Raw genomic sequence first — 82,008 nt, forward strand, 5'->3', positions numbered from 1 at the left:
GAATGAGGTTCGATGGAACCTCATTTTTTTCGATGATACTATATATAACTGCGTCTTTAGTTTAATAAGATTTTATTTATCTCTTTTCTATATTCATCTTCATCAAATACGTATTGTGGTATCAAATCAATCCACTCTACTCTTGTACCTATAGAATCATACCCCGAAATAAGATCATCTCTTGTACTCCTATCAATCCCTATTTTATCCCATATTACATTGCCGTTTAAAATGATTACTTTAGCAATAATAACAGTACACCATAAATCACAGTCATCCGGACACATTAATACAGGTAACGAAACCTCTTTTTCTTTAGAATTATACCTATCTTTTACAAGGTTCTTTTCCTTCTGGTCATCAATCCATTTTAACAAAGTAGGAACTAATCCAAGAAAATTTTTAGAGGGATAATGTTTATTAAGAATTAAATCTAAGGGGATTCCTTCTATTGTGATAGTAGGATGTTCAACATCACTATATTTATGATACGCAAAGGATATGTATATGATCCTGCATATATTGGACTTCTTAAAATGTATTGTTATGGTAAAAACGCATCCGTTCGTCATAAAGGTTTAGCCAGATTTCTGGTGCCTTTTTTTATAAGATTTATATCGTTAGTCGAGAGCGGACATAGCGACCGTTGGTCTTTGAGCCCGTCGAGTAAACTGTTCAACTATGAGAGCCCTTCAGAGTGTTACCTCATCTTTTGATTCTTTGATATAATCCTTCAATTCCGACAGGAACTGTCTAACCTTTGAAATGTGACCATCCTCAATTTAAGCAAGTTACATTTCGCACATACAGATAGGAAGGGTTTGTGGTTATCGCCCTCTCAGATATTTATTATAGCTCATATGTATCAACGATAAATGGAAAGCAGAATGGGGAGGAAAAGAACTGCAAAAGTAAGCAGCGCAATCCCAAAAACCCCCCTATAATTTTGCTGAATCCATAATTGAGGTATCAAGCTTCCGACATATACACATCCCCAAATAGATGGGATAATAATAAAAACCCACTTTAACAAATCTTTCACTTTTCTTTATTCTCCCCTATTATTGCTGGACCAACTTGATCTCCATGTCCGCGCATATGAAATGTTATATCGACATGATAATTAACATCCTTAACTTTATTCTGCCATTTAAAGTCATTCCATTCTTTTAAGGTTAGGAAAGTAGATTTAACATGATTATTAATAAAAAAACAATCTACTCCCCATTTGTGTATGGTTTTATCAAGTAGGTCGGTTGCCTCTTTTTTCATCTGCTTTTCAAGCGCCCTTTCTAACATTTTCCTATTTTTTTCTTTTGTATAATCTGCTGATGATTGGACACTAACCAAATCTCCTTCCATCGTGATATGAAAATACACACTGACTTGATTATTTTTTCGTTTTACTTTCATAACAGTTTGCTTTTGCGCTTTCATATCAATGGTTAAATTTAATTTATCATTAGCAGGATCGTTAAAATCCCAGGTTGTTCTTTTAAATTCGCCACGCAGCATAAAAAGGGTCTTCGTTTCATTCCCATTAAGAAATCCTCTAAGTTTATCTTTTTTATAGACGGCTGTTCCAAAGAATTCTACTGGAGTTTCCCCAGATCTTCGAATTTCTCCAGCATTTTGTTTACCAATAATCGGCTGTTTACTATCTGCGTCATACTCTCCAGAAGGTAAATCATCATTACCTTCCAGAATATCCTTTCGAAATGCAGTTTGAATGGCTATGGCACCCACTCCGATTTTTTCCATATCAATGATAAAATTATGAAAACGAGAATTAAGAGGTATCATGGTCCCCATATTGTTTGGATCCAACTCTAATTCAAACCATAAGCTAATATCCGTTTCCGTTGTTGGTTTAATATTTTGGATATACTCTTCAGCACTGCCGTGTGTCGTCAAAACATAAAATGATCTCCTAAATTCTCGACTGCGTACGACTTCGCTTAAGACGGGCATGACCCCTTTTTTGGCAAGTTCCTCCCCTAAAATAAATGCTTTAGCGTGCGTAAGGGTAAGCTTTCGTGCAATAAAACTTTGGCTTGCAAGGAGGGCTGAAATGATATTGGACCCTTCAACTGTATGGACGACAATCGGTTTAGCCGGACCACTTGTGTTTTGACCGCCGCTACTAAGAGGCTTTGGAACAGCGATGGCAAACGTAAATAAATAGTCATTTTTCGGGCCAATATCAACACCTATTGCTACAACGAAAGCCATATTCTCAGGATCTTGGCGGTCCCAACACCCGGTTAGCACCGGAAAGGTAAGAATGATGACAAATACGATTCTTAAAATCCTTGGGAACTTATCCACTTGTTCTACCCCATTTTTTTCTTAATATCCCAACGAGCCATGTTAGGAGTGGGAGGATGATAGAGCAGATGGACCCGTACCTACGTAAAATATCTGACTCCCAAGCAACGGCTTCCATTTCACTACTCGGCAGGAGTGCAAGGTGATAGACGATAATCGACAATGGAAAAATAAGAAATTGATCCTTAGGCAAGCGCAAGATTTGTGAAAGTATTGCAGCGCTGCAATACATACCAACAGATAGTTTAATAACCGTACACAACAGCCAAATAACCAGGAAAATACTTTCGACTCTTTGAATCCAACGACCAGCAATAATAATTCGACTGACTTCTAATAGAGGAAAGTTTATTCTAGTTGCTGTAGGATATGGGAAAATGTATAAATAGGTTATAATCGAACAAAGCATGATGGCAGAGCTAATCACAATACACACCCAAACTGCCGTTCCCCATTCTTTTGCTTTTCTCATTCTTGGTACAATAATTCCAAATGCCAGTAGTTCAGTAAACATCGAACTCTTGATTAACCCCATTTTAATGACTTGAGATTTTCCAGTTCCCCAAACAGGGGATAATGCTTTAGGGTCTGCATACGTTATAAGTCCACCAATAAACAGAACCATCAAACTAACAATGATTATTCCAATTGTTAACCACGCTATTCGTCCTAATATTTCCATTCCAGAACGAGCGATTAGTGAAACAGGAATGAGAAGAGCTAGCAAAATTATACCAACCGGTGTTAAAGGTAAGATGTCCGTAGCAATAATATCAGAGAATTCCCGAAGAACAATGAACGTAAGCATAAAGAAAAAGAGAAAATAAGCTAAATTAATTAGACTGCCGAAGAATGGACCCATAATTTCTTCGGTCGCTGTTATGAGAGAAGACCCACCTTTTGCATTTGTTAATAACCCACGAATCCCCCACCAAGTTAATGGGGTAAGCAGTATCGCCATAAGCACAATTACCCAAGCCGCTGTTCCCCCATAATCCACCATCGAACGAGGAAATGGGAGAAAAATCTTGGTTATTACGAAAACGATTCCTACAGAAGCTGCTTCACGAATGCCAATATGATGCTGTTTCACATTTACACCTCATCCCGATTACCAGCTGGGTCTAGGTTACCACCTTTTAAGTCATGCATCTTCGAAATCCTTTTTGGTCGAATTGATAACGACCTGTTTTTTTGTCGATTTATTGGAGCTCTAATTACAATATCATTACTTGGTAAATAAGGAGAAAACGGTGATAATTCAGGTACCCCAAATGACTTGTTGGTTAGACGATTGGCTAAAAGAATGAGCCACAAAATAATAACCCCAACTAAACCCAAAAAAGAAGCAGCAAACAAATAAAGAAAGCGCAGGATTCGGGTGGAAAACTGCAAATTGTAGTTTGGAATTGTGTACGATGATAAAGCAGTAGAAGCCGTAATAATGACCACAATCGGGCTGACTATATTAGCTTGAACTGCTGCTTGTCCTAGTATTAATGCTCCTACAATCCCAATCGTCGGTCCAATAACTCCAGGAATCCTGACACCAGCTTCACGAATTAGTTCAAACATACTTTCTAGTAAAACCGCCTCTGCTGCTACAGGCAATGGTACAGTTTCGCGGGTACCAGCAATGGCAAGAAGGAGTGTTGTCGGTATCATCTCCATATGATAATTGGCAATTGAAACATATAAGGCTGGTAAATAAATTGACATAAAGTATCCCGTATGTCGGATGATCCGAATAAAGGTACTGTATGGCCAACGCAGATTAGCATCCTCCGAAGTCTGTAAGAAAAGTGGGAAATGAGCAGGTACAATTAAACCGAATGGTGAATTATTGACTAAAATCGCCACATAACCTTCGGCGATTTGAGCGGATATCCTGTCTGGTCGTTCAGTACTCAATACATTAGGAAAAATGGAGTTTGGATGATCCTCAATCATTTGCTCAATCATTCCGCTATCACCAATATAATCATATTCTATTGAATGAATCCGCTTACGGACTTCCTTTACAATATCATCATTTACAATCGATTTTATATAAATGATGGCAATATCTGTCTGTGAATATGTCCCCAATAGCTCCCATTCAACTATCAGATCCGGCGTTCTCAATCTTCGTCTAATCATTGATAAATTGGTTTGAATATCTTCTGTAAAACCCTCTTGAGACCCTCGAACAACCATTTCAGTTTTCGGATTATCAATTGCTTTTTTCTCCCCGCCTTGCACTCCTACAATTACAGCTTTGTTCCACCCCTCTACAAGGACAACAGTTGACCCGAATAATATATCATTTACTATTTTTTTGAATTTTCCTTCTGTGGAGACCTGTGCTTCTGTTAGAAGATGTTCTATCAAGAATTCTTCAGTCATCCCCTCAATATTTGGTATGTACATCGTCATTAAAGGGGTAAGTAGTGTTCGTTCAATAGATTCCAAACGTACCTGACCCCCCATGAAGATTACTGCACCTTGTAAGGAGGATTGACCAATTGCGAATCTACGAACCACAAGTCCATGGCTTTGGGGATATGAAAAGCGCTCCTTGATCCATTTTAGATTCTGATCAAGTATAGACGAAAGAGTGCGGTCTTCTTTTATTATTGTTTCAACATCCTGCTCATTTTCAAGTGACTTATTAGATTCTACCCCCTTATTTTGTTCACCGGTTCCATCCCAGTTACCCAATGAGAAAGATTCGTTTTTCTCTAAATTTAAATCTGCTAGGATGTATCTTTTAAGTTTTTTCAAAATGCCCATCTGGAAAACCCCTTTGGTTAGAAATTAATATTTATTGAAAAAATGGCATTTATTAGTTAGTATCCTTTTCAAAATAGATATTATTCTAATTTTCAATATGAATCTTATGGAACAGTTCTAAGGCAGAGACAGGGTGATGATATGATACTAGACTATAAAAAGACACAGATTGTAATAATAAATATTTCAACTATAACAAGGTTGTTATGTATGGCAGCTTCGAAGAGGCATTTAAAATTGAAACCGTAAAGTATCTTAGTGAGAAAAATAATTAGCCCTGTGGCTTTAGTAGCTAGAGAGGTGGGCGGGAATGACAATACTTTACATGGTGGGGTTCCATTAAGAGCTCTGTAATCTCTTTATTAAATAATATGTTATGCAGCTAACCTGCTCCTTTTATGCAAATAACAAATAAAGAAGTACAAGATACGCATGATATGAATAAGATCCTGCATATTTTGGACTTCTTAATATTTTTTGTTATGGTAAAAACGCACTCTTTAGCACAACAACCGAGAGAACTTCAAATGCGAAATTCTTTCTAAGATTTATGGGTTTATGATTTTCCTCAACTCTTTCGTTACCTCTTTGGATGTAAAATACACCTTATCTTCATGACCGATAAAGAAAAATGCACTTTGTTCTTCCTCTTCACCTAAATAGCATTGCAACAAATAATTTCCGCCATTATTGTCAGTAATTAGTAAATCATAATTTACACCTTCAAGTTTCACTTTCTCTCTTTTAGCAGTTAAGAAAGCATTTTTGAAAGTGTCCAATTCTTTTGAGTCCTCGAAAGATGCAAAGAATTCATCATTAAGTTTACCAAAAACAGTTGATTTGGAAACAGAAATTTCTTTTATATCGCTCACATCTTCCATCAAGACTTCATTTTCACTTTTCAATTGACATCCTGTTACTACCAAAGCAAAGAAAGCTAATATAAAGAATGTAAACATAAATTTCCTAATCATTCCTATTCCCCCCATATAAATTTCAGCTCCTTTTAAATCAATAAAAAGATCCCACTAATTATCTTAAAATTAAGTTTAATGTAATATTTATTGTATAAATAATATAATTGATCTTTTTTATATAAAAAAAGATTCATTTCCTATTAAAAAAATGATTCTAAAATTTAACTGCATCTAATTTAATTATTCTGCTCCTTTACTACATAAGTGAAAAAAAAAAGCTGAAAATACAGCAGGTGAAACGAATAGATACCTGTATATTTTCAGCCTTTTCTTAGCGATCTTTAAACAACATTCGCACTCGTTAGTACCATAAATAAATTCTTAATATTAATCAACTATAGTTATTTATAGTTATCGAAGTATTTTCCAATTTCAATTATTTCTTGTGCACTTAACGCTGTCCATTCTTCTGGTGTTTGGTTGGGATTTAAGTCGAGATAGGATTTTATCATCTTATAACCTTCACTGTAACCATATGACCTCGGTAGATCCTTTCCGCCATGCAAAATTTCTAATGAACGATATAAGTCCTGCTTGTATAAATCAGGTTCAATCTTAGACCATAATTCTTTATTGTAAGTCATATCAACTGGGGTATAGGAATGAATAGGATAAACAGTTTTTTCGAACATGACCGCTTTTCCTTCAAAAATAAGATTATCTAAAACAGTTGCAGAATGATTACTTAAATACTTTTCCGCCCAAACACTATGATGATATTCGTGGGCGACTCCGATCTTTATTAACAAATCATTATAATATTGATTATATGCAATGAGAATTTTTCCTGCCCCAACCGTAACCATTGGCATACTTTCATTGTTAGATGGAAAAACACACACCGCAATGTCCTTTTGTGAGGGTAGTAGCTCTGCAGATTTCAAAAGTGATTCCTGAATGAGTTCATTGATTTTTTCTTTACGAATTTCTAACTTTTCACTAATTATTTCTAATTCTGCTATCCCTTCAGGAGTCGAATCAAGAAGGGATTCTGCAATAAGAAGTGGTTCTGCCATATGAAGAAATTCTCCATTTTCAAAACAATCCTTGTAAACAGGCTGAATGATTTCCTCATTGTATAGCTCCAAGGTCAAATGGCTTGGACTCTCTTTCACTTTTTCAATATACCGTTTAAATAATGGATTGACATGAACAATTTTGTATTTTTGTTTAGTTTTAGGATGTTCAAATGAGAACAAAAGCTCATCGTATTCTATTTGTTGTTGTTGTTCTTTCTCTTCAAGTTGCATCTCGATTGTTTCATTTTGCGTACAGGAAGTGAGCATTAATAATGTTAGAAATAGAATAAAAGTTGCATTTGTTTTTAGATTGTATTTCAATTTTATCCCCCTAAGCAAAGAATTTTGAAAGTTATGATTACTTTGATTATATATATTCTACCATATATAAATTGGTAATTTAAGGATTTAATCAAACGTATTAATCAATGAACCTTCACCTTTAAGGCCATTAACAAAAAAAGTCCAAGATACGCTAAGGATTTGAATAAGATCCTGCATATTTTGGACTCCATAAGATCAATTTTTATGGAAAAAAAGCACTCGTTAGCATCTTAAGAGGGCGAATAAAGTCTATCCGTATCAGTATCTATAACGAAATCCACCTTAATATCACCATCATATGGAATTTGTTCAAAGTTATTTAACCTACAAAAGACATAGGGTAACTCTTTAATTTCGAAAGTTAATTTTTTTGCTTGAAGATACTTTAGTTTTAATTGTTGTTTCGTACACTTTCTTCCTGTTAATAGAACGGTCTGAAAATATCCGTCAATTTCAATAATCAGTAATTATCACGACTAGTTGCTACCCAATCAATATAGCTTAGATTTTTAACAAATTTGATCAACTCAAGCTCAGCGTTAATGTAAAAACAATGAAATATCTTTACTTAAAACGACTGACAAGCCATTCTCCTTGTAAAGAATGATTTCATATTCTTTGGTACTACTAAATTTGAGACACAATAATGCGTTTTCAGTACAAGATATAGGAATAGTATTAAACCCAACAATATTTTTATTTTCATTATACTTATCCAAAATATCAAGTTCATCAAACGGAATGAATGTAAATAACCATTCAAAGCAATATGATTGAGACTCTATATTTATCGTCATATTCCACGGCGTTTTTATATGTTCATACAAATAATCTACATATTTCCGGGGGAAATTTATGTTTAATCTTTCCTCTACATGATTAACATTTTTAACGAAATCTTCCTTTGACAAAGTGTTCATAATTCCCCTCCTCTTACACTAATCTTTTTAACGGTTGTCAGTTTTCCTCCTAATCTTATTCGTTTCAACATTGCTTTTATCCTTCTTTAATAACATTACTCTCTAAGGAACTATCCTGCCCCGTTACTTCCATAACATAACCTTTATTAATATGAATACTTATGCGATTATATTAATAGTTCACTCTCTAGAAGATTTATTATTTTTTTCATAAAAATGATATAATAATTACATCTAAACTAGGAGGTGTTTTTTGGTGAAATGGGAACAAGTTCGTGAACAATATCCGGAACAGTGGGTCCTTGTTGAAGCTATTTCTGCCTACTCAAAAAATTCAATACGACATTTGAATGAATTATCAGTTATTTCTTACTTCCCCGATTCAACTCAAGCATGGAAAGAATATAAAAAACTACATTTAGCTGAGCCTACCCGTGAATACTACATTTTTCATACTGATCACAAAGCAATTGAAGTGAAAGAGCAAAAATTTATTGGAGTAAGGAGACGACTTCAATGAAGATTGAAATGTGTGATGGATTACCTCTAGTCTCCGTTTTACTCTCTTATAACGGAGACATAAGGCAATTAAATGATGTTCTATTGGATACTGGATGTTCCACAACTATCTTCGATACCGATGAAGTAGAGGCAATTGGGCTTATTATTGATCGTACAAAAGGTAGACCAAGAAGAATGTATGGTGTTGGTGGAGAAAGCGAACTCTGCTATGAACAAATAGTATCTGATATAAAAATCAATAACCATTTGTTCGAATCCTTTCAATTACAATTAGGAATTACAAAAGAAACCTATGGATTTAATGGCATTCTTGGAATAGATTTTATGATTGAATCTGGTGCGATAATAGATTTAAAGAAAATGATAGTCAAGTAATTTTCATAAATAAAAACCTCCTTTTGTTACATCGCGGTGAACCGTACCATAAGTAAATGAGGTTTAAAAGAAGACAAAGTTTACACTCTCTTGAAAAATTAATAAGAAATAATATGGAAAGGTAGACTCAGTAGTTTTGAGTCTACTTCTTTAGAATAAAAACACATTGGAAACATCTGTAATTTCCAATGTGTTTTTTTGTAGTTATACCAATGTTCACATATAATTTTTTTGTGATTCATTGCGTTTTATAGTTTTAAATTGATATGTAAAATACGAACGGAGGATAAGTCTGAAATAACATTTAATGCATTGAGCGAAACGAAAGGAATGGGACGGGTATAACTGTGAAATAAGGTTTATCGAGCTTGTATTAATATAGTACTTTTCGCCGTCTAGTTGACTGAGTTCCATGGTTGAGTTATTTCTTTAATTTATATAGATGTTTATGATATTTGTATGGAAGGGGGAATTTTAATGAAAGTTTTGCAGGATAATATTATAAATCTTAGAAAAGCACAAAATATGACGCAACGTGAGTTAAGCATGAAGTTAGGGGTGACTTTCCAAACAGTAAGCAAATGGGAAAACGGAAATTCATTACCTGACATCACTTTGCTTCCAACACTGGCAGAAACTTTCCATGTTTCTGTAGATCAATTGCTAGGGATTTTGCCCATTGATGATAAAAACTATCGTGAGAGAAACAAAGATACTTCCGAATATAGAGACCGAATACTCAAGCAGTTTACTGCTACAAGAGAACTGTTCTGGAATGTGGATTATCTTGAGTTTATGGTCCGAGAGGCTTGGAAAATTACGACACCTATAATGATGGCTGAAGTAGGATGTGGTAATGGTCAATTTGCTGAACAAATACTCCCATTATTGCCAAAGGGAAGCAAGTATGTAGGGTATGAAAAGAGTAAGGTGATGCTTGAAGATGGTCAGAGTCGCTTTGCTGATAATGGAAAAGTAACGATATTACCCTTTGATGAAATGGAAGATGTAAGAGAGAAATTTGATTTGGTCATTTGCCAGGGATACTTACGACATTTAAATAATCCTGAGATCGGAATTGATTTGATGATTAAAATAACCAAAAAGGGAGGAATCGTCATTGGACATGAAGAAAACAGACCTTTCGAAAACGTTGGGCTATTGCTAGGTGATGAAATGGATGATTCGTTTGAAAAAGGACTTTTTTTAGAAAAAATGTGGAATAACGAATTAATTCGGGAAGGTAGAGATTATCGAATAGGATTACGACTTCCAGTTTTATTAAAAAAAGCTGGCCTTAAAGATATCAAATGTCGTATGAATGATCGTGTCGATTTGATTCTTAACCGTGATGAAAAAGAAGAACTTGAACGACTACAAGCTCACTATGAAATTACGAGTATAAAAGAAGAACAACTGGCGGATTTTGTTATGGAAAGAGGATTAACTCGCTATGAAGGTCATAGATATGTTGAGTTATACAATAAGAGAAAGTCATATATGGGTCAGAACATCGAGGAGGTAAGCTTGGTACATGTGATGGGCCTAATAATCAGTTGGGGTATTAAGCCATACGATTGATGCTTGATTAATATTTTGTGCAAAAGAGGGGTTCCGTTAAGGAATCTTTATTTTTTAGCGAAGATATATTCCTGTGAACCGTACCATAAGTAGGTGCGGATTTTTAATCGTAAATTATAGCAGGGAGCTATCAATGTCTAGACCATAATTTTAATTAAAGAAAATTCAAATTTAAATATAAAAACCCTCAATTACAAAAGATATAGTATAACAATAATATAAAGATGTTAAGGAGAGAATCAAATGAAAAACAATGAATTAAAAGAAACACCACATATTAAGCCAAATGGAGTAGAAATAGCAGAAACTATACTTTTACCAGGAGATCCACTTCGTGCAAAGTTTATAGCTGAAAACTTTTTAGAAAAACCTGTTCTTTTTAATGAAATTAGAGGCATGCTGGGGTACACTGGCGAATATAAAGGAAAGAAAGTTTCTGTTATGGGTACCGGTATGGGGGCACCAAGTATGGCGATATATTCATGGGAACTAATTAATATTTTTGGAGTAAAGAATTTAATTCGTATAGGTTCATGTGGGGCTATGCAAAATGATATAAAGTTATATGATATTATACTTGCTATGGGAGCAGCAACAAATTCAAATTTTGCGCATCAATTTAATCTTCCAGGTCAATTTCCAATTACAGCATCTTATGAATTATTAGAGAAGGCTAAGAAAATAGCAGATGAAAAGAATTATAAGGCTCATGTAGGAAATGTACTATCTAGTGATGTTTTCTATAATGCTGATGTAACTGCAACAGAAAAGTGGGCTAAGATGGGAATATTAGCGGAAGAAATGGAAACGACAAGTTTATATTTAAATGCTGCTAGTGCTGGAGCTAAAGCATTAACAATTTTAACAGTAAGTGACCATATGATTACACATGAACAAACAACACAAGAAGAGAGACAAACTTCATTTACAAAGATGGTGGAAATAGCTTTAGATGTAGTATAAGTAATGGGAGTCATATGAGTTATTACTTATAGAAAGCACATAGTCTACTTTACTAAAGAAGTATCAAAGAAGAACTAAACGTCCTTGATACTTCTTTTTTTCAATTCTATATAAAGGGATTACTGTAATATCATTAATTATGGCATGGGAATATATTGGTTCTTCTCCAAAGTACTAGGACCAGGAACTAAAATTAAAAAACAATGTATTCGAAGCAAGGGCAATGAAAGAAAAAAAACGCACTTACATTAGTTACGGTGAACCGTACCATAAGTAAATGAGGTTTTAAAATCCCACAAAAACTGGTTGGATAAAAGTTGGCCATGCTTCTCACTAGTGGGTTAATTTTGTATTCACTATACAATTGGGGTTTTTTTTATATGAATAAGTTGAAAATATGTAAGGTAAATAAACAAAAAAACTGTATATTTTCGAAGAATACACCGAATTAAAAGCCATTCAAGGTTCTATTTGTGAAAAAGCGGAAAAGGAGAGAGGATTTATCTATCACTGATAAGTTCTCTCTCTTTTTTCTATAATATTTGTCATAAATGAACAACAAATCTATTTCAATTCTGAGGAAAATTTTTCATTTGCACGAATAGACGAAAATGAATCGTATTATGAAGTGAAGGAGGTAGGGTATGAAAACGTTCGCCGGCTTACGTATTCATGAGATTGTTAAAACTTAAATGGAGCGTCAAGCATTACGTTTATGGGTTGGTTATGTACTGGAGAGAGGAACGGACTGAATCCGCCGAGCTCATGCTTTATCTTGAGCGCGAACTTAAAGTTTTCTTTAAGTTTCATTAATGAGCTAATCTACCATGATAAAATACAAGGAGGAAAAACTCTATGAAAAGGCGAATGGTCAGCTTGTTTTAGCGTTGGTACTGAGCTTACCACGAGCGGTTAACCTGAGCCATGAATTTTGCTCTTGTGATCGCTCCATCCTACTTAAAAGAGCCATCCTCATAACCAACCTTTGGCGAGGTTGAAGTAAATAAGCCATCTGGCGGTGTTAGAGTCGCGATTGATGACTAGAGTGAAATAGATCATATTGTTACGTACATCAACACGACACTTACATTGACTATGGCAGCAGTATCACCACAAATCGCTAACGAGCCAGTAGCAAAAATAGTAGCAGTTGAAAAAGAAATGTGCAACTTGACCCTAAAAGTACACAACCAATAGTTACAAATAAGAAAGTTAATGTTGCAGGAAGCAATACGGAAACTTCAATTGAACGAATTATGATAATTCTCGTAAAAGATGTTCAAATCACATAAAATCCTTCACGGTAAAGGAGTGAGTCTGATGCTAGTCCTTGGAAGAAAACCCGGACAATACATAGTGATCAACGAAAAAATTATCATAAAGGTAATTAAAAGTGAAGAGGGGCAATTACGATTGGCTATTGAAGCGCCAAAAGATATCTCTATCGTTCGCGGAGAATTGCTTAATCATGAATAAGCACTAGTATCTCGGTTTTTAATGCAAGCTTTCGTTTCGACAGCTTTGAACTAGTCCAATAGCTGCTGTTCCCTTGCTTTGGAGATTGCTTGTACCCTTCTATTTACTTGCAGCTTTCCATAGATGTTGAAGGTGTGGATTTTAAAAGTTCCTTCCATTATTTCCATTCTCAAGGCAATCTCCCTTATTCGACAAACCCTCCGCCATGAGATGAAGGATATCCAATTCGCCTACGAAGAATCATCTAACACCAAGACCTTCGGTCAGTCATGATTTGAGAGTTTCGTTACTTTACCTATTCTGTGGGCACTAAGGTAAAGTAAAAATCTTCGCCATGCAAAAGTAGACTTATTCAAGAAACGATAAACAGCGTCCTTAGCAGGAAAATCGGCAGATTTTTACTATCAAGCGTTCGAAACCAGTTCTTATTTTCAAAGATCAAGCAAAAAATCAATTGAAAAAGATAGCCACAAGAAAAACCGATAGACTTTGTAATACCTGCTTTTCTTATATGTTTTAGCACCTGTAATCCTTTAAATGTAGATGTTAGTTCATAACTTTCAAAAAAAATTTCGCAAAAAGACTAAACGTTTCAAATAAAATTGTCTATATATAAATTAATCACATATCCGATTACTCATGGACGAGTAAATACGCATGTAGTTTCAAGGATGAACATTTGAAACAGATGCCTATTTATTCGTCTTTTTGCTTTTTTACTGTCTTTTTTTGACAATTAAATAATTTATTAAATAATTGCGAGACTTAGGATGATCAAATAAGTCGCCGTCATTCTTCAGGAGGAAGAAGGGCAGCTCCCTGTTTGCTCATTTTTTATGTCAATTTAATAAGCGGGATAAGGGGATGAGCTAATTCTAGTGTTAGGGAGGAAACCGGGAGAATATGTGCTGATCGACAACAACATTAAGGTAACGGTCATTAAGAGCTATGAAGGCCATTTACGCTTGGAGATTGAAACACCGAAGCATATTTCTATTGTTCGCGGAGAGTTATGGGAAGAAAACAATATAGCTTTAGAAATGGCAAAAAAGGTCGAGGCCTTTGTCACTTAAGGACGAGTGGTGAAGTCAAGGAAGATAACAGTCTGACTTACAAATGTTTTGGATTAGCGCGCAATCCATCAATGACTTGTGAGTACAAGATATGCGCTTCAAAGGATGCGAACGGATAGGCATCCTAAAAACACACCACATGGAGGTAATGAGAAATGAGAATTAATCACAACATTGTAGCACTGAACACGCACCGACAGTTGAATACTGCAGCTGCAGGACAATCAAAATCAATGGAGAAATTAGCTTCTGGTCTCCGTATAAATCGTGCAGGAGATGAAACAGGGAATTCATTCTTTAGAACAGCAGTTGCAATCTGTTGTCCATTAGTAAAAGAAAGGTGTGTTTTCATGGATATAGCATTAATGTCAATCACATTGAGCCAGGGACAAGTCCAGAAACAGGCATCCATGTCAGTCATGAAGATGGCAATGGGTAATGCAGAACAGCAGGGCGAGGCTATTCAGAAGTTAATGAGTACAAATGAAATAGTTCGCATTCAACATGCTGCTCAACCACATTTAGGTGGAAACATTGATTTGAAAGTGTGAAGGTAATTTGGGGAGTAGTCTAGACTGTGGGTTGCTCTTTTTCTTTTTGGGGCAAATGGGGAAAGTCAAATGGAAATGGACTTTGGTCTAAAAGCAACGATACTATTTGAACAGGTATATCGAGCGTATCGCATAATCAATAACCATCCCTATCATAAATAAAAGGTGACCGTAATGGGTCACCTTTAGTTTTTATAATACCCGTCTAACTTTTTCTACATTGCCCTGCTTCATAAATAAAACAAACTCAACAAGGTCGCTGAAGTCAACAATATAGTTTTAGGGTTTGGTATGGTAAGCATCAGCCCACTACACTTAAAGCAGCTTGCTTCTAACCCCTTTAGCTGTAGTATGTTAGCGGCAGTCGTTGTCACACTATCAACCTTAACGCTATGTTCGCGCTTGCAAGGCACTTCTGGCAACCAGCATATACCCGGCCCCCCGAATCGTAATGATTCTTTCAGGATCGGCAGGGTCAGCCTCGATTTTTTTGCGTAAATTACTGATGTGTACGGAGACCGTTCTCGTATCCTCCAGACTCTCCATTCCCCAGATGAGCTGAAACAACGTATCGACACTGACGACACGATTAACGTTTTGTGCCATATAGGACAGTAGACTGAATTCTTTTTTTGATAAAAAGATGGTTTCACTACCCATGTTGACGGACTGTGCGTAGAAATCCAGCGTCATACCCGGTAACTCCAATAGTTGTTCCCTTCTGCCCGTCGACACTCTGCGGAGGTGAGCCTTGATCTTGGCCATGAGTACTCCCGGACTGAACGGCTTGGTCACATAATCGTCGCCGCCATAGGATAATGCGCTGATTTTCACCTCGTCTTCCTCACGACTGCTCAGAAACACGATCGGCGCATTCGTGTAGTTACGTGCGTTCCTACACCAATCAATGCCGTTTTCATTAGCCAGCAGTACATCCAGTACAATCAAATCCGGCTCGAAAAACTCAAGCAGCTTCATGGCTTCTGTCCCGCTATGACTGTAGGAGGATATGAAACCCTCCCTCTCGCAATACAGCTGAACAATCTCGCATATATGGGGATCATCATCGACGATCATTATTTTGTAAGTGTCCGACACACCGTCACCTTCTTTCATTTACAATACAAGGAAGCGATACAAAGAATATCGACCCCGTCTTACCATCGCTCTCCGCTCGAACCGTCCCTCCATGCGCTTGTACGATTTCCCTGCAAATCGCCAGCCCGAGCCCGCTTCCCTCTACTCCATTATCCAAGCCCGGTCGATCATACTTGTAATTGCGATCGAAGATTTGCTCGAGCTGATCTTGAGGAATGCCCGTGCCAGAATCTTGTACACTAATTGTCGCATAGCGGGTATGATTCACCTCGTCAACAGTTAGCGCAATACGCACCAGCCCACCCCTAGAGGTGAACTTCATCGCGTTCGACACTAGATTAAACAAAGCCTGCTCTAATCTTTGCGCATCCATCTCGACAATAGGCAAGTTGGATCCTTGATCTTCCGTATCTCCGATGTCTAGCATGAAATCCAAACCTGCGTCACGTACAACCAGCTCATATTGTTCAAAAAAACCACGCAAGAAGTGACTCACATGAACCGGCTCCATTCGGAACGAGACTTGTCCCGTCTCTAAATGCGACAAGAATGACAACTCCTCAATCATGCGGTTAATCCTTATCGTGTTATCCCGGATATACTTCAGGTACTGTTCATTACGTTCCGGCTTAACCCTGTCGTGCACAGCTTCTACATAACCAAGCATGCTGGACAGCGGCATACGCAGATCATGCGTAATATAGGCAAGGAGCTTCTTTCGCCCTTGCTCGGAGTGAAGCAACCGGTCATACGAAGTGCGGAGATCATCATGAGCTGCGGATAAGGCCTGTGTGCGTTCCTGCACGGTCCGTTCCAAATTCATATTCATTTCGGTCAGCTTGTTGTTAGCGTCCTGCAGCTCAAGTGCAATCCTCTCTTCGTTCGATGCCGTCTTCGTAAATCTCGAAGAAAGTAGAATCATCTGTGCGATCGTAAACACCAACAGACCAAGCGGAGATGTATTTCCGATCAGCGACCATTCGTTGTAATATAAAAAATCGTTGATGACAGTAGCAAGAGCAACCACCGACACCAGCAGGAAGATCAGCGCTCCCTCTATACGCCGCACAGCCGCTTGGACCAGCCCAACCATCAGATAAACCATATGGAGAACAACCATCACACCGATCATGAGTAATAATTTTGTATATATAATTGCAGGGGTAACCACAACAATAATACAGAATGCGCCGGTTACGATCCGTGTGCCAAGATGAAACCAACGCGACACATAATTTGGAAAGATGCATTCAGAGTACATCGTGATGATATAACCACCGCTGCAAAGAATCAGGTACTCGATCTTGAACTGCAATTCCCATGGAAAATCTGGCCATATTTGTGTAATCATGTGCTCGCCGACCAGCAATGATCGGATACCAAACAACGCGGTGAACAGACCAAAATACAATGGAGCCCTGTCTTTGCGTCGCAGTATGAACAACAGCAGGTGATACACGCCAATCACCAGCAGGCCTGCGGTGATGAACATTTCAGCGGCGATTCTCAGATTTGTCCTGAGCGTTAACACATCACTGCTTCCCAACTCTATATACTTGGTGATGCCGCCTCGCTTATGATGAAAGTTGGCTACTTGCATAACCAGCTCCACCCTGTCATTCTTGGGCTGGAAGAACACCAGCCTCGTTGCCAGCTGCGGGGTCACCCCACTCTTGTCTTGACTAACTATACCAACTTCTTCCAGTAAATCACCATTAACCCATAATTTATATGCATGAAAGATGGTAGGCACCCGCAGAGCAAGCTGCTTATTCCTATCCTGCTCGCTAAGTTGGATGACCACCCGAAAGGTCGCAAAGCCTGTACCGTTCAGCTGCTGACCATCTAACCGATAGCCTAGCCAGGAGCCCGGGATGCTGATCCAGCGGTCATGATTTCCGTCCCTTGTAAAACGAATCTGTATGTCCTCAGGAGACAGCAGCTCTTGCCAGTAGAACGCCCACTCCCCTTTTAACTTTATCGGATTCTCACTGAGATGAACCTGCGTTAAATCCAGAATGCCTTCTTTACTTTGGAACTTAGGGGAGTCCGGTGTAGAGATGACCGCATAGCTTGCAACCAAACCAACAACAACGACAGCAGCTATATGAAGCAAGATAGTACGAGAACCGAATCGGAGAATACCCCTCATTATGAACCCAACCCTCCAAGATGCTCAATAAGTAATTTGATTATCTAAATAATATCATCATTAAAGGAAAATGTATCTTACAAATATCTGCGAGGCGTTGATCATAAACAGCTCATGTAGGAAATGTACCATCTAGTGATGTTTTCTATAATGCTGATGCAACTGCAACAGAAAAGTGGGCTAAGATGGAAATATTAGCGGAAGAAATGGAAACGACAAGTTTATATTTAAATGCTGCCAGTGCTGGAGCTCCAAAGTATTAGGACTAGGAACTAAAATTAAAAAACAATGTATTCGAAGCAAGGGCAATGAAAGAATAAATATATCCAATTAAAGGCGAGAAATGAATCAGTTAATACTATTTGTGGGGAAAGGTAAGCTAAAAAAAAGGCTTACCTTTCTACATATTGTCAACCATCTACTTTGTCATCTCTTGTTTATCAAAGGGCGTTTCTGTAAGTATAGAGCTAAATCTGGACAATCCCCATCAACCATTTCCTTTACAATAATCTTTGACAGCAATTCGACTGCTTTTGTTTAGCCTATGAAATTTTTAAAGGAATTCAACTTTTCTTATATTTAGATGTTTATTAATTTATTAAAATATACTTAGACTATTTTATGGATGTACTACTGTAGGGACTACTTTAATCTTAAAAAGAGAGGAACGCTATTATTTTTAGCTATTTACATGTACGGAGGTTATTGAAGTGGCAATGAATAAAACGATTCAATATGCAATTGAAGACTCTATTAAATTTCTTGAATCTTATCCGGATTTACCTATTGAACGGAGTGGAACTAGCCGTAGAAAATGGGATGGGTTCTGGTGGCATATGGCGACTCTTTATGAGATGGGGGAAGTCAAACTAATTCCTAAATCAGCTATTGCGAAAGCTAAATATATACTAGAAGCTCAAACCTGGCCTATCTTCATTAAATCCGACGAAGACCAGCCATCGACTGAAATCGATAATATGAAAATGGATTGCTGCCACTGTGAGTTGGCAGTATTCTATATGATTTTGATGGACTATGGCTGTGATTTGGACAAAGAACTGCCTTGGATTCGCGAATGGTTTTTAAAGCATCAGCTACCTGATGGTGGGTTGAACTGCGAACCAGATGCTTATACTCATTCTAATAAGAGTTCAATCATTTCGACACTACCTCCTCTTGAAGCCATTCTGTGGTACACGAACCGCAATTTCACTAAGGAGGAAGCCCTTTTCTTGGATCAAGGAGCTGGTTATTTGATAGAACATCGTCTTGTATATTCTAAACAAACGGGAGAAATCATCGATAAGGAATGGCTAAAGCCTTGCTTTCCAAGGTTTTTTGAATACGATATCCTACGGGGCATGTCCTTCTTGGTGGAATGGTCACGTCGCAGGAATAAACCGCTACCGGCAGACCTACTTCGTGAAGGCATCCAACTATTGGACAGTCATGTCGAAGCAACGGGCATAAGAGTCGGGAGGCAAGTATTTGATCCAATGGGTCCCTGGGGTGGGCATACATTTGTCCTGCTTGAAGCCGTATCCGGAATTGGACATGTTTCGCCTTTTCTAAACAAACAGTTTAATGGCATTAGAAGCCAATTGAATCAAGCCTAAATTAAGATTCAAATGGAAATATCAAAAATAGACTTGATAGTTTCAGTATATTCTAATGAAAACAAGTATCCCCCTCATCTACTCAAATTGAGGGGGACTTAAGGTTCATCGATAGAAGTTTGTTATTTAATGGCTTTGCTTACTTTCAACTTCTTTCCCTTAATAGTAGCATTCTCCATGGCTTGTAAAACTAGTGAGCCCTTTCCATTCAGAATATCAACATATGACATATGATCCTGAATGGTTATGATGCCGATATCATCCGCAGTGACTCCAGGGATTTTTGCGATTGTTCCAACAAAATCAACGGCACGAATCTTTTTCTTTTTTCCACCGCTGAAATAGAGTTTCATAATATCTTGATTGATTCGGGCTGTTTTATTATTTCTTACGATTCGACTGCTGTTAAGTTTTTGCTCGAAAGCAGCTTTTCCTCTAGCCACTTCCAAATGACTAGGGGCTTCCATAGAAGGTATCTCGAAGTTGATGTATTTTTCAATGGCTTTCATAAACTTTCCTTCATAAGGTGTGGAAAACGTAATGGCCTTTCCTTTATTTCCGGCACGGCCGGTTCTCCCGGTTCGGTGTACGTAGCTCTCTTTTTCCATAGGAACATCATAGTTGATGACAAGTGTTACATTATCAATATCAATACCCCTGGCAGCTACATCGGTGGCCACCAGATAGCGGAAGTTCCCCATTTTGAAACCTTCCATAACCGCAAACCGGTCTTCTTGTTCTAGTCCCCCATGGAGTCTTTCACAAGAATATTTAGCTTTTTCCAGTTCGCTATATACAGCATCAACATGTTCTTTGGTTCGGCAGAAAATTAGGCAGCTGTCTGGATTTTCTACAACTGTGACATCTTTAAGGAGTGAAATCTTTTCTTCTTCTTTCGTTTCAATTAAAAAATGTTCAATGGTATCGGTCGTTACCCCGGTTGATTCAATTTTAATATGAATCGGGTCTTTCATATATTTATGGCAGAGATTTTCCACATCTTTAGGCAAGGTGGCAGAAAAAACCATCGTTACTCGGTTAAAAGGCAGCTCTTTGATGATCGATTCTACTTCATCGATAAAACCCCTATTAAGCATCTCATCCGCTTCATCTATGATAAGATACTTTATTTGATCTAAAACTAGGGTTTCTCGTTCAATATGGTCCATGATCCGTCCTGGTGTACCGACGACCACATGAGTTTTTTGTTTCAATTCTTCCTTTTGTTTCGTAAAAGGTTCTTTTCCATAGACGGCCACTGCTTTAATACGTTTAAACCTTCCGATATTCGTAATATCTTCGCGGACTTGAACCGCAAGCTCCCTAGTGGGAGTGAGAATTAAAACCTGTGGTTTTTTTTCTTCCCACTCAATCATATCGGAAACGGGAATACCAAAGGAAGCAGTCTTTCCACTACCTGTTTGAGATTTTACGACAAGATCTTGATTTTCCATTGCTAATGGAATGACTTTACTTTGTACTTCTGTTGGAGTTTCGTATTTTAATAACGCTAGTGCTCTTTTTATTTCTTCATTTAATTGATAATCCTCAAAACTACTTTTACTCATTTTTTAACCTCGACTTTTTTTTTTATCTCTATGTATAGAATCTCCCTCAAGATAGATATTATATGCATATCAGACTATGGTTCATTATACTTGAAAAGTGCTGACAAATTTACCTTTTTTAAAAGAAACACATAGTAGGCAACTGACCCATATTGGTTAAAGTTATGAAACCTCATTTAGGTACATTACGGTGAACCGTACCATAAGTAAATGAGATTTTTATCAATCACCCTATCTCCCAAAAGATGAGATATTAATTGCATTTCCAATGTTTATTTAAATAAATTAAATTGTATCGAAAAATATATGAGGAGGTGGTTCATTTGAAAGCACTTGTATTTAATAAATTCGGTGGACCAGAAGTGCTAGAATATCTTGAAATTTCGGATCCAGTTATCGGACCTAATGAAATATTAGTAAGGATGAAAGCAATTGGGTTGAATTTTGCAGATATTTATAGAAGAAAAGGGAACTATCATCTTACTGGCAATTCCCCGTTTATATTAGGTTATGAGGGGGCGGGAGTCGTTGAAAAGACGGGAGCGAATGTCCAAGGTATCAACATTGGTGACGCTGTTGCATTTGCCGATGTCCCTTATGCTAACGCGGAACAAGTGGCTGTTCCGATGGAAAAGGCCATTCCTCTTCCAGAGACCATTTCATTTGAAAAGGCGGCTTCTGTTTTACTGCAAGGATTGACTGCCCACTATTTAACAAAGGATAGTTATCCGGTTAAGGAGAATGATATAATTCTTGTTCATGCGGCAGCAGGAGGGGTTGGACAGCTTCTCGTACAAATTGCAAAGCTCCTCGGTGGAAGGGTCATAGGTTTAACCTCCTCTATGGAGAAAGCGTCTGCGGTTAAGAAAGTTGGAGTAAATCAGGTTTTCTTGTACTCGGATGATTGGAAGAGAAAAGTTTTAGAGGAAACAAACGGAAAAGGTGTGGATGTTGTCTATGACTCAGTAGGCACCACGCTCGAAGATAGTTTTGCAGCAACTCGCATTGGGGGAACGGTCGTATTTTTTGGAATGGCAGGAGGAGACCCTGCCCCAGTAGACCCAAGGATGTTGATGGATACGTCAAAGACTTTGACTGGTGGAGATCTTTGGAATGTACTTATTTCCCATGAGGAACGGGTATCCCGTTCAGCCGAGTTATTCCGCTGGATAGGAGAGGGGAAAATTACAGTATCTGAGCCCACGGTATTTGCACTACGAGATGGCCGAAAAGCACATCAGTTTCTAGAAAGCCGCAAAAGTACGGGAAAAATTTTATTAAAACCATAAAATGATAAGCTTTGTTGGTGAACAGGGAGACGTTCTCATGTTTTGAATCAAGAACCAACCATAAATAACAACGAAATTTATTTTGTCATTTAGTAAAAAGATTAGTTCTTAAAAACTAATCTTTTTACTTTCTCTCAAGAACATCATAATGATTCTGAGCGGCTCAATGGACTTTATAAAATAATTTGCCCCAGTTATCGAATAAAATAACGGCCTAATAGATTGCCAACTAGAAAAATCAGAATGAACATCAGACTAACCGGAAGACTGGTGAATATCAAATGCCAGTCCATCAGTCCATGTTCAGCTAAAGAATTATATGTAAGGAGGCAGTAAGGGATAAGGAGGAATAGTGACGTTAGGATGCCAGGCGTGTACCCCCTAAACATGATGGTTTGAACAATATGCATAAATGCCTGTAAAACAAATAAATTAAGAACGGCTGTAAATAAAAGAAATCCCCCTGAATTAGATGAAAAATGGGCGGTCATGAATGCAATGAATGACATAAACAATAAAATCCAAGTAGCCGAAACAGCAAGCTGGGCAGCGGTTGAACCTAGTTTCTGCCTCGCTCTTAATGCTTGTTTGACGAAGTTAGTTTTCGGATAATTGTTTTTGTTTGCAGTCATGGAAGATTCAATGGTGATGATTTCTTCTAAATCATGAAAAATAAAAATGATGGGAAGCAACCAAATGAATGTTTTAAGATCGAAAAATTGGTGGAGAGTTCCTAGCATCTTATGTCTCCCTTCTTATTAGCTCCAAGACTTGCCGTCTACTCTGGTTGCTCCATTTTATGGGACAAGAGATAAAGGTATACCAAAAATCTTAAGTGTAATTCTTGTGTGACAAATCCTTTAGGAGCTCTCCACCAGCTAATTTTTGATAATGGGCAAGGGAAAGTAAGGGAAAAACATATTCATAGCAATGATAATCGATATAAAAGGACCCTGCCATTCCCCTTCCTTTTGGGTAGGACTTCGTCCAATCCTTTTCTTTTTGATCCACTAAAAAAGCTACACCGTTTTCGATTTCAGGTGTTATGCTCGTTGCGACCGAGATAAGTGTGTCAAGTGCCCAAGCGGTATGAGTGCGGGTACTTTCGCCCAAGGGTACATAAGAATTGATGATATCACTTTTACAGGATTCTCCCCACCCGCCGTCGGGATTTTGTATTTTTCGCATCCAAGCTAGAGCCTTTTGAATAGCTGAATGATCTGTAGGAACCCCAACCGCAATCAATCCCGTTACAGCTGCCCATGTACCATAAATGTACACACCCCATCGCCCCACCCAGGAGCCATCTGAATTTTGTTGCCGCAAAAGCCAACGAATCGCACGTTTCACCTTGGGATGGTGATGATCCAAATGGGTATAGTTTCCGAAAAATTCTAAAGTCCTTCCCGTTAAATCAACAGTCGAAGGATCAATCAATAAATCTTTTCTACCCTCTATCGGTAACAAGTTCAACCATTTTTTATCCACATTCTTTTCGAATGCTGCCCATCCGCCGTCTTTGTTTTGCATGGACATTAGCCAGGTTATTCCACGATCCCATGCTTGACGGTAATCTACTTGCTTTATAGCCAAAGTACGGATCGATCTCAGTGCTGCGGTTGTGTCGTCAATATCCGGATGTATGGTGTTCATGTCCGCAAACCCCCAAGCTCCTGGCAACAGATTTGGTTCATGGATGCTCCAATCTCCATATTTGTAATGCTGACGGGAGAGTATGTAATGATTTGCTTTTTTAATCGTGTTGGATGAATAGGGAACTCCGGCTTCTTGCAGAGCATAATTGATTAATGTGGTATTCCAGACGGTAGCCGTCGTGTACTGGCAGTGAAGTTGGCCATCAATCCGGCATGTCATCGCTTTTAACCCTTGTACGGCCCGAGTAATCACTGGGTGTGAATTTGAGTACCCTCTTGCCAATAAGGCATAAATCATGAGAGTAGTGGTGCTGAAATAATTAAGATAGGTGCCGTCCGGTTCAATTCGGTCCAGCATATATTTTTCTGCGCGGTATAATGTCAATTCGCGAAGGTTTCCATGGTATTTCAGAGCAGAAATCCCTTGTTTAATTAATTGAATCACGTTGCGTGTCTCTTCTTCTTGCTCCTCTGTGAAAAAACGAACGTTTCTTTTTAAAAATAAATCGGAGAGATCGGGAGATTTTTGCGTCCTCCTACGGAAATTCGTATTGGCGAGAATTAAAAAAGGGATAATGTTGGCTCTTCCGTAAACGGAGAGGTCAAAAAGGTTGATAGGAAAAGAGTCTGGTAGAAGCATCACTTCAATATTAATGGGAAAGTGCGGCCATGGACATTGTCCTGTTAGGGCTAACAAGATTTTTAAAAACATATGGACTTCCGTGGCCCCGCCGTTCGCCAAAATAAACCTTCTTGCTGCTTGGAGGTCCTCGTCCTTCGGATCACGATAACCAGAATAAAGAAGAGCATAATAGGCTTCCACAGTGGAGGTTAGATTTCCTTTTTCCTGATCATGGAACAGCCTCCAAGACCCATCTTCCTGCTGTTTTCCGGCGATACGTTCCACCAATTCTTTTATGAACTCCTCCTCATCCTTTATCTCCAATGTCCGTAATAAGATGATCATACTGCAGTCCGATGCAATCCCGGTCTCGAAAGGATAATGCCATGCCCCGTCCCCTGATTGGTCTTGGACCAATTGATTGGCGATTCTGTTCATTTCCTTATATACCCGATCCCTCATTTTACCGATCCTCTCCCAAAAATTTCATTTTTTTAATTCATATTCCGTGAGCAAGATGAATATGTTCCTTTGATGGGGATAAATGAAGCAGTCAAATTGCTTTGAAAAGGAAGATGCCGTTTTGCTGGACTCTTTATCCGATGTAAAAAAAGAATTGAAAAAAAAGCTAAAGAAAAAATCGTCCTGTCACCCGCCCAGTTTATCAAAAAATGATAAAAAATGGATTGAGCTTATAAGAGAACAGACGAGACAACTTAACCAAAACAATGTAACAAGGACGCAAGCTTATTTACAATTTTACCTTCAGTATCCTGAAGTACATTGGGCCCTTCTTGGACATATGATATCCCGAAACGTCGGTTGGAATATGACGGATTTAAAAGGGGACTTGCTGACAAAACTTCTAACCGAAAGAGATCAGAAAGCCTTTTTTTCCTTTTTGGAACGCGGTAGTTGGTTGATATTTCAAGATGTATATCCTCAATTCTTAGTTTATGATCTGAGTGTGAGGAGGAGCAGTGAGATGTTCCACCTTTTACCTCTATTTTATACTTCTACCTTCATGGAGACGATGTGGCGTTATTTTTGGCGCAGCGGGGATAGCTCTACCTTGGCGATTGCGATGGTGATAAATGAACAAAGCTATTTGGAAAAAAATTTGATTCAAAATAATCATTTCAAAAAAACCGTAACCGGTTCGGTTAGTTTCAAAATGTATGATTTTTTGCGAATGAATAACATTCTTTTTCCCTACTATGCGGGGGGGAAAATAGAGAAAACTTCACTTGTTGGCGCCACGGCGCGGCATTTCACTTCCCTCCACGAAAGAATTTTATTCGGGAAAAATTTATATTCCCTACTTTTTCAGCGTGAAGAGATTCTGGAGGGGGTCTTAAAATGGGCACATAAATGCCCTCACACCGGTTCTCGGAAAGATTATTGGCCTGATTTGTTTAATGATGTAAATGAATCTTTACCACGATCCCTCTATAAACGACGGGTCAAGAATTGCATGTTAAGAGAAGGCGCTAAGCGGCTGTACAGTCCTGCTTTAAAATACGCCTGGCCGAATACCTCTCATGAAGATACGAAGAGCAGAGATTGGTTTGGCGATTGGCATGTTTTGGATTATATCCATAAGGAAGTTAGTTTCGACGGTGAAATTTTAAATAATTATTGTAAAACCCTTGAGACAATTGAACTTGCGGTTATGGCGAAGGAAGCCCTTCTGTTACGTGAAGAAGAATAATTAATATGGTTTTATGTAGTTGATAAAAAATCGCTGGTATAGTATCTGCGGTGAACCGTACCATAAAAAGATGAGGTTTTTATTTTTTTCTTAGGTAAAAATGAAAATAATTTTGTATTCCTTACCATATAAACAACCTTACCTTGTTGAGGAATTGGTTGTTTATATGGTCATCTTTTTTAATATTTTTATTTAAGTTTCTCGTAATATAGGAAGAGTACAACAACGAAAGGATCCACCTGATTTAATGATTTCTGTAATATCTACTTCAATAACCTCAAAGCCTCGGTTACGGAGCTGTTTGTTTACATTCTTATTAACGGGTAGACTTAATACCCGCTTATTTCCAATACTGAATACATTTGTACCTAATTGAAATTGTTCTTCTTCCGAAACTTCAATTAAGTTATAGCGGGAAGCAAAAAGATCGATACTTTCTTTCGTTAAGGCATTTGGGTAAATGAGGGCCACTTCAGATGAAACGACATTAAATACACAATCTAAATGCAGGTATTTTTCTTTAAATGGGATGGGAATAACATCGAATTGATTCAAAAGTCGTTGTAATTGTCCAGCAGCTTTTTGATCCGTCCGATTACTCAGTCCCACGTAAATGGTTTCCCGATCAATTACAACATCTCCTCCTTCGATTCGTTCCTCGACTAAATTGTAATAGGAGATTTCTTCATCTTCGAGCCATTGTTTTAAGACATCTTCCTCTCCTTCTCGAACATCCGTCGCCATCTTTGCAACAAAGATTGTTTGTCCTAATGTAAAACCTATATCCCTTGTAAAGACCTGTTCAGGATATTTTTTATGATAAGGTAATAAAATTACTTCGATGCCATTATCTTTTAGAGTTTTGACAAATTCACCATGCTGCTCTAATGCACGCTCAATATGAATACCTTCATTCTTAAAATGCTCTTGCGTTTCATTAATTACTTCGCGAATTGTCATATATTGAGGCTGACAAAGAATGACTCGTTTTAATACATCGTATTCACTCATACAAAAAGTCTTATTGTTTGTATTGTGCCCTTCTACCATTTTTATGCCCTCCATATTCTCTATTTAAATTTAGGTTTTCCTAAACAACCGGTATTATTTACAAACTAACATTAAGAAACCTAATTGCACTTTAGGAAGGTAAACAAGAAGAAGAGTCATAGTAAAAACCGCTAGTTTAATAGGTGAGGTGAATCGTACCATAAGTAAATAAGTTTTTGTAGAAAAACCTTTAGGTACAACTGGCTCAACAGTTTAGATATTTCTAAGCTGTTTTTGATCCTTGTTTACTTTAAATTAAAAATAAAATTTATAGGAAAATTTTTGATTATAAGCTAATATATTGCTATCAACTTTTTACAATTAATTAGGAGGACTGGATGTTTAAAAAACCGTTATTTTCTTATTTATTTTTTAACTTCGTCATAACATGGGGATTATGGTTTGTCATTGTCTTTTTTGATACAGCGGATAAGCTGTCTGAAAGTAGTCCATTTTTTATTTTATTTATTCTTGGTGGACTATTAGGACCTGTTTTAGGGGCTTTATTAGCTAAAATAATGGTTGGTCAAAAAGGGACACTTAAGGCATTTATGAAAGAAATTTTCAAAGTGAAAATAAAATGGGTTTGGTACCTCTACGCCGTTTTAGTTCCTCTGTGTTTAACGATGATTCCTAGAATAATTGATTGGTTAATAACAGGTAAATTCGATCTGAATTTCACAGAACCTTTATACATGGCATTCTTAGCCTTGCCAATTTATATCATCGCAGGTGGACTTGAAGAAACCGGATGGAGAGGAGTCATGCTCCCTCAGTTACTAAAAAAATATTCCATTCTTGTCTCAACCATTATATTAATTCCGACCTGGACTCTTTGGCATTTTCCATTATGGCTAATTAAAGGAACTCCTCAACATGGTTCAAGTTTTGCCGTATTTTTTCTATCCGTAACCGTTCTATCCATTTTACTTACAGTCCTCTACATCGAGACAAAAAGTATTTTTATTTGTATCATCTTCCATGCTTTCTCGAATTCATTTGGTGCTGTAATAGGGAATTTGAACTCACCTGCTTCTGCAACAGAATGGATCTCGACATCTATTAAGCTACTTATTTGTTTCCTATTTTTTGCTTGGTATTTACACAACAAAAAGTATTCGAAAATGACCAACCAAAAACAGTCAGTTGTTTATTAAAACTAAGAACCATTTTATATTCTCGTATATTTTATTTGTATTCAATCGAGGGCTTACCAAAAACTATTACACTATAAAGAGTATTTTGGCACCTTGCATAAGGTTGGCTATTCGCCTGGAGATTTAAGCATAATCATTGTAGTTGGGGAAAATAGGATTAAACGGGGTTTTCAATTATGAAAGTAAAAAAGGATGTCTTGATTTAAGACATCCTTTTTGTACGAATTTTATTTTGTATAGTTATCGAAGTAACCTTGGATATAGACCATTGGTGTTCCTTTATCCCCACTACCAGAAGTTAAATCAGATAATGATCCAATGAGGTCCGTTAGTCTACGAGGTGTAGTGCCTTGTGCTTCCATCGCACCAACTAGGTCTTCGTTTTTATTTTGAATGTATTCAGAAATAGCTTGTTTTAATTCTTCTCCACGCAGATGTGAGAAGTTGTTATCTGCTAAGTATTTTAATTTCACTTCGTTTGGAGTGCCATGAAGTCCTTTCGTGTAAGCAGGTGATACGACTGGATCCGCCAGTTCCCAAATTTTACCAACTGGATCTTTGAATGCCCCATCGCCATAAACCATTACTTCAACGGTCTTACCTGTTATTTCTTTGATTTTTGCTTGAATCCCATTAACAATTGGTTGACAGTTGTTTGGAAATAATTTAACACTGTCTTCAGTTGCTTTATTTGATCCAAGTAGACCATAAGCTTCATTAAAGCCGCTGCCATTAATTGATTCCGCCAGAATATCATCAAGTCCAAATACTTTTTCAGCACCATTGTTTGTTAAGATCCGTTTTGTTCTGAAACGTGAGTGAATATCACAAGTCAACACATTCTTTGTATAGTCTAAAATGGTTTTTGGATTGTTTGAAAAAACGACCTCGCAAGCTATCCCTTCAGCTTGAATCAGGGATTTATAGTATTCGATGTAATCAACACCTGTAAATGGATGTTGGATAAAACCGAAATGTTCACGGAATTGAGCTTCAGATAGTACATCTGTCCATGGATTTATGCCTTTTTCGTCTAGTTGGTCGAGGTCTACCAGGTGGTTCCCTACTTCATCAGATGGATAGCTTAACATTAAGACAATACTCTTTGCCCCTTTTGCTATCCCTCGTAGACAGTTTGCAAACCGATTACGGCTGAGAATCGGAAAAATGATACCAATGGTTTCGTCACCGAATTTTCCTTTAATATCGGTTGCTATATCTTCAATGGTCGCATAGTTTCCTTGTGCACGAGCCACAATCGATTCCGTTATGGTGACAATGTCACGATCCTCTATCGAAAAGCCTTCGATTTTTGCTGCGTTTATTACTGTATCAACAACGATTTGTTCGATATGATCTCCTTGGTTGATGATGGGACCGCGAAGCCCACGAACTACTGTTCCAACAGCTCTTGTCAATTTTATCTCTCCTCTAAGCAAGTACACATAGTATGGATCTATGTACTTATGTTTCAAACACTATGAGTTTACTATACCTTTTTAAAGTGATATAAGTAAAATTAATATTTTTTATATCCTATATAAGGAGAGCTAATATGATTGGAAGATTGGATTTATATCGTATATTTAACGTCGTTAGCCGTAATAAAAGTTTTTCTAAAGCAGCACAGGAATTATATATGACACAATCTGCGGTCAGTCAAGCTATTATGAAGCTTGAGAATGAATTAGAAATACAACTTTTCTATCGAACATCCAAAGGCATAGTATTGACAAATGAAGGGGAATTATTAAATGAGCATGTTCATTCCGCTTTAGGAATGATAAACGTCGGAGAAGAAAAAATCTTAGAAATAAAAATATTAAAGACTGGACAATTACGTATTGGGGTTGGAGATACCATCTCTCGCTATTTTTTATTACCCTATTTGGAAGAATTCCATGCAAGATATCCTGGAATCAAATTAAAAATATTAAATGGAACCACAACGGAAATCTGTGATTTTATTAAATCAGGAATGGCAGATGTAGGAATATGTAATTTGCCAATCTATGATGACCACCTTCAAGTCATACCGTGTAAGGAGATTCAAGATATTTTTGTATGTGGGCAAAAATTTAAAAAATTAACGAATAAACCGATTAGTTTATAGTATTTAATGGGAATGCCACTCATTTTTTTAGAAAAGAAATCGAATTCTCGAATGTTTGTAGAAAATTTCTTTAATAAGAGGGGATTTCATGTTTCACCTGTGTTTGAACTTGGGTCCTATGATTTAGTATTAGAGTTTACAAAAATCAATTTAGGCATTTCTTGTGTCATAAAAGAGTTTTCAAGGGATTATTTAGAAAGAGGAGATTTATACGAGATCACGCTAGAAGAGGAAATTCCAAAAAGGAGTATTGGCATTTGCTATTTAAAAAATATTCCGTTATCACGTGCTGCAAAGAAGTTTGTAGAAAGTATAAATAATGTCTGAAGTAGTAATACCTCATTTAAATACATCCGTTTTGTGATAAGATAGGTAGGTAAAAATGAGACATTATTTAGTAATTTAGCAGAAAAAAGTATGAAAGTGGGTAAAACGTTGACAATAATTCAAAGTATCATTGATTTCATTCTACATATTGATGAACATTTAGTTGAAATTATCAAAAACTTTGGTGGGTGGTCATATGGAATCCTATTTCTAATTGTATTTGTAGAAACGGGAATTGTGATTTTCCCTTTCTTACCGGGTGATTCTTTATTGTTTGCTAGTGGTGCTCTTGCCGCTATGGGGGCTTTTAACATTGCTTTACTATTTGTTATCTTTATATTCGCGGCAATAATTGGGGATACTGTAAATTATCATATCGGTAAGAAAGTAGGGACTACCATCTCACATGGAAGTTTTATGGGGAGATTGATTAACCAAGATAAAATGAGGAGAGCGGAGGATTTCTTTAATAAGCATGGAGGAAAAACCATTTTGATCGCTCGTTTTATGCCGTTTATTCGTACGTTCATTCCTTTTATTGCAGGAGCGAGTCGGATGAATTACCGTTATTTCTTGATTTACAATGTGGTAGGTGCCGTTTTGTGGGTGGGAATTTGTACGCTCTTAGGCTATTTCTTTGGTAATATCCCAATTGTCAAGGACAACTTTTCAACGGTTCTTTTAGCCATTATCTTTATTTCTGTGTTGCCAGCTATCGTCGGTTTGATTCGGGGGCAATGGAAGAAAGGATAACGGTTGTTTTTTATAAATTCCATTAATAGGTCGGAGAATTTGTACAAAAGAATAGGCTAAACAAGGTTAATTAATGTTGACCTATTGTTTAGCCCATCTTATTATTGTGTGTAGATATTAGATTCTATGTTTGAAGCTAAATTAATTTCCGTTTATCTCCTTTATTTGTATTAAAATGGTTTTCTCCCCACTGGCTCATTATTTTCACTAAATCTAAAGTATATTTGCCATAATCAGTTAACTCATATTCTACTTTTAGGATGTTTTCTTTATATTCCGTGCGGGTGATTAGTCCGTGCGCTTCTAAGTCCGACAATGTTTGAGAAAGGACTTTTTTTGTTATGGCAGGTATGGACCTATAAAGCTCCCCAAAACGACGGGCACCATATCTTAGCTCCCAAAGAATTCTCGATCTCCATTTAGCACCTAAAATTTCCGCTGTTATTTCTACAGGACAATTGTATTTATCCCTCACCCAAATCACCCCTTCTTGTTATTATGGATACTTTTACCATACCACGGTTTGAAATGGCAGTCACTTAGTTACCAAAAAGTTACCTACCTGAGTGGTTACATATTTGTGCCTAATTGTACCCTAATCATTTCAAAAGTATGATAAATATAAATTTTAGCGGGAGGATAGATGTTATGACCAGATTGGTACACTTAGGAGATATTATGAAGTTAAGAAAAAGTGTACGACAGTACGATCCAAATAAAAAAATTTCCAATGAACAAATTAAACAAATAATCGAACTTGCAACATCCGCTCCATCTTCATGGAATTTGCAGCATTGGAAGTTTATTGTGATCTCTACTACAGAAAGAAAACAAAAATTATTTCCTATCTCTTATAATCAAGAACAAGTTATTACTTGTTCTCATCTTATCGTGGTACTTGGGGATACGGAAGCTTATAAAAATGGAGAAGAAATTTTTGCTGAACAGGTTAAACGCGGTTGGATGAATAAGAGAGCAAAGGATATTCAAACTGATGCTATTTTATATGCTTACAGCCATAATTCTGAAAAGTATGGAGTGCATGACGCAATTCGTAATAGTTCACTTGCAGCTATGCAAATCATGCTTGCAGCTAAAGTTTATAATATTGACTCGTGCCCGATGTTAAGCTTTAAGGAGAAAGAATTAAAGCAGTATTTGGAAATTCCCGACCGGTATATACCTGTGTTAATGATTTCTTTAGGCTATGGAACAAAGAATCCCTATGAAACCCTTCGTTTCCCTGTTGAAAAAGTGATGATGGAGGAGTGTTTTAAAGAGGTCTAAGGAACAATAAAAGAAAAAATTATGGCTACCCAAAGATATGGATTAGAAAAAGTGAGCATACCTTGTCATAAAGAGACAAGGTATGCTCACTTTTTGCTTTTCTTAGTCTTTGTTCATTACGCTATGCTTTTTACCATAAGCAAAATATAAGATTAGCCCAAATACAAACCAAATACCGCATGCAACCCATGTATAAACAGAAAGTTGAGTAATTAAAAATAAACATAATAAGAATGAACAAATTGGTAAGATTGGAAATAATGGTACTTTAAAACCACTAGATGGTAGATCTTTATTCTTTCTTAGGTAAATAATGCCGATCGAAACGACTGTAAAGGCAAGTAATGTTCCCATGTTCACTAGTTCTGCTAGTTTAGATAACGGGACAAAGCCCGCACAAAAAGCAACCAGTGCTGCAAACACCCATGTATTTTTTACGGGTGTTTTATATTTTTTACTTAGCTCATACATACTTTTCGGCAGCAACCCATCACGGCCAAACGCGTAAAGAAGTCGAGTACCGCCATAGGTCATAACGAGTATAACTGTCATCATTCCAACGACGGCACCAAGTGAAATAATGCCAGCTACCCAATCTTGATGAACGATCTGCATCACATAGCTAACTGGGTCACTTACATTTAGCTTGATATAGGAAACAATCCCAGTCAAAACAAGCGAAACAGCTACATAAAGAATCGTGCAAATAAACAATGATCCAATAATTCCAATAGGCATATTACGTTGTGGGTTCTTGACCTCTTCTGCAGCTGACGAAACAGCGTCGAACCCAAGATAAGCAAAGAAAACAAGGGCTGCCCCACTCATAACGCCATTTAAACCGAACGGCATGAATGGTTGCCAATTAGCAGGCTCAACAAAGAAAATACCAACTCCAATAAATAAGAGAATAACCCCTACTTTAATAAATACCATGATGGTATTAAACTTCGTCGATTCTTTTATTCCCAGCGTTAAAAGAAAAGCAGTGGCAAGGATAATAGCTATAGCCGGTACATTTACATAAGTTCCAGCTGCTGGATGAAAAGAACCAGAGATGGCTTTAGGTATGGTAATATGAAAACCTTCTAACAAAGCGCTTAAATAAGCAGACCAACCAGTTGCAACGGCTGCTACGGCTAAGCCATATTCTAGCAACAAAGCCCATCCAACTAACCAAGCGACTAATTCTCCAAATACGATGTACACATACGTATAGGCACTACCCGTTACTGGTACGGATGAAGAAAATTCTGAATAACACATAGCCGCTAATGCACAAACAATAGCTGCTATAATAAAGGAAAAAACGATAGCCGGTCCAGAGTGCTCCGCAGCTACAGTCCCAGGAAGAATAAATATACCTGTTCCAACAATGGCACCTACCCCAAGAAGCATTAAATCAAAGGCTCCTAACGATTGCTGAAGTTGGTTATCTCCCCTTTTTTTCAGTAATTCTTGGAGATTTTTTTTCCTGAATAATTCATTTTTCATATTGAGCCCTCATTTTTTAAAAATATGTAAAAAATTCTATCTATTTATTTCTAAAAGGTCAATTGGTTTTGTCGAATTTCCAAGATTTTTGTCGAATAATATGCCTTTTTTAAAAATCCAAAAGTGGAGGCGAAAATAGTTTACACGTAATGGAACAAATCTATCCTTTCAAGAAAGAGCTATTTAACTTATAAAGGCTTTGAGGGCGATGGTGTATGTTAGGTTATAAAGAGACCATAAGAGCAAGAATGAGGATGAAATGGATATCGATTACTTGTTAAAATGGTTCCAAGTATAAGTAATGTGTCACAATGAATGAGTAGAGTTTATGGGAACTAGCACAGGGCAGAGAGGATAGTGAAGTGAGATATGGAGGCGAATATTAACCTTTCATTCGAAGAGATGTGGGAGAAAATCATGGCGTGCGATCGAAAATATGATGGTCTATTTTTTACAGCCGTAAAAACAACGAAAATCTATTGCCGCCCTTCCTGCAGATCAAGGAAACCGAAAAAGATGAACGTAGAATTTTACTATGATATCTCTGAAGTTGAGAAAGCTGGTTATCGCGCTTGCAAAAGATGTCAGCCAGAAGTTGAGCAGTCCCCTCATGTTGTGCTTGTCACAAATATCATTTCCTTCCTAGTCAATCATTATAAACAAAAATTGATTTTAAAAGATATAGCCGATAGAGTTGGTTTAAGTCCCTATTATTTGGAACGACTATTTAAACAAGAAACATCTGAGACCCCACGTGCTTATTTAGAAAAAATACGCATCGATAAGGCAGCTCATCTACTAAAATGCAGTAACTTAACAAACCTTGAGATTTGCTATGAGGTGGGGTTTCAGAGCCCTTCCAATTTTTATAAAGTATTTCGAAACTTAAAAAACTGTTCTCCTAGTGAATATCGAAAGGAACTTCTAAATGAATTGGGTTGACTATGAATCCTATCTAGAGATTTATCCTCCAAAGGAGTTTAATTTTGAAGAATGCTTAATTTTTTTAGGAAGATCCAGCTTGGAAGTGCTTCATCAAATGAATGAGGGGTCCATATATAAACTACTAAACGTGAAAGAATCTTTGGTATTATGTGAAATTGGATTCATTGATCATGTCATAAAAGTTGAATTCCCCATAAGCCCCCCACCGATTCACTTGCGCCAAAAAGTGGCGGAGTATATTTGGAAAGAATATGCAGCAAATTGGAAAGGTTGGCAGGCCTATGCTACCTTTTATCTTTGGAGGTCCTTATATGACAAAAATATATAAATTAGACTATGAATCACCAATAGGGGTGATAGAAATAGTTGGTACTCATAAAGCGATTCGTTCTATTTTATTTTCTGAGGAATCTAAAAAGGTGAATCTTTTACAGGCTGAAACTCCTCCAGTTTTAGCAGAATGCTATACCCAACTTGACGAATATTTTAAAGGTGAGCGTTGTGACTTTACTTTCCCCTATCAATTTGAAGGGACCGACTTTCAAAAAACAGTATGGGAAGCTTTAATCGAAATCCCCTATGCCGAAACGGGGTCTTATAAGGATATTGCTATTTCCATTGGGAACGAAAAAGCGATTAGAGCTGTAGGGAGTGCAAATGGGAAAAACAAGTTAAGCATTGTCATTCCTTGTCATAGAATAATTGGTTCAAATGGCAAATTAACTGGTTATGCAGGAGGCTTATGGAGAAAAGAATGGTTGCTTCAACACGAAAGATCTGTAATAAGAAGGCCCCTTCTCTAGTTTCCGTTAGAGAAGGGGCTTCATTCTGTTTGATAGGCTTGTTATCTATTCTTATCCAACCGTATTTCATCCATTGGTTGGGCATTTCTTTTATTACCTCTTAGTATTTCCCCTTCATTCCTTAAGCCTTCTAGCAATGAGTAGCACATGACAAGCAAAATAATGGCAAATGGCAGCGCAGCTGCGATGGAGGCAGTTTGCAATACTTCTAAACCTCCGGCAAGCAGTAAAACAGCAGCTAATGCAGATTGGATGATACCCCAAGTCATTTTAATTTTATTAGAAGGATTCAACGTTCCGCCTTCACTTAGCATACCCAATACAAAGGTTGCCGTATCGGCAACAGTGATATAGTAAATGGCAACTACTACGAATCCTAAAATGCTTAACAGGGTACTTAACGGTAGATGATCGAAGAAGATGAAAATGGATAAGGATACATTTTCGACGATATGGTTTGCTAAATCACCGTTTCCAGGATTTTGAACAAGCTCCAGTGCTGAACCGCCAAACACGGACATCCAGAGACATGTTCCAAGTGTGGGAACAATCAATACGCCAATCACAAACTCCTTTATCGTCCTCCCTCTTGAAACCCGGGCAATGAACATGCCGACAAACGGAGCCCAGGCAATCCACCATGCCCAATAAAATAAGGTCCATGAAGAAATCCATTGTTCACCTTTTCCAAAGGGGCTTAACCGCAAACTCATATGTAAAAAATCACTTAAATAAAGTCCCATTGTATTGAAAAATACTTTGATAACGGTTAAGGCCGGGCCGACAAACAAAACCAGTACCATAATGGCCACTGAAAAAAGAATGGCTGCGTTGGATAAGTACTTGATTCCTCTTTCCAATCCAGTGTTAATGGAAATGATAAAAAGGACTGTTGCAACCGCAATGACAACCAACTGAATAAATAAAGTATTAGGAATGCCGAATATGTCATGCATACCGGCAGTAACCTGCATGGCCCCTAGCCCCAAAGAGGTAGCAATACCGAAAACGGTTGCAAAGATGGATAGAATATCAATGAGTTTGCCAATCGGTCCGTGAATCTTGTCACCTAAAATAGGATGGAACGCTGAACTGATGGATGCAGGAAGCCTTTTATTATACTGAAAAAAAGCAAGGGCTAACCCAATTACAGTGTAAATGGCCCACGGGTGCAGGCCCCAATGGAAAAAGGTATATTTCATTGCCGTGTTGGCTGCTTCAACGGTATAACCTGTCCCGACCGGAGGGGCAGTATAGTGGGTTACTGGTTCGGCAACGCTCCAGTACACAATTCCGACCCCCATACCAGCACCGAACAGCATGGCCAACCAGGAAGCGGTAGAGAAATCGGGCGTATCCGTTTTCCTTCCAAGTCGGATATTTCCGTACTTGGAAAATAATAAGTAGATAGAAAAAATAATGAAGAATAGAGTGACACTAAGATAAAACCAACCAAGGTAGTCAATCGAGCTATTATAAATGGCATTAGTGACTTTGGTAAGATTATCTGTAAAAAAAACTCCCCAAATAATAAAAATGAGGGTCAGTAAAAGAGAGATCATCAACACACTGTTTTCTTTAACCTTATTCATGGTATCCTCCCGGCACTTTATGAATGATTGACTCTATAAATTTATTTAGCCTTATCCGTTATGAAATAGATGGTATTGAAATTCCCACTTATTGTGATCCATCAACTCTTCATACGGCACATCAAAACCGCCTCCAAGAGAAATGGTTTGCCCATTAATGGCCACCACCATGGCTTCGATTAACCTATCACTATCTTTCTTTTTATAAATGTCTCCCAGCTGCACAGTTAACTCACCGTATGAATGAACGGTTTCCATGCCAGCGTCATCTAGGTTATCGATTACATTTACCATATCTTTATAGTCAATAGGATGACTGTCAGGAGCACGACCAGGTACCATCAATAAATATTCAGTATGCTTGATACCATCCAAATCGCTTGTGATGACCCCATTTTTATCAACCGTTTCAACCACTTCAATTTCATTTAAGGAATAATGATCCAGGGTATCGGGAGCGGGATTGTTAATTAAAATATAGTCACCAGCTACAGGTCTTTGATGATTCCGAAGTGTGTAGACTTTATGGGAAAAAATAAAGCTATCATTTTCCCTTGGTATGTATTTCTCCACACTCGCTGCATTGGTTATATGCTGTGTTAAATCTCTTAGCTTTATAAGATGAACGGAGAGTTTATACATTGGTTTTACGCCATATACTTTATGTAGCTCATTGTTATAGTACACAAATTGCCCTTTTCTCACTTGATACAGTTTCACAACTAAATCTCCCTTCTATCATAAGTAGAGTAAGAATCATAACAGCATGGAAAATACGATGCATTTGTTCTATCATTTAAGATGCCCTTTTGAGGGTAAACATGATGCATGGTTGGATAATTTCTCTTAGGAGTAAACAATCTCTATTCGACTTAAACTATGGTAAAAGGAAGGTGGCAACCTACGATGCACTCCATTCATAAAATAGGTAAGAGTTTTTGGTATATCACCCCAATATCGGTAACTGACCGCCCCATTCTAGGAATGGTAGTCGGTACTAACAAGACATTAATGATTGATGCAGGCAACTCGGAAGACCATGCCAATTATTTTCTGAAAGAACTTTTAAATAAGGGGGTCCCTAATCCTGATATGGTTGTTCTTACCCATTGGCATTGGGATCATATCTTTGGGCTTCCAGCATTATCAAATATCGTTTCGATCGCTTCCAAAATGACAAAAGAAGAAATGGAGAAGCTAATTCCGTTTTCATGGTCAGACGAGGCATTAGATGCACGAGTGAAAGAGGGGGTGGAAATTGAATTTTGCTCAATAGCAATTAAAGAGGAATACAAAGATCATCGAGATATCAAGATTATCTTGCCGGATGTAACGTTTGAAAAACGGGTGGAAATTGATCTTGGCGGGGTAACCTGTATCGTACAGTATGTTGGAGGGGATCATGCTAGGGATTCAGTCATCGTATATATCAAAGAAGAAAAGATCCTCTTTCTTGGAGACTGCATTTATCCTAATATGTATTCCGAAAAAGTAAACTATACCATCAAGGAAACGCTTCGACTACTAGATGAATTAGAATCATTCGATGCCGATACATATATACCTTCGCATCAGAAACCAATTTCAAAAGAAGAATTTAACCAAGAAGTGGCCAAGCTTAGAACCATTGCGAAATATTCGGAAATTTGCGGTGGTGATAAACAGAAAATAATCGAGGAATATGAAAAGCATGTAAAAAGAGAACTTACAGAAGATGAACGAGAAACGATAACCGACTTTGTAAATGGTTATTAAACAAAGACCCACTCTTCAAGGAGTGGGTCTTAACTTTTTGTAACTACTTTACTAGAATCTATAAAACCAAACTAACGATAATACCCGAAAGAATGCTTACAAGCGTGGCGCCAAATAATAGTTTCAATCCAAAACGTGCGACAACATTCCCCTGATTTTCATTCAGACTTTTGACCGCCCCGGTAATAATACCGATGGAGGAGAAGTTGGCGAAGGAAACGAGGAATACAGAAAGAATTCCAAGTGTACGCGCACTAAAGTGATGATTGCCTCCTGACAAATCCATCATTGCGACAAATTCATTTGTCACCAGTTTAGTCGCCATAATACCCCCAGCATTAACCGCCTCCGATAAAGGAATCCCCATAATGAAAGCAATAGGGGCAAATAGATAACCAACTAGACGCTGAAAAGATATATGAAATAGTAACTCAAAAACATGATTGACTCCCGCCATTAAAGCAATGAACCCAATTAGCATAGCACCAACGATAATGGCAACTTTAAATCCATCAAGGATATATTCCCCGAGCATTTCAAAAAAGGATTGTTTTTCCTGCTCTTGTATTTCCAATATATCTTCACTTGGTTTTACCTCGTAAGGATTAATAATAGATGCTATGATAAAACCGCCAAATAGATTTAAAACTAACGCTGTGACAACGTATTTTGGCTCTAGCATTGTCATATATGCACCAACTATGGACATCGATACAGTCGACATCGCCGAAGCACATAAAGTATATAAACGTTGTTTCGAAAGCTGGCCTAGTTGTTTTTTTAACGTGATGAAAACCTCTGATTGTCCAACCATTAGCGAAGCAACAGCATTATATGATTCAAGTTTTCCCATGCCGTTCACTTTACTTAATAGAAATCCAATTCCCTTCATGAGGAACGGCATAATTTTCAGATGTTGAAGAATTCCAATTAAAACAGAAATAAATACAATTGGCAGCAATACATTTAAAAAGAATGGAGCCTCACCCTTGTTCGCCATGCCGCCAAACACAAAGGAAACCCCTTCGTTTGCATATTCGAGTAGGATGCTAAAAATAGTAGATATTCCCTTGATGATAATGTAGCCATATTCCGTATTTAACAGAAATACGGATAAAATAATTTGAACGACAATCATCGTGATAATGGGTTTGAATTTTACCTCTTTTCGATTGGAGCTTGCTAACCAAGCCATAAATAATACAAAAAGAATACCTAAAATAGAAATACCATATTGCATGTGTTACCTCCTGATGAAATTAAACATGATGTACACGCTTCCAGTATCGTTATCACTAGTAAGTTACTGTAGTATGGTAACTTCTTTTATTTATGATTGCAATGGATAAATTGTCCATATGTACAACGAACCCTTATCTGTCTTATTGTTAAAGAAAAAAATGACCGGGAAATCCCAGTCATTCTCTTCATTTTCTTTCAAGTTGGTTAATTGAAATCACCGAAAAAGGTTTGCATTCTTGAAATCACCCTTTTTTCGCCCATAATTTTCATAATATCGAACAAATCGGGTGTATTTATTCTGTTCGCTAGTGCGACCCTAATCACCATTGCTACATCGCCAACATGCCCCTTGTAATGGCTAGGATTGGCTTTATATTGCTTCATATCCTTTGCGAATCCGAGTTCCCCAGCAAGTTCCTTCATTGCCTGGAACCAAGCCTCTCTTTCATTATTAAATCGATAAGTTTTGCTGAAACCGAGGACAATTTCTTTTGCAACTTCAAGACTTACATTTGTAGGTAACTTATAGCCACTCCAGACATCCTTTTCAAACCATTCATCATAATAGAAAGCAATCATTGGCTTCACATCTGACCACTTTGAGTAATCTTTTCTAGGTTTCTCCATAGTTCGACCAATATTTAAAATGTTGGCAGTGTATTCCTTATTCATATCCATTAAAGTATAAAGCTCTGAATCAAATTCCTTTGACCAAGTGTAGACATGGTCAAAGACTTGCTTACCAGTGAGTTTAGAGATAACATCCTTGCTGATGTCATCCAGTTTATTCATGTCAAATAAAGCGCCACTGGCATTCATTTTATCAGTGTGAATAAAAAAGTCTCTAAACGATAGATGAGGGTTTGCTAGCCTCCATTCTTCAAAGTTGGAATTAATAAGATTCATAAAGTATTCATTTAAAGAAACCCCAGGGTATCCTTGTTCTTTGTAATACTCAGCGGTACCATCAAGATCCTTCCGTTTACTAAATTTTCGCTTCGAAGTTCCGACCCTCTTCATTATCGGTGCGATATGTCCGTATTCTGGTCTACTAAAACCTAAGGTTTCAAACAACTGAATATGGATCGGCACGGATGAGAGCCATTCATCTCCCCTAATAACATGGGTGGTACCCATAAGATGATCATCTATAGCATGGGCAAAGTGATAGGTTGGTAGACCATCTGTTTTCATAATCACAATATCTTGGTCATTCTCAGGTAATTCAATCGGACCTTTCACCAAATCATGGTACGCTATTCGCTTATCTGGTGACCCTGGGGATTTGAGTCTCAAAACAAACGGTTTGCCATTTGCAATCTCTTCCTTGGCTTCATGAAAAGAAATATCCCGGTGTTTCGCCCATGGACCATAATAACCCGTATTTACTTTTAAGTTTTGCTGATTAATTCTAATCTTTTGTAAATCGTCCGTATCACAGAAACAAGGATAAGCTAATCCACTTTGGACTAAATGCTTCATAAATACCTGATAGATTCCTATGCGTGAACTTTGTTTGTAAGGTCCGTAATCCCCCTTTTCGCCACCTGACTGATGAGGTCCTTCATCGAAAGGAATTCCGAAATATTCTAACGAATGGATGATGTTTTCGATGCTGCCTTTTATTTCACGTTTTTTATCGGTGTCTTCTATGCGCAGGAAAAAGACGCCATTGCTTTGGTGGGCTAATTTTTCCGATATTAAAGTGGCGTAAAGCCCCCCAATATTCAATGAACCTGTTGGACTCGGTGCAAAACGTGTTACCAAAGCAGATGAAGATAATTTTCTGGGCGGATATAGTGAATAAATATCCGCCGGTACCTGAGTGACATTTGGAAATAGCAGTTCTGCCATGTTTTCATTTGACATCATCATTTCCTCCTCTACGTTCAAAATAAAATAAAAAAGCCTTTCATCCTATTAAAGGACGAAAGGCTTGCTTCCGCGTTACCACCTAAATTGGTTAAAAACCCGCTCATGATGCAGCAATATATGATCTTAGCTGCATATTTCTTTAACAGGAAATTCCCGGTAGACTTACTCCCATTTTTCGGTCTACGGCTCCAAGGCTTCTTTCATAAAGCTCGAATACCCAATTTCACCAGCATGGGCTCTCTACGATTCGAGTGATTCATTACTCTTCCTCTTCATTGCGTTTTTCAATATGTGGTTATAATTAGTGATACAGTAATACAGTATAAATAGATTGTCAATAATAAATTTGGATTTTTCACTCATGACTTCTTGGCAAGACGTCCTAAAAAAATCTTGCCTACCGTATGAAAGAAATTCAAAATAGTCATTTCCTTATTAACCTAGATATATGCTAGGTACAATTAATCAATCCTGTTTATAAAAAAAAGAAAATCACTACCCTTTCATGTTAAGAGGTTAGTGATTTTCAAAAATAATCTATTAGTTACGAATGAGATAATCAAAAGCGCCTAATGCTGCTGTGGCACCTGATCCCATAGAAATGATGATTTGGTTATAAGCACTGTCTGTACAATCCCCTGCAGCAAATACACCAGGAATTGTGGTCGCTCCACGCTTATCAACGATGATTTCACCGATACGATTACGTTCAAGAGTGCCTTCTAACCAATCGGTATTCGGAATCAGTCCAATTTGGACAAACACACCTGCTAATTCGATATGTTTTTCCTCGCCTGACTCACGCTCAACATAAGTAATACCATTCACTTTATCTGTTCCAGTAATTTCTTGTGTTTGAACATTTGTTAGGACCGTTACATTTGGTAGACTGTATAGACGATCTTGCAGTACAGAATCTGCTTTTAGCTCCGGATTAAACTCAAGAATGGTTACATGTTTGACAATCCCTGCAAGGTCGATAGCTGCTTCGACACCGGAATTACCGCCGCCAATCACAGCAACGTCTTTGCCGGCAAACAATGGACCATCACAGTGTGGGCAGTAAGCTACCCCTTTATTCTTAAATTCAGCTTCACCTGGGACTCCGATATTGCGCCAACGAGCACCTGTTGAAAGGATGACTGTTTTACTCTTAAGAACAGCACCGTTTTCCAGTTCAACTTCTATAAGGTCTTTCTTTTCTAAACGTTTAGCACGCTGTAAATTCATGACATCAATGTCATACTCTTTCACATGCTCTTGAAGGTTTGCAGCGAGTTTAGGACCTTCAGTAGCCTTTACGCTGATAAAGTTTTCGATGCTTAATGTGTCCATAATCTGACCGCCGAAACGTTCAGCCACAATTCCTGTACGAATGCCTTTGCGTGCTGCATAGATGGCAGCACTCGCACCCGCAGGACCGCCTCCAACAACAAGAACATCGAATGGCTCCTTATCCGCAAACTCGGACGCATCGGGAGCACTTCCCATTTTCGCAAGGATTTCTTCTAGTGACATACGGCCGCCACCGAAGGATTCTCCATTAAGGAAAACTGTTGGTACAGCGAGAATGTTCTTGCTTTCCACTTCTTCTTTATAAGCAGCCCCATCAATCATCGTATGTGAAATGTTAGGGTTAAGAACGCTCATCACGTTCAATGCTTGTACAACATCCGGACAGTTGTGACAACTTAGACTAATGTATGATTCAAAGTGATATTCGCCCTTGATGTTTTTCACTTGATCAATGACTTTCTGGTCGACCTTTGGAGCTCTTCCGCTCACCTGAAGTAAAGCTAACACTAGTGAAGTGAATTCATGACCGAGAGGAACACCGGCAAAAACGATCCCAGTGTCTTCGCCGATACGATTCACACTAAAACTTGGTGTTCTTTGTAATTCGGTTTTCTCTACTTTTATTCTAGATGACATGGTGGCTAATTCATCCACTAAAGTCAACATGTCACGAGAAACATCATCGGATCCTGCGTTAACTTTGAGGAGGACATCGCCCTCCATCATTTGAAGATATTGGGCTAATTGTCCTTTAATATCTGCATCAAGTAACATGAATGGCACTCCTTAAATCTTGCCTACAAGATCAAGGCTTGGCTTAAGTGTAGAAGCACCTTCTTGCCATTTTGCCGGGCAAACTTCACCTGGGTTGTTACGCACATATTGTGCAGCCTTAATTTTGTTAACAAGAATACTTGCATCACGGCCAATGCCGCCTGCGTTGATTTCAACTGCTTGTACAATTCCGTCCGGATCGATGATGAAAGTACCACGATCGGCAAGACCTTCTTCTTCATTCAATACATCGAAGTTGCGAGAAATTTTTTGTGAAGGGTCACCAATCATAACATATTTGATTTTATTAATCGTTTCTGAGTGATCATGCCATGCTTTATGGGTAAAGTGTGTATCTGTTGAAACAGAGAAAACTTCAACTCCAAGACTTTTTAACTCTGCATATTGGTTTTGAAGGTCCTCAAGTTCAGTAGGGCAAACGAATGTAAAGTCTGCAGGATAGAAGCAAACAACACTCCATTGGCCTTTCATGCTTTGTTCAGTAACTTCAATAAACTCACCGTTGCCGGCATCATAAGCAGAAGCTTTAAATGGTAGAATTTCTTTTCCGATTAGAGACATAAATAATCTTCCTCCTAATATGTTTTTCAATCTTAGATAGATAAGGTAATGCTAGAATTAAAAAAATAAGGAAATTAATGATTATTATTCCTTAATTAAAATAATTCTAATACAACACTTATTATTATATAGAACTTATTTCTTGTCAACAATAATGCTAGATATAAAAAAAGTTGCTGCGTATCATAGTATAAAAAATATAATCCAAAAATTAGGAGAGCGGTGACAGGCACCATGTGAATTTTTCACATGGTGCCTGTCACCGCTCTTTTTACTCTAATCCGAAGTATCCACAAACGACGTAGCCGACTGATTTTGCGGCGACGATTAGGGAGTCTTCGTCGATATCAAATTTGGGGTGATGGTTGAAATAGGGCTTGTCTACTCCTTTTGGCTTACAGCCGATGTAAAAGTAGCAGCCTGGGATTTTCTCTAAATAGTAGGCAAAGTCTTCGGACGGTGACAGCATTGGATATTCAATGACTTCTTTAATATCCGGATCATTCGCATGTTCAAGGCTTTCTTTCACTTGTAAAGTTACCTCTGGATCATTATACAAAGGTGGGTAATCAGAGGTATAGGTTAAGTCACACTTAACGTCAAACTCGGTTTCGATCCCACTGACAATACGGCGAATTTCTTTCTCAATGATTGCCTTTGAATCCAGATCCATGTAACGGATATCTCCTTCAATCTCAACCCGATCTTTAATGACATTAAAGGTACCTTTACCATCAAAAGAGCCAATCGTGATAACGCCCATATCAAAAGGATTTAAGCGGCGGCTGATCACAGTTTGCACCGCCGTTACGAAATAAGAACCAGCAACAATGGCATCATTAGCCATATGTGGGGAAGAACCATGACCGCCAACACCTTGAACTCCCAATTTAAGATAAGATCTGCCCGCCATTGAATTCCCGCTGTGGTATCCAACAACTCCTGCTGGATTATACGGTAGCAAATGAATCCCAAAGATATTATCCAGGTCATCCAGCGCACCTGAGTCCACAATGCTTTTTGCACCACCGGGCGGGACTTCCTCTGCATGCTGGTGAATAATTTTAATGGTGCCCGGTATCTCATCCTTTAATCTAATAAGACAATCAGCAAGCACTAATAAATAGGCGGTATGGCCATCATGACCACAAGCATGCATCACTCCTTCATTTTTTGATTGAAAAGGCAGTCCCGTTTCTTCGTGTATAGGAAGCGCGTCAAAGTCAGCACGAAGACCAATTGTTTTTCCCGGCTTTCCACCTTTAATCGTTACAATAATCCCATAACCATTCCCAACATTTGACTGAATTTCAACATCTTTATCTTGATAAAAGTCTAAAATATATTGCGCGGTTTTTTCTTCTTTAAAGGAAACTTCCGGATTCTCATGCAAGTAGCGGCGAATTTCAATCATTTCATCCTTGCGGGTTTCCAACATGTCCATTAATTTTTTTCTCATCTTGAATACCTTCCTTTTTGAGAACTGTTACTCTAGTCCATAGTAGCTGCAGACCACTTGTCCAACTGATTTAGCGGCCACAAGGAGACAATCTTCATCAATATCAAATTTTGGATGATGATTAAAATAAGCCGTTTCTACCCCTTTTGGTTTACAACCGATGTAAAAAAAGCAGCCAGGAATTTTTTCTAAATAGTAGGCAAAGTCTTCAGAACCAGACAGCATCGGGTATTCCCCGACTTCTTTAATGTCTGGGTCATCCATGCTTCTTAGGCTTGCCACGACCTCTTCGGTCACCTTTGGATCATTGTATAAAGGTGGATAATCAGCTGTATAGGTGAGCTTGCATTTTACATCAAATTCCACTTCAATCCCTTTGATGATCCGATGCACTTCTTTCGAAATCAATTGCTGTGTTTCAACGGTCATGTAACGCACATCACCTTCAAGCACCACACTATCTTTAATCACGTTGAAAGTTCCTTTTCCGTCAAATGAGCCAATCGTAATGACACCGTGATCGAACGGATTGAGCCGTCGGCTAATGACTGTTTGGACCGCTGTTACGAAATGGGCGGCAGCGACAATGGCATCATTGGCCATATGCGGGGAAGAACCATGACCACCAACCCCTTGGATCACCAATTTGAAAAACGATCTTCCAGCAAGGGAATAACCACTATGGTAGCCCACAAATCCAGCAGGATGGGTAGGGAAAATGTGAATCCCAAATATATTTTCTACATCATCAAGCACGCCTGATTCAACGATGCTTTTGGCTCCTCCAGGAGGTGCTTCCTCAGCGTGTTGATGAATAATCTTAATCGTCCCGGCAATTGAATCCTTTAATCTAATGAGACAATCAGCCAGAATGAGTAAATAGGCGGTATGAGCATCATGACCACAAGCGTGCATGACCCCTTCATTTTTTGATTTGAAGGGAACATCTGTCTCTTCTAAAATAGGAAGGGCATCAAAATCAGCACGAAGCGCAAGCGTCTTACCGGGCTTACCGCCTTGAATTATCACAATCAAACCGTAACCATTACCGACATTCCTCTGCACCTCAACATCCTTGCCTTTGTAAAAATCAGCAATATATTGAGCGGTTTTTTCTTCTTTAAAGGAAAGCTCCGGGTGTTCATGTAAATAACGGCGAATCTGAACCATTTCATCCTTACGAGACTCCAACATTGTCATTAGTTCTGTTCTCAACTTCCTGATCTCCCTTTATTTATTAAAAGCGCTAGCGCCGTAAGTTATGGTGCACTAAAAATAGATTTATTCCGTAACTGGAGTTGGATTCCCGGTTGGTTGAGGTGCTTTTTTTCCACCTTTTCTTCCAGGAATAAACGCCATGATTGAAAGTAGCGAGAGGACCGCAAAGATGACATTTGTGATAATGCCTGCTGCTGCTGCTGCCTCCAAGCTCCCAATTGTTTGAATCGCGCTATATACAGCGGTTGAAATGGCCACACCGAATGATCCGCCGAGTGAGCTTGCCATCTTATAAAGACCAGAAGCTTCCCCAATCTTATTAGAAGGTGCACTTGAAACCGCCGTATCTGTAGAAGGGGTGGCGTAAATTCCAAGGCCGATTCCGAAAATGGCGAAGCCAAGGAAAACGATGAACGTATAAATGACACCAGGTAAGAACGTTAAGCCCATGACTGCGACACCGATTGTCGTTAAGATGGCTCCCCAAATCATAGGACTTCTAGCACCTGCTCGTTGTAAAATTTTCTCACCTACGCGAATCATTGCTAATACGGCTACTAAATAGCCAAGCGATAACATGCCTGATTGGAATGCGGTAAATCCGCGTCCAACTTGAACATACGTATTGGCAATCACAAGAGTTCCGGCAACTGCGTTTAATAAGAAGTTAGAGAAAGTTGCCCCTGCATATGGTTTATTTTTAAAAAGAGATAAATCAATAAGAGCATGTTCCTTCTTTTTCTCCACTCTTACGAAAATAAATAGACCGATGAGAAATATGGCGGTAAGACCTAGAGTTAATGGGCTTGTCCAGCCAAAATCTTTTCCCCGTGTGATAACAAGGTTTAAGCAAAGCATGGTGACGATAAAGATGGCCAATCCGCTATAATCGAACTTGAACGCGCCTGACTCTTCCCCTTTACTTTCTGGAGTATCTTTAATCAACCACATCGCTAGGAGAGCAAAAACAATCGAAAAAATGAAAATCCATTTCCAACCCATATAGGTGGCAATTGCACCGCCGGCAAAGGAGCAAACCCCAGAACCACCCCAGGAACCTATCGACCAGTAACTTAAGGCACGCTGGCGCTCCGCTCCTTCAAAATACTCTTTCATCAACGCAATTGTTGCAGGCATAATACATGCAGCTGAAATACCTTGAATGACACGACCGATGATTAAAAGAACTGCCCCATTGGCAAGAATCAAACAGAGCGAACCAATCACACTTAAAATTAAGCCTAAATTCGTCATTTTCTTGCGACCAACCTTATCGGCAAGCCCGCCAGCAGCAACGATAAACATTCCTGAGAATAAGGCGGTCAAACTAATGCCGACGTTCAGCATACCTAATGAAATACCTAAATCCTTTTGAACGGCCGGAACGACGTTAACCATTGCTTGGGCAAACAACCAAAACGTAATAACACCAAACACAATTCCAGTAATCATTTTATTGGTCCCTTTATAGCCTGTTTCCATGGTGAACCTCCTATAGGTCTTATTGACTAACCTTTATCGAAAAAAAATTGAATTCTAAAAAATAGTATTAGAATACAATCTCACCTCTATGCGCACGTCAACTAGAAATAACCAGTTTTTGTTGGGAGAACTTGCATATTTTAAAAAATAAAACTAACATCAAATTAATATTTTTTAGATGGTTCAAGTTCTTAAAAAAGTTTAGGAGAAAAGAGGGTAAGGAATGGGAAATGTAGAGGATTTCCAATTGCTCTTACAAAATATCGAGTTTTTATCATCAAGAATCTATCAGGGGGTAAAAATTCTCCTTGTACTGGATGGTGAGATCTTGGTAGAAATGGACCAGGGGTTTTATCAATTAAAAGAAAATGATGTGCTTGTCATCAATCGAAATCAGTTATATCAGGTCCAAGCCGTAAAAAATAACACCGTATTAACATTAGGAATTCCAGATAAATTTATTTCTAAATATTATGAGGATTATCGACATTATCGTTTTCAGTTATATTCCCAGCAAATGGATCGAGGGAAGGAAAACATTCTTGCCCAGATTCGTAAATTTCTATCTGAGCTACTGATTGCCTATTGCAGACACGAGGAAGGTAGTCAGCTTGAAGTACATATTTTAATTTGTAAAGTTTTACTTACGTTGATTCAAAGATTTAAGGGGACAAAAAACGACTTTAGTAAAATAAATGTAAATGACAAGCGATTAAACGACATTACTTCCTATGTCAATCAACATTTTGACGAACCCATCACATTAGAGGATGTAGCGAATCATTTTTATCTTTCGCCCAGTTATTTCTCACGGTATTTTAAACAGCAATTCGGTATTGGATTTAGCCGTTATGTCATGAATATTCGATTAGAACACAGCGTAAAAGATTTACAATATACGAAGGATTCCATCACTTATATTTCAATGAAGAATGGCTTCCCTAATACAAAATCGTTTTCGAATTTATTTAAAGAGGTGTATGGGGAGACACCACATACTTTTCGGGAAAAGCATGCGAAAGAACAAGTGAATTTGGTGAAGAATTATCAGTTGGAAGATAGAGGTGCATTTCTGAATTCTCCTGAAATCATCCTGAAATTAGGAGTATTGATGTCAGATGGAGATTATTCAACAGCCTATAGTAATACAGAAACACATTTTGAAGAATTAAACATTGATTTATCTACTGGAGATAGTAAAACATTAATCCGTCCTTTTAATATTCTCTCGATTGGTGAATTAAAAGAATTGCAAAAAGAAAGCGTTCGTCGGCAAGTGTTGTTAGCTAAAAAAGGATTAAATATTAAATATATAAGCATCAATAAGTTGTTAAGTGGAAGAACAATCTCCCAGGCAGTTGAAACGGATGAATTGATTCCGACAACATCACCTTACTATAATTCGGATGATGCCATTGAATTTATGAAATCCCGTGACTTGTCCTTATTTATTCAAGTTACACACAGAGGAACAGATGAAAAGGAATATTTTCTTAAACTTGAGAACTTTATTAGACATTGCGTACAAATGTTCAGCGAACAATATGTTGGCTCCTGGTACTTTTTGTATGTAGCGAACGAAAATGTTTTAGATAGCAAACAATCCCAACAGTTCTATGTAGCCTTATACAAATTATTGAAAACAATTGTTCCCTCCATCAAGATCGGTGTATTTTTACCATTTTCATTTCAAACAGGAACCACGAATGAAGGGCACAAATGGACTCTTAGCCAACAAGAAATTGATTTCTTCGCTTTTCAGGCAAGTCCAAATGAAATCGTGGATTATAAATACAATATTGATGAAAATTATTTATTAGCAAAAGATTTTATTAGGGAAAAAACGAATAAATTAAAACACTATTTGAAAAGCCATTCGATTGAAAAGCCTATTCATCTCATTAAATGGAGCTCTTTTTCAGGGAACACACGTTATACAAATGGGACCTTTTTCCGTGGGTCGTTAATCCTAAATGATGCAATTGCCGTAGCAGAAGATGTGGAGTCGTTGGGTTTCTGGATTAATACGGAAATTCATGAAAGAAATGTTGAGGGGAAAAATATCCCGCTAGAAGGAATGGAACTATTTCATTATTTCAATGGAAAACGACCGGCTTATTATGCTATGGCATTTTTTAATAAACTGCAGGGAAAAGTAGTTTCAAAAGGTACTTATCATATCATGATGGAAAATGAAAAAGGCTATCAGATTATTTTAATGAATAACAATATTGTCAATCCGTATTTTTCAATAGAAGATTCATTCCTACAAAAATTAGTGAAAGAAGTGCGGGTCACGGTAAAAGGGATTCCGAAAGGAGAATATCAAGTACGTAAATATATTTTTGATAAGGACCATGGTGCCTTGTACAAGAATTGGTGGGAAAATAATAGTAAATTTGGGATGGACAAGGAGATAATTGATTATATTACCCACTCAAGCCAACCGTTATTAAAAGTATTTGATGAAAAGATTGACGGAGAATGGTCGTTTTATTCGTATTTAACGATTAATGCCATTCACTTTTTTGAATTGAGAAAAGAATATAGGGAAGTACAGTATTAAAATAACACTGTCAAATATATACGGTTCATTTTTGTCTTAAAACTTTCCTGGTAGATAAATGCATATGCCTAATGATTTAATATGGTTAAAAAATGACTCCTTTTTAAAGGGGTCATTTTTTATAATTAATTATGCCGCCGGTGTTAAAAAATTTAAGGGTTGAAAGCAATACATTTTGCAATCCAGGAGGTAAATGGAATGGAAACTACTTACAAAGGTACAAATAAATTAATTACCGGTATTGTGTTTGGTGTTATTACATTCTGGCTGTTCGCTCAAGCCATGGTAAACATAGTACCAGCTGTACAATCCGATTTAGGTGTTTCACTTGGAACATTAAATATTGCAATCAGTTTAACTTCACTATTCTCAGGTATGTTTATCGTCGGTGCCGGTGGTTTGGCAGATAAAGTGGGACGCAAGAAGATTACGTATATCGGTCTTATATTGAGTATTATTGGCTCACTACTGCTTGTTTTGGCACAGGGAGCGACATTATTAATCATTGGTCGTATCATTCAAGGGCTTTCAGCAGCATGTATTATGCCCGCAACAATCGCGTTAATGAAAGAGTATTTTGAAGGAGCAGATCGTCAGCGTGCTTTAAGCTACTGGTCTATTGGATCATGGGGTGGATCAGGTGTTTGTTCATTCGCTGGTGGTGCAATTGCTACTTATATGGGTTGGAGATGGATATTCATCTTTTCGATTATTTTTGCTCTTCTAGCTATGTTACTGATTAAAGATACGCCGGAAAGTAAAGCAAAATCAACAGGTCCTTTTAAATTTGACGTTCCTGGTTTAGTTGTTTTAATCATTACGATGTTGGCATTGAATCTTTTCATTACTCGTGGAGCAGATTGGGGCTGGACAAGCGCACTTACTTTAAGTTGTTTAGCGATTACGGTTATTGGAATCATTGCTTTTGTTAAAGTGGAAAGAAATAATCCAATTGCTCTAATTGATTTTTCTCTATTTAAAAATAAACCATATGCAGGTGCAACCTATTCTAACTTCTTATTAAATGCGGTAGCTGGGACATTAGTGGTCGCTAATACGTATGTCCAAGTTGCTCGTGGATTTACCGCATTTCAATCAGGAATGTTATCAATTGGTTACTTAGTTGCCGTACTCGGTATGATTCGTGTAGGGGAGAAAATTTTACAAAGATCTGGCGCAAAATCCCCAATGGTTTGGGGTACTGTCATCACGACGGTCGGTGTGGCGATGATGGGTCTAACCTTCTTACCTGGTTTTGCGTACACCGTTGTGGTATTTATTGGTTTTGCTTTATTCGGTCTAGGCCTAGGTATTTATGCCACTCCATCTACCGATACATCTGTATCCAACGCACCTTCTGATAAGGTGGGAGCCGCTGCTGGGGTTTACAAGATGGCAAGCTCACTTGGTGGGGCTTTCGGTGTGGCGATTTCAGCAACAGTGTATGGTGCCATTACATCAGTAAGCAGTATCGAAATGGCAGCAACTTCTGGGATTATTGTCAATGTCATCTTCGGTGTATTAGCACTTATTTCTATTATCTTCATGGTTCCAAAGAATGCAGGAAAAGAACAAAAAGTGACCTTCAATAAAAAAGCTAGTTAATGTTTTCGCAAAAGGTTAACAGAACGATATATGGAGGTAATTCGCAATGAAAGAACAATTAATGAGAATGTTAGAAGACCGTAAAGAAGAAATCATTGAAATTCGTCGCTATCTTCACGAAAATCCTGAGCTTTCCTTTGAAGAAGAAAACACAAGCAAGTATATTGAAGAATTTTATTCGGGTAAAGATGTTGAAGTAGCAACAAAAGTGGGAGGCGGTCATGGTATTATCGTGACCATTAAAGGTGGAAAACCAGGAAAAACAATCGGACTTCGTGCTGATTTTGATGCTCTTCCTATTTTGGAAGAAACGGATGTGCCGTTCAAGTCAAAAAATCCTGGCGTGATGCATGCCTGCGGCCATGATGGACATACTGCCTATCTATTGGTTCTTGCTGATTGTCTCATTAGGTTAAAGGATGAAATTCCAGGAACGATTAAAATTATTCATCAACCTGCAGAAGAAGTACCACCAGGTGGTGCGATTGGGATGCTCGAATCTGGTTTGTTGGATGATCTAGACAATATTTTCGCGATTCATTTACTGCCGCTTGGACCATCAGGAGTTGTTGGCTACAACAGCGGCTATGTATTTCCGGGACGCGCCTATTTTAAATTAAAAGTCCAAGGCACAGGCGGACATGGCTCTTCTCCTCACTTAGCAAATGATGCGATCGTAGCTGGTTCACATTTTGTAACAGCTATTCAAACGGTTGTCAGCCGCCGCTTAAACCCATTTGATATGGGGGTCATTACGATCGGTTCGTTTGACGGAAAAGGTACGTTCAATGTCATTAAAGATAGCGTAGAGCTAGAGGGTGATGTTCGTGCCATGACGGACGAGACACGCGAATTAATTGAACAAGAAATTCGCCGCATTGCAAAAGGAATTGAGCAAGAATTTAACGTAACTTGTGAGCTTACTTATACACCGGACTATCCACCATTGTATAATGATCCTGAATTAACAAAGATGGTAGCTGGATTTTTGCAAAATGCCAATGATAAAGACATTACAGAAGTAAAGGAATTCCCTAAAATGTCTCCATCAGAAGACTTTGCACACTATGCCAAAAGATTTCCGGCCTGCTTCTTCTACATTTGTTGTACACCAAAAGGGGTAGAGAAGCCATACTTTAATCATCATCCGAAATTTGATATTGATGAAGATTCACTTTTAGTGGCAGCAAAAGCAGTTGGCCATGTGGTTTGTGGGTATTTTAATAGTAACCGTTAAACACTTTCATCAACCTTTACTTTTTCGAAAGGAGCTACCTAGGTAGCTCCTTTATTCATGTATAAGATTTTTCTTACTAGCGCTAGCCCTTAACTAACTGGTTTCCTCATTTTTAAATGACTTCTACCCAGTTCATTTAAGGCAATGGCTGCTAATATAATGGCTGTGCCTAACCACTGAAGCGGAGTGATGACTTCTGACAATATAAGGCTGGCTGACAGAATGGCAACCGGTAATTCAATGGATGTTAAAATATTTGCCATTCCACCTGAAACCAAAGGTGCACCGACTGCGAAAAAAAGTGGAGGAAGGACGGCGCCGAATAGCGAAACACCAGCGGAAGAAGTTAATAAGTTAGCCTCCAGAGGAAATACAGATGGTATTTCATGCATGAATAGGACAAGTACTAAAATGGTTGACCCAGTTGCCATTAAAGAAGTCCGGGTCCATGGATCTACTGTAATCGCGACCTTTCCGCTGAAAAAAATAAATCCGGCATACGTGATGGCCGATAAAATTCCAAAAAGGAAACCTTTAAGAGGCAATCCCTGTAGGTCACCATTTAAAATATTGGAAGCAAAAAAGACCCCAATTAAAATAAAAATGATAGATAATACGGTTACAGGGGCAGGCTTAATTTTACTGAAAATCCATTCTAAAATAATGCCAATCCAGACGAATTGAAACATTAAAATGATGGCCAGGGAGGCAGGTAAATATTGCATGGCCCCGTAATAAAAAATACTAGTTAATCCGATAAAACAACCAGTCATCATAATTTGTGGAACATTCTTCTTATTTAGACCCTTAAAGCTAGAGCGTTTGATAAAAGTAAAAGACCATAATAAAATGGACGAAATCATCATTTGAACAATATTAATTTGACCGAGTGAGTAACCATAGCTAAACCCCAATTTAGCAAAGATCGGTGTAAAACCAAAACAGCCTGCACCTAATAACACAAATACAATACCTTTATTTAGATTCATTTTGAAACCTCCTGAAGCTAAAAAACTATCAAACTATTATATCATAATAGAAAAATATAGCGTTGGAGTATTTTTACAGTGGGATTATTGTAAATTTTGCTATAATGATTTTTACTAACAGTTGTTTTCGGAATAAGTCCATTCTAATATAATAATAGTGTTAAGGTTACATTCCAAACGTTCCTTTATAGGGGCAATTGGAATTTGTTTTTCAATAGGGGATTCTTATAAAAGGAGAAGGTATGTGAATGAAGGTAATGCAAAGAACGCAAACGATCGTACGTTATCAGAATAAAACTGGTAAAGTGTACTACGGGATTGTGGAAGATGGAGAAATTTTGCAGCTATCCAGTAGCTTTGATGAAATCATAAACAATGAACTAAAATTTGATGGTGTAAGAGTTAAAGTAGAAGATGTCAAACTATTAGAGCCTGTAGAACCGAAAAAGGTGGTTAATTTCGGCTGGACATACGCTGAACACGCAAAAGAGACCGGTGGGGTGGCCCACCTGAAAGAGCCTTTTTTATTTTTAAAACCAACCACTTCTTTGATTCCACACGAGGGGGAAATCATTTTGCCCTCAACCAATTTAACCAATCAGGTGGAATTGGAGGGGGAAGTGGCCCTCATTATTGGGAAACGGGGGAAAAATATTAAAGAAGAAGAAGCATTGGATTATGTTTTTGGCTGTACCATTTTTAATGATGTGACGGCAAGAGATTTGACTAAATCCGATCCGCAATTTACAAGGGGGAAAGGATTCGACACATTTGGACCATTAGGCCCGTGGATTGTAAAAGGTTTAGACCCTAGCAATTTAAGAATCGTGACCACTTTGAACGGTAAAGTCGTACAAGATGGCAATACGAATCAGATGTCTCTATCAATCCCATACCTAATTAGTTGGATTTCACAGGTTATGACATTAGAGCCGGGGGATGTTTTGGCGACTGGTTCACCTTCTGGCAGTTGTCCAATGAAGTCAGGGGATGTTGTCACTGTGGAAGTGGAGAAGATTGGTAAACTGCGTAATTATGTAAAATAGGAAAAATGCCTGTCACTCCTAAATCATTTTAGGGGGACAGGTATTTTTTTATAGGGTAGGGATATTGACTGCTAGGAAGGCAATAGTAGGACTCGCTGTTTGGATTTCTGAGAAAATGATATGGTTAACATGATAATAATATTTTGTGATAGGTAAGGAAGTGAAACAAATTGAAACGAATGCTTGCCATCAGCGATATTCATGGTGATATTGAAAAATTCGAGAGGCTTTTGGAGCTTGTTCAGTATGACAAAGATCAAGACCAGTTACTGCTATTGGGTGATTATGTGGATCGTGGGCCCCATTCAAAAGCTGTGTTGGAAAAGGTCATTCAGCTTAGGGAAGAAGGGGCAATTGCTTTAATTGGTAATCACGAAAAGATGATGATCGATGCTTTTAGCGGTGATTTGATGAACCTAAAAAGATGGTATTACAATGGTGGGATAAAAACACTGCAAAATTACGGCTACGAAATTGAAAACGATGATTCCGATTATTGGCATAAGACCGCAGAAATGCCAGAGCCTATTAGCATGAATGAGGAAATTCGTGCCCATATTGAGTTAGTGAAAACCTTTCAATACTACTATGAAACAGAAACCCATATTTTTGTACATGCAGGAGTTCATCCGGAAATACCGCTACAGTCAACGGAGCCTCATACTTTAGTATGGATTCGTGATGAGTTCCACAAGGGATATAGCGGCGAAAAGACGATTGTATTTGGACATACACCGACTAAGAATTTACACGAGTGTGATGATGTGTACTTTGGGGAAAATAAGATCATCGGAATTGACGGCGGCTGTGCCTACGGTGGAAGGTTGAATTGCCTAGAGATTGGAAGTTTGCAAGTATATTATGTGGAATAATACGACCTTTTGTTCCATGTGAAACAATGACTGTACATAATACGAAAGCAGCAGTGGGATTTTGCCCACTGCTTTTTATATTTTTAGTCCCCTATCCTTTGTGAGATGGGCAATCGTTGCGTTTTTTATAACGATTGTCTTTTTTATTTGCTGGAAAAGACTCGTATAAATTGAAAATGTTCCATTCATGGAGAGTTTTAGACATTTTGTAGACATTTACTAAATAAACTCATATTAGTACAAACTTAAGGAGGAAGGTACTGTATGAGCAAGGAATACATTTTAGCCGTACCAAATTTTAGTGAAGGACAAAGGCTTGATGTTGTCAATGCAGTTGTCGATGCAGTGAAAGGGGTTGAATCGGTAAAGGTCGTAGCCGTTGAACCTGAGCACAATTTTAACAGAACGGTTTTAACCTTTATCGTTCATCCAAAACATTGTGAAGAAGCGATGGTAAAAATGGCTGAAGTTATTTATAAAAATGTAAATATGGAAGTTCAAAAGGGAGACCACCCACGGATTGGGGCACTGGATACATTCCCAATATTCCCGCTACAAAATGTCACAATAGAAGAAACTCAAGAACTAGCAGAGAAGTTGGGAGTATCTTTATTTGAACATTTCAAAGTTCCCGTCTATTTCTCCGGATTAAATGCACGTACGGAGTACAAAAAATCCAATACCAATATTCGCCGAGGACAATATGAAGGCTTAAAGGCTATCTTGGAAAATAAAGAACATCCAGATTATGAAACCCGAAAACCTGATTTATCAGTTGACGGTAGATTAGATGCAAAAATGGGCGCTTGTACAGTTACGGCTGATTATGAAGGATTAGTAGCTTACAACGTTTTCGTAGAATCAGAGGATGTTAGCATTGCCAAACAAATCGCCAAACTGGTTAAGAGTGAAGAGCATGGCTGGTTATCGATTAAGAGTGTTGGCTTTAAAGATGAAGGCAAACCGGGTACCGCTGTTTCCATGAACGTCTTTAACTGTACAGAAACACCACTTGTTATGCTTCGCGATTGGATAAATCAAGAAGCTCAAAAAAGAGGTACAAAGGTAATGGCTACCGAGCTGGTTGGACCTCTTCATCTTAAGTATGTTGCAGAGGCTGCAAAAGAATTCGGATATGAATTCGATGGAACAGACTACGATAAATTAGTAAAAGTTTTAGAAGAAAACATGGGATTAATCGGCTTTGATATGGCACAAATTATTGAGTATCACTTACAACCTATCGAGGAAAAAAATCCTGCATTAGTTGACTTGAAAATGACAGAATTCATTGGAAAACTAGGTTCGAAGGAACCTGCTCCAGGCGGTGGATCTGCTTCGGCATTAGTAGGTGCAGTGGGTGCTGCCTTAACGAGAATGGTTGCTGAATTGACGATTGGTAAAAAGAAATATGAAGAACACAATGAGGAAATGAAATATATATTAGCAGATATGAAAGCGCTTAATGATAATCTACTTGCAGCTATTGATGCTGATACAGAAGCATTTAATAAAGTATCAGCTGTATTTGCCTTACCTAAGGAGACAGAAGAAGAAAAGGCAGCCAGAAGAAATGCCATGCAAGTGGCACTGAAATATGCAACTGAAGTTCCGTTCCATACAATGGAGCTGATTGCTGATGGTCTAAGATTGACGGCAAAGGCAGTGGGCAAATCGAATACAAATGCTGCCAGTGATTTAGGTGTTGCTGCCCTGACAATGAAAGCAGGACTCCAAGGTAGCTGGCTAAATGTACTCATTAATTTAAGCGGCGTAAAAGATGAAGCTTTTGTAGCGGAGTACTCTGAAAAAGGAAAAGCATTATTGGCAAAAGGAACAGAGATTGCCGACTATATTTATCATGAAATAGAAAAATCATTAGTGTAAGAGGATAAAAAAGTTCTTATTTTTGTATGACTTTCATACAAAAAATAGGAACTTTTTTATTATTTTTCTAGTCAAATCCTTCATAAAGGAAATTTGTCAGTTTTATTGAATTCCTTAATAAAGAGGGGGACAAAATGAATAAATTAAACTATTGGGGGTTGGCAGCACTTATTGGGCTGTTATTGGTTACCGTTTATTGGTGGATAAAAGCGGAAAACCGCAACGATCCATTGAGCGGAGTCGACGCATTTATATACAGTGAAGACGGGGGACTTTATTGGTTGGAATTAGCCAATCACCATGGAAAGGTCGAAGGTAAACTTTATCAGCAGGAAGTGATCGAAGAAATCGGGAAAGAGCCGTATTTAGAGGAAAAGTCATACTCTTTGGCGGGAAAAACAACGGAAATAGGGTATGAATTTAAGTCGGAGCATGATGGGAAACCAATGAAATTGGAAGCTTGGTTTTCTGGGGACTATCTTATTGTGCAAAAGCAAGATGAAAAATACAGCAAATTATATATGGCAGTTAATGAAAAAGAGCTCGCTTTATTTAAGAAGGGGTTACAGCAAAAGTTAGATATGGCCATCTATCATTCAGAAGAAAAGGAAAAATCGCGTAGAAGGGAATTTTTTTCTAAACTAAGAAGTGTTTATGGATATATTTACACAGCAGAGGATGAGTCGTTCCAACTATTTGTAAAAATGGATGAAGCTTTACCTCAAGGTGAGTTGGCAGGTTCTCTTCTAATGGTTGCTGCAACAGGGGATAAAGACAATCGATATAAAGAAACGAGATATGATTTTAGCGGCATAACAGATGGGATGATGATGGAGTTGTTCACGTCCGTGGATGAAGAGGAAACAAAGCTAGAAGGGAATTTTCATAAGGATGCCACTGGTTTTGATTTATCCTTTTGGACCACAAACGATAAACTATCGTTTCAAGCAGTGACCGAAGAGGAATTTAGGGAGAATTATGAGGATTTTAAAAGTAATATACAAAAATAGAAGAGAAAAAGCAGTGGGATTCCAAGCTCGTTTCCCACTGCTTTAAATGTTTTTGAGCTATTTAATAACAAAAAAGTTATTTAGCAATCCTAGAGTCTTTTGAGTTCCACCGTTTTCAAGTTCAGTTTGATAAATGGAAAATAGGAAATAATTGGCCGTTTTCGTTTCTAACAAAGTTGGTGAAAAGACTTCTATTTCCTGATCCACCGGTTGATGAGTGTTTGTTTTTAATTCCTCCTTCAACCAGGAAATATATTGCCTTTCCGTTGGGTTTGATAGAATGGCAAGGAGGATTGCTGAAAATAAAAGAATGAGAGATAAAACTACTTTTGCCTTCATCTTCCACCCCTCATTTCTTAAATGATTTCCTTAGATTCATTAGCGTTACTTCATTACTATCCAATTTTCAGCAAAAACATTCACGATAATCAGCTTACTTTTTAACTGCATCCGATCAGTGTTGCAGTTCGGACAGGAAAAGGCCCAAAAAAGTGAATTCAAGTCTAAAGCTCTCCAGGCGGAGTACCCAACTAGTATTCAATCGAAGGCAACCGTTTTACTAAGCGTTTGATCGCTTTATTTACTTCCTTTAGAACCAACTCTTTATCAATCGTTTTCATCATGCGATTTTCCATCACTAGTTTTCCATTAATTATTGTCGACTCTACGTCGGCTCTTGTGCTTGAATAAACAATTCTTGATATCGTATCGACTTCACTCGAAGGATAGAGATGGAAATCGTTCAAATTTAGAATGACGACATCCGCTTTTTTACCAACCTCAAGACTACCAATTTCATTCTCCATACCGACAGCCTTGGCACCGCCAATTGTTGCCATTTTAAAAATCGTACTGGCATTCATGCTGGTTGGTCCATGTGTCGGTTTCTGGATGATGGCCGCTAAGCGCATCTCATTAAACATATCTAAATTATTATTGCACGGTGCACCATCAGCCCCAAGACTCACAAAAGCATCTAGCTCTAATAGGTGGGGAATATCGGCAATTCCGGAGGCAAGCTTTAAATTAGAGCCTGGACAATGGCTAACCTTAACGCCGCGCTCGCGGATAATTCGTTTTTCATCCTCGTCCAACCAGACACAATGGGCAAGGATTAAGTTTTCATTGGCTAAACCGATATGGTCCAGATAGACAACGTTACGCATCCCGTGTTCTTGTTCAACTAACCTAATTTCACCTTTATTTTCAGATGCATGGGTATGGACCTTAACAGCGTATTTTCGTGATAAATCACGAACCTCCACCAAAAGCTCCTCGGTACAGCTGACGACGAAGCGGGGGCAAAAAGCATATTGAATTCGCCCTTGATCGCGTCCATTCCACTTTTCTAATAAGTCGACACTTTGTTGAATCGATTGAGCAGTGTTTTCACGAAGGAGTCTAGGGACTTCACTTCCTTTATCCATCATGACTTTACCTGATAAGGCGCGAATTCCGCTCTCATAGATCGCTTGGAAGGCATTCTCGGTATGGTGAACGGTTTCCATATCGACAATCGTTGTCGTTCCACTTTGAATTAATTCACCAATGCCAAGCATGGCTGAGTAATAGGAGGATTCCTCGTCATGGGCAGCCTCTAATGGCCATACCTTCTTTTTCAACCAATCCATCAGCTCCAAATCATCGGCTTGGCCACGAAATAAGGTCTGGCATAAGTGAATATGGGTTTGCACGAATCCGGGAATAATGGTTCGATTGGTCCCATCGATGATTTTTTCAGCCTGAAATGGTAAATTCACTCCGATTGCCTGGATTCTGTCATTTTCTATATATAAATCACCATGAATAATCTCTTCCTTCGCATTCATGGTAATAATTTCAGCATTTTTGATTAAAATTGATTTCATCGTAACCATCCACCTTAAAAAAATTGATTTACGAAAGCATAAAGCACGCTAGAATGGGATGGACTGTAAATAGGAAATTATTCAATAAAAACAGCTACTGCCCGTATCGGAGAACCCGTTCCTTTCCGAATACGAAGAGGTAAACCGAAATATAAAAAACGTTTACCCGCTACCTGATCGAGATTACAAAGATTTTCGGTATTGGTAATTTGATATTCCTTGCAAACGAGGTGACCAGAAAATAGCGGGTCGATTGGATTATCGATGGCTGGTGCGTCAATGCCGATATTGACGACTCCTTGCCCGGCGAGCCATTTGGCCGCTTCGTAGTTTAATCCCGTATATCGGGTTAGCCACTCTTCCTTGCCGTAAGCACGGTTATAGTGACCGGTATAAAGTAAAACGATATCGCCTTCTTGAAGAACTTGGCCGGATTTCTCCAAAGCCTGCTCCAAATCCGGTGGTGTAATATAATCATCAGGTGAAATATGCGAAAGGTCTAAACAAATGGCAGGGCCATAAAAGTATTCAAGCGGCATTTCATCAATATACTGGCCTTGTGGGTCATATTCATAGGTGGCATCACTATGTGTGGGGCCATGTTCGTTAATTAGCAAGTTATTGGTCGCAAACGGAAAGCCAATTTGCGCGATACTTTGCTCGTGCGAAATATTGGGGAAAATCATCGTTTTTTGGTGCAGAGGGAACACGGGCATCCCTTGATAAATTTCTTGTGTTAAATCAATTAATCTTACGCCCACTCTAACTCCTCCTTACCTGACAATCGTGTCGATGATCTCAAATTTATCGACATCAACAAGCCCTTTGTCGGTAATTTTCCAGGTCGGGCTTGTGACTAGCGACCAGAAGGAAAGATGCATAAAAGGTACGTGGATTCCACAACCAAGCTCATCCTTAGCCAGTCTCGTTAATTCGGCAATTCGCTCACTCACTTCTTTTCCGTCTAATTCATCTGTGATAAGGCCGCCTACTCGCAGCGGGAGATCGCCGACTACTTTTCCATCCTTGATCATTGCGATCCCACCATCCATGGCAATCACGCGATTGACCGCTGTTACCATGTCTTCATAATTGGTTCCAGCGACAATAATATTGTGAGTATCGTGGGCAACGCTTTCGGCGATGGCTCCGCTTTGCAGTTTAAAGCCATGAATGAACGTTTTTCCAATCGAATTTGTTCTTCCATGCCGTTCAATCACGAGCATTGGCAAGACATCCTGTTTTAAGCAAGGCGTGACGACTCCATTTTTTACATTTAGATCAAACTCTTGTCCACCCGTCAGGTTCTGGTCGGGGATCGCAACAATCGAACGAACTCGAACGCGTGAGCCTTGGGCACGAATCACCAAATCATCCTTTGTAACTGGGGCCCGTTTGACTGATTTTTTTACCGAGTCTGGATATTGATAGGAAGCCATTTCTAACAGCAGCTTGCCTTTTTCGGCTGCCTTTTTCCCATTTAAATACACTTGGTCGACAACCATATTGGTTAAGTCACTAAGGACGACGATGTCCGCCCGTTTTCCGGGGGCGATGATACCAATATCCTTGAATCCGAAGTGGGTGGCAGGGTTAATCGTGACCATTTGAATGACCTCAACCGGGTCCATGCCGTGAGCAATGGTGCGGCGAACGATATCATTCATATGGCCATATTTTAATAAATCCTCGGGTACCATATCGTCTGATACTAAAATGGCTCTACGGGAATCTAGACCTTCTTCGGTAATCGCTCGAATGCACTCTGGCATATTTCGTTGCGAAGATCCTTCACGGATAAAAACACTCACGCCATAACGAAGCTTTTCAATCGTTTCTTCCTTTGTGGTTGTTTCATGACAAGAAACATGAGTTCCACCACTAATAATATGAGCGGCTAATTCCTTTCCAAATAGACTGGGAGCGTTTCCTTCCACCGTTTTCCCAATTGCTTTTGCATAGGCGACAGAAGCAATTAGGTCATCGATTTGCTCTTGGGCATGCTCGTACACTGGTTTGATATTGCTGAAGCTTTGGATTTCGCCAATGCCTTGGACATGTTTATCCTCTAATAATTCCTTCATATCCTTAGAGTTCACATCGTAGCCGGGTGTTTCTAGTCCCGGTGCATCAGGGACTGCACAAGGAACGGTTAAATAGACGTGATTTGGCAGTGTTTTTGCCTCTTTAATCATTTCCTTCATACCCATTACTCCAAGGACATTTCCAATTTCATGCGGATCGCCAATCAAGGTAGTCGTTCCGGTTGGAATCGAAAGCTTGGAAAATTCGGTAATGGTGAGCATCGAACTTTCAAAATGCATATGGGAGTCAATAAAGCCAGGACAAATGAACTTACCTGTTACCTGTTCTACCTTTGTCTTTGGTCCAACTAACTCTGTACAATCACCTACCATGAGGACATATTCACCTTTAACAGCCACATCGGCACGATAAATTTCCCGAGTGATGACATTAATAAAATAGCCATCCTTTAAAACTAGGTCGGCAAACTGGTGTACGTCCAGTAACGTATCAACTAACTTCCGCCATTGAATGGCTTCTTTAATGCCAGTTGCATCCATAAATTACTTAACTCCTTCCCATTTTTCATATTCGAGGGTATCGATAATCCCGATTATTGCAGCATCAATAGGAGCTTCTTTATTTGTGGATACTCTTGCTGCGATGCTTCCTTTTACATACATCACTTTTTCACCGATTCCGGCTCCGACCGTGTCAATGGCAATGACAGGGCTCTGTGGGGAGGAATCACCATTTAATAGAATAGGTTGGGTGATTAATAGCTTTGTTCCCACTAAATGTGGGTCTTTTCTAGTGGCGGTCACTCTGCCAACGACAATTCCAACTTCCATACTGAATGGCCAACTCCCTTATTTACGAATGAGATTGATTTGATGCTGTTTAAGTATGTCTTTTGCCAGAGGTGTAACAATCGTTTGTTGGTCAATAATTAGTTCCGTTTCTTTCCTGGATAGGAAAAAATCAAGATCCTTTGCCGTCATTACTGATTTTTTGGGACTCGATTTCGCTGTGAAAAAGTTTTTTATATCATCAGGTTCAAGTAGATGGATTCCAACAGCTTGTAGATCCCGCAAATTATTTTTGAGTTTTGTTTTTATAAACGGTGTCCCATGTGTTAATTGTTGCCCATCCCAAACTGGATGGTTAGGGTTCAATCCAGTGGAAAGGGCCGTTACTTTTTTATGAGAAAAGAGGGAATGGATAAGAAAGCGAACAAACCGATCTTGATCGTTCAAAGAAATGATGTTGGAGGCCAATGAGAAGTTAAGGGTAGGGAGGAAGAGGAAATCCCAATCCTCCATCTTTTCTAATGCCCGAAACGATATCCAATCATCAATTTCTGTTCGTGCGAGAATTTCTCTTCTGCTAAAGTAACGGAAAACCTCCTCCTCGATAAATAAACGGATGATGATGTTCTGCTGACGAAGGTTCTTAAGTATTTGCAAAGCTTGTTCCATTCCAACAAAGTGATAGCTTAAACAGGCAATCACCTTAACAGGCTTCGTTTTTTGACGTTTGTAAAATAGCTCATGCAGAGTGTTTTCCACTAGAACACTCTGCCGTTTTTGCCCCATCATTATTCACCTTTCGATAATAAGACTCTTTCAATTTCGCTATGTGGTCTAGGAATGACATGGACACTGACAAGTTCTCCGACTCTACTGGCGGCATCGGCACCGGCGTCTGTCGCGGCTTTTACCGCTCCTACGTCACCACGGACCATGACCGTTACGAGTCCAAATCCAATTTTTTCATAGCCACAAATCGATACGTTTGCAGCCTTTACCATTGCGTCTGCCGCTTCGATGGCACCTGTAAGACCTTTTGTTTCTACTAGACCTAATGCTTCACCTGTCATAAGTTAAAGCCTCCTTATTCATCCTTTGGACTTTGGTTATCCGAATCTTGAGTTTCCTGCTTATCTGAGTTCAGGTGGAAGTGGCTGAGTAATTTCTCGCTAACTTCCTGATGGGCCCGAGGAATAACATGGGCAGAGACGACCGTTCCAACCTTTTCTGCCGCTTGACTGCCGGCATCAACCGCTGCCCGAACCGAGGCGACATCACCGCTAAAATGGACAGTCACCCCTAATCCACCTCGTACCCCAATAATTTTTTCGATTGCCGTTATTTCAACATTGGCCGCTTTTACCGCGGCATCCGCAGCGGAAACGGCGGTCGCATAACCGACTGTTTCGATCAGGCCAAGTGCTTGTTGCATTGGGTAGTACCCCTTTCAAAAACTAAATTTGTTCTGCTAATTTTTTTAAAGTAGCAAGTATTTCCCGATTGGTTTCCGTTTTTCCGGTCGTAATGAGATAATTTTGTTCTAGTTGGATGGCTAGGTTTGTATGGCTAGGTTCACTTTTATAAAAGCGATCGAGAACAAGCAGGTTGTTAAAGTAGGATAGACCTTCTAGAATTCCTACGCTCTCAGTGCTTTTGGTGATTCCTAGCTGTTTCGAAATCCAGGCACTTGGTGAAAGGAGATGATAGGTTTCCACCTTGGTTTCAGCACGCTTATTTAGTTGAAGAAATAGTGCCTTTACAACGTTCTCTAAACGACTAGCATCTGGGTGATAAAGCTCTAAAGAAAGCGGCTGCAGATTGGTTCTGCTCCATACCAGGTGATACTTAAGTTCAGGACTATGATTTAACCATTCATTTAGGAGCAGCAATTGACTTGGATAACAATTCTTCGAGGTGACAACGGCTACCGAAACCTGAGTTGTTGCCCGCGAAAAGGCTGATGAAAGATTAGGATGAACCGATGGGAAAAACCAAATCGAAGTACCATCCTTTGTTGTACCAATTAACTTCGCATTTTCGATTGGCGGTTTTGAATTTGTCCTAACTTCAGCTCGTTCAGGTGATGCTTGAGACATCGATACCTTCTTGAGCTGGGAGATGGGATTATCGGGCCTTGATAACGGTTGCTGGGTATGGTTGAATTCCCGCTGATGGTCCTTTTTCTCCTGACCTGGTTTCTGGTTCAGCGCTGCTAAACGTTTTTCTAGATTTCGATTTTGATAATTTGGTCGAACGAGTTGTTGAAGGGTATCATCATCATTCCATTGACCGTTGGCGGAAGGGGAGGGACTAGGTTCCCTCTTTTGTTGTGTATGCGGTTTTTTCCCTTTTAGAACCTCTTCGACAACTGCTTTCATAAATTGAGACAAGTGCTCACCCCCTTATTAAAGAATCTTCATTAGTTCTGGATGTGGGCGGGGGATAATATTGGCACAGATAAGGTCGCCACCTACTCTGTCTGTGGCCAGTTTGCCAATTTCGACAGCTGCACTGACAGCTGCTACATCCCCTTTAACAATGACGGTTACATGACCTGAACCAACCTTTTTCATGTCAACAAGCCTGATATCCGCTGCTTTTGCCATTGAATCGAGAGCATCAAAGGCGCCTGTTAGACCTCTAATCTCCACTAAACCAATTGCATCCATTTAATCGTCTCCTAACTCATAGATTGTTGATTTCCGCTCCAGGCACTCGCTTTCCGCGGGGCGTCCGGTGAGCCACCTTGTCGCTACGCTCCTACGGTGTCTCACCATTGGCCGCTTCATCCCGCAGGAGTCGAGTGCCTTCCGCTCCAATCAACAGAATCAACCTCCTAACAAAGCCTTATAAAAAGTATTCTCGTAAATCGACATTGATAGGGATCGAGGTGCGTCTGAATTGCTTGGCATGCTGTAAAGGGTAAGTGGCATCGATGCCCATTTTGGCTGTTACACCCCTTAGTGAGTGTGAAGCCTCAAGCGGGGATCCTTTTGCCCCGGGGACAATAAATATATCCTGATCAGCTTGTACCCTTGTAGCAATGGCAAATTCCACATCCTCGGAATTAAAAATATCGACGTCATCATTGACGACCACTACATGTTTTAAGTCTTTATCGCTTGCAAAGGCGGCAAGTGCTGCTTGTTTGCCATCACCTTCGGATTTTTTATCAATCTGGATAATTCCGTGATAGCGGCCGATTCCACCTAAAGTAATGTGAACATCCTTTACATTTGGAACCACTTGTTTGACGGTTGAGTAGAGAGTCATTTCCCGGACTAACGCCATTGGTAGCTTTTCCTCATAGCTGGCAGGTAAAATCGTATGATTAATTGGGTTATTTCGGTACGTTACCGCCGAAAATTCAATCACAGGTTGAGGGGAGGCATCACCATAATACCCGGCCAATTCGGCAAAAGGGCCTTCTAATACCCGTTCATGTGGCAGCATTCTACCTTCAAAAACAATTTCAGCATCGGCGAGCACCTCGATATCAACGGTCTTGCATTTGACGACATCAAGGGATTGTCCTAAAAGGGAGCCAGCAATGTTAAGCTTATCGGTATGATAGAGATGGGTGCTAATCTGGGAGGCCAATGTAACGGCCGGAACGACACCAAACATCACCGCTACTTCCATTGGTTCACCACGCCGTTCATATTCAGCATATTGGGCGTTTAATTCCGGTGAGGTAATTAAAATATTCGTCTTATTCCCACCTAAATATTGCATTCTACGAATGGAGGTATATTGCTTTTTGCCAGTAAGGTCCTTTACGACCAAAATCCCGGCCACATAATACTGTCCAGAGTCTTCGGCGTGATATTTTAAAATCGGGAAGAAATCCTCTAAATCAAAGTGACCGGTGACGACATTTTCATGAACTGGGCCCGTGCTAACCTCGGTAACAGGGATCGGTGAAACGATGGAATCTATCAGCTTGGCGATGAAATCACGGGGACCAATACCGATGCTTTCCGCTAAAAGCTTGCGATCACCGCCAAATCCAATAGCCATAGGGGAGGAGTAGCCTTTGATATTTTCAAAAATCATCGGGACAGTTCCTTTTGTCGCCTTTACGACAGCCCCTAATTCAAAAATGGGGTCAACGCATTTTTTGATATGCTTGATATAACCGAGCTTGTCCCAAGTGGTAATGAGATCGCGGATATTGGTAGGATTCATTTTGGTTCACCCCATCTTTGGATTAGTTCATGGTCGATATGAAGCATGTCCAAAATTCTGCCAACCATAAAATTAACAAGCTCCCATATTTCATTTGGTCGAAGATAGAACCCAGGTGATGCTGGTACGATTGCCGCCCCGGCTTCTGCCAATTTTGTCATATTTTTCAAATGAATTAAATGAAGCGGTGTTTCACGTGGAACAATAATTAATTTTCGATTTTCCTTTAGAACTACACTTGCAGCTCGGTTCAGCAACGTATCACCAACACCATTAGCAATCGCTCCTAAGGTATTCATCGAGCAGGGGCAGATGACCATTCCATCCGTTTTGAACGAGCCGCTGGCAATCGAGGCAAAAAGATTATTATTTTTATGGATGGTAGCAAATTGTTTAACACTGTCTAGACTGACTCCGCATTCATATAACATTACCTTTTCTCCCATTTCGGTAATGACTAAATGCGTTTCTATTCCTAGTTCATGAAGAGCACGGATCAGTGTATAGCCATACACCGACCCGCTTGCTCCAGTCATTCCAACAATAATTCTCATTTTTTAATCCTCATGCCCAGGTCTTTAAGCATTTTGATTTTGGGAGAGTTTTTCTTTTACTAATGTTGTATATTGCTCGACAGTCATAATGTCCCCGAAAATATCAATATCGCGAAGTCCGGAAACATGCATATCATCATCCTTTGAAGCGGTCGCATCGGAAATACAGATGATATTATAGCCATGGTAGAGGCCATCAGAAGCAGTGCTTCTTACACACACATTTGTCCAAACACCTGTTAGAACAAGCGTATCAATTTCTTCTTCACGGCAGAATAGATCAAAGTCTGTGTAACTGAAGGCGCTGTGGCGTCTTTTTTGGACAACATAATCGCCTTTGTCTTCTTCCGGTTGCAGCTCTGGAATAAATTGCGAGCCCCAGGTTCCTTTGATCGCATGAACGGGGCGTACCCGGAAGTCGCGGTCATTGACGCGATGAGCTTCCTGAACATGGATGACCTGAATGTTATGATCATGGGCAAAATCAACAAGCCGCCGGATTTCCGGGACGATTTTTTCGCCACTTTCACAACGAAGGGTGGCTTTTTCACCAATAAAATCATTTAACATATCAATCACGACAATGGCGTGTTTTTTCCCTCTTAGTTCCATTTTGGACCTCCTTTTATGGGCGGTAATGAACCGACTTTGTGTCTAAAATGTGAAATGATTTGATATCCTTCTCAAAGCTATTCTTTAGTTGCTATCCGTCAGCACAGCTTCCTTCTTTTCAGTCGCAACTTCTTGGTTAGCTTCATATTTCTCGTATTTTAAAACCCGGTCAAGGCGTTGTAGGCTTTGACGCTCAACGTATTGTCCGTATCCTGCTTTACCGACGATACCACCATTATCCTCATCGTAAATGAGTTCCCCACGAATGACCGTTTGTACGGGCTTTCCTTTTAACTGCAGGCCGTGAAGCGGATTGTATTTACACATCGACTCTGTTTTCTGCTCATCGATTGTGTATTCACGATCTAAGTCAATGATGGTGAAGTCCGCATCGCTGCCGATTTCCATCGCACCTTTTTTCGGATAAATTCCATAATGGATGGCCGCATTGCGACTTGTTACCTCGACAAATCTGGATAACGATAAGCGGCCTTTATTTAAGCCTTCACTGACAAGGATTTGTACCATCGTTTCAACACCAGGGATTCCCGGGAAACTATTCCAAATGTCGGAATCAGCCGCAGCCTTTTCAGTGGCAATTTCATATGGGGCATGGTCCGTACCGACGAAATCAATTGTTCCATCAGCAAGGGCTTGCCAATGTACAATATTGTCTTCTTTTCCACGAAGTGGTGGGGCAATTTTCGCGAACGTTCCACGCTCTGTCATGGAATCTTGGGCATTGAGCATTAAATAATGCGGACATGTTTCAGCCGTTACCTTGACACCGCGCTTCTTTGCTTCACGGACTATTTCGACACCTTCTTTTGTACTCATATGCACGACATGAACCCGCGCATCTGTCGCTTCGGCATAGCTAATAATTAATTGGATGGCGACTTTTTCAGCAAGCGAACTTCTTGCTTCTGCCCATGCCGGGCCATCCATACGGCCAGCCTTTTTCAGCTTTTCAGTATCAAAGGTGCAAATATCATAGTTTTCCGCATGAACGCCAATCGGTAGGCCAGTTGGGGCTACTTTTCTAAAAATTTCTAGCATTTCGCCATCGCTAACCTTTGGATAGGTTGGAACAGATGGAGTCATATACACTTTAAAGGCGACGACTCCTTCTTCAATTTGCGGATAAATATTATCGAGCCAACCTTCGCGAACATCTTCGCCTGTTACACCGCCCCAGAAGCAATAGTCGATATAGGCTTGGTCGCGAATCGGGCCAATTTTTTTATGGAAACTTTCTTTATCGCGGACAGAAGGCTTACTGCAGCAAGGCATATCAATAATGGTCGTCACTCCGCCGGCTGCGGCCGAACGACTGCCTGTCGCAAATGTCTCGCGGTGGGTGAAGCCTGGATCCATGAAGTGGGTATGAGGGTCGATACAACCTGGAACAACTAGATAACCTTTACAGTCAATGACTTGGTCAGCTTGTAAGCCTACAATATTGCTCACAAAACCAGTAATTTTCCCATCATTTACTAGAATGTTTGTTAATACTTGTCGATCACCTTGAGGAATGTTTGCGTTCTTTAAAATTAAATCCATTACCCAATACCTCCAATAAATAAAATTTAAGATCATTTGAAACTGCCTGTGTATGTCCTAGCTGCCTCAGGTAAGCAAGGAAATCTAGCTCACTAAACTAATATTCAGAGGTTGGACAGAAAATACTAGTTTTCTAGATAATTAGTTGTAATAATTTTCGGAAAGTTTTCTCTCGAAAAGACATGCAGGTCTTTTGATGTGCATATATTTGAAAAAAAACGCGGGAATAGAAGGGATTGGAGGAACGGAATATGAAGCGGTCATTTCATTTACAAGTGAATGGAATAGGTCAAAAGATTGATTGTCATCCAGCGAAAACATTATTGGATTGTTTAAGGGAGGATATGGGATACACAGCTAGTAAGGAATGCTGTGGCAAAGGGGAGTGTGGATCTTGTACGGTTTTACTAGATCATCAGCCTGTTTGTTCCTGTCTCGTACTAGTATCACAAACGGAAAACAAAGAAATCATCACCTGTGAAGGAATTGGAACTACCGCTGATATGGATTTCATTCAGCAAGCGTTTGTTTTAGAAGGGGCTACTCAATGTGGATATTGCACCCCCGGGTTTATTGTTTCGGCCAAGTCCTTCTTAAACGGGATCAAGGAAGTGCCATCAACAGAACAAATTAAAGAGGCCTTAGGAGGAAACCTCTGCCGATGCACCGGCTATACGAAAATTATTAAAGCGGTGGAAACAGCCGCCAAAATGCAGCTTGTTGGGGAAGAAATCACGAATGGTTAAATGTGCGGCCATTCTTTTAGCGGCTGGGAAATCAACGAGAATGGGCCGTTTAAAAGCCCTTTTGCCATGGGAGGGGACGACCTTACTCCAACATCAGCTCGCTCAACTAGAACAATCGGATATTCACTCTTTAATCGTGGTAGTAGGCTATCAATCCGAGAAACTACTTCCCTATATCAATAAAACGTCAGCGCATGTCGTCATCAATGAGCATGTTGAACTCGGAAAAACGGAATCGATTAAACGGGGGATCTTGTCTGTGACAGAGGATCATGACTGTATGGTGATGATAGCTGTTGACCAGCCGGTAAATGACTTGCTAATCAATGGGATGATTCACTACTTTCAACAAACTAACAGTAAAATCATTATTCCGACATACAAAGGAAAAAGGGGCCATCCCATTCTTTTTTCCACAGAATTAAGAGATGAGTTGCTACAAATAAGCGAAGAAAAGAACGGACTAAGAGAAGTGGTAAATAGGTGGAAGAGCGAAATGGGTGAGCTGGAGGTTTCCGATCCTTCCATTTTATATAATTTTAATTCTCCAATGGACTATGAGGCTTTTTCGAAGGGGGATGTCATTTTATGAATGTGTCTGAAATCGATGTGATGACACCAGCATCAATAACGGAGTGTTTAGAGATTTTGAAGAATAATGAGGGGGCGTATCGACTGCTCGCAGGTGGAACGGATGCGGTGGTTAGGATGAAGGATGGAAAGTGGCGACCAAGCCTTTGGATTAATATAAAGGACCTTTCTTCGTTAAAATTTATCAAGAGAGTCGGACAGGAAATTCATATCGGTCCATTAACGACCCATACGGATATCATCCATTCGGATGTTTTAAAGGAACAGGGTGATGTCATCGTTGCAGCGGCCAAAAGCGTGGGGGCCGTTCAAATTCAGAATATGGGGACGATTGGTGGGAACCTCGGAACTGCCTCACCAGCAGGAGACCTCATCCCTTCCTTGTTTGTTTTAAGTGCTAGGATTGAGCTTTCCTCTTTCAATAGTAAGCGGATTGTTCCGATTGAGGAGTTTTTTATCGGACCTGGGAGAACAGTCATGAGACCGAATGAAATGGTGACGAATATTATCGTCACCCCACAGAAGGAAAATGAGATCGGCTTTTTTGAAAAACTCGGTCCACGCAAAGCCCAAGCGATTTCCATTGTCAATGTCGCCTGTTCGCTACAATTAGATGAAAACCGAAATTGTTTAGCTGGAAAAATCGCCTTTGGCTCTGTTGCACCAACAGTAATCCGTGGCAAAAAATGCGAGGCACTTTTAACACTTGCGAGGTTAGATGAACAATTAATTGAAAACATCGGGGAATTGGCGTGGAAGGAAGTCATGCCGATTTCAGATATTCGAGCATCGGCGATTTATCGGCGGGATATGGCAAGTGCCTTATTAAAACGAGGCTTATACCGATTACTGAAAAGGTGGGAAGAACGATGAATCACAAGGAGTGGAGCTATATCGGCAAGCGGGTTCCTCGAATTGATGGGCCACCAAAGACAACAGGTGAACTAAAGTATATGACTGATCTTCAGTTTCCCAATATGGTCTGGGGAAAAGTGCTTCGTGCCCAATATCCCCATGCAAAAATTGTAAGCATTGATACGAGGGAGGCTGAAAATCTAGAGGGCGTGGTAGCGGTTTTAACCTACCGAGATATTCCTGGTTTTAATGGATTTGGAATTGTCGATCCTGACCAGCCCGTCTTGTGTGAAGATGTCGTTCGAACGACCTCTGATGCAGTTGCCCTAGTAGCAGCCGAAACGGAAGAAATCGCTGAGAAGGCAATTAACCTAATCAAAGTGGATTACGTCCCGCTTGAAGTTGTCTCCGATCCAGAGTATGCGATGACGGAAAAAGCGCCCAAGTTGCATCCGAGTGGCAACACATACAGTCATGTGAAAATCAAACATGGTGATGTTGCGAAGGCCTTTTCGGATGCGGATTTTATTTTAGAAAATACATTTATTTCGCCTAGACAAATGCATGCCTTTATTGAAACAGAGGGCGGATGGGCGATGGTGGAAGAGGATGGGTCTTTAAGTATCTATTGTCCCGGGCAATATGCGTATCGGGATCGGATGCAGGTTGCCCGGGCGTTAGCGCTTAATCCAGATCGAATCCGCGTGGTTTCTAGTCCTTTAGGAGGGGCATTCGGCGGAAAAGATGAAATTACGGTTCAAATTTATTTAGCCCTGCTCGCCCTCCATACAAACGGTCGGCCAGTTAAGCTTCACTTAAAAAGGGAAGAATCGGTTCAAGCAGGAATCAAACGTCATCCCTTTAAAGTTGAGGTGAAAACGGCGGTCAAGAATGACGGCACTATCATCGGTCATAAAGTAAGAGCCATTGCTGATACAGGCGCTTATGCTTCCCTCGGGGGAGCTGTTATTGCCTTAGCAATCGAACATGCCTGTGGTCCCTACTATATCCCAAATGTTGACTTAGAGGGCTTTTGTGTGTACACAAATAATGGTGTTTCCGGCGCTTTTAGAGGTTTTGGCGTAAATCAGGTTTGCGTTGGAATTGAAACCCATTTAGACATGATTGCCGAAAGGCTGGGAATGTGTCCAATTACGCTGAGAAAAACACATGCCTACAAGCAGGGTAGTCTCTCTAGTTTAGGTCATCGTGTAAAGTCTAGTGTTGGCACACATCAAACCTTAGAGAAGGCTGAAAATTGTGATCTTTGGAGTAATAGAGAAACCTATAAATCACAACCTAGTGAACCATGGAAAAAAAGAGGAATTGGCATCGCGACCTCCTTCCACGGAGTTGGCATGGGAATTGGCGTTCCTGATTATGGGGCGGCAACAATGGAGTTATTACCCCATGGAAGGTTTTTAGTTGGAGTTGGCTGTGAAGAAATCGGCGGCGGAAATAGCACAGTCTATGCCCAGATTGCCGCAGAGCTGCTACGGTGTGATATTACCGCTATTGAAATCGTTCAGGGCGATACATCGAAAACAATTGATGGCGGTACCGTAACCGCATCCCGTTCTACCTATTCGGGAGGTAGGGCCGTTGCCACTGCTGCTCCGTTTATGATTAAGCTTTTAACGGAAACGGCTGCAAAGATGGTCGAGGTTTCGTTAGACAAGGTTTCATTAGGAAATGGGGAAATTGAGGTCCAAGGTCACCAACCAATTCAATATCAGGAAATTTATCAGTATTTATATGGGCAGCACCAGTCAACAAAGGTTGAGGGCCATTTTTATCTACCAAAAGAAAGGTATGAGATTAAGGGCTCAGGTGGCGCCCCGCATCATCTATACGGCTACCTTACTCATGTCGTGTTGGTGGAGGTGGATATGTTAACAGGTGAAACAGACGTTCTTCGTGTCGTTTCGATTCCTGATTGTGGCCGGGTCATCAATTTGCAAGGACTAGAAGGGCAAACAGAAGGTGGAGCGATTATGGGGATTGGCTATACCTTATACGAGGATGTTGTCATGGAAAATGGGGTACATCGGACGAAAAATTTTACCGATTATATTATGCCAACGATACAAGAAACTCCCATGATTGAAACCATTCCGGTTGAAGAACCGGAGGCTTCAGGTCCATTTGGGGCAAAGGGAATTGGTGAGGTGGTCATGATTCCGATTATTCCAGCTATCACAAACGCGATTTATGATGCTGTTGGGGTGCGGATTAAACATCTCCCAGCAACCCCGGAAAGAGTCCACCGGGCGATGAAGGAGAATAGGTTAAAAGCGGTGAGAGTAAACCAATGATGAGTCCAAAATTGTATAGGATGATGATGAATTCTTTGGAGGAACAAAGGGTAACAGCCCTCATCACCATCACCTCCCACCGTAAGCCGTTTTATTTAGGAAAACGGATTTTGGGTTGGGAGGATGGGAGTTTTTATCATGATAATCCGGAGACTGAGAAGTTTTCTACAAGCTTAGGGGCAATATGCCCGTCACTGATTCAAAAACAAAAAACAAAATGTATCCGCTTTCTCGAAGGGGATCATGAAGTTGAATGTTTTGTAGAGATACTTAAACGTGCCCCAAGATTGATAGTCGCCGGCGGGGGGCATGTGTGTGAACCGGTTGTAGCAATGGCCTCTCTGCTTGGCTATCACATCACTGTGATTGATGATCGTCCGGAATTTGCAACCAAGGATCGTTTCCCTCTTGCTGATGAGGTCAGTTGTACTTCTTATCTGGATTTTTTCCAAAACTGCAAGATTACTAGTAACACCTGGATACTTCTCCTTACTAGAGGTCACCAATTTGATGTGATGAGTTTGCAGGAATTGTTAAAGCGGAACGAAAGGCCGGCCTATATTGGAATGATTGGTAGTAGAAGGAGAATAGCGGGAGTTTTCGAACAGTTGAAAGAAGAGTTTGATGTTGCTTTGTTTGACCATATTTATACACCAGTAGGCTTGGATATTGGAGCAGAGACACCCTCGGAGATTGCGATAAGTATTTTAGCAGAAATGTTGAAGGTAAAAAACAACAAATCAGGACATTCATTGAGTCAGGAAATTCGGCAATTGGCGAAATTAGGCTTTCGGGGTGGAAATAGTGGATGATATGAAAATGATTAGGCAGGCTTATTTAGTACGGTTAGGAGGTGAGGCTGCTGCCTTAGCGACGATTATTTTAAAAAAGGGGTCGGTACCTAGGAACGTTGGGTCTAAGATGATTATTTTTCGCGATGGAAGCATTTTCGGCACAATTGGCGGGGGGTGTGGTGAAGGGGAAGTGATTGAAAAAGCCTTTGAAGTCATAGATTCAGGTTTACCAATAAAACACACAGTCGACCTGACAAAAGGTTTATTTTACGAAGATGGCGGAATTTGTGGTGGAACCTTTGAAGTATTTATTGAACCTATCAGAAAAGCGGAAGCGCCCGTTCAGCGGCGTATGAACTTCAGCCCTCCTGACTGAGATAAAGGAAACACGAATCGCGTTCTTGGCGATTCGATGTTGACTTATCTCCGGTCATGTAAAAATCCAAATGCCGATTTTTACTCGGAGGGTGAAGTTCACTAGACGCTGGGCGCTGGAGCTGGACAATTATCAAGGTCAAAACTTTTCTTATCTCTATTTAAGGGAGTGAATGGAATGAAGGGCTTTCTGAACTCATATTTTAAATTGGATCAGAGACAAACAAACATCAGAACCGAAATATTGGCGGGGGTAACCTCGTTTGTAACGATGAGTTATATTATTCTAGTGAACCCACAAATCCTCTCTGATGCGGGAATTCCAAAGGAAGCAGCTCTAGCGGCAACTGTGTTTGCGAGCGTCATTGCCACGGTTTTAATGGCGTTGTGGGCGAATTTCCCGATTGCCGTTGCACCTGGAATGGGATTAAATGCTTTCTTTGCCTATACCGTTGTTATTGGCCAAGGACTAACCTGGCAGACGGCTTTAGGGGCGGTATTTATATCCGGGATTGTCTTCCTAATTTTGACGGTAACTGGGGTGCGGAAGAAGATTGTCGATGGTGTACCCAATGTCCTTAAATCGGCGATAGGTGTTGGGATTGGATTATTTATTGCCTTCATTGGTTTTAAAAATGCCGGGCTCGTTGTCAATAGTGAGGCAACCAGTGTTGCCCTAGGAGATTTAACCCAGAAAGGACCTCTTTTAGCCTTATTTGGATTACTCGTGGCGTCGATTCTAATGGCCAAAAAAGTAAAGGGTTCTTTATTAATCAGTGTTCTAATTACGACGGTTGCAGCGATGATTGTAGGGTTTATTAAATACCCGACTAGCGTTAGTGATATTGTTTCTCTTCAATTACCAAGTGTTTCGGATACACTTTTTGCTATGGATATTAAAGGTGCAATTGCTTACGGTGTTCTCTCGGTTATCTTTTCATTCACGATTGTAGAATTATTTGATAATCTGGCCACCTTGATTGGCCTTACCAAAAAAGCCGGCTTAATGGATAAAGACGGAAATATTGAAAACTTAGATCGTGCCCTGCAAGCAGATGCAGTTGCGACGATGGCCAGTGCCTCACTTGGAAGTACTGCAATGAATGCCTATATTGAAAACGCAACAGGTATTTCCGAAGGTGGAAGAACAGGCCTTTCAGCCCTAACAGTTGCAGCATTTTTCTTACTCTCCCTACTATTCGCCCCACTCATTTTCCTTGTACCTTCTGTCGCAACGGCACCAATCCTAATCATCGTCGGCGCTTTAATGCTAAGCGAAATCAAACATATTAGCTTTGATGATTATACAGATGTCATTCCGGTTTTCTTGACAATTATTTTAATGCCTCTAACCTACAGTATTGCCCAAGGATTAGCATTTGGATTTATTTCATATACGATCCTAAAACTTGTCACAGGAAAACGTGATCAAGTGCATTGGATCATGTATTTCATTACGATTGCCTTCATCATCCATTTCATTATTGGCGGCCACTGATGATGAATTGGATAACTAAGAAGACAATGGGCGAAAAGTCCATTGTCTTTTTATTAAGTAACTAAGGGAGTGATTTCTTTGAACCTAAATAAGCCTTCTTGGAAAAAACGTGTATTGTCTGCTGCCAAAAGTGAACTCGCCGATATCGTCATAAAAAATGGCAGAATCGTTGATGTGTTCAACTTGAGCATAGTTGAGGCGGATATTGCCATTACGGATGGTGTCATCGTAGGAATTGGTCAATATGAGGGGAAAGAAATGATCGATGCTGCCGGTAAATATGTCTGTCCAGGTTTTATTGATGGCCATGTACATATTGAGTCGGCAATGGTAACCCCAAGGGAATTTGCAAAAGTAGTGGTTCCGCACGGAGTAACTACGGTTATTGCCGATCCCCATGAAATTGCTAATGTTTCTGGGGCAGCCGGCATCCAATTTATGATTGATCATGCTAAAAATATCCCATTGAATGTGTATTTTATGCTTCCATCCTGTGTTCCGGCGACCCCGTTCGAAAATGCCGGTGCCGTTTTGGCAGCTGAAGATTTAGCCCCTTTTTATGAGTCGGAGCATGTTCTGGGATTAGGTGAAGTGATGGATTATCCTTCGGTTTTTCATTTTGAGCCGCGGATGATGGCGAAAATTTCTGACGCCTTGGAAAGAGGGGTTTGTATTGATGGTCACGCTGCTGGTGTGAATGATGAGGGAATAAATGTTTACATGACCGCTGGAATACGGACCGATCATGAGTGTGTCTCTGCGGAGGAGGTAACGGCACGTTTACAACGAGGGATGTATGTGATGTTGAGGGAAGGTTCTGCTGCACGAGACTTGCGGGAATTATTAAAAGCCGTCAATGAAAAAAATGCTCGGCGCTGCTTGTTTGTCACCGATGATAAGCATTTGGACGATTTATTGGCGGAAGGAAGTATTGATTACAATGTGAAGGTAGCTATTGAGGAGGGGATTGATCCATTACTGGCAATTGGGATGGCGACCTTGAATGCGGCGGAGTGTTTTGGTTTAAGGGGTAAGGGCGCGATTGCCCCGGGCTATGATGCGGATTTACTTTTTTTGGGCTCTCTGAGTGATGTTTCAGTTCATTCTGTTTATCGTGCGGGTAAGTTAGTTGCTGAGAATGGTCAATGTCTACCCTTTGGGGCGGATGCACCAAGTATTCCTTCCGTACTGACAAACAGTGTGCGGGTTGGGAAAATGTTAGAAAAAGACTTCGTTTTACGAGTGGATGAGGCAGTGGTGCCGGTTGCGGCAAATGTGATTGAGATTATTCCAAACTCTTTAGTGACAAGGAGATGCCGTGAAAATATTACCGTCAAAAATGGGGTGTTTAGTCCTTCTGTTCGAGATGATCAATTGAAATTAGTAGTCGTGGAGCGCCATCACCATACCGGAAATATTGGCATTGGCATTGTCAAAGGATTTGGGATTAAGGGTGGCGCGATTGCGTCAACGGTAGCCCATGATTCTCATAATATTGTCGCGGTCGGAACAAGTGACAATGATTTGTATGTAGCCATCAAAAAAATGGAAGCGATGAATGGCGGGCTAGTGGTCGTGAACAACAGTGAGGTCATCGCTTCGCTCCCTTTGAGGGTTTCTGGATTAATTTCGGATAAAGATTACCAAACCATTGTGGGGGAATTAAAGGGCTTAGATATTGCATTGGAGCAGATTGGATTTGGGAATCAATTTAATGCGTTTCAAACCCTGTCGTTTTTAGCGCTACCAGTAATCCCGGAGCTTAAATTGACGGATATGGGGTTATTTGATGTTGGCGGGTTTAAGCATATTGGCTTGTTTGATTAGATGGGGGCTTGAGCACAGCATGGCGGATTATTCTGCTATGCTTGTTTTTTTTTGGGGGGGTGGTGGCGTTCAGACAGGGTAGGGTGGAAAAAACGAGATTGAGTCCGAACTAGTGGTGAGCTCGGACAGGGAATGGTGCAAAATGGGAAATTGAGTCCGAACTGGTCGTGGGTTGGGACAGGACAGGGCCCAAAAAAGGAAATCGAGTCCGAACTGGTGTTGAGTTCGGACAGGAAAGGGTGCAAAAAGGGAAATTAAGTCCGAACTGGTGTTGAGTTCGGACAGGGAATGGTGCAAAAAAGGGAAATCGAGTCCGAACCAGTCGTGAGTTCGGACAGGACAGGCTGCCAAAAGGGAAATCAAGTCCGAACTAGTGTTGA

Annotated in this window: 73 protein-coding genes, 3 pseudogenes and 1 other annotated feature; of the genes and pseudogenes, 34 read left to right on the forward strand and 42 right to left on the reverse strand. The window is 39.4% G+C overall.

Annotated elements, in window-relative coordinates; genetic code table 11:
• Nucleotides 1-56 precede the first annotated feature (56 nt).
• The 7 genes from ACX9YW_RS17370 to ACX9YW_RS17400 all read right to left on the reverse strand — a co-directional run bounded on the left by ACX9YW_RS17370 (nucleotide 57) and on the right by ACX9YW_RS17400 (nucleotide 8,340).
• Nucleotides 57-377 carry a hypothetical protein gene (locus tag ACX9YW_RS17370; protein ID WP_460348767.1) on the reverse strand — a complete coding sequence of 107 codons (321 nt, stop codon included), beginning with the start codon at nucleotides 375-377 and terminating at the stop codon, nucleotides 57-59.
• A gap of 661 nt (nucleotides 378-1,038) precedes the next feature.
• Nucleotides 1,039-2,328 carry a Ger(x)C family spore germination protein gene (locus ACX9YW_RS17375; RefSeq protein WP_460348769.1) on the reverse strand — a complete coding sequence of 430 codons (1,290 nt, stop codon included), beginning with the start codon at nucleotides 2,326-2,328 and terminating at the stop codon, nucleotides 1,039-1,041.
• Complete coding sequence (locus tag ACX9YW_RS17380; RefSeq protein WP_460348771.1) at nucleotides 2,321-3,421, reverse strand: GerAB/ArcD/ProY family transporter; 1,101 nt, start codon at nucleotides 3,419-3,421, stop codon at nucleotides 2,321-2,323. The genes ACX9YW_RS17375 and ACX9YW_RS17380 overlap by 8 nt, the downstream gene beginning before the upstream one ends.
• Nucleotides 3,422-3,423: 2 nt before the next feature.
• Entirely contained in the window at nucleotides 3,424-5,100 is a 1,677-nt protein-coding gene (locus tag ACX9YW_RS17385) for a spore germination protein (RefSeq protein ID WP_460348773.1), read from the reverse strand.
• A 548-nt stretch (nucleotides 5,101-5,648) separates the two neighbouring features.
• Nucleotides 5,649-6,074 (reverse strand): hypothetical protein, encoded by a 426-nt coding sequence (locus ACX9YW_RS17390; protein ID WP_460348775.1) that lies wholly within the window; start codon nucleotides 6,072-6,074, stop codon nucleotides 5,649-5,651.
• Between the two features lie 344 nt (nucleotides 6,075-6,418).
• The gene (locus ACX9YW_RS17395) at nucleotides 6,419-7,417 is read right to left on the reverse strand and encodes a DUF2268 domain-containing putative Zn-dependent protease (protein ID WP_460348777.1); all 999 of its coding nucleotides are present in this window, start codon (nucleotides 7,415-7,417) and stop codon (nucleotides 6,419-6,421) included.
• Nucleotides 7,418-7,959: 542 nt separating this feature from the next.
• Nucleotides 7,960-8,340: a hypothetical protein gene (locus ACX9YW_RS17400; protein ID WP_460348779.1), complete on the reverse strand. Its 381-nt coding sequence runs from the start codon at nucleotides 8,338-8,340 to the stop codon at nucleotides 7,960-7,962.
• A 256-nt stretch (nucleotides 8,341-8,596) separates the two neighbouring features.
• Between ACX9YW_RS17400 and ACX9YW_RS17405 the strand changes: the two genes are divergently transcribed.
• The 5 genes from ACX9YW_RS17405 (at nucleotide 8,597) to ACX9YW_RS17425 (ending at nucleotide 13,257) form a co-directional block, all read left to right on the forward strand.
• Entirely contained in the window at nucleotides 8,597-8,860 is a 264-nt protein-coding gene (locus ACX9YW_RS17405) for a hypothetical protein (protein ID WP_460348781.1), read from the forward strand.
• Nucleotides 8,857-9,237, forward strand: coding sequence for a retropepsin-like aspartic protease (locus tag ACX9YW_RS17410; RefSeq protein WP_460348783.1), 381 nt, complete (start codon nucleotides 8,857-8,859; stop codon nucleotides 9,235-9,237). The genes ACX9YW_RS17405 and ACX9YW_RS17410 overlap by 4 nt, the downstream gene beginning before the upstream one ends.
• A 477-nt stretch (nucleotides 9,238-9,714) precedes the next feature.
• Nucleotides 9,715-10,818 (forward strand): helix-turn-helix domain-containing protein, encoded by a 1,104-nt coding sequence (locus tag ACX9YW_RS17415; RefSeq protein WP_460348785.1) that lies wholly within the window; start codon nucleotides 9,715-9,717, stop codon nucleotides 10,816-10,818.
• Between the two features lie 243 nt (nucleotides 10,819-11,061).
• A complete protein-coding gene (gene deoD / locus ACX9YW_RS17420) occupies nucleotides 11,062-11,781 on the forward strand; it encodes a purine-nucleoside phosphorylase (protein WP_460348787.1) in 720 nt (239 codons plus the stop codon).
• Between the two features lie 1,320 nt (nucleotides 11,782-13,101).
• Entirely contained in the window at nucleotides 13,102-13,257 is a 156-nt protein-coding gene (locus ACX9YW_RS17425) for a carbon storage regulator (RefSeq protein WP_460348789.1), read from the forward strand.
• Nucleotides 13,258-13,307: 50 nt separating this feature from the next.
• On the opposite strand, the gene ACX9YW_RS17430 is transcribed toward ACX9YW_RS17425, so the two are convergent.
• Nucleotides 13,308-13,430: a helix-turn-helix transcriptional regulator gene (locus ACX9YW_RS17430; RefSeq protein WP_460348791.1), complete on the reverse strand. Its 123-nt coding sequence runs from the start codon at nucleotides 13,428-13,430 to the stop codon at nucleotides 13,308-13,310.
• Nucleotides 13,431-13,523: 93 nt separating this feature from the next.
• Nucleotides 13,524-13,828 (reverse strand): annotated as a pseudogene (locus ACX9YW_RS17435) (IS4 family transposase); the annotation flags it as partial.
• Between the two features lie 307 nt (nucleotides 13,829-14,135).
• On the opposite strand from ACX9YW_RS17435, the gene ACX9YW_RS17440 reads away from it, so the two are divergent.
• The 3 genes from ACX9YW_RS17440 (at nucleotide 14,136) to ACX9YW_RS17450 (ending at nucleotide 15,043) form a co-directional block, all read left to right on the forward strand.
• Entirely contained in the window at nucleotides 14,136-14,330 is a 195-nt protein-coding gene (locus ACX9YW_RS17440) for a carbon storage regulator (protein WP_460348793.1), read from the forward strand.
• 155 nt (nucleotides 14,331-14,485) lie between these two features.
• Complete coding sequence (locus tag ACX9YW_RS17445) at nucleotides 14,486-14,881, forward strand: YjfB family protein (protein ID WP_460348796.1); 396 nt, start codon at nucleotides 14,486-14,488, stop codon at nucleotides 14,879-14,881.
• A 75-nt stretch (nucleotides 14,882-14,956) separates the two neighbouring features.
• The gene (locus ACX9YW_RS17450; protein WP_460348913.1) at nucleotides 14,957-15,043 is read left to right on the forward strand and encodes a 23S rRNA (pseudouridine(1915)-N(3))-methyltransferase RlmH; all 87 of its coding nucleotides are present in this window, start codon (nucleotides 14,957-14,959) and stop codon (nucleotides 15,041-15,043) included.
• A gap of 228 nt (nucleotides 15,044-15,271) precedes the next feature.
• Here the strand turns inward: ACX9YW_RS17450 and ACX9YW_RS17455 are convergent, their stop codons facing one another.
• On the reverse strand, nucleotides 15,272-15,997 hold the full coding sequence (locus tag ACX9YW_RS17455) for a response regulator transcription factor (RefSeq protein ID WP_460348798.1): 726 nt from the start codon (nucleotides 15,995-15,997) through the stop codon (nucleotides 15,272-15,274).
• Nucleotides 15,984-18,131, reverse strand: coding sequence for an ATP-binding protein (locus ACX9YW_RS17460; protein ID WP_460348800.1), 2,148 nt, complete (start codon nucleotides 18,129-18,131; stop codon nucleotides 15,984-15,986). Before ACX9YW_RS17460 ends, ACX9YW_RS17455 begins: the two co-directional genes overlap by 14 nt.
• Before the next feature lie 113 nt (nucleotides 18,132-18,244).
• On the opposite strand from ACX9YW_RS17460, the pseudogene ACX9YW_RS17465 reads away from it, so the two are divergent.
• Both ACX9YW_RS17465 and ACX9YW_RS17470 read left to right on the forward strand, forming a co-directional pair.
• Nucleotides 18,245-18,379 (forward strand): annotated as a pseudogene (locus ACX9YW_RS17465) (purine-nucleoside phosphorylase); the annotation flags it as partial.
• Between the two features lie 468 nt (nucleotides 18,380-18,847).
• A complete protein-coding gene (locus tag ACX9YW_RS17470) occupies nucleotides 18,848-19,747 on the forward strand; it encodes a hypothetical protein (protein WP_460348915.1) in 900 nt (299 codons plus the stop codon).
• A 122-nt stretch (nucleotides 19,748-19,869) separates the two neighbouring features.
• Here ACX9YW_RS17470 and ACX9YW_RS17475 read toward each other — a convergent pair whose 3' ends face one another.
• Nucleotides 19,870-21,315, reverse strand: coding sequence for a DEAD/DEAH box helicase (locus ACX9YW_RS17475; protein WP_460348802.1), 1,446 nt, complete (start codon nucleotides 21,313-21,315; stop codon nucleotides 19,870-19,872).
• A gap of 323 nt (nucleotides 21,316-21,638) precedes the next feature.
• Between ACX9YW_RS17475 and ACX9YW_RS17480 the strand changes: the two genes are divergently transcribed.
• Complete coding sequence (locus ACX9YW_RS17480; RefSeq protein ID WP_460348804.1) at nucleotides 21,639-22,604, forward strand: quinone oxidoreductase family protein; 966 nt, start codon at nucleotides 21,639-21,641, stop codon at nucleotides 22,602-22,604.
• Nucleotides 22,605-22,798: 194 nt separating this feature from the next.
• Here the strand turns inward: ACX9YW_RS17480 and ACX9YW_RS17485 are convergent, their stop codons facing one another.
• Nucleotides 22,799-23,344: an HXXEE domain-containing protein gene (locus tag ACX9YW_RS17485; RefSeq protein ID WP_460348807.1), complete on the reverse strand. Its 546-nt coding sequence runs from the start codon at nucleotides 23,342-23,344 to the stop codon at nucleotides 22,799-22,801.
• Between the two features lie 91 nt (nucleotides 23,345-23,435).
• Nucleotides 23,436-25,343: a squalene--hopene cyclase gene (gene shc / locus ACX9YW_RS17490; protein ID WP_460348809.1), complete on the reverse strand. Its 1,908-nt coding sequence runs from the start codon at nucleotides 25,341-25,343 to the stop codon at nucleotides 23,436-23,438.
• 82 nt (nucleotides 25,344-25,425) lie between these two features.
• On the opposite strand from shc, the gene ACX9YW_RS17495 reads away from it, so the two are divergent.
• Nucleotides 25,426-26,592 carry a DUF2515 family protein gene (locus tag ACX9YW_RS17495; RefSeq protein ID WP_460348811.1) on the forward strand — a complete coding sequence of 389 codons (1,167 nt, stop codon included), beginning with the start codon at nucleotides 25,426-25,428 and terminating at the stop codon, nucleotides 26,590-26,592.
• 192 nt (nucleotides 26,593-26,784) lie between these two features.
• Here ACX9YW_RS17495 and ACX9YW_RS17500 read toward each other — a convergent pair whose 3' ends face one another.
• A complete protein-coding gene (locus ACX9YW_RS17500; protein ID WP_460348813.1) occupies nucleotides 26,785-27,642 on the reverse strand; it encodes a dimethylarginine dimethylaminohydrolase family protein in 858 nt (285 codons plus the stop codon).
• Between the two features lie 338 nt (nucleotides 27,643-27,980).
• On the opposite strand from ACX9YW_RS17500, the gene ACX9YW_RS17505 reads away from it, so the two are divergent.
• On the forward strand, nucleotides 27,981-28,799 hold the full coding sequence (locus ACX9YW_RS17505) for a CPBP family intramembrane glutamic endopeptidase (protein WP_460348815.1): 819 nt from the start codon (nucleotides 27,981-27,983) through the stop codon (nucleotides 28,797-28,799).
• Between the two features lie 227 nt (nucleotides 28,800-29,026).
• Here ACX9YW_RS17505 and ACX9YW_RS17510 read toward each other — a convergent pair whose 3' ends face one another.
• Nucleotides 29,027-30,217, reverse strand: coding sequence for a coenzyme F420-0:L-glutamate ligase (locus ACX9YW_RS17510; protein ID WP_460348817.1), 1,191 nt, complete (start codon nucleotides 30,215-30,217; stop codon nucleotides 29,027-29,029).
• 137 nt (nucleotides 30,218-30,354) lie between these two features.
• Between ACX9YW_RS17510 and ACX9YW_RS17515 the strand changes: the two are divergent.
• Nucleotides 30,355-31,239 (forward strand): annotated as a pseudogene (locus tag ACX9YW_RS17515) (LysR family transcriptional regulator).
• Between the two features lie 108 nt (nucleotides 31,240-31,347).
• Nucleotides 31,348-31,992 (forward strand): DedA family protein, encoded by a 645-nt coding sequence (locus ACX9YW_RS17520; protein WP_460348819.1) that lies wholly within the window; start codon nucleotides 31,348-31,350, stop codon nucleotides 31,990-31,992.
• Between the two features lie 136 nt (nucleotides 31,993-32,128).
• Here the strand turns inward: ACX9YW_RS17520 and ACX9YW_RS17525 are convergent, their stop codons facing one another.
• Entirely contained in the window at nucleotides 32,129-32,467 is a 339-nt protein-coding gene (locus tag ACX9YW_RS17525; RefSeq protein ID WP_460348821.1) for a winged helix-turn-helix transcriptional regulator, read from the reverse strand.
• Nucleotides 32,468-32,640: 173 nt separating this feature from the next.
• Here ACX9YW_RS17525 and ACX9YW_RS17530 point away from each other — a divergent pair, with 173 nt between their 5' ends.
• On the forward strand, nucleotides 32,641-33,279 hold the full coding sequence (locus tag ACX9YW_RS17530) for a nitroreductase family protein (protein WP_460348823.1): 639 nt from the start codon (nucleotides 32,641-32,643) through the stop codon (nucleotides 33,277-33,279).
• Between the two features lie 102 nt (nucleotides 33,280-33,381).
• Here ACX9YW_RS17530 and bcaP read toward each other — a convergent pair whose 3' ends face one another.
• Nucleotides 33,382-34,773: a branched-chain amino acid transporter BcaP gene (gene bcaP / locus ACX9YW_RS17535; protein WP_460348825.1), complete on the reverse strand. Its 1,392-nt coding sequence runs from the start codon at nucleotides 34,771-34,773 to the stop codon at nucleotides 33,382-33,384.
• Between the two features lie 369 nt (nucleotides 34,774-35,142).
• On the opposite strand from bcaP, the gene ACX9YW_RS17540 reads away from it, so the two are divergent.
• Nucleotides 35,143-35,715, forward strand: a complete 573-nt coding sequence (locus ACX9YW_RS17540) for a bifunctional transcriptional activator/DNA repair enzyme AdaA (protein WP_460348827.1) — start codon at nucleotides 35,143-35,145, stop codon at nucleotides 35,713-35,715.
• 314 nt (nucleotides 35,716-36,029) lie between these two features.
• A complete protein-coding gene (locus ACX9YW_RS17545; RefSeq protein ID WP_460348829.1) occupies nucleotides 36,030-36,521 on the forward strand; it encodes a methylated-DNA--[protein]-cysteine S-methyltransferase in 492 nt (163 codons plus the stop codon).
• Between the two features lie 41 nt (nucleotides 36,522-36,562).
• Here ACX9YW_RS17545 and ACX9YW_RS17550 read toward each other — a convergent pair whose 3' ends face one another.
• Together ACX9YW_RS17550 and ACX9YW_RS17555 are read right to left on the reverse strand one after the other, a co-directional pair.
• The gene (locus tag ACX9YW_RS17550; RefSeq protein ID WP_460348831.1) at nucleotides 36,563-38,113 is read right to left on the reverse strand and encodes a glycine betaine uptake BCCT transporter; all 1,551 of its coding nucleotides are present in this window, start codon (nucleotides 38,111-38,113) and stop codon (nucleotides 36,563-36,565) included.
• A gap of 51 nt (nucleotides 38,114-38,164) precedes the next feature.
• Nucleotides 38,165-38,833: a hypothetical protein gene (locus ACX9YW_RS17555; protein ID WP_460348833.1), complete on the reverse strand. Its 669-nt coding sequence runs from the start codon at nucleotides 38,831-38,833 to the stop codon at nucleotides 38,165-38,167.
• Between the two features lie 186 nt (nucleotides 38,834-39,019).
• Here ACX9YW_RS17555 and ACX9YW_RS17560 point away from each other — a divergent pair, with 186 nt between their 5' ends.
• Nucleotides 39,020-39,868, forward strand: a complete 849-nt coding sequence (locus ACX9YW_RS17560; RefSeq protein ID WP_460348835.1) for an MBL fold metallo-hydrolase — start codon at nucleotides 39,020-39,022, stop codon at nucleotides 39,866-39,868.
• 58 nt (nucleotides 39,869-39,926) lie between these two features.
• Here the strand turns inward: ACX9YW_RS17560 and ACX9YW_RS17565 are convergent, their stop codons facing one another.
• The 7 genes from ACX9YW_RS17565 to ACX9YW_RS17595 form a co-directional block, all read right to left on the reverse strand.
• Nucleotides 39,927-41,108, reverse strand: coding sequence for a NupC/NupG family nucleoside CNT transporter (locus ACX9YW_RS17565; RefSeq protein WP_460348837.1), 1,182 nt, complete (start codon nucleotides 41,106-41,108; stop codon nucleotides 39,927-39,929).
• Nucleotides 41,109-41,314: 206 nt separating this feature from the next.
• Nucleotides 41,315-42,985: a glutamate--tRNA ligase gene (gene gltX / locus ACX9YW_RS17570; protein WP_460348839.1), complete on the reverse strand. Its 1,671-nt coding sequence runs from the start codon at nucleotides 42,983-42,985 to the stop codon at nucleotides 41,315-41,317.
• Nucleotides 42,986-43,030: 45 nt separating this feature from the next.
• Nucleotides 43,031-43,270: a binding site (T-box leader), on the reverse strand.
• Nucleotides 43,271-43,525: 255 nt separating this feature from the next.
• Nucleotides 43,526-45,055, reverse strand: a complete 1,530-nt coding sequence (gene ahpF / locus ACX9YW_RS17575; RefSeq protein WP_460348841.1) for an alkyl hydroperoxide reductase subunit F — start codon at nucleotides 45,053-45,055, stop codon at nucleotides 43,526-43,528.
• A gap of 12 nt (nucleotides 45,056-45,067) precedes the next feature.
• Nucleotides 45,068-45,637, reverse strand: a complete 570-nt coding sequence (gene ahpC / locus ACX9YW_RS17580; protein WP_460348843.1) for an alkyl hydroperoxide reductase subunit C — start codon at nucleotides 45,635-45,637, stop codon at nucleotides 45,068-45,070.
• Nucleotides 45,638-45,908: 271 nt separating this feature from the next.
• The gene (locus tag ACX9YW_RS17585) at nucleotides 45,909-47,096 is read right to left on the reverse strand and encodes an amidohydrolase (protein ID WP_460348845.1); all 1,188 of its coding nucleotides are present in this window, start codon (nucleotides 47,094-47,096) and stop codon (nucleotides 45,909-45,911) included.
• Nucleotides 47,097-47,123: 27 nt separating this feature from the next.
• Nucleotides 47,124-48,311, reverse strand: coding sequence for an amidohydrolase (locus tag ACX9YW_RS17590; RefSeq protein ID WP_460348847.1), 1,188 nt, complete (start codon nucleotides 48,309-48,311; stop codon nucleotides 47,124-47,126).
• Nucleotides 48,312-48,377: 66 nt separating this feature from the next.
• Nucleotides 48,378-49,796 carry an MFS transporter gene (locus ACX9YW_RS17595; RefSeq protein ID WP_460348849.1) on the reverse strand — a complete coding sequence of 473 codons (1,419 nt, stop codon included), beginning with the start codon at nucleotides 49,794-49,796 and terminating at the stop codon, nucleotides 48,378-48,380.
• Nucleotides 49,797-50,019: 223 nt separating this feature from the next.
• On the opposite strand from ACX9YW_RS17595, the gene ACX9YW_RS17600 reads away from it, so the two are divergent.
• The 3 genes from ACX9YW_RS17600 to ACX9YW_RS17610 all read left to right on the forward strand — a co-directional run bounded on the left by ACX9YW_RS17600 (nucleotide 50,020) and on the right by ACX9YW_RS17610 (nucleotide 55,204).
• Nucleotides 50,020-52,362, forward strand: coding sequence for a helix-turn-helix domain-containing protein (locus ACX9YW_RS17600; RefSeq protein ID WP_460348851.1), 2,343 nt, complete (start codon nucleotides 50,020-50,022; stop codon nucleotides 52,360-52,362).
• A 198-nt stretch (nucleotides 52,363-52,560) separates the two neighbouring features.
• Nucleotides 52,561-53,967 carry an MFS transporter gene (locus ACX9YW_RS17605; protein WP_460348853.1) on the forward strand — a complete coding sequence of 469 codons (1,407 nt, stop codon included), beginning with the start codon at nucleotides 52,561-52,563 and terminating at the stop codon, nucleotides 53,965-53,967.
• A gap of 46 nt (nucleotides 53,968-54,013) precedes the next feature.
• Entirely contained in the window at nucleotides 54,014-55,204 is a 1,191-nt protein-coding gene (locus ACX9YW_RS17610) for an amidohydrolase (protein ID WP_460348858.1), read from the forward strand.
• An 89-nt stretch (nucleotides 55,205-55,293) separates the two neighbouring features.
• On the opposite strand, the gene ACX9YW_RS17615 is transcribed toward ACX9YW_RS17610, so the two are convergent.
• Nucleotides 55,294-56,193 carry an EamA family transporter gene (locus ACX9YW_RS17615; protein WP_460348860.1) on the reverse strand — a complete coding sequence of 300 codons (900 nt, stop codon included), beginning with the start codon at nucleotides 56,191-56,193 and terminating at the stop codon, nucleotides 55,294-55,296.
• A 248-nt stretch (nucleotides 56,194-56,441) separates the two neighbouring features.
• Here ACX9YW_RS17615 and ACX9YW_RS17620 point away from each other — a divergent pair, with 248 nt between their 5' ends.
• The 4 genes from ACX9YW_RS17620 to ACX9YW_RS17635 all read left to right on the forward strand — a co-directional run bounded on the left by ACX9YW_RS17620 (nucleotide 56,442) and on the right by ACX9YW_RS17635 (nucleotide 61,008).
• Complete coding sequence (locus tag ACX9YW_RS17620; protein WP_460348862.1) at nucleotides 56,442-57,239, forward strand: fumarylacetoacetate hydrolase family protein; 798 nt, start codon at nucleotides 56,442-56,444, stop codon at nucleotides 57,237-57,239.
• 170 nt (nucleotides 57,240-57,409) lie between these two features.
• Complete coding sequence (locus ACX9YW_RS17625; protein WP_460348864.1) at nucleotides 57,410-58,111, forward strand: metallophosphoesterase family protein; 702 nt, start codon at nucleotides 57,410-57,412, stop codon at nucleotides 58,109-58,111.
• A gap of 264 nt (nucleotides 58,112-58,375) precedes the next feature.
• Nucleotides 58,376-59,998 (forward strand): cyclodeaminase/cyclohydrolase family protein, encoded by a 1,623-nt coding sequence (locus tag ACX9YW_RS17630; RefSeq protein WP_460348866.1) that lies wholly within the window; start codon nucleotides 58,376-58,378, stop codon nucleotides 59,996-59,998.
• A gap of 134 nt (nucleotides 59,999-60,132) precedes the next feature.
• Nucleotides 60,133-61,008: a hypothetical protein gene (locus ACX9YW_RS17635; RefSeq protein WP_460348868.1), complete on the forward strand. Its 876-nt coding sequence runs from the start codon at nucleotides 60,133-60,135 to the stop codon at nucleotides 61,006-61,008.
• 57 nt (nucleotides 61,009-61,065) lie between these two features.
• On the opposite strand, the gene ACX9YW_RS17640 is transcribed toward ACX9YW_RS17635, so the two are convergent.
• The 14 genes from ACX9YW_RS17640 to ACX9YW_RS17705 form a co-directional block, all read right to left on the reverse strand.
• Nucleotides 61,066-61,347 (reverse strand): DUF4359 domain-containing protein, encoded by a 282-nt coding sequence (locus ACX9YW_RS17640; protein WP_460348870.1) that lies wholly within the window; start codon nucleotides 61,345-61,347, stop codon nucleotides 61,066-61,068.
• Between the two features lie 191 nt (nucleotides 61,348-61,538).
• Complete coding sequence (locus ACX9YW_RS17645; RefSeq protein WP_460348872.1) at nucleotides 61,539-62,876, reverse strand: 5'-deoxyadenosine deaminase; 1,338 nt, start codon at nucleotides 62,874-62,876, stop codon at nucleotides 61,539-61,541.
• A 77-nt stretch (nucleotides 62,877-62,953) separates the two neighbouring features.
• The gene (locus ACX9YW_RS17650) at nucleotides 62,954-63,637 is read right to left on the reverse strand and encodes a cyclase family protein (RefSeq protein WP_460348875.1); all 684 of its coding nucleotides are present in this window, start codon (nucleotides 63,635-63,637) and stop codon (nucleotides 62,954-62,956) included.
• A 12-nt stretch (nucleotides 63,638-63,649) separates the two neighbouring features.
• Nucleotides 63,650-65,461, reverse strand: coding sequence for an adenine deaminase (ade, locus tag ACX9YW_RS17655; protein WP_460348877.1), 1,812 nt, complete (start codon nucleotides 65,459-65,461; stop codon nucleotides 63,650-63,652).
• Between the two features lie 3 nt (nucleotides 65,462-65,464).
• The gene (locus ACX9YW_RS17660) at nucleotides 65,465-65,752 is read right to left on the reverse strand and encodes a EutN/CcmL family microcompartment protein (protein ID WP_460348880.1); all 288 of its coding nucleotides are present in this window, start codon (nucleotides 65,750-65,752) and stop codon (nucleotides 65,465-65,467) included.
• An 18-nt stretch (nucleotides 65,753-65,770) separates the two neighbouring features.
• Nucleotides 65,771-66,499: a hypothetical protein gene (locus ACX9YW_RS17665; RefSeq protein WP_460348882.1), complete on the reverse strand. Its 729-nt coding sequence runs from the start codon at nucleotides 66,497-66,499 to the stop codon at nucleotides 65,771-65,773.
• The gene (locus ACX9YW_RS17670) at nucleotides 66,499-66,780 is read right to left on the reverse strand and encodes a BMC domain-containing protein (RefSeq protein WP_308181787.1); all 282 of its coding nucleotides are present in this window, start codon (nucleotides 66,778-66,780) and stop codon (nucleotides 66,499-66,501) included. The genes ACX9YW_RS17665 and ACX9YW_RS17670 overlap by 1 nt, the downstream gene beginning before the upstream one ends.
• A 14-nt stretch (nucleotides 66,781-66,794) precedes the next feature.
• Nucleotides 66,795-67,142: a BMC domain-containing protein gene (locus ACX9YW_RS17675; protein WP_460348885.1), complete on the reverse strand. Its 348-nt coding sequence runs from the start codon at nucleotides 67,140-67,142 to the stop codon at nucleotides 66,795-66,797.
• A 22-nt stretch (nucleotides 67,143-67,164) separates the two neighbouring features.
• Nucleotides 67,165-68,100: a hypothetical protein gene (locus ACX9YW_RS17680; RefSeq protein ID WP_460348887.1), complete on the reverse strand. Its 936-nt coding sequence runs from the start codon at nucleotides 68,098-68,100 to the stop codon at nucleotides 67,165-67,167.
• A 15-nt stretch (nucleotides 68,101-68,115) separates the two neighbouring features.
• Nucleotides 68,116-68,379, reverse strand: a complete 264-nt coding sequence (locus ACX9YW_RS17685; RefSeq protein WP_460348889.1) for a BMC domain-containing protein — start codon at nucleotides 68,377-68,379, stop codon at nucleotides 68,116-68,118.
• A 178-nt stretch (nucleotides 68,380-68,557) separates the two neighbouring features.
• On the reverse strand, nucleotides 68,558-69,898 hold the full coding sequence (locus ACX9YW_RS17690) for a UbiD family decarboxylase (RefSeq protein WP_460348891.1): 1,341 nt from the start codon (nucleotides 69,896-69,898) through the stop codon (nucleotides 68,558-68,560).
• Complete coding sequence (locus ACX9YW_RS17695) at nucleotides 69,895-70,452, reverse strand: UbiX family flavin prenyltransferase (protein ID WP_460348893.1); 558 nt, start codon at nucleotides 70,450-70,452, stop codon at nucleotides 69,895-69,897. The genes ACX9YW_RS17690 and ACX9YW_RS17695 overlap by 4 nt, the downstream gene beginning before the upstream one ends.
• Before the next feature lie 24 nt (nucleotides 70,453-70,476).
• Nucleotides 70,477-71,064: a cysteine hydrolase family protein gene (locus ACX9YW_RS17700; protein WP_460348895.1), complete on the reverse strand. Its 588-nt coding sequence runs from the start codon at nucleotides 71,062-71,064 to the stop codon at nucleotides 70,477-70,479.
• Between the two features lie 84 nt (nucleotides 71,065-71,148).
• A complete protein-coding gene (locus ACX9YW_RS17705; protein WP_460348897.1) occupies nucleotides 71,149-72,627 on the reverse strand; it encodes a dihydroorotase in 1,479 nt (492 codons plus the stop codon).
• Nucleotides 72,628-72,878: 251 nt separating this feature from the next.
• Here ACX9YW_RS17705 and ACX9YW_RS17710 point away from each other — a divergent pair, with 251 nt between their 5' ends.
• The 8 genes from ACX9YW_RS17710 (at nucleotide 72,879) to ade (ACX9YW_RS17745) (ending at nucleotide 81,628) form a co-directional block, all read left to right on the forward strand.
• Complete coding sequence (locus ACX9YW_RS17710) at nucleotides 72,879-73,373, forward strand: (2Fe-2S)-binding protein (RefSeq protein ID WP_460348899.1); 495 nt, start codon at nucleotides 72,879-72,881, stop codon at nucleotides 73,371-73,373.
• Nucleotides 73,366-73,965, forward strand: coding sequence for a nucleotidyltransferase family protein (locus ACX9YW_RS17715; RefSeq protein ID WP_460348901.1), 600 nt, complete (start codon nucleotides 73,366-73,368; stop codon nucleotides 73,963-73,965). Before ACX9YW_RS17710 ends, ACX9YW_RS17715 begins: the two co-directional genes overlap by 8 nt.
• Nucleotides 73,962-74,837, forward strand: coding sequence for an FAD binding domain-containing protein (locus ACX9YW_RS17720; RefSeq protein WP_460348903.1), 876 nt, complete (start codon nucleotides 73,962-73,964; stop codon nucleotides 74,835-74,837). The genes ACX9YW_RS17715 and ACX9YW_RS17720 overlap by 4 nt, the downstream gene beginning before the upstream one ends.
• Entirely contained in the window at nucleotides 74,834-77,134 is a 2,301-nt protein-coding gene (locus ACX9YW_RS17725; RefSeq protein WP_460348905.1) for a xanthine dehydrogenase family protein molybdopterin-binding subunit, read from the forward strand. Before ACX9YW_RS17720 ends, ACX9YW_RS17725 begins: the two co-directional genes overlap by 4 nt.
• On the forward strand, nucleotides 77,131-77,946 hold the full coding sequence (locus tag ACX9YW_RS17730) for an XdhC family protein (RefSeq protein ID WP_460348907.1): 816 nt from the start codon (nucleotides 77,131-77,133) through the stop codon (nucleotides 77,944-77,946). The genes ACX9YW_RS17725 and ACX9YW_RS17730 overlap by 4 nt, the downstream gene beginning before the upstream one ends.
• Nucleotide 77,947: 1 nt before the next feature.
• Nucleotides 77,948-78,304 carry an XdhC family protein gene (locus ACX9YW_RS17735; RefSeq protein ID WP_460348918.1) on the forward strand — a complete coding sequence of 119 codons (357 nt, stop codon included), beginning with the start codon at nucleotides 77,948-77,950 and terminating at the stop codon, nucleotides 78,302-78,304.
• Between the two features lie 177 nt (nucleotides 78,305-78,481).
• Nucleotides 78,482-79,801 (forward strand): NCS2 family permease, encoded by a 1,320-nt coding sequence (locus tag ACX9YW_RS17740; protein WP_460348909.1) that lies wholly within the window; start codon nucleotides 78,482-78,484, stop codon nucleotides 79,799-79,801.
• Between the two features lie 78 nt (nucleotides 79,802-79,879).
• Complete coding sequence (gene ade, locus ACX9YW_RS17745) at nucleotides 79,880-81,628, forward strand: adenine deaminase (protein WP_460348911.1); 1,749 nt, start codon at nucleotides 79,880-79,882, stop codon at nucleotides 81,626-81,628.
• The last annotated feature ends 380 nt before the right edge of the window (nucleotides 81,629-82,008 follow it).

Source organism: Pseudoneobacillus rhizolycopersici (assembly GCF_054786815.1).

Excerpts from the sequence above, each read along its gene's own strand:
- ACX9YW_RS17385 (WP_460348773.1), bottom strand. The coding sequence starts at position 5,100 with ATGGGCATTTTGAAAAAACTTAAAAGATACATCCTAGCAGATTTAAAT.
- ACX9YW_RS17390 (WP_460348775.1), bottom strand. The coding sequence starts at position 6,074 with ATGATTAGGAAATTTATGTTTACATTCTTTATATTAGCTTTCTTTGCT.
- ACX9YW_RS17400 (WP_460348779.1), bottom strand. The coding sequence starts at position 8,340 with ATGAACACTTTGTCAAAGGAAGATTTCGTTAAAAATGTTAATCATGTA.
- ACX9YW_RS17410 (WP_460348783.1), top strand. The coding sequence starts at position 8,857 with ATGAAGATTGAAATGTGTGATGGATTACCTCTAGTCTCCGTTTTACTC.
- ACX9YW_RS17415 (WP_460348785.1), top strand. The coding sequence starts at position 9,715 with ATGAAAGTTTTGCAGGATAATATTATAAATCTTAGAAAAGCACAAAAT.
- deoD (WP_460348787.1), top strand. The coding sequence starts at position 11,062 with ATGAAAAACAATGAATTAAAAGAAACACCACATATTAAGCCAAATGGA.
- ACX9YW_RS17425 (WP_460348789.1), top strand. The coding sequence starts at position 13,102 with ATGCTAGTCCTTGGAAGAAAACCCGGACAATACATAGTGATCAACGAA.
- ACX9YW_RS17445 (WP_460348796.1), top strand. The coding sequence starts at position 14,486 with ATGAGAATTAATCACAACATTGTAGCACTGAACACGCACCGACAGTTG.
- ACX9YW_RS17450 (WP_460348913.1), top strand. The coding sequence starts at position 14,957 with ATGGACTTTGGTCTAAAAGCAACGATACTATTTGAACAGGTATATCGA.
- ACX9YW_RS17455 (WP_460348798.1), bottom strand. The coding sequence starts at position 15,997 with ATGAAAGAAGGTGACGGTGTGTCGGACACTTACAAAATAATGATCGTC.
- ACX9YW_RS17460 (WP_460348800.1), bottom strand. The coding sequence starts at position 18,131 with ATGAGGGGTATTCTCCGATTCGGTTCTCGTACTATCTTGCTTCATATA.
- ACX9YW_RS17470 (WP_460348915.1), top strand. The coding sequence starts at position 18,848 with ATGAATAAAACGATTCAATATGCAATTGAAGACTCTATTAAATTTCTT.
- ACX9YW_RS17475 (WP_460348802.1), bottom strand. The coding sequence starts at position 21,315 with ATGAGTAAAAGTAGTTTTGAGGATTATCAATTAAATGAAGAAATAAAA.
- ACX9YW_RS17485 (WP_460348807.1), bottom strand. The coding sequence starts at position 23,344 with ATGCTAGGAACTCTCCACCAATTTTTCGATCTTAAAACATTCATTTGG.
- shc (WP_460348809.1), bottom strand. The coding sequence starts at position 25,343 with ATGAGGGATCGGGTATATAAGGAAATGAACAGAATCGCCAATCAATTG.
- ACX9YW_RS17495 (WP_460348811.1), top strand. The coding sequence starts at position 25,426 with ATGAAGCAGTCAAATTGCTTTGAAAAGGAAGATGCCGTTTTGCTGGAC.
- ACX9YW_RS17500 (WP_460348813.1), bottom strand. The coding sequence starts at position 27,642 with ATGGTAGAAGGGCACAATACAAACAATAAGACTTTTTGTATGAGTGAA.
- ACX9YW_RS17505 (WP_460348815.1), top strand. The coding sequence starts at position 27,981 with ATGTTTAAAAAACCGTTATTTTCTTATTTATTTTTTAACTTCGTCATA.
- ACX9YW_RS17530 (WP_460348823.1), top strand. The coding sequence starts at position 32,641 with ATGACCAGATTGGTACACTTAGGAGATATTATGAAGTTAAGAAAAAGT.
- bcaP (WP_460348825.1), bottom strand. The coding sequence starts at position 34,773 with ATGAAAAATGAATTATTCAGGAAAAAAAATCTCCAAGAATTACTGAAA.
- ACX9YW_RS17540 (WP_460348827.1), top strand. The coding sequence starts at position 35,143 with ATGGAGGCGAATATTAACCTTTCATTCGAAGAGATGTGGGAGAAAATC.
- ACX9YW_RS17545 (WP_460348829.1), top strand. The coding sequence starts at position 36,030 with ATGACAAAAATATATAAATTAGACTATGAATCACCAATAGGGGTGATA.
- ACX9YW_RS17550 (WP_460348831.1), bottom strand. The coding sequence starts at position 38,113 with ATGAATAAGGTTAAAGAAAACAGTGTGTTGATGATCTCTCTTTTACTG.
- ACX9YW_RS17560 (WP_460348835.1), top strand. The coding sequence starts at position 39,020 with ATGCACTCCATTCATAAAATAGGTAAGAGTTTTTGGTATATCACCCCA.
- ACX9YW_RS17565 (WP_460348837.1), bottom strand. The coding sequence starts at position 41,108 with ATGCAATATGGTATTTCTATTTTAGGTATTCTTTTTGTATTATTTATG.
- gltX (WP_460348839.1), bottom strand. The coding sequence starts at position 42,985 with ATGATGATGTCAAATGAAAACATGGCAGAACTGCTATTTCCAAATGTC.
- ahpF (WP_460348841.1), bottom strand. The coding sequence starts at position 45,055 with ATGTTACTTGATGCAGATATTAAAGGACAATTAGCCCAATATCTTCAA.
- ahpC (WP_460348843.1), bottom strand. The coding sequence starts at position 45,637 with ATGTCTCTAATCGGAAAAGAAATTCTACCATTTAAAGCTTCTGCTTAT.
- ACX9YW_RS17585 (WP_460348845.1), bottom strand. The coding sequence starts at position 47,096 with ATGAGAAAAAAATTAATGGACATGTTGGAAACCCGCAAGGATGAAATG.
- ACX9YW_RS17595 (WP_460348849.1), bottom strand. The coding sequence starts at position 49,796 with ATGGAAACAGGCTATAAAGGGACCAATAAAATGATTACTGGAATTGTG.
- ACX9YW_RS17600 (WP_460348851.1), top strand. The coding sequence starts at position 50,020 with ATGGGAAATGTAGAGGATTTCCAATTGCTCTTACAAAATATCGAGTTT.
- ACX9YW_RS17605 (WP_460348853.1), top strand. The coding sequence starts at position 52,561 with ATGGAAACTACTTACAAAGGTACAAATAAATTAATTACCGGTATTGTG.
- ACX9YW_RS17610 (WP_460348858.1), top strand. The coding sequence starts at position 54,014 with ATGAAAGAACAATTAATGAGAATGTTAGAAGACCGTAAAGAAGAAATC.
- ACX9YW_RS17615 (WP_460348860.1), bottom strand. The coding sequence starts at position 56,193 with ATGAATCTAAATAAAGGTATTGTATTTGTGTTATTAGGTGCAGGCTGT.
- ACX9YW_RS17620 (WP_460348862.1), top strand. The coding sequence starts at position 56,442 with ATGAAGGTAATGCAAAGAACGCAAACGATCGTACGTTATCAGAATAAA.
- ACX9YW_RS17630 (WP_460348866.1), top strand. The coding sequence starts at position 58,376 with ATGAGCAAGGAATACATTTTAGCCGTACCAAATTTTAGTGAAGGACAA.
- ACX9YW_RS17635 (WP_460348868.1), top strand. The coding sequence starts at position 60,133 with ATGAATAAATTAAACTATTGGGGGTTGGCAGCACTTATTGGGCTGTTA.
- ACX9YW_RS17640 (WP_460348870.1), bottom strand. The coding sequence starts at position 61,347 with ATGAAGGCAAAAGTAGTTTTATCTCTCATTCTTTTATTTTCAGCAATC.
- ACX9YW_RS17645 (WP_460348872.1), bottom strand. The coding sequence starts at position 62,876 with ATGAAATCAATTTTAATCAAAAATGCTGAAATTATTACCATGAATGCG.
- ade (WP_460348877.1), bottom strand. The coding sequence starts at position 65,461 with ATGGATGCAACTGGCATTAAAGAAGCCATTCAATGGCGGAAGTTAGTT.
- ACX9YW_RS17660 (WP_460348880.1), bottom strand. The coding sequence starts at position 65,752 with ATGGAAGTTGGAATTGTCGTTGGCAGAGTGACCGCCACTAGAAAAGAC.
- ACX9YW_RS17665 (WP_460348882.1), bottom strand. The coding sequence starts at position 66,499 with ATGATGGGGCAAAAACGGCAGAGTGTTCTAGTGGAAAACACTCTGCAT.
- ACX9YW_RS17670 (WP_308181787.1), bottom strand. The coding sequence starts at position 66,780 with ATGACAGGTGAAGCATTAGGTCTAGTAGAAACAAAAGGTCTTACAGGT.
- ACX9YW_RS17675 (WP_460348885.1), bottom strand. The coding sequence starts at position 67,142 with ATGCAACAAGCACTTGGCCTGATCGAAACAGTCGGTTATGCGACCGCC.
- ACX9YW_RS17685 (WP_460348889.1), bottom strand. The coding sequence starts at position 68,379 with ATGGATGCAATTGGTTTAGTGGAGATTAGAGGTCTAACAGGCGCCTTT.
- ACX9YW_RS17690 (WP_460348891.1), bottom strand. The coding sequence starts at position 69,898 with ATGAATCCTACCAATATCCGCGATCTCATTACCACTTGGGACAAGCTC.
- ACX9YW_RS17695 (WP_460348893.1), bottom strand. The coding sequence starts at position 70,452 with ATGAGAATTATTGTTGGAATGACTGGAGCAAGCGGGTCGGTGTATGGC.
- ACX9YW_RS17700 (WP_460348895.1), bottom strand. The coding sequence starts at position 71,064 with ATGGAACTAAGAGGGAAAAAACACGCCATTGTCGTGATTGATATGTTA.
- ACX9YW_RS17705 (WP_460348897.1), bottom strand. The coding sequence starts at position 72,627 with ATGGATTTAATTTTAAAGAACGCAAACATTCCTCAAGGTGATCGACAA.
- ACX9YW_RS17710 (WP_460348899.1), top strand. The coding sequence starts at position 72,879 with ATGAAGCGGTCATTTCATTTACAAGTGAATGGAATAGGTCAAAAGATT.
- ACX9YW_RS17715 (WP_460348901.1), top strand. The coding sequence starts at position 73,366 with ATGGTTAAATGTGCGGCCATTCTTTTAGCGGCTGGGAAATCAACGAGA.
- ACX9YW_RS17720 (WP_460348903.1), top strand. The coding sequence starts at position 73,962 with ATGAATGTGTCTGAAATCGATGTGATGACACCAGCATCAATAACGGAG.
- ACX9YW_RS17725 (WP_460348905.1), top strand. The coding sequence starts at position 74,834 with ATGAATCACAAGGAGTGGAGCTATATCGGCAAGCGGGTTCCTCGAATT.
- ACX9YW_RS17730 (WP_460348907.1), top strand. The coding sequence starts at position 77,131 with ATGATGAGTCCAAAATTGTATAGGATGATGATGAATTCTTTGGAGGAA.
- ACX9YW_RS17735 (WP_460348918.1), top strand. The coding sequence starts at position 77,948 with ATGAAAATGATTAGGCAGGCTTATTTAGTACGGTTAGGAGGTGAGGCT.
- ACX9YW_RS17740 (WP_460348909.1), top strand. The coding sequence starts at position 78,482 with ATGAAGGGCTTTCTGAACTCATATTTTAAATTGGATCAGAGACAAACA.